This is a genomic window from Kribbella sp. CA-245084 (assembly GCF_050942355.1).
Lineage (GTDB): Bacteria > Actinomycetota > Actinomycetes > Propionibacteriales > Kribbellaceae > Kribbella.
The window spans coordinates 1,063,798-1,176,001 of the sequence record NZ_CP192053.1; the positions used below are offsets into that span (position 1 = coordinate 1,063,798).

104 protein-coding genes (1 of these 104 cut by a window edge) are annotated in these 112,204 nt (G+C 67.9%); 51 read left to right on the top strand and 53 right to left on the bottom strand.

Going from position 1 to position 112,204, the window contains the following annotated elements:
- Positions 1 to 543: 543 nt before the first annotated feature.
- Positions 544 to 1,488, bottom strand: coding sequence for a hypothetical protein (locus ACQPYH_RS05390; RefSeq protein ID WP_432887441.1), 945 nt, complete (start codon positions 1,486 to 1,488; stop codon positions 544 to 546).
- Between the two features lie 768 nt (positions 1,489 to 2,256).
- Here ACQPYH_RS05390 and ACQPYH_RS05395 point away from each other — a divergent pair.
- The 3 genes from ACQPYH_RS05395 to ACQPYH_RS05405 all read left to right on the top strand — a co-directional run bounded on the left by ACQPYH_RS05395 (position 2,257) and on the right by ACQPYH_RS05405 (position 3,956).
- Complete coding sequence (locus tag ACQPYH_RS05395) at positions 2,257 to 2,895, top strand: hypothetical protein (RefSeq protein ID WP_432887444.1); 639 nt, start codon at positions 2,257 to 2,259, stop codon at positions 2,893 to 2,895.
- A gap of 4 nt (positions 2,896 to 2,899) precedes the next feature.
- On the top strand, positions 2,900 to 3,676 hold the full coding sequence (locus ACQPYH_RS05400; protein WP_432887447.1) for a hypothetical protein: 777 nt from the start codon (positions 2,900 to 2,902) through the stop codon (positions 3,674 to 3,676).
- 151 nt (positions 3,677 to 3,827) lie between these two features.
- A complete protein-coding gene (locus ACQPYH_RS05405) occupies positions 3,828 to 3,956 on the top strand; it encodes a hypothetical protein (protein WP_432887450.1) in 129 nt (42 codons plus the stop codon).
- Positions 3,957 to 4,248: 292 nt separating this feature from the next.
- Here the strand turns inward: ACQPYH_RS05405 and phoU are convergent, their stop codons facing one another.
- Complete coding sequence (gene phoU, locus ACQPYH_RS05410; protein ID WP_130446564.1) at positions 4,249 to 4,956, bottom strand: phosphate signaling complex protein PhoU; 708 nt, start codon at positions 4,954 to 4,956, stop codon at positions 4,249 to 4,251.
- A 207-nt stretch (positions 4,957 to 5,163) separates the two neighbouring features.
- Here phoU and ACQPYH_RS05415 point away from each other — a divergent pair, with 207 nt between their 5' ends.
- From ACQPYH_RS05415 to ACQPYH_RS05425, 3 genes are all read left to right on the top strand, one after another.
- Entirely contained in the window at positions 5,164 to 6,381 is a 1,218-nt protein-coding gene (locus tag ACQPYH_RS05415) for a sensor histidine kinase (RefSeq protein ID WP_432887454.1), read from the top strand.
- Positions 6,378 to 7,055 (top strand): response regulator transcription factor, encoded by a 678-nt coding sequence (locus ACQPYH_RS05420; RefSeq protein WP_130383318.1) that lies wholly within the window; start codon positions 6,378 to 6,380, stop codon positions 7,053 to 7,055. The genes ACQPYH_RS05415 and ACQPYH_RS05420 overlap by 4 nt, the downstream gene beginning before the upstream one ends.
- Positions 7,056 to 7,138: 83 nt before the next feature.
- Positions 7,139 to 8,167, top strand: coding sequence for an iron-siderophore ABC transporter substrate-binding protein (locus ACQPYH_RS05425; RefSeq protein ID WP_432887457.1), 1,029 nt, complete (start codon positions 7,139 to 7,141; stop codon positions 8,165 to 8,167).
- A gap of 257 nt (positions 8,168 to 8,424) precedes the next feature.
- Here the strand turns inward: ACQPYH_RS05425 and ACQPYH_RS05430 are convergent, their stop codons facing one another.
- Entirely contained in the window at positions 8,425 to 9,072 is a 648-nt protein-coding gene (locus tag ACQPYH_RS05430; protein WP_432887460.1) for a hypothetical protein, read from the bottom strand.
- A gap of 275 nt (positions 9,073 to 9,347) precedes the next feature.
- Here ACQPYH_RS05430 and ACQPYH_RS05435 point away from each other — a divergent pair, with 275 nt between their 5' ends.
- Genes ACQPYH_RS05435 through ACQPYH_RS05445 form a run of 3 tightly spaced genes read left to right on the top strand, consistent with a single transcriptional unit; the run spans position 9,348 to position 11,032 of the window.
- Positions 9,348 to 9,833, top strand: coding sequence for a CarD family transcriptional regulator (locus ACQPYH_RS05435; RefSeq protein ID WP_130446326.1), 486 nt, complete (start codon positions 9,348 to 9,350; stop codon positions 9,831 to 9,833).
- A gap of 33 nt (positions 9,834 to 9,866) precedes the next feature.
- Positions 9,867 to 10,565 (top strand): 2-C-methyl-D-erythritol 4-phosphate cytidylyltransferase, encoded by a 699-nt coding sequence (ispD, locus tag ACQPYH_RS05440; protein WP_432887464.1) that lies wholly within the window; start codon positions 9,867 to 9,869, stop codon positions 10,563 to 10,565.
- A 56-nt stretch (positions 10,566 to 10,621) separates the two neighbouring features.
- Entirely contained in the window at positions 10,622 to 11,032 is a 411-nt protein-coding gene (locus ACQPYH_RS05445; RefSeq protein WP_432894344.1) for a 2-C-methyl-D-erythritol 2,4-cyclodiphosphate synthase, read from the top strand.
- Here the strand turns inward: ACQPYH_RS05445 and ACQPYH_RS05450 are convergent.
- Entirely contained in the window at positions 11,022 to 11,981 is a 960-nt protein-coding gene (locus ACQPYH_RS05450; protein ID WP_432887467.1) for a nitrilase family protein, read from the bottom strand. The two genes, ACQPYH_RS05445 and ACQPYH_RS05450, sit on opposite strands and share 11 nt — an antisense overlap.
- A gap of 70 nt (positions 11,982 to 12,051) precedes the next feature.
- Here ACQPYH_RS05450 and ACQPYH_RS05455 point away from each other — a divergent pair, with 70 nt between their 5' ends.
- Positions 12,052 to 12,924 (top strand): LysR family transcriptional regulator, encoded by an 873-nt coding sequence (locus ACQPYH_RS05455; RefSeq protein WP_432887470.1) that lies wholly within the window; start codon positions 12,052 to 12,054, stop codon positions 12,922 to 12,924.
- Between the two features lie 21 nt (positions 12,925 to 12,945).
- Here ACQPYH_RS05455 and ACQPYH_RS05460 read toward each other — a convergent pair whose 3' ends face one another.
- Positions 12,946 to 13,446, bottom strand: a complete 501-nt coding sequence (locus tag ACQPYH_RS05460; RefSeq protein WP_432887473.1) for a hypothetical protein — start codon at positions 13,444 to 13,446, stop codon at positions 12,946 to 12,948.
- 105 nt (positions 13,447 to 13,551) lie between these two features.
- Here ACQPYH_RS05460 and ACQPYH_RS05465 point away from each other — a divergent pair, with 105 nt between their 5' ends.
- Together ACQPYH_RS05465 and ACQPYH_RS05470 are read left to right on the top strand one after the other, a co-directional pair.
- Positions 13,552 to 14,214 (top strand): response regulator transcription factor, encoded by a 663-nt coding sequence (locus ACQPYH_RS05465; protein ID WP_432887476.1) that lies wholly within the window; start codon positions 13,552 to 13,554, stop codon positions 14,212 to 14,214.
- 682 nt (positions 14,215 to 14,896) lie between these two features.
- Positions 14,897 to 15,637: a sensor histidine kinase gene (locus ACQPYH_RS05470; RefSeq protein WP_432894346.1), complete on the top strand. Its 741-nt coding sequence runs from the start codon at positions 14,897 to 14,899 to the stop codon at positions 15,635 to 15,637.
- Here ACQPYH_RS05470 and ACQPYH_RS05475 read toward each other — a convergent pair.
- From ACQPYH_RS05475 to ACQPYH_RS05490, 4 genes are read right to left on the bottom strand one after another with little or no spacing between them, the layout of a single operon-like run.
- Positions 15,609 to 16,283, bottom strand: a complete 675-nt coding sequence (locus tag ACQPYH_RS05475; protein ID WP_432887479.1) for a hypothetical protein — start codon at positions 16,281 to 16,283, stop codon at positions 15,609 to 15,611. The genes ACQPYH_RS05470 and ACQPYH_RS05475 overlap by 29 nt on opposite strands.
- Positions 16,284 to 17,582 (bottom strand): M1 family metallopeptidase, encoded by a 1,299-nt coding sequence (locus tag ACQPYH_RS05480; RefSeq protein ID WP_432887482.1) that lies wholly within the window; start codon positions 17,580 to 17,582, stop codon positions 16,284 to 16,286. It lies immediately after the preceding gene.
- The gene (locus ACQPYH_RS05485) at positions 17,582 to 21,514 is read right to left on the bottom strand and encodes a Pls/PosA family non-ribosomal peptide synthetase (protein WP_432887485.1); all 3,933 of its coding nucleotides are present in this window, start codon (positions 21,512 to 21,514) and stop codon (positions 17,582 to 17,584) included. Before ACQPYH_RS05485 ends, ACQPYH_RS05480 begins: the two co-directional genes overlap by 1 nt.
- Before the next feature lie 52 nt (positions 21,515 to 21,566).
- Positions 21,567 to 22,376, bottom strand: a complete 810-nt coding sequence (locus ACQPYH_RS05490) for an NAD(P)H-binding protein (RefSeq protein ID WP_432887488.1) — start codon at positions 22,374 to 22,376, stop codon at positions 21,567 to 21,569.
- 80 nt (positions 22,377 to 22,456) lie between these two features.
- Here ACQPYH_RS05490 and ACQPYH_RS05495 point away from each other — a divergent pair, with 80 nt between their 5' ends.
- Entirely contained in the window at positions 22,457 to 23,398 is a 942-nt protein-coding gene (locus tag ACQPYH_RS05495) for an AraC family transcriptional regulator (protein WP_432887491.1), read from the top strand.
- 663 nt (positions 23,399 to 24,061) lie between these two features.
- On the opposite strand, the gene ACQPYH_RS05500 is transcribed toward ACQPYH_RS05495, so the two are convergent.
- Genes ACQPYH_RS05500 through ACQPYH_RS05510 form a run of 3 tightly spaced genes read right to left on the bottom strand, consistent with a single transcriptional unit; the run spans position 24,062 to position 27,789 of the window.
- Entirely contained in the window at positions 24,062 to 24,835 is a 774-nt protein-coding gene (locus tag ACQPYH_RS05500) for an FHA domain-containing protein (RefSeq protein WP_432887494.1), read from the bottom strand.
- A 1-nt stretch (position 24,836) separates the two neighbouring features.
- Entirely contained in the window at positions 24,837 to 26,663 is a 1,827-nt protein-coding gene (locus ACQPYH_RS05505; protein ID WP_432887497.1) for a protein kinase domain-containing protein, read from the bottom strand.
- Positions 26,664 to 26,673: 10 nt separating this feature from the next.
- Positions 26,674 to 27,789: a neutral zinc metallopeptidase gene (locus ACQPYH_RS05510; protein WP_432887500.1), complete on the bottom strand. Its 1,116-nt coding sequence runs from the start codon at positions 27,787 to 27,789 to the stop codon at positions 26,674 to 26,676.
- Positions 27,790 to 27,855: 66 nt separating this feature from the next.
- Between ACQPYH_RS05510 and ACQPYH_RS05515 the strand changes: the two genes are divergently transcribed.
- Entirely contained in the window at positions 27,856 to 29,565 is a 1,710-nt protein-coding gene (locus ACQPYH_RS05515) for a DUF2207 domain-containing protein (RefSeq protein WP_432887503.1), read from the top strand.
- A 23-nt stretch (positions 29,566 to 29,588) separates the two neighbouring features.
- Here ACQPYH_RS05515 and ACQPYH_RS05520 read toward each other — a convergent pair whose 3' ends face one another.
- From ACQPYH_RS05520 to ACQPYH_RS05530, 3 genes are all read right to left on the bottom strand, one after another.
- Positions 29,589 to 32,009 carry a neutral zinc metallopeptidase gene (locus ACQPYH_RS05520; RefSeq protein WP_432887506.1) on the bottom strand — a complete coding sequence of 807 codons (2,421 nt, stop codon included), beginning with the start codon at positions 32,007 to 32,009 and terminating at the stop codon, positions 29,589 to 29,591.
- 125 nt (positions 32,010 to 32,134) lie between these two features.
- Positions 32,135 to 33,460, bottom strand: coding sequence for a neutral zinc metallopeptidase (locus ACQPYH_RS05525; protein WP_432887508.1), 1,326 nt, complete (start codon positions 33,458 to 33,460; stop codon positions 32,135 to 32,137).
- A 26-nt stretch (positions 33,461 to 33,486) separates the two neighbouring features.
- On the bottom strand, positions 33,487 to 34,371 hold the full coding sequence (locus ACQPYH_RS05530; RefSeq protein WP_432887511.1) for a neutral zinc metallopeptidase: 885 nt from the start codon (positions 34,369 to 34,371) through the stop codon (positions 33,487 to 33,489).
- A gap of 251 nt (positions 34,372 to 34,622) precedes the next feature.
- On the opposite strand from ACQPYH_RS05530, the gene ACQPYH_RS05535 reads away from it, so the two are divergent.
- Positions 34,623 to 36,308 (top strand): DUF2207 domain-containing protein, encoded by a 1,686-nt coding sequence (locus ACQPYH_RS05535; protein ID WP_432887514.1) that lies wholly within the window; start codon positions 34,623 to 34,625, stop codon positions 36,306 to 36,308.
- Between the two features lie 53 nt (positions 36,309 to 36,361).
- On the opposite strand, the gene ACQPYH_RS05540 is transcribed toward ACQPYH_RS05535, so the two are convergent.
- From ACQPYH_RS05540 to ACQPYH_RS05550, 3 genes are all read right to left on the bottom strand, one after another.
- The gene (locus tag ACQPYH_RS05540) at positions 36,362 to 37,654 is read right to left on the bottom strand and encodes a peptidase C39 family protein (RefSeq protein WP_432887517.1); all 1,293 of its coding nucleotides are present in this window, start codon (positions 37,652 to 37,654) and stop codon (positions 36,362 to 36,364) included.
- Positions 37,655 to 37,716: 62 nt separating this feature from the next.
- On the bottom strand, positions 37,717 to 38,274 hold the full coding sequence (locus ACQPYH_RS05545; protein WP_432887520.1) for a GNAT family N-acetyltransferase: 558 nt from the start codon (positions 38,272 to 38,274) through the stop codon (positions 37,717 to 37,719).
- Between the two features lie 31 nt (positions 38,275 to 38,305).
- On the bottom strand, positions 38,306 to 39,145 hold the full coding sequence (locus ACQPYH_RS05550) for a lysozyme (RefSeq protein ID WP_432887523.1): 840 nt from the start codon (positions 39,143 to 39,145) through the stop codon (positions 38,306 to 38,308).
- A gap of 133 nt (positions 39,146 to 39,278) precedes the next feature.
- On the opposite strand from ACQPYH_RS05550, the gene cysS reads away from it, so the two are divergent.
- Positions 39,279 to 40,706 carry a cysteine--tRNA ligase gene (gene cysS / locus ACQPYH_RS05555; RefSeq protein ID WP_432887526.1) on the top strand — a complete coding sequence of 476 codons (1,428 nt, stop codon included), beginning with the start codon at positions 39,279 to 39,281 and terminating at the stop codon, positions 40,704 to 40,706.
- A 1-nt stretch (position 40,707) separates the two neighbouring features.
- Entirely contained in the window at positions 40,708 to 41,673 is a 966-nt protein-coding gene (gene rlmB / locus ACQPYH_RS05560; protein ID WP_432887528.1) for a 23S rRNA (guanosine(2251)-2'-O)-methyltransferase RlmB, read from the top strand.
- Positions 41,674 to 41,726: 53 nt separating this feature from the next.
- Here rlmB and ACQPYH_RS05565 read toward each other — a convergent pair whose 3' ends face one another.
- The 3 genes from ACQPYH_RS05565 to ACQPYH_RS05575 form a co-directional block, all read right to left on the bottom strand.
- Entirely contained in the window at positions 41,727 to 42,605 is an 879-nt protein-coding gene (locus ACQPYH_RS05565) for a S1 family peptidase (RefSeq protein WP_432894348.1), read from the bottom strand.
- A gap of 134 nt (positions 42,606 to 42,739) precedes the next feature.
- A complete protein-coding gene (locus ACQPYH_RS05570) occupies positions 42,740 to 43,618 on the bottom strand; it encodes a S1 family peptidase (RefSeq protein ID WP_432887530.1) in 879 nt (292 codons plus the stop codon).
- A gap of 84 nt (positions 43,619 to 43,702) precedes the next feature.
- Positions 43,703 to 44,287, bottom strand: a complete 585-nt coding sequence (locus ACQPYH_RS05575) for a TetR/AcrR family transcriptional regulator (protein WP_131460575.1) — start codon at positions 44,285 to 44,287, stop codon at positions 43,703 to 43,705.
- An 87-nt stretch (positions 44,288 to 44,374) separates the two neighbouring features.
- Here ACQPYH_RS05575 and ACQPYH_RS05580 point away from each other — a divergent pair, with 87 nt between their 5' ends.
- Genes ACQPYH_RS05580 through ACQPYH_RS05590 form a run of 3 tightly spaced genes read left to right on the top strand, consistent with a single transcriptional unit; the run spans position 44,375 to position 46,746 of the window.
- Entirely contained in the window at positions 44,375 to 45,523 is a 1,149-nt protein-coding gene (locus ACQPYH_RS05580) for an acyl-CoA dehydrogenase family protein (RefSeq protein ID WP_432887534.1), read from the top strand.
- Positions 45,524 to 46,291, top strand: coding sequence for a 3-hydroxyacyl-CoA dehydrogenase (locus tag ACQPYH_RS05585; protein WP_432887537.1), 768 nt, complete (start codon positions 45,524 to 45,526; stop codon positions 46,289 to 46,291).
- Positions 46,291 to 46,746 (top strand): NUDIX hydrolase, encoded by a 456-nt coding sequence (locus ACQPYH_RS05590; protein WP_432887540.1) that lies wholly within the window; start codon positions 46,291 to 46,293, stop codon positions 46,744 to 46,746. Before ACQPYH_RS05585 ends, ACQPYH_RS05590 begins: the two co-directional genes overlap by 1 nt.
- On the opposite strand, the gene ACQPYH_RS05595 is transcribed toward ACQPYH_RS05590, so the two are convergent.
- From ACQPYH_RS05595 to ACQPYH_RS05605, 3 genes are read right to left on the bottom strand one after another with little or no spacing between them, the layout of a single operon-like run.
- Positions 46,724 to 47,965, bottom strand: a complete 1,242-nt coding sequence (locus ACQPYH_RS05595; RefSeq protein ID WP_432887543.1) for a glycoside hydrolase family 27 protein — start codon at positions 47,963 to 47,965, stop codon at positions 46,724 to 46,726. The two genes, ACQPYH_RS05590 and ACQPYH_RS05595, sit on opposite strands and share 23 nt — an antisense overlap.
- A 17-nt stretch (positions 47,966 to 47,982) precedes the next feature.
- Entirely contained in the window at positions 47,983 to 49,128 is a 1,146-nt protein-coding gene (gene dgoD, locus ACQPYH_RS05600; protein WP_432887546.1) for a galactonate dehydratase, read from the bottom strand.
- Positions 49,125 to 50,357: an ROK family protein gene (locus tag ACQPYH_RS05605; protein ID WP_432887549.1), complete on the bottom strand. Its 1,233-nt coding sequence runs from the start codon at positions 50,355 to 50,357 to the stop codon at positions 49,125 to 49,127. The genes dgoD and ACQPYH_RS05605 overlap by 4 nt, the downstream gene beginning before the upstream one ends.
- Positions 50,358 to 50,502: 145 nt before the next feature.
- Here ACQPYH_RS05605 and ACQPYH_RS05610 point away from each other — a divergent pair, with 145 nt between their 5' ends.
- Genes ACQPYH_RS05610 through ACQPYH_RS05625 form a run of 4 tightly spaced genes read left to right on the top strand, consistent with a single transcriptional unit; the run spans position 50,503 to position 54,428 of the window.
- Positions 50,503 to 51,273 carry an NAD-dependent epimerase/dehydratase family protein gene (locus ACQPYH_RS05610; RefSeq protein WP_432887552.1) on the top strand — a complete coding sequence of 257 codons (771 nt, stop codon included), beginning with the start codon at positions 50,503 to 50,505 and terminating at the stop codon, positions 51,271 to 51,273.
- A 10-nt stretch (positions 51,274 to 51,283) separates the two neighbouring features.
- Positions 51,284 to 52,645: an extracellular solute-binding protein gene (locus ACQPYH_RS05615; protein WP_432887555.1), complete on the top strand. Its 1,362-nt coding sequence runs from the start codon at positions 51,284 to 51,286 to the stop codon at positions 52,643 to 52,645.
- On the top strand, positions 52,642 to 53,610 hold the full coding sequence (locus tag ACQPYH_RS05620) for a carbohydrate ABC transporter permease (RefSeq protein WP_432887558.1): 969 nt from the start codon (positions 52,642 to 52,644) through the stop codon (positions 53,608 to 53,610). The genes ACQPYH_RS05615 and ACQPYH_RS05620 overlap by 4 nt, the downstream gene beginning before the upstream one ends.
- Positions 53,607 to 54,428, top strand: coding sequence for a carbohydrate ABC transporter permease (locus ACQPYH_RS05625; RefSeq protein ID WP_432887561.1), 822 nt, complete (start codon positions 53,607 to 53,609; stop codon positions 54,426 to 54,428). The genes ACQPYH_RS05620 and ACQPYH_RS05625 overlap by 4 nt, the downstream gene beginning before the upstream one ends.
- A gap of 8 nt (positions 54,429 to 54,436) precedes the next feature.
- On the opposite strand, the gene ACQPYH_RS05630 is transcribed toward ACQPYH_RS05625, so the two are convergent.
- The 3 genes from ACQPYH_RS05630 to ACQPYH_RS05640 are packed head-to-tail and all read right to left on the bottom strand — an operon-like array spanning position 54,437 to position 57,219.
- On the bottom strand, positions 54,437 to 55,426 hold the full coding sequence (locus ACQPYH_RS05630) for a hypothetical protein (RefSeq protein ID WP_432887564.1): 990 nt from the start codon (positions 55,424 to 55,426) through the stop codon (positions 54,437 to 54,439).
- The gene (locus ACQPYH_RS05635) at positions 55,426 to 55,920 is read right to left on the bottom strand and encodes a SigE family RNA polymerase sigma factor (protein WP_432887567.1); all 495 of its coding nucleotides are present in this window, start codon (positions 55,918 to 55,920) and stop codon (positions 55,426 to 55,428) included. The genes ACQPYH_RS05630 and ACQPYH_RS05635 overlap by 1 nt, the downstream gene beginning before the upstream one ends.
- Before the next feature lie 51 nt (positions 55,921 to 55,971).
- Entirely contained in the window at positions 55,972 to 57,219 is a 1,248-nt protein-coding gene (locus ACQPYH_RS05640) for a DUF4032 domain-containing protein (protein WP_432894350.1), read from the bottom strand.
- Positions 57,220 to 57,286: 67 nt separating this feature from the next.
- Here ACQPYH_RS05640 and ACQPYH_RS05645 point away from each other — a divergent pair, with 67 nt between their 5' ends.
- From ACQPYH_RS05645 to ACQPYH_RS05665, 5 genes are all read left to right on the top strand, one after another.
- Positions 57,287 to 58,279 carry a LacI family DNA-binding transcriptional regulator gene (locus tag ACQPYH_RS05645; RefSeq protein ID WP_130446362.1) on the top strand — a complete coding sequence of 331 codons (993 nt, stop codon included), beginning with the start codon at positions 57,287 to 57,289 and terminating at the stop codon, positions 58,277 to 58,279.
- Between the two features lie 174 nt (positions 58,280 to 58,453).
- On the top strand, positions 58,454 to 59,824 hold the full coding sequence (locus ACQPYH_RS05650) for an ABC transporter substrate-binding protein (protein WP_432887571.1): 1,371 nt from the start codon (positions 58,454 to 58,456) through the stop codon (positions 59,822 to 59,824).
- A complete protein-coding gene (locus ACQPYH_RS05655) occupies positions 59,824 to 60,912 on the top strand; it encodes a carbohydrate ABC transporter permease (protein WP_432887574.1) in 1,089 nt (362 codons plus the stop codon). Before ACQPYH_RS05650 ends, ACQPYH_RS05655 begins: the two co-directional genes overlap by 1 nt.
- Positions 60,909 to 61,778 (top strand): carbohydrate ABC transporter permease, encoded by an 870-nt coding sequence (locus tag ACQPYH_RS05660; RefSeq protein WP_432887577.1) that lies wholly within the window; start codon positions 60,909 to 60,911, stop codon positions 61,776 to 61,778. The genes ACQPYH_RS05655 and ACQPYH_RS05660 overlap by 4 nt, the downstream gene beginning before the upstream one ends.
- A gap of 406 nt (positions 61,779 to 62,184) precedes the next feature.
- Positions 62,185 to 63,726: a glycoside hydrolase family 13 protein gene (locus ACQPYH_RS05665; protein ID WP_432887580.1), complete on the top strand. Its 1,542-nt coding sequence runs from the start codon at positions 62,185 to 62,187 to the stop codon at positions 63,724 to 63,726.
- Here the strand turns inward: ACQPYH_RS05665 and ACQPYH_RS05670 are convergent.
- From ACQPYH_RS05670 to ACQPYH_RS05685, 4 genes are all read right to left on the bottom strand, one after another.
- Positions 63,719 to 65,956 carry a heavy metal translocating P-type ATPase gene (locus tag ACQPYH_RS05670; RefSeq protein ID WP_432887583.1) on the bottom strand — a complete coding sequence of 746 codons (2,238 nt, stop codon included), beginning with the start codon at positions 65,954 to 65,956 and terminating at the stop codon, positions 63,719 to 63,721. The two genes, ACQPYH_RS05665 and ACQPYH_RS05670, sit on opposite strands and share 8 nt — an antisense overlap.
- The gene (locus tag ACQPYH_RS05675) at positions 65,916 to 66,887 is read right to left on the bottom strand and encodes a hypothetical protein (protein WP_432887586.1); all 972 of its coding nucleotides are present in this window, start codon (positions 66,885 to 66,887) and stop codon (positions 65,916 to 65,918) included. The genes ACQPYH_RS05670 and ACQPYH_RS05675 overlap by 41 nt, the downstream gene beginning before the upstream one ends.
- On the bottom strand, positions 66,884 to 67,102 hold the full coding sequence (locus ACQPYH_RS05680; RefSeq protein ID WP_432887589.1) for a heavy-metal-associated domain-containing protein: 219 nt from the start codon (positions 67,100 to 67,102) through the stop codon (positions 66,884 to 66,886). Before ACQPYH_RS05680 ends, ACQPYH_RS05675 begins: the two co-directional genes overlap by 4 nt.
- Positions 67,103 to 67,405: 303 nt before the next feature.
- Positions 67,406 to 67,702 carry a metal-sensitive transcriptional regulator gene (locus tag ACQPYH_RS05685; RefSeq protein WP_371407056.1) on the bottom strand — a complete coding sequence of 99 codons (297 nt, stop codon included), beginning with the start codon at positions 67,700 to 67,702 and terminating at the stop codon, positions 67,406 to 67,408.
- Between the two features lie 655 nt (positions 67,703 to 68,357).
- Here ACQPYH_RS05685 and ACQPYH_RS05690 point away from each other — a divergent pair.
- From ACQPYH_RS05690 to ACQPYH_RS05705, 4 genes are all read left to right on the top strand, one after another.
- Positions 68,358 to 68,828 carry a DUF1348 family protein gene (locus ACQPYH_RS05690; protein WP_432887592.1) on the top strand — a complete coding sequence of 157 codons (471 nt, stop codon included), beginning with the start codon at positions 68,358 to 68,360 and terminating at the stop codon, positions 68,826 to 68,828.
- A gap of 681 nt (positions 68,829 to 69,509) precedes the next feature.
- Positions 69,510 to 70,430: an ABC transporter ATP-binding protein gene (locus tag ACQPYH_RS05695; RefSeq protein ID WP_432887595.1), complete on the top strand. Its 921-nt coding sequence runs from the start codon at positions 69,510 to 69,512 to the stop codon at positions 70,428 to 70,430.
- Positions 70,430 to 70,951: a hypothetical protein gene (locus ACQPYH_RS05700; RefSeq protein ID WP_432887598.1), complete on the top strand. Its 522-nt coding sequence runs from the start codon at positions 70,430 to 70,432 to the stop codon at positions 70,949 to 70,951. The genes ACQPYH_RS05695 and ACQPYH_RS05700 overlap by 1 nt, the downstream gene beginning before the upstream one ends.
- A complete protein-coding gene (locus tag ACQPYH_RS05705; RefSeq protein ID WP_432887601.1) occupies positions 70,933 to 71,415 on the top strand; it encodes a hypothetical protein in 483 nt (160 codons plus the stop codon). Before ACQPYH_RS05700 ends, ACQPYH_RS05705 begins: the two co-directional genes overlap by 19 nt.
- Here ACQPYH_RS05705 and ACQPYH_RS05710 read toward each other — a convergent pair.
- Positions 71,408 to 73,918 carry a YfhO family protein gene (locus tag ACQPYH_RS05710; protein ID WP_432887604.1) on the bottom strand — a complete coding sequence of 837 codons (2,511 nt, stop codon included), beginning with the start codon at positions 73,916 to 73,918 and terminating at the stop codon, positions 71,408 to 71,410. The genes ACQPYH_RS05705 and ACQPYH_RS05710 overlap by 8 nt on opposite strands.
- A 33-nt stretch (positions 73,919 to 73,951) precedes the next feature.
- On the opposite strand from ACQPYH_RS05710, the gene ACQPYH_RS05715 reads away from it, so the two are divergent.
- Positions 73,952 to 74,944, top strand: coding sequence for a glycosyltransferase family 2 protein (locus ACQPYH_RS05715; protein WP_432887606.1), 993 nt, complete (start codon positions 73,952 to 73,954; stop codon positions 74,942 to 74,944).
- Between the two features lie 19 nt (positions 74,945 to 74,963).
- On the opposite strand, the gene ACQPYH_RS05720 is transcribed toward ACQPYH_RS05715, so the two are convergent.
- A complete protein-coding gene (locus tag ACQPYH_RS05720; protein ID WP_432887608.1) occupies positions 74,964 to 76,043 on the bottom strand; it encodes an ABC transporter ATP-binding protein in 1,080 nt (359 codons plus the stop codon).
- Between the two features lie 222 nt (positions 76,044 to 76,265).
- On the opposite strand from ACQPYH_RS05720, the gene ACQPYH_RS05725 reads away from it, so the two are divergent.
- Positions 76,266 to 77,285, top strand: coding sequence for a LacI family DNA-binding transcriptional regulator (locus ACQPYH_RS05725; protein ID WP_432887611.1), 1,020 nt, complete (start codon positions 76,266 to 76,268; stop codon positions 77,283 to 77,285).
- 120 nt (positions 77,286 to 77,405) lie between these two features.
- On the opposite strand, the gene snpA is transcribed toward ACQPYH_RS05725, so the two are convergent.
- Together snpA and ACQPYH_RS05735 are read right to left on the bottom strand one after the other, a co-directional pair.
- On the bottom strand, positions 77,406 to 78,098 hold the full coding sequence (gene snpA, locus ACQPYH_RS05730; RefSeq protein WP_432887614.1) for a snapalysin: 693 nt from the start codon (positions 78,096 to 78,098) through the stop codon (positions 77,406 to 77,408).
- A gap of 163 nt (positions 78,099 to 78,261) precedes the next feature.
- The gene (locus tag ACQPYH_RS05735; protein ID WP_432887616.1) at positions 78,262 to 79,134 is read right to left on the bottom strand and encodes an alpha/beta fold hydrolase; all 873 of its coding nucleotides are present in this window, start codon (positions 79,132 to 79,134) and stop codon (positions 78,262 to 78,264) included.
- A 52-nt stretch (positions 79,135 to 79,186) separates the two neighbouring features.
- On the opposite strand from ACQPYH_RS05735, the gene ACQPYH_RS05740 reads away from it, so the two are divergent.
- Complete coding sequence (locus ACQPYH_RS05740) at positions 79,187 to 79,768, top strand: TetR/AcrR family transcriptional regulator (protein ID WP_432887619.1); 582 nt, start codon at positions 79,187 to 79,189, stop codon at positions 79,766 to 79,768.
- Here ACQPYH_RS05740 and soxR read toward each other — a convergent pair.
- On the bottom strand, positions 79,763 to 80,239 hold the full coding sequence (gene soxR, locus ACQPYH_RS05745; protein WP_130446382.1) for a redox-sensitive transcriptional activator SoxR: 477 nt from the start codon (positions 80,237 to 80,239) through the stop codon (positions 79,763 to 79,765). The two genes, ACQPYH_RS05740 and soxR, sit on opposite strands and share 6 nt — an antisense overlap.
- Positions 80,240 to 80,603: 364 nt before the next feature.
- Between soxR and ACQPYH_RS05750 the strand changes: the two genes are divergently transcribed.
- A complete protein-coding gene (locus ACQPYH_RS05750) occupies positions 80,604 to 82,586 on the top strand; it encodes a DEAD/DEAH box helicase (protein ID WP_432887622.1) in 1,983 nt (660 codons plus the stop codon).
- Positions 82,587 to 82,656: 70 nt separating this feature from the next.
- Here the strand turns inward: ACQPYH_RS05750 and ACQPYH_RS05755 are convergent, their stop codons facing one another.
- Positions 82,657 to 83,745, bottom strand: a complete 1,089-nt coding sequence (locus ACQPYH_RS05755) for an aminotransferase class V-fold PLP-dependent enzyme (RefSeq protein ID WP_432887625.1) — start codon at positions 83,743 to 83,745, stop codon at positions 82,657 to 82,659.
- A gap of 116 nt (positions 83,746 to 83,861) precedes the next feature.
- On the opposite strand from ACQPYH_RS05755, the gene ACQPYH_RS05760 reads away from it, so the two are divergent.
- From ACQPYH_RS05760 to ACQPYH_RS05775, 4 genes are read left to right on the top strand one after another with little or no spacing between them, the layout of a single operon-like run.
- Entirely contained in the window at positions 83,862 to 87,014 is a 3,153-nt protein-coding gene (locus tag ACQPYH_RS05760; RefSeq protein WP_432887628.1) for a penicillin acylase family protein, read from the top strand.
- Between the two features lie 15 nt (positions 87,015 to 87,029).
- Positions 87,030 to 87,620, top strand: a complete 591-nt coding sequence (locus ACQPYH_RS05765; protein WP_432887630.1) for a YbjQ family protein — start codon at positions 87,030 to 87,032, stop codon at positions 87,618 to 87,620.
- Positions 87,610 to 88,974 (top strand): GH1 family beta-glucosidase, encoded by a 1,365-nt coding sequence (locus ACQPYH_RS05770; protein ID WP_432887635.1) that lies wholly within the window; start codon positions 87,610 to 87,612, stop codon positions 88,972 to 88,974. Before ACQPYH_RS05765 ends, ACQPYH_RS05770 begins: the two co-directional genes overlap by 11 nt.
- The gene (locus ACQPYH_RS05775) at positions 88,971 to 90,215 is read left to right on the top strand and encodes an MFS transporter (protein WP_432887638.1); all 1,245 of its coding nucleotides are present in this window, start codon (positions 88,971 to 88,973) and stop codon (positions 90,213 to 90,215) included. The genes ACQPYH_RS05770 and ACQPYH_RS05775 overlap by 4 nt, the downstream gene beginning before the upstream one ends.
- On the opposite strand, the gene ACQPYH_RS05780 is transcribed toward ACQPYH_RS05775, so the two are convergent.
- Both ACQPYH_RS05780 and ACQPYH_RS05785 read right to left on the bottom strand, forming a co-directional pair.
- Positions 90,166 to 91,545: an MFS transporter gene (locus tag ACQPYH_RS05780; protein ID WP_432887640.1), complete on the bottom strand. Its 1,380-nt coding sequence runs from the start codon at positions 91,543 to 91,545 to the stop codon at positions 90,166 to 90,168. The two genes, ACQPYH_RS05775 and ACQPYH_RS05780, sit on opposite strands and share 50 nt — an antisense overlap.
- Before the next feature lie 15 nt (positions 91,546 to 91,560).
- Positions 91,561 to 92,634, bottom strand: coding sequence for an alkene reductase (locus tag ACQPYH_RS05785; RefSeq protein ID WP_432887643.1), 1,074 nt, complete (start codon positions 92,632 to 92,634; stop codon positions 91,561 to 91,563).
- Between the two features lie 202 nt (positions 92,635 to 92,836).
- On the opposite strand from ACQPYH_RS05785, the gene ACQPYH_RS05790 reads away from it, so the two are divergent.
- Positions 92,837 to 93,268, top strand: coding sequence for a MarR family winged helix-turn-helix transcriptional regulator (locus ACQPYH_RS05790; RefSeq protein ID WP_432887646.1), 432 nt, complete (start codon positions 92,837 to 92,839; stop codon positions 93,266 to 93,268).
- On the opposite strand, the gene ACQPYH_RS05795 is transcribed toward ACQPYH_RS05790, so the two are convergent.
- Positions 93,265 to 94,557 (bottom strand): winged helix-turn-helix domain-containing protein, encoded by a 1,293-nt coding sequence (locus ACQPYH_RS05795; protein WP_432887648.1) that lies wholly within the window; start codon positions 94,555 to 94,557, stop codon positions 93,265 to 93,267. The genes ACQPYH_RS05790 and ACQPYH_RS05795 overlap by 4 nt on opposite strands.
- 30 nt (positions 94,558 to 94,587) lie before the next feature.
- Between ACQPYH_RS05795 and ACQPYH_RS05800 the strand changes: the two genes are divergently transcribed.
- The gene (locus ACQPYH_RS05800; protein WP_432887651.1) at positions 94,588 to 95,028 is read left to right on the top strand and encodes a hypothetical protein; all 441 of its coding nucleotides are present in this window, start codon (positions 94,588 to 94,590) and stop codon (positions 95,026 to 95,028) included.
- On the opposite strand, the gene ACQPYH_RS05805 is transcribed toward ACQPYH_RS05800, so the two are convergent.
- Complete coding sequence (locus ACQPYH_RS05805; protein WP_432887653.1) at positions 95,025 to 95,636, bottom strand: VC0807 family protein; 612 nt, start codon at positions 95,634 to 95,636, stop codon at positions 95,025 to 95,027. The two genes, ACQPYH_RS05800 and ACQPYH_RS05805, sit on opposite strands and share 4 nt — an antisense overlap.
- Before the next feature lie 93 nt (positions 95,637 to 95,729).
- Here ACQPYH_RS05805 and ACQPYH_RS05810 point away from each other — a divergent pair, with 93 nt between their 5' ends.
- Complete coding sequence (locus ACQPYH_RS05810; protein WP_432887656.1) at positions 95,730 to 96,320, top strand: TetR/AcrR family transcriptional regulator; 591 nt, start codon at positions 95,730 to 95,732, stop codon at positions 96,318 to 96,320.
- On the opposite strand, the gene ACQPYH_RS05815 is transcribed toward ACQPYH_RS05810, so the two are convergent.
- From ACQPYH_RS05815 to ACQPYH_RS05830, 4 genes are read right to left on the bottom strand one after another with little or no spacing between them, the layout of a single operon-like run.
- The gene (locus ACQPYH_RS05815; RefSeq protein WP_432887659.1) at positions 96,309 to 96,743 is read right to left on the bottom strand and encodes an EVE domain-containing protein; all 435 of its coding nucleotides are present in this window, start codon (positions 96,741 to 96,743) and stop codon (positions 96,309 to 96,311) included. The two genes, ACQPYH_RS05810 and ACQPYH_RS05815, sit on opposite strands and share 12 nt — an antisense overlap.
- A gap of 4 nt (positions 96,744 to 96,747) precedes the next feature.
- Positions 96,748 to 98,250: a tripartite tricarboxylate transporter permease gene (locus ACQPYH_RS05820; protein ID WP_432887661.1), complete on the bottom strand. Its 1,503-nt coding sequence runs from the start codon at positions 98,248 to 98,250 to the stop codon at positions 96,748 to 96,750.
- Complete coding sequence (locus ACQPYH_RS05825; protein WP_432887663.1) at positions 98,250 to 98,753, bottom strand: tripartite tricarboxylate transporter TctB family protein; 504 nt, start codon at positions 98,751 to 98,753, stop codon at positions 98,250 to 98,252. Before ACQPYH_RS05825 ends, ACQPYH_RS05820 begins: the two co-directional genes overlap by 1 nt.
- On the bottom strand, positions 98,750 to 99,748 hold the full coding sequence (locus ACQPYH_RS05830) for a Bug family tripartite tricarboxylate transporter substrate binding protein (RefSeq protein ID WP_432887665.1): 999 nt from the start codon (positions 99,746 to 99,748) through the stop codon (positions 98,750 to 98,752). The genes ACQPYH_RS05825 and ACQPYH_RS05830 overlap by 4 nt, the downstream gene beginning before the upstream one ends.
- A gap of 180 nt (positions 99,749 to 99,928) precedes the next feature.
- Between ACQPYH_RS05830 and ACQPYH_RS05835 the strand changes: the two genes are divergently transcribed.
- A complete protein-coding gene (locus ACQPYH_RS05835) occupies positions 99,929 to 101,581 on the top strand; it encodes an ATP-binding protein (RefSeq protein ID WP_432887667.1) in 1,653 nt (550 codons plus the stop codon).
- Positions 101,578 to 102,243: a response regulator gene (locus tag ACQPYH_RS05840; protein ID WP_432887670.1), complete on the top strand. Its 666-nt coding sequence runs from the start codon at positions 101,578 to 101,580 to the stop codon at positions 102,241 to 102,243. The genes ACQPYH_RS05835 and ACQPYH_RS05840 overlap by 4 nt, the downstream gene beginning before the upstream one ends.
- A gap of 105 nt (positions 102,244 to 102,348) precedes the next feature.
- On the opposite strand, the gene ACQPYH_RS05845 is transcribed toward ACQPYH_RS05840, so the two are convergent.
- The 3 genes from ACQPYH_RS05845 to ACQPYH_RS05855 are packed head-to-tail and all read right to left on the bottom strand — an operon-like array spanning position 102,349 to position 103,902.
- A complete protein-coding gene (locus ACQPYH_RS05845) occupies positions 102,349 to 102,903 on the bottom strand; it encodes a DinB family protein (RefSeq protein ID WP_432887672.1) in 555 nt (184 codons plus the stop codon).
- Positions 102,900 to 103,424 (bottom strand): gamma carbonic anhydrase family protein, encoded by a 525-nt coding sequence (locus ACQPYH_RS05850; protein ID WP_432887674.1) that lies wholly within the window; start codon positions 103,422 to 103,424, stop codon positions 102,900 to 102,902. The genes ACQPYH_RS05845 and ACQPYH_RS05850 overlap by 4 nt, the downstream gene beginning before the upstream one ends.
- Positions 103,425 to 103,443: 19 nt before the next feature.
- On the bottom strand, positions 103,444 to 103,902 hold the full coding sequence (locus ACQPYH_RS05855) for a T6SS immunity protein Tdi1 domain-containing protein (protein ID WP_432887677.1): 459 nt from the start codon (positions 103,900 to 103,902) through the stop codon (positions 103,444 to 103,446).
- A gap of 88 nt (positions 103,903 to 103,990) precedes the next feature.
- On the opposite strand from ACQPYH_RS05855, the gene ACQPYH_RS05860 reads away from it, so the two are divergent.
- Complete coding sequence (locus tag ACQPYH_RS05860) at positions 103,991 to 104,353, top strand: cupin domain-containing protein (RefSeq protein WP_350849483.1); 363 nt, start codon at positions 103,991 to 103,993, stop codon at positions 104,351 to 104,353.
- On the opposite strand, the gene ACQPYH_RS05865 is transcribed toward ACQPYH_RS05860, so the two are convergent.
- The gene (locus ACQPYH_RS05865; RefSeq protein WP_432887680.1) at positions 104,354 to 104,923 is read right to left on the bottom strand and encodes a TetR/AcrR family transcriptional regulator; all 570 of its coding nucleotides are present in this window, start codon (positions 104,921 to 104,923) and stop codon (positions 104,354 to 104,356) included. It lies immediately after the preceding gene.
- Positions 104,924 to 105,039: 116 nt separating this feature from the next.
- Between ACQPYH_RS05865 and ACQPYH_RS05870 the strand changes: the two genes are divergently transcribed.
- Complete coding sequence (locus tag ACQPYH_RS05870; RefSeq protein WP_432887683.1) at positions 105,040 to 106,419, top strand: MFS transporter; 1,380 nt, start codon at positions 105,040 to 105,042, stop codon at positions 106,417 to 106,419.
- Positions 106,409 to 106,876, top strand: coding sequence for an N-acetyltransferase family protein (locus tag ACQPYH_RS05875; protein WP_432887686.1), 468 nt, complete (start codon positions 106,409 to 106,411; stop codon positions 106,874 to 106,876). Before ACQPYH_RS05870 ends, ACQPYH_RS05875 begins: the two co-directional genes overlap by 11 nt.
- Here ACQPYH_RS05875 and ACQPYH_RS05880 read toward each other — a convergent pair.
- Positions 106,861 to 107,658, bottom strand: coding sequence for an endonuclease/exonuclease/phosphatase family protein (locus tag ACQPYH_RS05880; protein ID WP_432887689.1), 798 nt, complete (start codon positions 107,656 to 107,658; stop codon positions 106,861 to 106,863). The genes ACQPYH_RS05875 and ACQPYH_RS05880 overlap by 16 nt on opposite strands.
- Before the next feature lie 89 nt (positions 107,659 to 107,747).
- On the opposite strand from ACQPYH_RS05880, the gene ACQPYH_RS05885 reads away from it, so the two are divergent.
- Entirely contained in the window at positions 107,748 to 108,587 is an 840-nt protein-coding gene (locus ACQPYH_RS05885) for an EamA family transporter (protein ID WP_432887691.1), read from the top strand.
- On the opposite strand, the gene ACQPYH_RS05890 is transcribed toward ACQPYH_RS05885, so the two are convergent.
- The gene (locus ACQPYH_RS05890) at positions 108,574 to 109,374 is read right to left on the bottom strand and encodes an SDR family NAD(P)-dependent oxidoreductase (RefSeq protein WP_432887694.1); all 801 of its coding nucleotides are present in this window, start codon (positions 109,372 to 109,374) and stop codon (positions 108,574 to 108,576) included. The two genes, ACQPYH_RS05885 and ACQPYH_RS05890, sit on opposite strands and share 14 nt — an antisense overlap.
- The gene (locus ACQPYH_RS05895) at positions 109,371 to 110,699 is read right to left on the bottom strand and encodes an FAD-binding oxidoreductase (RefSeq protein ID WP_432887696.1); all 1,329 of its coding nucleotides are present in this window, start codon (positions 110,697 to 110,699) and stop codon (positions 109,371 to 109,373) included. The genes ACQPYH_RS05890 and ACQPYH_RS05895 overlap by 4 nt, the downstream gene beginning before the upstream one ends.
- Positions 110,700 to 110,875: 176 nt before the next feature.
- Between ACQPYH_RS05895 and ACQPYH_RS05900 the strand changes: the two genes are divergently transcribed.
- Entirely contained in the window at positions 110,876 to 111,532 is a 657-nt protein-coding gene (locus ACQPYH_RS05900; protein WP_432887698.1) for a DUF998 domain-containing protein, read from the top strand.
- Between the two features lie 41 nt (positions 111,533 to 111,573).
- Here ACQPYH_RS05900 and ACQPYH_RS05905 read toward each other — a convergent pair whose 3' ends face one another.
- Positions 111,574 to 112,204, bottom strand: partial view of an esterase-like activity of phytase family protein gene (locus ACQPYH_RS05905; protein WP_432887701.1) — the end only. Its footprint extends 662 nt past the window's final position; the window shows 631 of its 1,293 coding nt (coding positions 663-1,293); its start codon lies off the right edge, out of view — the gene reads right to left on this strand; its stop codon occupies positions 111,574 to 111,576.

Consider the following 112,204-nt stretch of genomic DNA (forward strand, 5'->3'; position numbering starts at 1 on the left):
CAGATGTAGTTGCTGCGCCGGAGTGTCCGTCCGTCAGAACTATTTCGCGCCCAGCGGAGCCGGTGAAGGGTAGTCGGGCGGCAGATGTGTCGCTTACCAGGGCGAGTTGGGCTGGTGCGCCTGGAATCTCAGCCTGCTGGTGTGTCCCGGCGGGAGCCGGCAAGAAGGCAGCCGCGCCGGAGGCGTGTCCTTGGGACCGGGCGGCTGCTGGACTGCACATCCGTCCGGCAGCGTGATCCGCGCTCCGGCGGAGCCGGCAAAGGGCAGTCGCGCCGGAGGCGTGTCGTCTTGCGAGGTGGGTCAGTTGTTGCGCTGGACCTCGGCCGGGGATGCGTTCGCGCTCCCGGCGGAGCCGGCAATAGAACAGTCGCGCCGTAGGCGTGTCGTTTACGAGACCGGTTCAGTTGGTGCGCTGGGACCTCGGCCCGGTGGCGCAACGTGCTCTCCGGCGGAGCCGGCAATGGGCAGCCGCGCCGTAGGCGTGTCGTTTCAACGGAACAGCCCTCGGCAACCAGGTGGTTGCCGAGGGCTGTTTGGTTGGAGTTACTCGGCGACGAGTTGGTCGTAGTACGACGCCTCGCGGACGGTGTCGACGCCGTTGAAGACGACGTCGTGGATCGGGCCGTAGCCGGTCAGTGCGGTGGCCGCGCCGTTGGCCTTGCTCATGGCGTAGAGGGTGCCGGTCTGGGTGTTGTTGTCGACGCCGACGATCAGCAGGCCGCCGCGGCTACCGCAGTTCTCGACGACCAGCGACTCGAAGTTCTGCCAACCGCCGGTGCGGATCCGCTTGAGGATCGGCTTGGTCGAGGCGGCGGTCGGGATCCGCACGGTCCACAGCGCGCCGGCCGTGGTGGTCATCAGCAGGGTGTCGTACGCCGCGTTCTCGCTGATAACGGTCATCGTCTTGAAGCCCTTGAAGCCCGGGAACGAGCCGTACGACTTGATGCCGGCGCCGACGATCGAGTACCGGTACAGGCTGCCGTTGCTGTTCAGGCCGTACAGGAACGAGTGGCGGGCGTTGTAGGTGTTGAGGTTCGACGTGGCGATCGTCTTGAAGGTCGTCCAGCCGCCGCCGACCTTCTTGAAGGTCGCAAGCGGGGCGCGGCCGTCCTCGTAGATGTACGTCGTGTGCCGGTAGAGGTTCCCGCCCTGCAGCAGCAGGCCGTAGTAGTAGAACTGGGTGAGCGCGGCGTTCGACGCCAGGTACCACGATGCGTTGGCGCGGGTTCCGACGAACTTGAACGCGTCGTACTGCAACCCCTCCGCCGGCCGTCCGGCGATCACGTCGGCCTCCGACACGGTGCCTGCCGCGCCGGGGAAGGCGGTCGAGACCAAGCAGGCCGAGCCGGCTTTGGTGGTGTTTGTCTGCTTGGTCCGGTCGGACCAGGGCTTCGAGTCGGTCGTACCGGCGGTGGCCGGCGCGGACACGACGGACGCAGCGAGCAGGCCCATCCCTGCCATCGCGAGGGCGAGTCGTTGCAGTCTCATGGGCGGTTCCTCTTTCACGAAAAGTGTCCTCGGGCGGATGCCGAGTTCAGGTCACTTCCGTCCCATCGCGCGCCGCATACCCGGCGTTACGTCGATCACCGGACGTGACCGGATCGAGATCCACTTCGAGAACACCTGAAAGAGCGGGCCGGATCAGCGCCGCAGCCGGCGCTTAGGTGGGGCCGTCGGCCTTGAATGCTGGTCCTCGCCTGCCGTCACCGGCAGATCGGTGGCTGTCACGTCGATGGGCCGCTTCGCACGTTGGCGCACGGAGCGCGATCTTCCAGATGGCCGCGGTCGGGCCTAACCGACACAGCCTCCCGCCGCTTGCCTTCGCGTCGCGTGGGCCACGCGGGATGCATCCTGACGCCCCCCGCCCCCCGCCCGGACGGCAGGCGTTTGAGTGGTCAAGGGGATCATCCGTCCGCTGCAGCTTCGAATGATCATCAGGACATGCATGACAGACGCCAGATGCCATGAAGTAACGCATCCGATCTATGAAAGTGCAGCTCAGTGCGGTTTCGGTCTCATGGATGAGAATCGATGAACGAGTAGCCGTTCCCATGAATCAGCATGCCATCCTCCGTCTAGAGCGGATCAGACAACATTGAGGATCGCAATTATGCGTTTGACCTGCGCGAATGCTGGTCTATGAAGATGGGAAGTCAACCAATGGCATCGCTACATGCGTGTTCAAACATGTCATAGCATTGCGCATCACCGTTTAGCTGCGTAGTGTGAGGCTTTGTACGACTTGGGAGGTCGCGGATGGAGACGAGCGAGGTACTCAAGAAGGCGTGGGCGGCCGTCAAAGAGGCGGACCTGCCCGAGAAGATCCATGAGGTGGCCTTCCGTGAAGCGGTGCGCTTAGAAACGCCTGTCCAGCAGGGAATGGGACAGGGACCGGCTGGGTCGGGAAAGCCGGCCGGCGGGTCCGGCGGTCCGGGCGGAAGCGGTCGCACCGGTGGCTCCGGCTCGGGAGGTGGGCCGAAGTCGTCGGAAGGTGACATCACGTTGAGCGAGGGTGAACTGCTGTCCAAGGTCGTCGAGCACACTGGTGCCGATCTCGGCATGCTGGAGAATCTGGTCCACCTCGACGAGGGCAACCTGCGGGTCAGCCTGCCCGGCCTCAAGTTGGGGAAGAGTAACGCCGACCGTGCTCGCACGATCGCGCATCTGTTCACCATCATCCGGGGATTCGGCCTGGACGAGGATGGGACCTCCGTCGAGTTGGTCCGCAATGAGGCGCAGCGGCTCAAGTGCTACGACTCAGCCAACTTCTCGTCGCAGTTGAACTCGCTTGCGGGCTTCGTGATCACCGGCTCGGGAAGCAACCGCCGGATCCGCGCGAAGACCGGCGGGATCCAGGAGTTCCCGAACCTGGTGATCAAGCTCTCGGGTGAATGACGCCATGACGATGCTCGATTCCGCGCAGGCTCTGGGTCACCTTCCCGAGAGCCTGCGCGGTGAGCTGCTCGCGGAGTACGGCGGCATCGCTAAGAACTTCTCTCGACGCGAGTGGCGTGTGGCCGAACTCAACGGTGGCAGATTCAGCGAGATCGTGTACTCAATCCTGAGGGGTCACGTGGACGGCTCGTACCCCGACACCGCGTACAAGCCGGACGATTTTCCGTCGGCGTGCCGCAATCTGGGTAAGGCCGACAAGGCCACCTTCCCGCAGTCAGTGCGCCTCGGCATCCCGAGGGTTCTCGTCGGGCTCTACGACATCCGAAACAACCGCGACGTCGGACATGTCGGTGGTGACGTCGACGCCAACCACATGGACGCTTCGTACGTTCTGTACGCGGCTCAGTGGGTCATGGCCGAACTGGTCAGACTCTTTCACGACACTGAGGTTGTAGTCGCGACCGAGGTGGTTGACGCGCTGGTCGATCGCACGGTGCCGATGATCTGGGAGGTCGCCGGAAGGCGTCGGATCCTCCAGCCGAGCATGAAGTTGGCGGACAAGACGCTCCTGCTCCTGTACGGCTCGATTACCGGGGTCAATGACACGGTTCTGGCGAGCGATCTCAAGCACGCGCGGCTGCGCGACTACAAGAAGGTGCTTCGCTCACTCGATGCGCAAGTGATGGTCGAATATGACGAGGAGTCCGGGCTGGTCTCCATCTCGCCGCTCGGGGAGATCTACGTCCAGGACAAGTTGCTGCCGTCGTTGAGCCCGGCGTAGGGCGAGCAGACCGACCAGGGCCATGACGGCGGGCTGTGCCGCCTCGTCCGACTGACGAACCGACTCTGCCGGCGAAGAGACGACAGATAGTCGCACCGAATGCGCATCCCCTCGATGCAGGTTCACGGGTTCCTGGCGGAGCCTCGGCGCTGTGCTGCGTTCCGCGCCCACGGAGCCTGCAGAGACGGTGGCGCCGTGGCATGCCTTCCGCCTGCTGCAGCTGCTCGTCGGGTCCATCCGCCGCTGGACGTTGCGCCCCGGTGAAGCAGGCAACAAGTGAGCCGCCGGAGGCGCGTCCTTGCGTGCGAGCGGGAGTTGCTCGCCGAGTGCGGTGGTGCGGCAGGACGGTCCGCGCCCCCGGCGGAGCCGGCAATAAGTGAGCCGCGCCGAAGGCGCGTCCTTTGCCTGCGGGATGCAGTTGCCTGCGCCGAGGCGAGTGCTTGCCGTGCGGTTCGCGCTCCCCGGCGGAGCCGGCAAAAGGCAGTCGCGCCGAAGGCGTGTCCTTTCGACGTCCTCACAGTACAAAAGCCCCCGGCAACCGATGGTTGCCGGGGGCTACAGAAATCGGAGGGTCAGTTGCCGTTCGGGTTCGGGGTGGAGGCGCCGGCGCCGGAGCCGGCTGCGGTGCCGCCGATGGCTACCGGGAGTTCGCCGGTGACCAGGTAGACGACGCGGCGGGCCATGGCTACCGCGTGGTCGGAGATGCGCTCGTAGTAGCGGCTGAGGAGGGCCATGTCGACGGCCACCTCGACGCCGTGCGGCCAGGCGTTGTCCATCATCAGGCGGAACTGGTTGGAGCGGAGCTTGTCCATCTCGTCGTCGCTGGCCTCGAGCTTGCCGGCGGCCTCGACGTCGCGGGACGCGATCACGTCACCGGCCGCGTCGACCATTTTGCCGGCGACCGAGCCCATCGACTCGATCACGTCGTGCAGCTCGGTGGGGATCGCGGGAGCCGGGTAGCGCATCCGGGCGATCTTCGAGACGTGTGCGGCCAGGTCGCCCATCCGCTCCAGGTCGGCGACCATGCGCAGCGCGGCGACGAGCATCCGCAGCTCGTTGGCGACCGGCGACTGCCGGGCCATCAGCTCGAAGACCTTCTCCTCCACGCCTTCACCGGCGGCATCGAGCTGGATGTCGGCCGCGATGACCTCCTCGGCCCTGCGGATGTCGGCCTCCAGCAGCGCGGAGGTCGACCGGCGTACGGCGGTGGACACCGTCCGCGTCATCCGTTCCAGTTCGGCGAGGATGTCGTCGAGCTGCTCGTGGTAGGTGTCGCGCATTGTGTTCGAATCCGATCTGTGGTGTCCGATACCGCCGTGGACGAGGTCGACAGCACATGCCAAGTATCCGCCCACAGGTGACCGTATGCCGTCGAGGTTGCCGGACGGCGACGAGTGGTGAACGACCGATGAACAGTTAGGTCGTGTCCCGGTCATCCGGTGCTCATTCGGTCTTTCCCTGCTGGTTGCCCGCGTAGCATCGTTGCCGTGGACCCCACGCTGGCTGCGGTGCTGGGCGGCGTCATCGGCGCGGCCCTGGCCCTGCTTTCGCTCGGTGCGATGATGCTTTCCGAGCGGGCCCAGCGCAAGATCCCGGAGACTTCGGACCCGATCGTTCCGACCGGCGTCGCCACAGTCCTCTCCGTACTGCGCTCCTCGGCGGTCGTGATGGGCCCGGAGGACCAGGTCCTGCAGGCCAGTGCCCCGGCACACGTGCTCGGCATCGTCCGCGGTGAGCGGCTGGTGGTCGAGGACATCCTGACCATGGTCCGTCAGGTCCGCCGCGACGGCGAGATCCGCCAGCAGGACCTGGAGATCGTCCGCGGTCGCCTCGGCGCGACGCAGTACGTGAGCGCCCGAGTGGCCCCGCTGGGCAGCCAACTGGTGCTGGTGCTGGTCGAGGACCGGACCCGGGAGCGCCGGCTGGATGCGATCCGGCGGGACTTCACCGTGAACGTCAGCCACGAGCTCAAGACCCCGGTCGGCGCGCTGATCCTGCTCGCCGACGCGGTCTCGGAGGCCTCCGACGACCCGGAGGCGGTGCAGCGGTTCTCGGACCGGATGCGGATCGAGGCCTCCCGGCTGAGCCGCCTGGTCAAGGAGATCATCGAGCTGTCCCGGTTGCAGGGCGACGACCCGCTGGAGAACCCCGGCCCGGTCGACGTCAACGCGATCATCGAGACCGCGGTGGACCGGTGCCGGATCGACGCCGAGGGCCGCGACATCAAGATCGTGGTCAAGACCGAGCCCCACCTCGAGGTGATGGGCAGCGAGGACCAGCTCGCGATGGCGATCGGCAACCTGGTCGAGAACGCCATCAACTACAGCCCGGACGGCACCCGGGTCGCGGTCGCCGCGCACCCGATCGGCGACCTGGTCGAGCTGACCGTGTCCGACCAGGGCGTCGGTATCCCGAGCAGTGACCTGGAGCGGGTCTTCGAGCGGTTCTACCGGGTCGACCGGGCCCGCAGCCGCGAGACCGGCGGCACCGGGCTCGGCCTGTCGATCGTCAAGCACATCGCCTCCATCCATGGTGGCGACGTCCGGGTGTGGAGCGTCGAGGGCCAGGGCTCCACCTTCACCGTGAGACTCCCGCTGCGGCTAGAACCCGCGCCGGGCCAGACCGACTCCTCCAGCCAGGAAGAGCCGGCCGTTCCCCTGACGCCTACCCCGTCAGGTCAGATCACAAAGGAGACAGCTTCGTGACCCGAGTGCTGGTCGTCGAAGACGAAGAGAGCTACAGCGACGCGCTGTCGTACGTGCTGCGCAAGGAAGGGTTCGAGGTCGCCGTCGCGGAGACCGGACCCGATGCGCTGGACGAGTACGACCGCGCCGGTGCGGACATCGTCCTGCTCGACCTGATGCTGCCGGGTCTGTCCGGCACGGAGGTCTGCCGGGCGCTGCGCAGCCGGGGCAACGTCCCGGTGATCATCGTGAGCGCCAAGGACACCGAGGTCGACAAGGTCGTCGGGCTCGAGCTGGGCGCGGACGACTACGTGACCAAGCCCTACAGTCCGCGCGAGCTGCTGGCCCGGGTGCGCGCCGTACTGCGTCGTGGGCAGGACGTCGAACTGTTGCCGGACACGCTCGAGGCGGGCCCGGTCCGGATGGACGTCGAGCGGCACGTGGTGACGGTGTCCGGGACCGAGATCCGGCTGCCGCTGAAGGAGTTCGAGCTGCTCGAGATGCTGCTGCGGAACACCGGCCGGGTGCTCACCCGCGGTCAGCTGATCGACCGGATCTGGGGCGCCGACTACGTGGGCGACACCAAGACCCTGGACGTGCACGTGAAGCGGCTGCGCTCCAAGCTCGAGAAGGACCCGTCGAACCCGGCCCATCTGGTCACGGTGCGCGGGCTCGGCTACAAGTTCGAGTCCTGAGTCACACCCCCGAGGGTCGCACCGGCCCAGGGGGTTAGCTTAGGCTCTCCTTAGTTGAGGCAATTGGTCTAAGGAGAGTCACCATGTCCTGGTCCCGTACCAAGGTCGTCAGCGCGGTCACCACCGTGCTGCTCGCCACGACCACGCTGGCCGCCTGCGGCAGCGACGGCGACAAGCAGGCCGACACATCGGCCGGTACGGCCGATTCGGCACAGTCCGGGTTCCCGGTCACGCTGAAGAACACGTTCGGTGATACGACGATCACCAAGAAGCCGGAGCGGATCGTCACGCTCGGCTGGAACGCGCAGGACGTCGTCTATGCGCTGGGCGAGACCCCGGTCGGGATGCCGAAGGTCACCTACGGGCCGACCCCCGAGGGCGTCACCGCGTGGGACGCGGACAAGTTCGACAAGTCCAAGACAACGCTGCTCGACACCGGGGACAAGTACCCGTTCGAGAAGATCGCGGCGCTCAAGCCCGACGTCATCCTGGCCCCGTACGAGGGGTTCGACGAGGCGACGTACAAGACGCTGAGCGGGATCGCGCCGACGGTCGCGTACCCGGGGGCGCCGTGGCAGACCACCTGGCAGGACCAGACGCTGCTGGTCGGTGAGGCGCTCGGCAAGAAGGCCGACGCGGAGAAGCTGATCACCGGCATCGAGGACAAGATCAAGCAGGTCGCCGCCGAGCACCCGGAGTTCAAGGACAAGACGATCACGGTCGGCTCGTTCGGCCCGGAGAACTACATCTACATGCCGGGCGACCCGCGGGTGCAGATCCTGAACGAGATGGGCTTCAAGAACGCGCCGGGCGTCGAGGCGCTGGAGAAGACCAACACCAAGAAGGAGTTCTCGCTCACGATCAGCAAGGAGAAGGTCGCGGACGTCGACGCCGACGTGCTGATCGCGTATGTCGACGGGATCGGGACGCAGAAGTTCCTGTCCGACCCGGTCTACTCATCGCTGCAGGCGGTCAAGAGCGGCGGCGCGTACGCGCTGCAGGACCAGCAGGTGATCTCCGGGATGAGCGCGGTCAGCGTGCTCAGCGTCCCGTGGGTGCTGGACAAGATGCTGCCGGGCCTGTCGAAGGCGGCCTCAGCCGGCAAGAACTGAGCTTGTACGGCGGGCTTCGGCCACCAGCCCGCCGTACGAAGAAGAACGGGCCGTCCCGCGCCGGGGCGGCCCGTTCTGTCGTGCCGGTGGGCCTAGGTCCTGTCTGGTGATCCAGCGCCTACTGCGGGGCACTCGGCACGGCACCTCGCCGCACGGGACCGAAGGCCACGATGCTCCGCATCGAGACCTTCGCCCCCGCGCGCCGATGCACCGCACCGAGCACCTCCTCGCTACGGCGCTGGATCACCAGACAGGACCTACTCGTTCCCGGCCGGGGAGGGGGAGTAGTGGTCGTCGGTGAGGACCGGGATGTACGCCGAGACCGGCGCCGCGTTGCCGAACGTGATCGTCACGTTGACCATCTGGCCCGGTTTCGCGCCGGTGACGATGATCGCCGGACCGGCGTCCTCCGCACCCGGGGTCGGGGCCGACGGGGTGTCGGTCGGCGCCGCGGTCGGGGTCTCGGACGGGGTCGCGCTCGGCGTGGCCCCGGCTTCGGCGATCGGCGGGGTGTCGGCGCCCGGCAGGCGGAGCGCGGTGTGCGGCTCCAGGTCGATCGGCTGGGTCAGGCCCTCGAACTTGACGTCGGTCGGCTGGTCGGCGCCCGCCTGGCCGTCCTGCGTACCGGCCGGCGCCTGCGCGATACTGACCAGTGTGTCCGCCTCGTCACCGTCGTTGACGATCACGCTGTGCAGTTCGCCCTTGCCGTCGGCATCGGCCAGCACCAGCATGTTGCGGACCTTGAGCTGGCCGGACTCGAAGTTCGAGCCCTCGGCGGCCTGGTACGGCTGCAGGGTCGGCGCATCGAAGCTCGCGCTGCACGCCGCCAGCGCGATACTGAGAGTGGCGGCGGCGCTCGCCAGCGCAGTACGCCGGGCGAACCGCGAGGACAACGTGATCGGCACTGGAATCCCTCTCGTGCAAGCTTGTTCGACACTGTCTGGGACAGTTCGTGTTGCCGTCAGGCGGCCGCCTCCGGCGCCCCAAAGCGTAGCCCTCGGGCTCCCCGGGCCTGACGGCGGGATGCTCCCGGTGGGGGCGGTAGGCAACAGGTCGCGCGCGTACGAGGCACGCACTCGAGCGTTTGTCAAGGCGAGAAGTGGGCCCTGACCAGCGCAAACGCCAGAACCGGACCACCGGCTGCGTGGTAGGATAGATCTTGGAAAGGGGCACTTCACACATGACTTTCACAGTCGGCGAGACGGTTGTTTACCCCAATCACGGAGCGGCCGTCATCGAGGACATCGAGACCCGTCAGATCAAAGGTGAGGACAAGACCTATCTGGTCTTGAGGATCGTCGCTCAGAACGACCTGGTCGTCCGGGTCCCCGCGTGCAACCTCGATCTTGTCGGCGTGCGTGACGTCGTGGATCAGGCCGGCCTGGAGCGCGTCTTCGACGTGCTGCGTGCACCGCACACGGAGGAGCCGACCAACTGGTCGCGTCGTTACAAGGCGAACCTGGAGAAGCTGCACTCCGGTGACGTGCTGAAGGTGGCAGAGGTCGTCCGCGACCTGTGGCGCCGTGAGCGTGACCGCGGTCTGTCCGCCGGTGAGAAGCGGATGCTGGCGAAGGCTCGCCAGATCCTGGTCTCCGAGCTGGCCCTGGCCGAGCACACCAACGAGGACAAGGCCGAGGCCATCCTCGACGAGGTCCTCGCCTCCTAAGACTGTTGACACAGTCTGGAGCTGCAGTTCTGAATGACTAGCGCGGTCGTGATTCCCGCGGCCGGGTTAGGGCTGCGGCTCGGTGGAGAGACACCGAAGGCATTTCGAGAGGTCGGTGGCGATTCGCTGCTGGTCCACGCGGTGCGTGGGCTGAAGGCAGCGACCGCCGCCGACCTCAGCTGTTTCGTGGTCGCCGTACCGCCGGGTGCCGAGGAGAGCGTCTCCAAGGAGCTCGAGCCGTACGTCGGGGACGCGACGCTGCTCGTCGTCGCCGGTGGCGCCGAGCGACCCGATTCGGTCCGGGCTGCCCTGGACGTGGTCCCGGTCGACGGGATCGACTGCATCCTCGTGCATGACGCGGCGCGGGCGTTCGTTCCGGCCGACGCGATCGAGCGGGTGGTCGCGGCGGTGCGAGCCGGCGCGGAGGCCGTCGTACCGGTGGTGCCGGTGACGGACACGATCAAGCGGGTCGGGCCGAACGGCGAGGTCGTCGACACGCCCGACCGTTCGACGTTGGTTGCCGTCCAGACACCGCAGGGGTTCGCCCCCGAGGTGCTGCGTCGCGCGCACGCCGCCGGCGCTGATGCGGGCGTGACCGACGACGCGATGATGTGCGAGCGGCTCGGGGTGACTGTGCAGACGGTCGAAGGATCGCCGGACGCGTTCAAGGTGACCCGCCCGCAGGACCTGCTGCTGGCCGAGGCCTTGCTGGCGGAGAGGCGGCTCAGGTGAAGATCCCGCGAGTCGGCAACGGTATCGACGTACATCCGTTGGAGGACGGCCGCCCGATGTGGCTGGCCGGTCTGCTTTGGCCGGACGAGCCTGCCGGCCTGTCAGGTCATTCGGACGGCGACGCTGCCGCACACGCCATCTGTACTGCGTTGCTCACGGCAGCGAAGCTGGGCGACCTGGGATCGAACTTCGGCACCGCCGAGCCCGAGTGGGCCGGTGCGGCCGGCGTCGCGCTGGTCGCGGAGGCCGCGCGCCGAGTGCGGGCGGCCGGGTTCGAGATCGGGAACGTCGCGGTGCAGGTCGTCTGCAACCGCCCCCGGATCGGCACCCGCCGGGAGGAAGCCGAGAAGGTGCTGTCGGCTGCCTGCGACGCGGAGATATCGGTGAGCGCGGCAACAACAGACGGCCTCGGCTTCCCTGGTCGGGCCGAAGGCATCGTCGCGATCGCCACCGCCCTCATCTACTAACAGGATCCGTCGAGAACCTCGTTGCGCGAGGGCCGAGTTCGTTGCCTTGGCGTTCGGTCAGCAAGCCGTACAGCTCCGGCCGTCGTCCCCGCAGCCAGCGGCGACCTGTTGCCAACGGCACCAGATCCAGGTCGAGATCGGCAACCACCACGGCCTCGGCAGGCACCGGAGTCTCGGCGACGATCCGCCCGTACGGGTCGAGGATCATCGCGTTGCCGGTGCGGAGTTCGTCGTCGTCGCGCCCGACACCGTTGCTGAACAGGACGAACATCCCGTTGTCGTGCGCCCGTGCAGGCAGCCACCGCATCAGCCAGCCCCGCCCGCTCGGCCCGTTGAACGCCTCCTCGATCCGCGCGCGATCCCCGCTCTCCCAGACCTCGAGCGGGATCGGCTTCATCCCGTGCGGGCTGCGCGAGTTCGTCCCGCCGGTCTGGTGCGGTGCGATCAGGACCGTTGCACCGAGCAACGCAGTGATCCGGACGTTCTCGACCAGGTTGTTGTCCCAGCAGATCAGTACGCCGGCCCGGAATCCCCAAGGCGTGTCGAACACGGTGTACGACGACCCGCTCGCGATCTGCTCGTGCTCGAACGCATGCAGCTTCCGATGCACGTGGACGGTCCCGTCCGGCAGGCACACGGCGTACGCGTTGAAGAGCGTGCCGTCTGCACTCTCAAGGAAGCCGACGCCGATGCCGGCCTCGAGTTCCTTGGCCAGGGCAACGATCCGACTGACCAGCGGTCCGTCGGCCGGCTCGGCCAACGCGTGCAGTCGCTCCGCGGTGTGCCGGCGGAGATGCCAGTAGCCGAGCAGGCAGAGCTCCGGGAACACGACCAGCCGGGCTCCGTCGGCAACCGCCGTACGGGCGAGGCGCTCGACGGTGGCGAGGTTGGTCGAGGGCTGATCGGGGGCCGGCTCGAACTGGACGACGGCGGCGCGGAAGGACGTCATACGACCATCGAAACGCCGATCGGTCTATGACGTCCAATAGCCGTTGAGGACGATTCCATATCCTGGGGTTATGGATCTCCGTCTGCTCCGGGCGTTCGTCACAGTGGCCAGGCTGCGGAACTTCGGTGCCGCGGCCGAAGAACTGTCGACCAGTCAGCCTGCGCTGACCAAGCAGATCCAGGTGCTGGAGCGTCGGGTCGGTTCGGTGCTGTTCAGCCGGGGCCGGCATGGTGCCCGGCTGACTCCGGCCGGGGAGCTGCTGCTTCCTGACGCTCTGGAGTTGCTCGACCGGTCCGAGGCCTTCGAACGACGGGCTGTGCAGGTCGCGTCCGGGGCGGAGGGATCGCTGGCGATCGGGTTCGGACTGTCCGGCATCGAGCTGGCCCCGAAGGCCGTTGCGCTGTTCCGGAGTCGGTGGCCGGGAGTGACGATCTCGCTGGAAGACATGTCGTCGGCGATGCAGTGTGAGCGGTTGTTGGCGGGGAGTCTGCAGATCGGATTCGTCCGGTTGCCGGTGCCGGCCGGTCTCGAACACCTTCGGTTACGAAGGGATCGGCTCACGCTCGCGGTCCCGGCGGGACAGAACCTGCCCCGCGACCTGGTCCACTGGATCGACTCCCGCCCGCTGATCCGGCTCACACCCTCGCGGGGCCCGGGACTGACGGCGCAGATCAACAGCCTGTACGCCGAGCTTGGTTGCCATCCGCAAGTACTTCAGGAAGCCGGTGATCTCCAGACCGTGCTTGCTCTGACCGCGGCCGGCGCGGGGCCCGCCGTCGTACCGCAGTCTGCTGAGCGGATCGCACCGCCGGAGGTCCGGCTGGTGCCGCTGCCGGGACGGGCGGCGACCTGGTGGACCGGGACCGCCTGGGCGACGAGGACCCCACTGACTGAACGCTTCGTGAAGGCTGCCGCCGAGGTGGCCCGGCAGAGCGGGGTGTGAGGGCACCCCGCCCTGGTCCGGTTACTTGCTGGACTCGGCCGGCTTGCTCGGCTGGACGCCGGGCGTCGGCGCACCTGACTGACCCTGCGCGGGCTTGCCCGGCTTGGCCGGCGGCGTGCAGCCGGCCATCGGTCCGGGCTTCGCGCCGGTCGGCGGCTTGGAGCCCTTGGGCGGCGCCGGGGGCTTGGCGCCTGCCGGCGGCTTCGCGCCAGTCGGGGGCTTGGCGCCCTTCGGCGGGGCCGCGGGCTTGCCTGTCTTGGCATCCTTCGGGGGCGCCGGTGGCTTCGCGCCCTTCGGCAGTGTGGGCTTTCCCTTCGGTGGGGCGGGAAGCTTGCAGTTTGCTGGGAGTTTCCCGCCGGGCTTCTGAGCCGTCGAACTGGGCTTCGCGCTGGGGCTAGCCGTGGTGACTGCCGTGCGCTGGGCGACCTGCGTGGCCGGGCCGTCCGCCGCGAAGGCGGCGGCCGCACCGCCGCCGACGAGTGCGGCAGCGGCCAAGGAGGCCAGGACGATCTTGGTCTTCATGGTGTCCTTTCGATGGGATGGAACGACCGCCACCCTGCCGAAGGCTTGCTGAAGCCAAGCTGAAGTCTGAAAGGCCCTTCAGGTACTGCGAGCAATACTCACTGCATGCGGCTGCTGATGGTGGAGGACGAGCGACGGCTGGCGGGTGCGCTCGCCCGCGGACTGACCGCGGAGGGCTTCGCGGTCGACGTCGCCCACGACGGCACCGAAGGACTCTGCCGCGCCACGAGTACGGCGTACGACCTGATCCTGCTCGACGTGAACCTGCCCGGCCTGAACGGCTATCGCCTCGTCAGCGAGCTGCGCGCCGGCGGCCACGAGACCCCCGTACTGATGCTGACGGCAAAGGACGGCGAGTACGACGAAGCCGAAGGCCTCGACGCCGGCGCCGACGACTACCTGACCAAACCCTTCTCGTACCTGGTCCTGCTGGCCCGCATCCGCGCCCTCCTCCGCCGGGGCGCGCGCACTACCACCCCCGTACTGCGCGTCGGCGACCTGAGCATGGACCGCGGCGCGCGCCGCGTCGTCCAGGCCGGCAAGCGCATCACCCTCACCACCAAGGAGTACGCCGTACTCGAGCAGCTCGTGGTTCGTCCGGGCGATGTGGTGTCGAAGTCCGAGATCCTCGACCACGTGTGGGATCTGGCGTACGACGGTGATCCGAACATCGTCGAGGTGTACATCAGCACGCTGCGGCGCAAGCTCGGCGCCGCGACGATCGAGACCGTCCGTGGGGCCGGCTATCGGTTGGTGGACGATGCGTAGGTTCTTCGCAAGCGTCCCGGTCCGGGCGGCTCTCGGCGCCACGCTCGTGGTCGCGATCGCGTTGATCGTCACCGGTATGGCGTTGCTGAACTTGTTGCGGCACGACCTTGCCGACAAGGCGAACGCGGAGGCGGCGGCCGCGGCGTACCGGGCGGCGTGGGCGTTGCAGGCGGGCGTCGACCCGAGCCAGGTCGCCAAGTCGGACACCCCGGTGCAGATCGAGGATGTCGACGGCCATGTAGTTGCTGCTAGCAAGAATGTTCATCAGGTGCCCGGTCCGCCGCCGTCGAGGGCGGACGGCGTCCGGCCCGCACCAGAACCACCGCCGGGCAGCAAACCGACGCCAGGCGCCAAGCCGACCTCCAGCGGCAAGCCGACGTCCGCCGGCAAGCCGCCGGCCGCGAATGCCTCGCTGGCGAACGCGGCGTACGACGCAGGGCCGCCGAGCGATCCTCCTCCGCCACCGCGTGACTACCGGTGGGCCGCGATGGCGACCAGTGCGATCAACGGCAAACCGGTCGTCGTGTACGTCGCCGCGAAGCTCGACACCGAGCGCAGCGCGATCACGACCGTCCGCTGGGGCATGATCGCCGGGCTGCCGCCGCTGTTGCTGCTGGTGTTCGGGATGATCTGGCTGGTCGCCCGCCGAGCCCTCAAACCGGTCGAAGCAATTCGGCAGGAGATGGCGTCGATCACCGCCAGCACCGACCTGGCTCGACGCGTCCCGGTGCCGGCGTCACACGACGAGATCGGCCGGCTGGCGCGTACGACGAACCAAACTCTGACCGCGCTGCAGGAGTCTGTCGGCCGGCAGCGCCGGTTCGTCGCGGACGCCTCCCACGAGCTGCGGAACCCGATCGCGTCCTTGCGCACCCAGCTGGAGATCGGCGCGCAGCATCCGGCCCTGCTCGACCTCGACGGTGCGGTTAACGACACCGTCCGGCTGCAGGAGCTTGCCGCTGACCTGCTTCTCCTTGCACGGCTCGACTCCGGTGAGTCCCCGCCCGGTGAGCTGGTCGACCTGTCCGCGTTGGTGCGAGCCGAGGCGCCCGATGCTCAGGTCACGGCCGACATCTGGATCAGCGGCTCGGAGAGTCAGCTCAAGCAGGTCGTGGACAACCTCCTCGACAACGCGCGCCGGCATGCGCGCGCCGCCGTACACATCGAGCTGACGGCACGTGGTGATCAAGCGGTGCTAGAGGTCGCCGACGACGGAGACGGCGTACCGGAAGCAGAGCGCGAGCGGATCTTCGAACGGTTCGTCCGGCTCGACGACGCGCGTGCGAGGGACGACGGAGGCGCGGGCCTCGGCCTCGCCATCGCCCGTGAGATCGCCGAACGCCACGGCGGCACGCTGACAGCGCACGACGGCGCGCTGTTCCGACTGACGCTGCCTAGGGACCGGAGGAGTACCTGGGATTGACGACGTGCTTGACCACGCCGTGCCGCCGACGACGATTGACGGCGGCGGCCACCACGATGCCGGCCGCGCCGAGCAGGCCGAGAATGCCCGTGACGAGATCGAGCTTCGCGTTCTCCTGGCCGACGAACTCCGCCTGCAGGACGCCGTGAGGATCGACGACGACCTGGACCTGGCCGTCGGGGAACGTGTGCGAGCCGTGCTTGTTGAAGTTGTAGCTGCGTCCGCTGGGGCAGTCCGCGGTGAATTCGCCGTACACCTCGTCGTCGCCCCGGTGGCCGCGGAGGTGGCAGGTGATCGTGTGGCCGACGTGCGTCAGAGCGACCGGAGTCGGAGTCATCAGGAACGGGACCGCAGCCATCCCGCTGGCGACGGCGCCGAAGAACCCGAAATAGCCGCCGCCGAGCATCGCGATGCCGAAGGTGAAGAAGCCGGTGCCCAGCACCATCACCAGGGCCGCCGCGACGATCGTGTGCGGCGGGAAGGTGTAGAGCACGCCGGCCGTCACGAACAGCGCGAAGCCCACGCCGATGTACTGCCACATCGGCCCCTTGGGCGCGCCCGGCCGCCGAAAGTAACGCCCCGCGATGATCATGATCACGAGGATCAGCGACACCCCGCCGAAGACCTCCAGCGGAATGAACTTCATTCATCGCCTCCGGGGCAGGGGTGGTAGCTCGTAGGAGTCCAGCCAGGCGGCGAACAGGTGCCGGAGTACTTCCTCGTCCGGGCTGAACGTGGTCGCGAGGGCGATGAACTCGGTCGTGGTGACGGAGCCGTGCCGATGCACCTTGGTCCAGGTGTGCAGGAGTTCGAAGAACGCGTCGTCGCCCAGGTGCTTCCGCAGGACGTGCAAGGTGATCGCGCCGCGCTTGTAGAGCCGGTCGTCGAACATCAGCTCCGGCCCGGGGTCCGACAGCATCAGGTTCTGCGGCAGCCCCCTCAACCGCGAGTGGGCCTTCGAGACCTGCTGGTCGGCGGTGAGGCCGCGCGACTCCTCCGACCACAGCCACTCGGCGTAGCAGGCGAAGCCTTCGTTCAGCCAGATGTGCTGCCAGCTCGCCGGGGTGAGGCTGTTGCCGAACCATTGGTGCGCCAACTCGTGGGCGACCAGCCGCTCGGACCCGCGTCGACCGTCGACGTGGTTGCTCCCGAACACCGAGAGGCCCTGCGCCTCGAGCGGGATCTCCAGTGGATCGTCGGTCACCACGACCGTGTACCCGCCGAACGGATACGGCCCGAACTGCCGGCTGAACAGCTTCATCATGTCCTGCTGCCGCCCGAAGTCGTTCCGGAACTCACGGGTCAACCGGCCCGGCAGCACACCCTTGGTCGTCACGGGTGTCGTGGCCAGGCCGACCTCGACGTACGACCCGATCTGCACGGTCGCGAGGTACGTCGCCATCGGCGCGGCCTGGTCGAACACCCACGTCGTACGACTCGCCTTCACCCGGCGCGACACCAGCCGTCCGTTGGCGACGACCTGGTACGGCGAATCCGTGGTGATCGAGATCCGGTAGTGAGCCTTGTCGCCCGGGTGGTCGTTGCACGGGAACCAGGTTGCCGCGCCGCTCGGCTGGCTCGCGACGATCACGCCCTCGGTGAGCTCTTCCCAGCCGAGCTCGCCCCACGGGCTGTCCTCGGGCTTCGGGTTCCCGCCGTACTGGATGTCGACGCTGAACTCGGCGCCGTCGGGCAGGTTCGCGGTGATGTAGAGCTTGCCGGCGCGCTGGGTGAAGCGCTGCGGGCGGCGGCCGTTGACCAGCACCTTGGACGCGCGCAGTCCGGACAGGTCGAAGCTGAACCGGGACAACGGCTGGGTGGCGAACGCCGTGATCGTTGCCTTGCCGCTCAGCCGGTTGCTGTTGACCCGATAGTCGAGCTCAAGGTCATATGACTCGACCTTGTAGCCGGCGTTTCCATGGGTGGGCACATAACGGTCAACCATCAGCCCTGCCAAGGAGCGATCGGGTTCCCAGCCCAGCGCGTGCCAGCCGGCACACCTTCACCACGCATCACGAGAGACACCGGCCCGATGGTAGCTCCTGCTCCTACCGAGGCGGCCGGGAGGACGATGCCGTGGGGCCCGAGGGTTGCTCCCGGCCCGAAGGTGACTGTGCTCATGGAGAGAACTCGATCATGAAAAAGGTGCGTCTGCAGCACGCAGCCGCGATTCACCGTGGCACCGTCGCCCAGGGTGACCAGATCTGCCTCCGGCAACCAGTACGTCTCGCACCAGACGCCCTTGCCGATCTTGGCCCCGAGCGACCTGAGCCACAGGTTGAGCACCGGCGTACCGGCCGCGGCGTTCGCGAACCACGGCGCCGCGACCAGCTCGACGAAGCTGTCGACCACCTCGTTGCGCCAGACGAACGAGCTCCACAGCGGATACTCGACCGCGCGTGTCCGGCCCACGATCAGCCACTTCGCGACCGTCGCCATCCCACCCGCGACCGCGCCGGCGGTCAGGATCACCGCTCCGGACAGCAGCAGCGCAGGCAACGGACCGAGCCAGATGTCGAGCGCCTGCAGCGCGAACAGCACGCCTAGCGCGATCAGCACCGTGCACATGATCGGGACGAAGCGGCACAGCTCGACCAGCGCCCGCGCGACCTTCAGCTTGTACGGCGGGTTGAACGTCCTGCTCTGATCGCCCGCAATGGCCTGCCGGCGCAGCTTCACCGGCGGCGAGCCGAGCCACGACGTACCGGCCTTGGACTTCTTCGGGGCAGCCGACAGTACGGCGACCAGGCCGTTCTTCGGGACGCTGCGACCCGGCGCGGTCATGCCCGAGTTGCCGAGGAACGCGCGCTTGCCGACCTTCGCGCCGGCCACGTGCAGCCAGCCGCCGCCGAGCTCGTACGACGCGATCATCGTGTCGTCGGCGAGGAACGCGCCTTCGCCGACCGTCGTCATCTTCGGGAGCAGCAGCACGGTCGAGGCCTCGACGTCGCGGCCGATCTTCGCGCCGAGCGCCCGCAGCCACCACGGCGTCAGCAGGCTCGCGTACAACGGGAAGAGCAGCGTGCGAGCCGAGTCGAGCAGCCGCTCGGTCGCCCAGACCTGCCACCCGATTCGGCTGCGGACCGGGTAATGACCCGGCTTGATCCCGATGCCCAGCAGCCGAACGCCGATCAGCGTGAGGATCGCCATCGTCGCGAAACCGACGAGCGTCATCAGCGGGATCGCTTCGAGGGCCTTGAGTGCAGCGTCGCCGAGGGTCTGCGTGTCCTTCACATACTGTCCGAGTACGACGAGCGCCGCCGCCGCAGCCGCGACCGGGATCAAGGACATGATCGCGGACTGGGCGCCGTACGCCGCGACCCACCACGGCGCGCGAGCGGGCCGATGGTCTGGCCACGGATGCCGGGCGCGGCCGAGCCGGGCTGCGGGCGAGCCGGACCAGCGCTCGTTCGCGGGCACCTTGCCGGAGACAGCGGAGCCGGCCATGATCTCGGCGTTCCGGCCGATCTCCGCGCCCGGAAGCAGCGTGCTGCGGGAACCGACCACGGCCTCCGCACCGACGGTCACCGGTCCGACGTGCAGTTGGTCGCCGTCGATCCAGTAGCCGGCCAGGTCGACCTCGGGCTCGACGGACGCGCCGCGACCCATCGTGAGCATGCCGGTCACCGGCGGAAGCGTGTGCAGGTCGACGCCGCGGCCGACCTTGGCGCCGAGCGCGCGAGCGTAGTACGCGATCCACGGCGCGCCCGCGAGGTTCGCGGCTCCGGCGGCGTCGGAGAGGTTCTCGGCGGCCCAGAGACGGACGTGGACGTTGCCGCCGCGTGGGTATGTGCCGGGCTTCAGGCCGCGCAGCAGGATGCGGGCGCCGAGCACCGCGATGCCCATCCGGCCGGCCGGGCTGATGAGGATCAGCCAGCCGGCCAGGATCCACCACCACGACACGGTCCGCGCCCACGGCAGCGGCTCGATCAGCTCGGCGAGCAGGTTGTTCAGCGTGAAGACGTACACCAGCCAGCGAACGCCGACGACGGTCTGGAGGATCAGTGTCAACGCCGTCTGCAGGAGCTGGGTGCCCTTTGGCGTCGGCCGGATGTCACGCATCTCGACCGGCTCCAGCGCGGCCGGCTGGAACTCGTCGAGCCGCTCAGCCAGCGCGCCGAGACGCGGGTACTCGTAGATGTCGCCGACCGTGACCTCCGGGAACTTCTCCCGGAGCGCCGACACCAGCTGCGCCGCGGCGAGGCTGCCGCCGCCATGCAGGAAGAAGTCGTTGTCTGCGCTGGTGACCTTGGCGCCGAGGACCGTGGTCCAGCGCTCTGCCAGCCACCCCGCGGTGCCGGTCAGCTCTGCGGGCGGACCGTCACTGTCCATGCCGGGCAGCGGCCAGGGGAGTGCGTTGCGGTCGACCTTGCCCGACGTCCTCGTGGGCAGCGTGTCGACGACGGCGAGCAACGGAACGAGCGCCGCGGGCAGTGCTTCACGAAGCCGCTCGGTTGCCTTGGCGTTGTCGAAGGACGTGGGGTCTTCCGGTACGACGTACCCGACGAGGAGCTGATTGCCGGCCGCGCTGTTGCGTACGGCGGCCGCGGCGCCGGTGATGCCGGGGAGCGCCTGCAGGGCAGCGTCGACCTCGCCGAGCTCGATGCGGCGACCGCCGAGCTTGACCTGTTCGTCGGCGCGGCCCTGGAACAGCAGGCCCAACGGATCGGACCTGACCAGGTCGCCGCTGCGGTACGCCCGCTCCCAGCCGAGGGTCGGCATCGGGGCGAACTTCTCGGCGTCCTTGACCGGGTCGAGGTACCGGGCCAGGCCGACACCGCCGATGATCAGCTCGCCGATCTCACCGTCTTGTACTTCGTTGCCCTGGGCATCGACTACGGCGAGGTCCCAGCCGTCGAGCGGGAGACCGATCCGGACCGGGCCTTCGCCCGTGAGCTGGGCGGCGCAGGCCACCACGGTCGCCTCGGTCGGGCCGTACGTGTTCCAGACCTCGCGGCCGTCGACCGCGAGCCGCTCGGCGAGCTCGGGCGGGCACGCCTCGCCGCCGAAGATCAACAGCCGCACCTGGTCCAGCGCGTCCGGCGGCCAGAGCGCGGCCAGGGTCGGCACGGTGGAGACGATAGTGATGCCTTGGGCAACCAACCACGGGCCGAGGTCCATACCGGTCCGGACCAGGGAGCGCGGCGCCGGCACGAGACAGGCGCCGTGCCGCCAGGCCAGCCACATCTCCTCGCAGGACGCGTCGAACGCGACCGACAGACCGGCCAGAACGCGATCGTCCGGCCCGATCGGCTCGTTCTGCAGGAAGAGCCGGGCCTCGGCGTCGACGAACGCGGCGGCCGAGCGGTGGGTGACCGCGACCCCCTTCGGCACGCCGGTCGAGCCCGAGGTGAAGATGATCCACGCGTCGTCGGTCGTCTCCGGGCCCTGCGTGCCGCGCGGCGCATCGGTCGCCGTCGCGGCATCCATGCGGGCGGAGTACGGATAGTCGAAGGCGCCGTTGGCCGCGTCATTGTCGACGATCGGTTGCTGCAGCGGACGGGTCACCGTCAGCTCGAGCTCGTCGCCGACAGTGGCCGCGACCGCTGCTTCACCGAACACCAACTCGGCGCGCTCTTCGGGGTCGTCCGCGTCCACGGGAACGTAGGCCGCGCCGGCCTGCAGCGTGCCGAGAATCGCGACGTACAGGTCGTTGTGGCCCGACGAGATCCGGACGCCGACACGGTCGCCCGGACCGATCCCCGCGGTCGTCAGGCGGTTGGCGAACTTGGTCGTCTGCTCCAGCAGTTCGCGATAGCTGAGGCTCACGCTGCCGTCATCGAGCGCCGGCTCGTCGGCGTACCTGGTGGCCGTCTCCTCCAGCACATCCACAAGCGTCCGCGCGGCCGTCGCCAACTCCCCGCGTCGCAACGTCACGGCTGGATAGTACGCCGACGGGTTATCAGCTGGATAACCCGAAGCGAACACCTCAAGCGCTTGTTGTATCCCGATCGTGTGCGAATGCCTTGAAAGTACGGGCCGGACGACCAAGCGCCTGCTGGACATCGGTCGTCGGTTCGCCGCCGTGTCCGTTGGCGATCGAGGTCAGGATGTCGGTGAGAAGCTCTGCGCCGGGCCGCGGAACGCCTTTGGCTACTTGTTGTTCGGTGTACTCGGCCGGCGACAGGGCTACGTACTCGACGGACAGGCCGGCCTCGGTCAACTGGTTGGCGGCTTCGGTGAAGGTGATGGCTTCTGGGCCGGTCAGTTCGTAGGTGCGGCCGGAGTGATCGGACGTTGTCAGGGAGGCGGTGGCTACGTCGGCGATGTCGTTGGCGTCGATGAACGGCGTACGGCCGTCGCCGGCGGGCAGGGCGAGAATGCCGGAGCGGACCGCGTTCTTCCATGGGCCTTCGGTGAAGTTCTGCGCGAACCAGTTGGGGTGCAGGATCGTCCACTCGGCATCGGAACCGCGGACGGTCTGCTCTACGCCGTGCAGGGGGTGGTGGGGGTCGGATGCGCGGGACGCCGACAGGAGGACAAGCCGTCGTACGCCTTGTGCCAGCGCCTGCTCGGTGAAGTGGGCGAGGCGGTCGCCGGGGCGGACGGTGGGTTCCATGAGATACGCGGCGGTGATGCCGTCGAGCGCCGGCGTCCACGTGGATTGGTCGTCGAGGTCGAGTCGTACGTCGCTTGCGGTGCGCGACGCCGTACGGACTTCGTGGCCTGCGGACCGGAGTCGGGCTGCTATGCGGCGGCCGGTGGTGCCGGTACCGCCGAGGACGAGGAACTTGTTCATGTGGCAAGCCAACTGGATTCGGAGCAGACGATCCATGGGAGAGCGTCGCCGATCCATTTGTGATCGTCTAGCTTGGACGGGTGGATGTCCTCAGCGATCTGCTCCAGCGCGCGCAGGCGACGGACGCGCTGGTCCGGCAGATCATTGCGCGCGGGCCGTGGTCCGTGACCTACGCCGATGTGCCGTCGCTGTCGGTCGTCGCGACGCTCGGCGGTAGCGCCTGTCTGCGGCTGGACGACGGCGTACCTCGTCAGTTGGAGGCTGGTGACATCGCGCTGATCACGGGAGTCGGCAGCTACACGATCGCGGACGATCCGGCGACGCCGGCGTACTACGTGATCCGCGGCGGACAGAAGTACACGATCGACGGCGAACCGGTGGAGTGGCGGGGCGAGTACTTGGCGCCGCGTACTTATGGTGATGGGTTGCCCGGCGCGACGACGATGGTGCGTGGTGCGTACGACCTGCGCGGTGACGTCGGCCAGCGGGTGCTCGCTCTGCTGCCGCCGGTGGCGGTCGTGTCGGCTACGCCGCAGACCCGGCCGGCGCTGGATCTCTTGACCACCGAGGTCGCCCGGGAGGAGCCAGGACAGGACGCCGTACTGCGAAGGCTGCTCGACTTCGTGCTGGTGCTCGCGCTACGTGCATGGTGCGCTGGGGCGGGGCCTCCGTCCTGGTACCAGGCACTCACCGCACCTGGCGTCGGCGACGCACTCCGCCACCTCCACGAGGACCCCGCACACCGCTGGTCCGTCGCAGAGCTGGCCGCCAAGGTCGGCCTATCCCGAGCCACCTTCGCCGCCCGCTTCACGAAGCTGGTCGGCCAGCCGCCCCTCACGTACTTAACCGCCTGGCGCATGACCCTCGCAGCCGACCTCCTCCGCACCACCACCGCCACCATCGCAACCATCGCCCACCAAGTCGGCTACGAAGACCCCTTCGCCTTCAGCGTCGCCTTCAAACGCACCCACCACCACTCACCCACCGACTGGCGCAACAACCAAAGCGAAGGAAGGAACTAAAAACAAGGAAGAAGAGCAAAAAAGAAGAGACACAGAGTGGCGGCCGACCTCGGTGATCGACCGCGAGCTCGACTGCGCTCGGCTTCCGGATCCGGTGTCGGGTTCGTCGAGTCGTGGGTTCTGGCGATATTTTGCAGCCGCTGTCCACGACTCGGCGTACCGGCCCGGGGCTCTTCTCCACGACTCGGCGAACCAGCCGACCGGGTGGCCGGCGGCGTCAGCCACTCCGCCGAATCCATTTTCCCGCGGCTTCATCCGAGACTTCTGAATAGCCCTCAAGGAAGGAAAGAGAAGATAGAGAGGAGTTGGGTACCTGGCTGGGCTCGGCTCTCCGGCGATCGTCGGATTTGGGAACAGCCTTGAGCGGGGAGCGTGGTGGCCGCAGTCCGAGGCTGTTCCCGAGCGAGAATCTGCAGTTCTCGAGGTGTCCGATCGTGGGCACCCGTGGTGGAGATGGTCCGGTCGATGGCTACTTCGTGGGTCTGTGAGCGCCGCTGGACCGCCGGATCCGGCCGGGCTCCCGACTCCCCATCTATCTTTCGTCTTGTCTGTCTTGGTCTTCTTTTCAGACCGGGACGTTGATGGAGTTGTCGTGGGTGGTGGGGGTGATTGTGTTGGGCATGGCGGGACGGTAGGGGTGGTTGGTGGGGACCCCTCCCGAGGTCAGTCGTCGAGGATGGCCAGGTCGGCGGGGACCAGGGTGGTTGTCAGGAGGAGGGTGCGGAAGAGGTTGTCGTTCAGGGCGTTGCCGACTGGCTCGCCGACTTCCTCGCGGGTCAGGCCGGGTACGCCGTCTCGGGAGAGGCGGGTGCGCACGTTGGAGACCAGGTGCTCGACGCGCTTGGCGGTCCAGTTCTCAGATGGTTGTAGCTCGGCCAGCTGGTCTGCGGCCTGTCGCCAGGACAGGGGCAGGGGGTGCAGGTCGTGTAGGAGGTAGCGCTGGCCGACGACGGTCAACGCCAGCCTCTCGGCCGGGGACAGCTGCCAGATGCGGGGCGGGTGCGTGGGGTCGCGTGGTCGCAGTACCGGACGGGTGCCGCTGTCGCCTACGACGTACACCTCCAGCAGGTGCTCGCGACCGCTGGAGCCCTGGACGAAGAGCGGGGTGTACCCGGCCGCGAGCGGCATCGGGTCCTCGCCGGCGAACAGCGTCTGCTCGCGTGGAAACCGCACCGGCAGCCGCCCGGTCACCGCGACCCACCACTGACCGGTCCGGTAGCTGATCGACCCGTGCATCCGGCTGACGCGCGGATCGTCCTCACCGACGCACACATGGACCTCAGGCCGGTTCCGCCCGAACAGAATCGTCCGGTGCGGTCCGGGGTCCACTGTGAGACCACCGCCAACGCCCAGCACGAACATCGTGCCCGGCTGGGCGTCAGGTACGCCGCCCGCCAGGCTGGCCTGGCCCTGCGGGAGACTCCGGATCGGTTCCATGTCAGGCCTTCGGCAGCTTCACGACGGCTGCCTGGGCGAGCTTTGTCGCCAGTCCGCACAGCGAGGCGGGCTTCGCCGAACCACCGACGGACATCGTCACCAACTCGACCGCGTCCTGCCCGTTCGAGTCGACGTACGTCCGGTAGACGATCACTACCGCGCAGGTCTTCGGACCGTCATTCTCGTTCGAAAGGAACGCGGACCGCCCGCCCACCGTGATCGGCTGCCCGTCCGACGCGTCGAGAGGCTGGTTCCGGTCGAAGTACAGGTCCACCGACAGGTCGCTGGTCGTACTGTCCCAACCGCACGACCAGTTCCCGAAGGACGTGTCCGGATGCGTCGCGTCCACGCCAGGGACCAGCTGGAGCGCCTTGTTGTCCAGCAACGTGCACGCGTTGACGTGCGCCAGCGACGTCGCAGGTAAGGGCTCCGCACGCCGCGGAATCGGACCTGCCTGCACTACGCCGATCGCCTTCTGCGTAACGGCTTCCGCCATCGCGCACACGTCCATCCCGGAGCCGTCCGTGTGCTTGGCCTCCACCTGGATCTGCGTACGGTCGGACAGCACCAGCACCCGCTCGCAGTCGTCACCGCCGGACTTCACTCGCGTCACAGTGCGCAGGTTGCCGGTGAACTTCTGCACCGCACCTCTGGGCGAGTCGGTGTAGGGCAGATTCAGCTCCGCCCGGACGTCGACCTCCTGGTCGCCCTTACCGGTCACCACCACGTCGCACCGGTCGAAGTTCCCGTACGCCGGCTCGAGAGTGGTCTGGCCGAACCGGCTCAGCGACTTCTCGTCGATCAACGCGCACGGATCAACCGTCAGCGGATCCCCGACCGGCCCGGCCGCCGGTGCCGTGGAAGCGCTGGATCCACCTGTCGGTGTTGACCTCGTCGGCGTCGTGGATGCAGCTGACGGCGCAGGTGATCCCGACGGCTCCGACGGCCCCGACACCGCGCGCCCGATCAGCACACTCAGTACGACGACAACAGCGACGCCGGCTACCGTCACCGGAATCGTCCAGCGCTTTCGGCTCTTCACCGGCGCAATCGCAGTGCCGCCGAGCTCCTGGACCACCTCGGCAACCGAAGGCCGGTCCTGAGGATCGACGGCCAGCATCCGGGTGATGAGCGGTGTCAGCTCACCACCTTTGCGCAGCGGCTCGAGCTCGCCCCGCGCTGCGCGTCGCAGTACCGCCAACGGATTCGGATCGCTGCCGAACGGCGAGTGGCCTTCCAGCGCTGTGTAGAGCACCGCGCCGAGCGAGAAAACGTCGGCGGCGGTCGTAGGTTCGTTGCCGTTGGCCACTTCCGGGGCGAGGTGGGCCGGCGTACCGACGGTCGAGCTGTCGGTCAGCGTGGCCTCAGCCCACAGGCGCCGCGAGATGCCGAAGTCCGCGAGCTTCGCCGTACCGTCCGAGGTCACCAGGACGTTGGCGGGCTTGAGGTCGCGATGGATGATGCCGGCCGCGTGCACAGCCTGCAGCGCAGAGGCGATCTGTACGCCGATCCGTGCGACCTGAGCTGATGGCAGCGTTCCGAGCTCGTCCAGACTGCGTGAAGGCAGGTACTCCAGCACGAGCCAGTGCTCGTCGCCGTCGGCCACCACGTCGAAGATCGTCACTACGTGCGGATCGTGCAGCCGAGCGCCGGTCCGTGCCTCGCGGCGCAGCCGGCGTCCGTCCGGGTCGTCCACTCCGGGATGCGCACGCTTCAGCGCGACCATCCGGTCGAGTTGCTGATCGTGGGCACGCCAGACCGAGCCCATACCGCCCGAGCCGAGCGGTTCCCCCAGTAAGTAGCGGCCCCCGATCAGGCGGCCGCTCACTGCACAGCGTTCATTTCACTAGGTCCGCCGACACCGCGAAGGTGTCGCACGCCTTGTTGGCGCCGATGTTGAAGCCGTTCTGGATCCAGAACCCCTGGCTGGTGGCCAGACCGTGCGTCCGCTCGTCCTCCGGCGTGTCCGCGGACTCACCGAAGCTGTTGCTGGACTGCTCCTTGAACTCGTCCAGTCGCTTCGTCAACGGATACGACTTCTCCACGGACTTGCTGAACACCCCGCCGAAACAAGAGGCCTGCAACTCGTTCCGCCGCGAGCTCTCCAGCTTCTGGTCCGGGTGGTCCTGCAGGTAGACGGCCCGCGCGTAGAACAGTCCGGTGACGCCTTGGACGTGGTGTCCGTACTCGTGCGCGATCGTCATCAGGTACGCGAGGTCCTGCTGCGGTCCGAACGCCTTGTTCATCTGCTTGACGTCGACGTACATGACCTGGTTGCCGTAGCAGTAGAACGCCAGTACGCGTCCGGACAGCGGCTGGAAGTTGCCGCACGCGGTCTGGACCGGCTGGTCGAACACGACCAGGCCAGGGTCCGGCTTGTCCTGCCCGAGCTCGTGGAAGACCGGACGCCACGCGTCGTTCAGGCATTTGAAGAGGCGCTGGTAGTAGACCTTCTGCGAGGCCAGACTGCCGCTGCCGAGGTTCGCTGCCGGGCAGTTCTGCTCCTGGAGCGGACCGGTGCGGTAGACGTCGGCGTTCAGCAGGTAGTCCTCGGCAGACCCCTTCTGCGGGTTCGTGGTCGGGGTCGGGACGATCGACGGACCGGTGACCCCGGGGTCTGCGGTGTCGGTGCCGCTCTTGTTCAGCAAGGCGGACGCGACGGCGAACGAGACGCCGAGGAAGATCAGCAGCACAAAGCCGAACAGGATGAGTCGCAGCGGGCCGCCGCGTTTGCGCGGTGGCTGGAAGCCGTTGAAGTGGCCTGGAGGTCCGTAGTACGGCTGCGCCCACTGACCGGGGTACTGCTGCTGGACCGGAGCGCCCTGCATCGGGCCGGGCGGGTACTGGCCCTGCTGCGGCGGCCACGGGGCTGCCTGCGGCGGTGGCAGAATGCCGGGCGGCGGGCCGGGTGGCCGGCCCTGCGGCGGGCCGCCGTACCCGTACGGGCTGCTCACTACTCTGGCCTCCAGGCTGGTCGGTCGAGTTCGCTGCACGAACCGGCACGAGACTACTCTCGACCCATGTCACCGAAGCGCCGCCTCCTCCCGGCTGCCCTGCTGATCTCCCTGACCGCGCCGGTAGCAGGCCTGTTCGTTGCCCTGAGCCCGGTGTCCGCCCAGGCAGCTGGTCAGGCCGACGACCAGATCACGGCGTACACCGCGGATGCGACGCTCACCAAGGACGGCCAACTCCAGGTCAAGGAGACCGTCGACCTGAACGCCGGCGGTACGACGTTCAGCCGGACGCTGACGACCCGGGTCCGGTCCGACTCCGAGCGCGACCGCACGTACGGCCTGAAGGACGTCTCGGCGACGGTGAACGGCCAGCCTGCGCAGGGTTTCGAGAACCAGAGCACGGACGACGGCCGCAAGCTCACGCTGAACGTGTCCGGTCAGTCGAAGATCGTCTACAGCTACACCGTGGACAACGTGGTCGCCGACTCGACCGAGGGCCGCGAGGTGAGCTGGCCGATCGTGCAGGGCTTCGCCGTCTCGGTCCCGACGGCCAACCTGAGCGTCAGCGTCCCGTTCGCGACCTGGGTGACCTGCTTCGCCGGCCGGACCGGTTCGAGCATGCCGTGTACGTCGGCCCAGCTGGGCGAGTCCGCAGACCTGCAGATCCAGCAGAACGGCGTACCGGCGGGTGGTCGGCTGACCTTCCTGACCGGGCTGAGCGATCAGGCGACGGTGCAGGCGAACGCGCAGTACTCGACCCGCTGGTCACTCGGCCACGCGTTCACCGTGGACTCGAGCACGATCGGCCTGGCCATGATCGTGTTCGGCATCGGACTGCTCGGGGCGGTCGGGCTGTGGTTCTTCCGGGGCCGCGACGCCGCGAAGGTCGGTGAGGGCGCGCCGGAGCGTCCGGTGCTGGACGGCGCCGACGGACCGCAGTTCGCTGCGCCGGACGGCATCCGGCCCGGCCAGGTCGGCACGGTGGTGGACGAGACGGCCGACGTCGTCGACATCACCGCCACGCTGCTGGACCTTGCCGTGCGCAACTACCTGACGATCGTCGAGCAGCCGCGCGAGTCGCACTTCGGCAAGCTGGACTGGGAGCTGCAGCGGCTGCACCCGGGCGGCCCGGAGCTCCTGCCGTACGAGAAGGCCTTGCTGGACGCGGTGTTCGCGGACGGCGACTCGGTGCTGGTGTCCGCGCTCGGCCCGTCGCTGCGGCCGCGGCTCAACCTCGTCCGCGAGCAGTTATACGCCGACGTGGTGACGCAGGGCTGGTTCAACAACCGCCCGGACGCCGTGCGGAACCGATGGACCACCGCGGGCGTGGTGCTGCTCGGTGCGGGCGTCGTACTGACTATCGTGCTCGCGATCGTCACCAAGTTCGGTCTGGTCGGTTTCGCGGTGATGGCGGCCGGTCTGGTGCTCGCACTCGTCGGTCAGGCTGCGCCGGCCCGGACCGCGCGCGGTGCCGCGGTGCTGGGACGAGTGGCCGGTCTGCAGCACTACCTGGCCAACGAGTCCTCGTCGACCCTGCCGCAGAGCCACCGGCTCGAGTTCGCGTCCCGCTGCCTGCCGTACGCCGCTGTGCTGGGGCTGACCGAGAAGTGGGCGCTGGAGATCGCAGCGACCGATGACGACGACGACCCCGACGCCGGCATCGGCTGGTACTCCGGACCGGAGAACTGGCACCTGTCGGACATCGGGGAGTCGCTCAGCAACTTCGTGACCGCGTTCGGCGGCTCGCTGACCACCGCCCGCCGGCTCTTCGGCTGACGGGCGGCGGCTGCGCTGTTGGGCTAGTTGAGCCGGACGTCTGCTGCGGTGAACGTGTTGCAGGCGTCGGGCTTCTTGCCGTTGAAGCCGGTGATCGACCACTGGTAGTTGCTCACCCGGTTGCCGTGGTCGTGCACGCGCGGCCGGGCGTAGTCGTCACCGGAGTGGGAGATCAGGAACTTCCAGTTGGCGAGCAGCGGGCCGTTCATCGGGGTGAACGCCGCGTTCGCACCGAGGTAGACGGCACCGAGGCAGGTCGCCTGCAGTTCGCGCCGACGGCTCTCGAGGAGCTTCTGGTTCGGCGTCATCGACTGCTGCCGCGACATCGACGAGGCGAGGATCCCGCTCAGCTTCTGCACGTGGTGCCCGTACTCGTGGGCGAACGTGTTCAGCATGACCGCCCGCGCGTACACCGGGTTGGTCTTGTAGTACCCGTTGTCGACGGCGAACGGCAGGTAGATCGTCTCGTTCGCAGCGCAGTACGCCGCACGCACGCTGCGCTGGATACCGCACGGTGACGGCGTCTTGCCGACGTACACGACCGCCTTCGGGTTGCGGAACGGCAGGTTGGCCTTCTTCATCGCCAGCCACCAGGTGCGGTTGAGGCAGGGCAGCAGGCGGTTGTAGTACTGCTGCGCGGCGGCGACCGTGACCGGTGCGAACGGCGGCTCCGCGCACTTGGACGCGGCGACCGGGCCGATCTTGTAGAGCGCACTGCCCTTCACGACCTCGTCGGCTGTTGGGCCGCGCGGCGCGGTCGGGGTGGGCGACGTGCTCTCGGACGGTGACGAGGAGGACTCGGACACAGGTGCCGTCGGGCTGTCCTTGGCCTGCGGGTCATCGCCGCCGCCGACGCTGCGGACGAGCAGGGTGATGCCGGAGCCGACCACGAGTACGGCGAGGACGACCAGGCCGATCAGCAGATTGCGCGAGGCCTTCTTCTTCTTGCGACGCCTGCCACCCGGCGGCTGCGGGATCGGGATCGGCGGGTACTGCCAGGTCGGCGCCTGCTGGACAGGCTGACCCATCGGACCGGTCTGCCCCGGACCGCCCTGCGGTGCGGCGTGGCGGGGACCGGACTGCTGCTGTGGTGGGAGTGCGTTGCTCCAGGGGGAGGAGGGCTCCTGACCCTGGTTTGGTGGGCCCCACAGGTAGGAGCCTTCGGAGTGCGGGCCGTTCTGGTCCCGCTGCTGCGGCTGGGACGGCGCTGCCTGCCAAGCACTCGAGCCGGACTGGCCGGTCGCTGACCAGCCCTGCCCAGCGCCGGAACCGGCTTCGGAGGACTCGTCCTGCGACTCGCTGTCGCCCGCAGACTCATCCCGCAACGTCCACGACTGCGCGGACCACGATGCGCCCGACTGCGGTGAGCCGGACTGGCCTGCGCCCGACTGCGACGGGTTCGGCTGCCATTGGTCGGACCCGGGGGACTGCGCAGGACCCGACTGGGACGGGCCATCAGGTCCGGGCTGGTTGGGGCCCTGCTGGGTCGGGGCGGATTGCGACCAGAACGAGTCCGACTGCTGGGTGGACGGCGTCGCGTTGGTCTGCCACAGGTCGACCTGTGGCGGGCCTGCCTGCCATGGGCCCGGCTGGTTGGGACCAGGCTGACCGGGACCCGCTTGACCCGGCCCCGGCTGGTTCGGGCCTGGCTGGTTAGGAGCTGACTGCGAACCGGGCTGTTGTGGTCCGCGCTGCTGAGGGCCGGGCTGGTTCGGACCTGGTCGGTTCGGGCCTGGCTGGTTCGAGGCGGACTGGTTCGAGCCTGGTCGGTTCGGGCCCGGCTGGTTGGAGCCCGGGCGGGCAGGACCGGACTGCTGCGGACCGGACTGCTGGCGGCCGGACTGTTGCGAGCCGGACTGTTGCGAGCCGGACTGCTGGGGACCGGACTGCTGCGGACCGCGCTGACCCGGACCCGACTGCTGCGGACCACGCTGACCCAAGCCAGGCTGACCCGGGCCTGCCTGACCTGGGCCTCCCTGCCCCGGACCTGACTGACCTGGGCCTGACTGACCTGGGCCTGACTGGTCCGGACCCGGCTGGCCTGGGCCTGGTTGGTTCGGGCCGGCGGGCTGGTCGGGGTGTTCGCGGCGGCCGGGGTTCCAGCCGCCTTCGAACCAGTTGTTGGCGGGAGGCTCGGCCTGCGACGGGTTCTGGAACTCACGCTTGGCGTCGGTGTCACCGCTCCACCACGACTGCCCACGCTGATCGTCCCCAGGACCGCCCTGCCCCTGCTGAGGACCACGCTGCCCGTCCGCGCCTGCCGGACCGCGCCCGCTCGTGGCGGGGCCGCGCCTGCTCTCCCCGGGAGCGCCTCGGCCCTGTTCGGGGCCTTGCTGGTCTGCTCCGGGGTGGTGGGGGTTCTGCCCGGGACCGTGCTCCGGTGGGCGGTTCGGCTGATCCTCAGCCGGGTCGCTCCCCGGGGGCTGGTTCCAGTTGTCCGACATCGATGCTCCTCACGACCTTGCTGGGTGGGGGTGCCGGATGCCGATTCCCCCGGACATACTTTGCGCGATCCGGACCCACCAGGCTAGCTACCCCGGCCAGTCGTCTCGAACTAGTTCGTCACTAACTACTTCACCTGTGCCGCCGATGCGGCCCAGGTGTTGCACGCGTTCGGGTTGCGCCCGTTCCACCCGCGCAGCGCCCAGTAGTTGTGGATCGGCGGGGCGCCGTGGTCGTTCCCGTTGTCGATCGTGTTGGCGATCAGCCACCGCCACTGGACCAGCGACTGCCCGGTGATCGGGTAGGTCCGCCGGTTCGAGCCGATGAAGATGTCCGAGAAGCAGGACGCCTGCAGCTCCAGCCGCCGGCTGTCCTGCAGCTCCTGCGTGTACGTCGCCCGCTCGTACCGGATCCGCGCGTACGCCTGCAGGATCCCGGTCTGGTTCTGCACGTGGTGCCCGTACTCGTGGGCGAACTGGTGCAGCATCCACATCCGCGCCCAGACCTTGCTGTACGACTGCGTGTACTTGTTGTAGTTCCCGACGTCCTCGGTCAGGTTCATGTAGATCGTGTCGTTGGTGCCGCAGAAGAACGGCGGCCCGCTGTCGCTGTGGGCCCCGCACGGCGACTGCACGGTGCCGCTGAACGTGACCACGTTCGGGGACCGGAACCGCCCGCCGGCCTTGGTGATCATCGGCGCCCACGCCTTGTTCAGGCAGGCCAGCAGGTTCTTGTAGTTGGCCCGGGCGCCGGCCGCCGTGCTCTGCCGGGACTTGGACTCCTTGCAGTTCACCGACCTCATCGCACCGACCTTGTACAGCTTGTTCCGCACCACCAGGTCGGTGTCGCTCGGCCCGGGGTTGGTCGTCGGCGTGCTGGTGGTCGTCGAGCGGGACGTGGTCGGCAGCGGCGCCTGCGTGGTCGGCCGGGTCGTGGGCGGCCGGACGGTGGTCCTGGTACTCGGCTGCCCCGACGGTTCGGTCGACGGCTCGGTCGTGGGGCTGTACGACGACGTCGTGGTGGGCTCGGCGTACGACGGGTCGCCGTTGTGCTTCAGGATCGAGGAGGCGAGCTTCAGCCCGATCACTCCGATCACCACCACGCCGAGGACGACGAACAGCGCGATCACTCCGCCGCGGCCCTTCTTCGGCGGCCGCGGTCCACCGGGCGGAGCGCCCGCACCCCAGCCGAACTGCGGCTGACCGTGGAACGGCTGCCCCTGGAACGGCTGTCCCTGATACGGCTGCCCCTGATAGGGCGGACCAGGCGGACCTTGGTACGGCGGTCCCGGCGGCGGGCCAGGTGGTCCCGGCGGTCCCGGCGGTCCTTGCGGCGGGCGGCCAGGCGATCCGCCGTACCCAGGCGCTTGCTGACCCGGCCCCGGCTGCCACGGCGGTGGCTGCTGAGGCGGGTATTGCTGCCCGGGCGGTGGACCCCATTGGTTGCCTGACACAGCGGTGACGCTATCGGAGCCCAGGCTCAACTTACCCGGGCGGGTGATGCCGACCAGGTGTTGCAACTCGCCGGGTTACGACTCGCGAAGGCGGCCCGGCTCCAGGCGCCGTGGCTGGTGGTGCTGCCGTGGTCCCGCGGGTACGGCGGCCGGTCGCCGCTGTTGTTCACGTCGTACAGCCACATCTGGTACGCGTACCCGGTGATGCCGTAGCTGCCCCGGTTGGAGCCGAGGAACACGTTGCCCAGACAGGAGGCTTGTAGCTCGAGCCGTCTGCTCAGCAGCAGCTGCCCGTCGGTGGTTGCGTCGTACCGAAGCTTCTCGTAGGCCTCGCCGAGCCCTGTCATCCACTGGACCGAGTGCCCGTACTCGTGCGCCACCGTGAAGCTGCCGACCATCCGGCCGAACGTCGGGTTCTGCTTGTAGAACGAGATGACCGACGGCGACTCCATATAAATGGTGTGGGTCGTCGGGCAATAGAACGACCGCCCCGGCCCACTCCCGCACGGTGTGTTCACCGAGCCGCCCCAAACGACCAGACCGGGCGAACGGAACCGCCCACCGGCCGCACCGACCTGTCGCGGCCAGGCGTGGTCCAGACAGGCCTTGATCGCCTTGAAGTACGCCGATGCCTGCGCACCGTTACCAGGACCGGTCTTCGCCTGCTTGCAATTCACCGTCCGCATCGCACCGGTTTTGTAGAGCCGATGCGTCGCGTTGTAGGTCGCCGGGTTGATCTGCACCGGCTTCGGCGGTGCAGCGGTCGTCGTCTTCTTAGTAGGCGTTGGCACAGCCGTGGTCGGGCGCACCGGCGTAGTAACAGTCGGCGGTGTGGCGACAGTCGGCTCTTCACCACCGCCCTGCGCGAGTTTGACGAACAGGAACACACCACCGGCAGCAACCACCGCCACCAGGGCAACAATCAGTAGCCCTGCGCCGCCTGACTTCTTCCGTGGCGGTTGCGGCGGCAACGGACCCCACCCGAACTGCGGTCCGGGCGGTGGCGGCGCTGCGTAGTACTGCGGCGGCCGGGGAGGAGCCGGGTAACCCTGCTGCGGCGGGACGGATTGCCCGGGAGGCGGTCCCCATTGGTTGCCTGACACCCCGCAGACGCTATCGTGCCCGGTGTCAACCTCCCCTCTTTCTACGGTGTGATTGGGCGATGCGTCTACGTCTCCTCGGGCTCTCCCTGTGTGCCCTCGGCCTGCTCGGCCTGTCGACTGTCCCGGCGGGCGCGGCCGTATCCAGCGCTGCCGCCGATCCGGTGGTGACCAACTACGACAGCCAGGTCCGGGTCGAACGTGACGGCCTGCTCCGGGTCGCGGAGACCTGGAAGCTCAGCAACGTGAACGGGACCTTCACCCGGTTCATCGTCACGCGGGACCACCTGCCCGACGACATCGACCACGTCCAGGAGATCGGCGACCTGCAGGTCAAGGCCGGCGGCCAGGACAAGAAGGCGGACGTCAAGACCGACGGCGACGTCACGTCGATCGCGGTCCCCGGCATCGACAGCGGTACGACGGAGCTCGACTTCTCGTACACGGTCAAGGGCGCGGTGGCGACGGTCCTGGACGGCACCGAGGTGCGGTTCGCGCCGCTGACCGGGATCAGCATCCCGATCCAGCAGGCGAACGTCGTCTACAGCGTCCCTGAGGTTTCGCACGTCTCCTGTTTCGCGGGCCCGATCGACAGCAACATCCCGTGCACGCTGGCGCAGATCGGCGAGACGTCCGGTCCGACCTTCCAGCAGGCCAACCTGCCGCCGGGCAATACGGTCCGGATGGCGGTCGGCTTCCCGAAGGGCCAGATCGCGGCCAACTCGATCGTCGAGTACCGCCACACCTTCAAGCGCGCTTTCTCCACCGACGCGGCGCAGTTGATCACCGCACTGGCCGTGCTGCTGCTCGGTGCGATCGCGCTGTTCGCCCTGTACCGCCTGCGCGGCCGTGACCAGGTCGACCCGCGTCGCGTCGTACCGGCGTCGCTGTTCAGCCTCGGGACCGATGCCCGGATCAACTTCTCGCCGCCGTCGGACCTGCGGCCCGGCGAGGTGGGCACGCTGATCGACGAACGGATCGATCCGGTCGACGTGACCGCGACGATCATCGATCTGGCCGTCCGCGGGCACATCACGATCATCGAGCAGGAGCACAGCACGGAGTACTCGCGTCCGGACTGGGAGCTGCGCCGGGTCTCGAACGCTCCGTCGGAAGAACTGCAGCGCTACGAGAACGTCCTGATCCGCGCGATCTTCGGCGACGCCGACTCGGTGCTGGTCTCCGAGCTCGGCCGTCAGGTCCGCGCGAACCTCGAGCAGGTGCAGGACGCGCTGTACGACGGTGTGGTCAAGCGCGGCTGGTTCAGCGAGCGCCCGGACCGGACTCGGTCGCTGTGGGCAACGATCGGCATCGCCACCACGGTGATCGGCGTCGTCGCGACCGTCCTGCTGGCCCTGCTGTCGACCTGGGGTCTGCTCGGTATCGCGATCACCCTGGTCGGCATCGGACTGCTCGTCGTCGGGCGCTACATGCCGGCCAAGGCTCCGGCCGCCGGCCGTGTCCTCGGCCAGGTCGCTGCGATCCGCGGCGAGCTGCTGGAGATGGACGTCAGCGAACTGCCGACCGACCAGCACGCCGAGCTCTGCTCACGCGCGCTGCCGTACGCCGTCGTACTGGGCGGCTCGGAGCGCTGGATCGACGCACTGGTTGCCACCGACACCACGCCGGACCAAGAGGACGAGGGCTTCACCTGGTACCGCGGTCCGCGCGGCTGGCACCTGCAGTACCTGCCGGACTCGCTCCGCAACCTCACCACGAACCTGACGGGCGCACTGTTCGCCCGCTAGTCCGTAAAGAACAGAGCCCGCCACGCCGCCCCGGCGCGGCGGGCTCTGTCGTCTCACCAGTTGTGTTGAGGACCAGAGATCGTCGGAAGCGCCACACCTTCGGGGTGGATGACATAGACCAGTCCACCCGAGTGCGGCACCCAGGCGTTCTCGAAGGCGGCCCGGTCGTACGTCGTCCGCACCTGGTCGTCACTCGCGATCAGATGCGACGCAGGGTCGTTCACCACCACGTTGCCGGCGGCATCGAATCCGACGATCACCATCAGGTGCCCGTTGGTCCCGTACCCCGCACCGGGCAGATCACCCTTCTTGAACGACAGCGAGGCCACCAGCGGGATCCCCGCCTTGATGAACTGTTCCGCCTCGGTCAGCGACCGCAGCCGGGTGATGAACCCGTCCACGCCACGACTCCCGGCGTACGCCGTGTTGAACGGCCAGTTGCCCGCACCGTCGTACGAGTAGTCGAAGACGGACCGGGCCGAATGGTCCACCTGCGGATCGGTGTACGACGGATCCACCCAGGCTGTCTCGGCGGCGGTGGGTCCCGCGCCCCAGTAATCGAGCACCATCGCGGTCGACGTCGCCGAGCACCACGCCTCGCCGCCACCGTCCCACTGCGGATACTGCCCGATGTGCGTCTCCTGCGAGTACGTCGGCACGTCGAGCGTCATGCCCTCGGCACCCCCAAGGGGGCTCACGGCAACTTTCTTGTCCGAGGGCAGCCGGGACGCCATGGCTCCGACGGAGCGGACCACCGGCGACTGCGTCGTACCGCTGAGCCGGTACAGCGTGACCTTCAGCTGCCAGCGATCCAGCCAGTGACCTGTGGCTGCCTGGAAGGTGTCGACGGCAACAGATCCGTTCGCGTCTCCCTGACTCGGTACCGACGTCCGGTGGATGTCACCGGCCGCAGTGTCGTCGCCGCTGTTCCAGCGACCCATCACGTACCACTTGGTCGCGGCGCCGGTGTCTGTGACGCCGGCCATCGACACCTCGACCCAGGTCCCGGGCGGTGTGGTGGCGTTCCAGGAGGCGACCAGCTCGGTCAGCCCGAAGCCGGTGCTGACGTGGGGAGAGATCCAGCTGGTCTGGTCGTAGTTCTTGGCGGTGCCGTCGCCGAACGGATCGACGTACGACGTGGTGCCGGTCGACGTACCGAAGGTGAGGGCGCCGTCGGTGACGGTGGTGCCGAACCGGTCGCCGGCCAGGAAATCGGCGGTCGAGGTCCACGTGCGATAGGCGATCTCCCGGGCTGGGGCGACCTTGACGGCTTCGCTCGGCAGAACGCCGGCGCTGAGCACAACCGCCCCGACGATCAGGGCGGTGACGGAACGGGCGGAGGTCATAACTTCGACGTTAGACCCGGATGGCACTCGCTGCCATACGAAGGCGTGCCGTAGCAAAAAACTTACGAACGCTTGTCCCATTCGTCTTTCAGCATCGCGAAGACGAGCTCGTCGGTCCACTCGCCCTTGAGAAACTCGTTCCGCACGAAATGCGCCTCCGGGCGCAGGCCGAGGCGCTTCAGCAGGTTGACCGAACCGTCGTTGCGAGCGTCCAGCCGGGCGATGATCCGATGCATGCCGAGCTCTTCGAACCCGATCCGGAGCAGCTCGACCGCGGCCTCACTGGCGTACCCGTGACCGGCCGACTCGGGGTGGAAGACGTACCCGATCTCTCCGGTGCGCTGTTCGACGCTGTTCAGGAACAGCACGACCTCACCGAGGTGCCGGCCGGTGTCCCGGAGGATGACCGCGGCGGTGAGCGCTTGACCGTCGCGGTCCATCGGTACGTCGGCCATCCGGCCGGCGAGAGCCTCCTTGACCTGCTCGGGCGTCCGTACGTCGTACAGCAGGTAGCGGGTGACGTCCGGATTCGACTGCATTTTGAGCAGGTCGCCGTAGTCGGTCTCGGTGTAGCGGCGCAGTGTCAGGCGGTCAGTCTCGATCGGCAGCGTGTAGCTCACCGATCGAGACTATGCGACCGCCGCAACGGATTTAGCCGTTCGCGAGCGCGACCAAGCGCGACTGGTCGCCGTTGAAACGGTCCTGGTCGATCGGGGTCGAGCTGTACTGCCAGATGGTGTGGAACGGCCAGCCACCGGGCAGCGTCCCGGGCGCCGAGGCGTACCGGGCCACCCAGAGCGGGTTGGTCGAGTTGAAGGCAGTGCTGTTACCGGTGCACTGGCTCCACCAGTCAAGGTTGGTGTAGATCACCGGGTCGCGGCCGGTCCGCGCCTTGTAGGTGTTCAGGAAGTCGCGGATCCAGGCCACCATCGAGGCCTGGCTGAGTCCGTAGCAGGTCGCGCCGTATGGGTTGTACTCGATGTCGAGTGCACCCGGCAACGTCTTGCCGTCCTTGGACCAGCCGCCGCCATGGGCTAGGAAGTACGTGGCCTGGTTGGCGCCGCTGGAGTCGTTCGGAGTGGCGAAGTGGTACGCGCCGCGGATCATCCCGACGTTGTAGGACCCGTTGTACTGCTGGGCGAAGTACGGGTTCGTGTAGTAGTTGCCTTCGGTCGCCTTCGTGTAGGCGAACCGCTTGCCGGCGCTCCACTGCGAGGCCCAGTTGACGTTCCCCTGGTGGCTGGACACGTCGATGCCTTCGACGGTGGCGTCGGGCGCCATCACGGCCGGTGCTGCGGTGGTGGTGTTGTTCTGCACCCAGCCCATGTAGGCGTCGCCGGCTTTCTCGATGCCGTGCTGACGGGCCTGGGCCGTGGGCTGATGGGACGACGTGCTGCCGTCGCTGTCGATGGTGCTTGCTTGGGCGGAGCCGATCGAGGCCAGCAACAGGCCAAGAGTCACGGCGGCACCCGTGAAAAGGGCGGACTTCACGGTTTCCTCCAGAGCGATGAGGGGCGGACAGAGCGCTCGGAACTCATTCTTACCCGGCTCCGGAAAGAATCAACCTTTGAAGCTGTGATGCAGGTGATTATTTACCTACGTAACCTCCCGTTACCCTTGACCGGTGACACTTCGTTTGTACGACACCGCGACGGCAGCAGTGCGAGATTTCGAGCCGGTCCACCCGGGCAAGGTCGGGATCTACCACTGTGGGCTGACGGTGCAGGGTGCCCCGCACGTCGGGCACATCTACAAGGAAGTTGTCTTCGACGTACTGCGCCGCTGGTTCGAGCGCTCCGGCTACGAGGTCACCGTGATCGCGAACGTGACCGACATCGAGGACAAGATCCTCGCCAAGTCGGCCGACCGCGGCGTCCCGTGGTGGGCGCACGCCTACGAGTTCGAGCGCGAGCTGCACTGGGCGTACGACGTCCTCGGCTGCCGCCCGCCGACGTACGAGCCGCGCGCCACCGGGCACATCCCGGAGATGATCGAGCTGATCGAGCAGCTGATCGCGGACGGGCACGCGTACGTCGCCCCGGACGGATCCGGCGACGTCTACTTCGACGTGAAGTCCTGGCCGACGTACGGCGCTTTGTCGCACCAGCGGATCGACGACATGGAAGCAGCCGAGGACGCCGACCCGCGCGGCAAGCGGGACCCGCGCGACTTCGCGCTGTGGAAGGGCTGGACCGAGGCCACGCCGCGGACCGCCTCTTGGCCGGCGCCGTGGGGACGCGGTCGCCCGGGCTGGCACATCGAGTGCTCGGCGATGGCAGGCAAGTACCTCGGCGAGGAGTTCGACATCCACGGCGGCGGGCTCGACCTGCGCTTCCCGCATCACGAGAACGAGCTGGCCCAGTCGACCGCGGTCGGGCAGAAGTTCGCCCGGTTCTGGATGCACAACGCACTCGTCACCACGGCCGGCGAGAAGATGTCGAAGTCGATGGGCAACAGCGCCGTCGTACGGAACGTGGTCGAGCGGGTGCGCCCGATCGAGCTGCGCTACTACCTCGTGCAGTCGCACTACCGGTCGGTGGTGGAGTTCTCGTTCGAGGCGCTCGACGAGGCCGCGAAGAGCTTCCAGCGGATCGACGGTTTCATCACCCGGGCCGTCGAGGTGACCGGCGGGGTCGAGCCGGCGGCCGAGCTGCCCGCGGAGTTCGAGACCGCGATGGACGACGACCTGGGTACGCCGGCTGCGATCGCCGTACTGCACAACACCGTCAGGGACGGCAACAAGCTGGTCGCCGACGGGGACTCGGTGCTGCTGCGGGAGACGCTGGCGTCGGTGCGCGGGATGCTCGGAGTGCTCGGGCTGGACCCGCTGGCCGAGCCGTGGGTGTCGCGCACAGGTGGCAGCGACGAGCTCACGGAGGTCGTCGACGGGCTGGTGAAGGCGCTGCTCGAGCAGCGCCAGTCCGCCCGGGAACGTAAGGACTTTGCCGCCGCGGACGCCGTCCGCGACCGGCTGAAGGCGCTCGGCGTCGTCGTCGAGGACACCCCGCAGGGACCACGCTGGTCTCTTGCATCTACAGACGAAGGAAGCTGAAGTGCCAGGCAGTAGTCAGCGTAAGGGCGCCATCCGGAAGAAGCCGCGGGGTAACGCGACGGCGGGCTCCGGCGGGCGGGTTCGCCGCGGTCTCGAGGGTAAGGGCCCGACGCCGAAGGCGGTGGACCGGGTCAAGCACCCCGCGCACAAACGGGCGAAGGCGGCCGAGCGCGCCAAGGATCGGGAGCGCGCGCCCCGGCGCCAGCCGCGCAAGGACGGCGACGCGACCGTCGAGTGGGTGTACGGGCGCAACCCGGTCGTGGAGGCGCTGCGGGCCGGCGTACCGGCGGCCGCTCTGCATGTTGCCGAGGGCACCGAGCGGGACGCACGTCTGCGCGAGGCGCTGCTGGTCGCGGTCGAGACCGGTGTCTCGGTGCTCGAGGTGCCGCGGACGGAGCTCGACCGGGTCACCTCGGGTGGTTCGCACCAGGGCGTCGCCCTGCAGATCCCGCCGTACGAGTATGCGCACCCCGACGACTTGGTGACCCGGGCGCACGACCTGGGTGAGGTGCCGCTGATCGTCGCGCTCGACGGCGTGACGGACCCGCGCAACCTCGGCGCGATCACCCGTTCGGCGGCGGCGTTCGGCGCACACGGCGTCGTCGTGCCGGAGCGTCGTACCGCGTCGATGTCCGCGTCGGCGTGGAAGACCTCCGCCGGCGCCGCGGCCCGCATCCCCGTCGCCCGGGCCGGCAACCTCAACCGGGCCCTCAAGTCCTACAAGGACGCGGGCCTGCTGATCATCGGCCTGGACATGGACGGCGCCGTCGAGCTCCCCGAGTTCGAGGCGGCCACCGAGCCCGTGGTCCTGGTCATCGGCTCCGAAGGCAAGGGCCTGGCCCGCCTGGTCCGCGAGAACTGCGACCTCATCGTCTCGATCCCGATGACCAGCGCCACCGAGTCACTGAACGCCGGTATCGCCGCCGGCGTCACCCTGTACGAGATCTCCCGCCGCCGCGCGGGCTGAACACGCGACAGCGCCCCGGACCGTGGAGGTCCGGGGCGCTGACGTGTTCAGGGTCAGTAGACGCTGACGCCGTAGCGGGACAGCGCCTCGGTGACAGGCTGGAAGTACGTCGTACCGCCGGAGGAGCAGTTGCCGGAACCGCCGGAGGTCAGACCGAGAGCTACCGAGCCGGCGAACAGCGCGCCGCCGGAGTCGCCGCCCTCGGCGCAGACGTTGGTGCGGATCAGGCCGGTGACGGTGCCCTCGGCGTAGTTCACCGTGGCGTTCGTGGCCTGGACCGTGCCGCTGTGCACACCTGTGGTGCTACCGCTGCGCTTGACCGCCTGGCCGACGGACGCGTTGCCGGCGGACGTGATGTCCTGCGAGGTGCCGTTGTACAGATCCACCGTGCCGGGGTGGTTCGTGTACGACGTGCTGTACTTGACGATCGCGTAGTCGTTACCCGGGAAGCTCGATCCGTACGTCGTGCCGAGCAGGGTGGTCTTGCTGGAGTTCGAGTACCAGCTCGACGCGATGTTGCCGCAGTGACCCGCGGTCAGGAAGTAGTACGTGCTGCCGCTGCGGACGTTGAAGCCGAGCGAGCAGCGGTACTGCCCGCCGTAGATGGCGTCGCCGCCGGCGATGTACTTCGTCAGCTTGCCGGACATCTTCTCCAGCGTGACCCGGCTGCCGAACTGCTTGGTCACACCGGTCAGCTTCGACAGCTTCGCGCCGGTGACGGTGTCGTCGTACGACACGATGATCCGGCCGTTCGGGTCGGTCTGCCACGCCGTACCCGGGATCGTCGCGTCCTCGCTCAACGTCGACGTGATCGCGGATGCGGACAGGGCGGCGGGGTTGACCGGCGCGGCCGAGGCCTGCGACGCCATAAGTCCGGCGGCAGCAAGCCCGGCCACGGCCAGGACGGCGGTGGTACGGCGGAATGGGGACATGTTCACGGTTTCAGCCTCCTCACGATGAGGACGCCTTCGGGGCGGGGCGTCCTTGACTTCAACCGTGTCCAGTCCTACCCCCAATCTCCCTGAGTATTCAAGGGGTTCCGGAGAGTAGGGGAAACCTGCACGTTTCAGTAGATCGACACGCCGTACACGTTGAGGGCTTCCACCACCGGCTGGAAGTACGTCACTCCGCCCGTCTTGCAGTCACCGGAACCACCGGAGGTCAGACCGAACGCCCACTGCCGGTAGAACAGCGGACCGCCCGAGTCACCCGGCTCGGCGCACACGCTGGTGCGGATCAGGCCGGCCACGCGCCCGTCGCCGTAGTTCACGGTCGCGTTCAGCCCGGTCACCCGGCCGCTGTGCAGGCCGCTGGTGGCGCCGGAGCGGTACACCAGCTGGTTGAGGCCCGGGTTCATCGCGGTGGTGATGTCCTGCGAGTGCCCGTTGTACAGGTACACGCTGCCGCCCGGGGGCTTCATCTTGATGTCGGTGCGGTAGACGACCAGCGAGTAGTCGTTCCACGGGTAGCTGGCGTTGACCACTGCGCCCGTGTACACAGCGTGGTTCTGGTCCTGGTACCAGCGGGCCGCGGCGACACCGCAGTGACCGGCAGTGAGGAAGTAGTACTTACCGCGCCGCTGCACGTTGAAGCCGACGGAGCACTTGTACTCGCCGCCGAACGTCGCCATGCCGCCGCTGATGTACTTCTGCAGCTTGCCGGGCAGCTTCTCCATCGTGATGTTCGAGGCGAGCTGCTTGGTCAGACCGGTCAGCTTGGTCAGCTTGGTGCCGGTGACCGTGGAGTCGTACGACACCACGACGGTGCCGTCCGGCTTGGTCATCCACGCCGTACCAGGGGTGTTGATCTGGTCGTTCAGCGTCTCGGTGATTGCTTTGGCGGAAAGTCGTGGCGGCTTCACCGGGTCCGCCTTGGCCGGTACGGCGGCGGCCAGGGCGAGCGCGGCGGCCGCCACCACGGCCGCAGTTCGTCGCAGGGTTTTCATAGTCATCAGCCTTCCGGGGCGTACGGCTCTGATGCGCAAGATGGCAGCAAGAGGACGATCCCCAACCTTAAAGGTCCGTGTGGTTCAGTCCAGGCGCAGGGAGTGCAGGACGAACGAGGCGAGTTCGCGGTACGCCTCGGCGTCGTTCAGGCCGGTACGCCGGGCGATGTCGCCGCGCTGGATCGCCTGCATGGTGTGCGCGATCATCTCGGCCGCGAACGCGATGTCGACCTGCCGGAACGTCTTGTGGTTGATCCCGTCCTCGATCAGCTGCCGGACCCGCTCGGCGGCGATCCGGGTGTTCCGCTCGTACACCGACCGGGCCGGCGCGAACGTCGCCACGTCGTCCAGGAAGGTCCGGCTGGCCGGCCGCAGCGCGTCCGCGACCGCGTTCAGGTACGCCGCGATCCGGCGGTCGTGGCGGGTCTGCCGCGCGACCGCGGACTCCACCTGCGCGGTGGCATTCTTGAAGTAGTGCTTGACCACCTCGACGGCGAGCTGCTCCTTGCTCGGCGCCAGCGCGTAGAGGGTCGTCTTGCTGCAGCGCAGCTCGGCGGCCAGGTCGTCCAGGGTGAAGCGGCTGAACCCCTGCTCGAGGAACAGGGACAGGAGCCGGTCGAGGAGCTCGGACTGTCGGCGGGTCCGCCGCCCCGGAACGACTGTTGTCATATTGAGACAGCATAGAACGATACGGAACTATGTGCTTCAGTATCGTTCCGAGTATCATTTTGGCAGTTGTTGAAGAGGGGGTTCCTGATGCCTGTCGACCGACTCCTGCCGACCGACGAATCCATCGACCTGCTCGCCCTGGTCCGGGACCTGTGTGAGCACGAGCTCGCGCCGTACGCCGCCGGTGCCGAGGAGAGCGAGACCTTCCCGAGGGACGCGTTCCGCACCCTCGGCAAGGCCGGCCTGCTCGGCCTGCCGTATCCGGAGCAGTACGGCGGCGCCGAGCAGCCGTACGAGGTGTACCTGCAGATGCTCGAGGAGATCGCGTCCGCGTGGATGTCGGTCGGTGTCGGCGTCTCCGTGCACACGATGACGTCGTACGGGCTGGCGACGTTCGGGAGTGACGAGCAGAAGGCCCGGCTGCTGCCTGACATGGTCGGCGGCGAAATGCTGGGGGCTTACGCGTTGTCCGAGCCGCAGGCCGGCTCCGACATCAGCTCGCTGACGACCAGGGCCGTCCGCGACGGCGACTCGTACGTCCTGAACGGGACGAAGGCGTGGATCAGCCACGGCTCGCACGCGGACTTCTACACGACGTTCGCGCGGACGTCGGAGGACCCGAAGCACGGCATCTCCGCGTTCCACGTGCCCGGTTCGGCTGAGGGGCTGAGCTTCGGTGCGCCGGAGCGGAAGATGGGCCTGACCGGCTCGACCACGACGCTCGTCAACTACGACAACGTCCGGATCCCGGCCGCCAACCTGATCGGCGCGGAGGGTGACGGCATGCGGATCGCGTTGTCCGCGCTCGACTCCGGCCGGCTCGGGATCGCCGCGTGTGCGATCGGTCTGGCCCAGGCAGCGCTCGACGTCGCCGCGTCGTACGCGAAGGAGCGTCAGCAGTTCGGGCACGCGATCGCGGACTTCCAGGGGATCCAGTTCCTGCTCGCCGACATGGCCGCCGCGGTCGAGTCCGGGCGGGCGACGTACCTGCACGCCGCGCGCCGGCGTGATCTCGGGCGGACGTTCACGCGCGAGGCGGCGGTCGCGAAGCTGGTCTGCACGGACGCGGCGATGAAGGTCACCACCGACGCGGTGCAGGTGCTCGGTGGGTACGGTTACACCCGGGAGTTCCCGGCCGAGCGATACATGCGCGAGGCCAAGGTGACCCAGATCTTCGAAGGCACCAACCAGATCCAGCGGCTAGTGATCAGCCGCGAAGTCCTCAGGAGCGTGTAGATGAAGTTCAGCCCGTCCGACGTCGCCCTGGTCACCGGTGGTGGTTCGGGGCTCGGGGAGGCGACGGTACGCCGGTTGGCCGCGGACGGGCTCGGGGTCGTGATCGTCGACCTGCCGTCGTCCGCGGGCAAGGCGGTTGCGGAGGAGCTGGGCGACCGGGTCGTGTTCGCGCCGACCGACGTCACCGACGAGGCCGGCGTCACGGCCGCGCTCGACACGGCGATGAGCCTGGGCGAGCTGCGGGTAGTCGTGAACTGTGCCGGCATCGCGACGCCGGGGCGGGTCGTCGGCCGCAAGGGTCCGTTGCCGCTGGCAACGTTCCGGCAGGTGATCGAGGTGAACCTGATCGGCACGTTCAACGTCCTCCGGCTGGCTGCTGAGCGGATGATCGAGTTGCCGGCGGGCGAGGACGGCGATCGCGGCGTCGTGGTGATGACCGCGTCGATCGCGGCGTACGACGGTCAGGTCGGCCAGGCGGCGTACGCGTCGAGCAAGGGCGGGATCGTCGCGCTCACGTTGACCGCGGCGAGAGACCTTGCGGACAAGGGGATTCGGGTCGTCACGATCGCGCCCGGCACGATGGAGACCCCGATGCTCGCCGGGCTCCCGGAGGAGACGCGGACGGTGCTCGAGCAGCAGGTCCCGCACCCGTCGCGCCTCGGCAAACCGTCGGAGTACGCCGCGCTGGTGCGGCACATCCTCGACAACCAACTGCTGAACGGCGAAGTCATCCGCCTCGACGGCGCGCTGCGGATGCCGCCGCGCTGATGCGCGTTCGCGCGTTGCTGTTGCGGGCGGGCTCGCCGTTCGCGCAGCTGTGGTTCCGCATCCGCAAACCCACGACCTTCGGCGTGAAGGCCCTGCTGCGACAGGCGGACGGCCGCTTCCTGGTCGTCCGCCACTCGTACGCCGACACCCGCCGCTGGGCGCTTCCGGGCGGTGGCTACAAACCCACCCGCGAAACGCCCGCGGAGGCAGCCGCGCGCGAGATCCACGAGGAACTCGGCATCGCGCTGCCCGCCGAAGCCTTCACCGTCCTCGACACCACCGTCACGACGCTGGAGGGCAAGCACGACACCTTGACGACCCTCGCAGCCACGGCGGCCGGAGACACGCTCCGGCTCTCGCCGGAGATCGCCGAGGCCCGCTGGGTCGGTGACCTCGCCGAACTCGGCGAGGCCCCCGTCTCGCAGTGGTTGGTCAGGGCGTTGGCGTCATCCTGAACCAGCGCGCTCCATGCGCCGGCACGCTGCACTCCAAGCGTCCGTCCGGGCGGTGCTCCGACCCGTCCCACAGGTCTCGTGCCGGACCAGGTCCGGCGAGAGAGTCGAGCGGCACGGACACCTGACGGACGCTGGAGCCCGTCCAGAAGATCGCCGCATAGGAACAATCTGTGCCCCGGGCTGTCCAGACGATGAGTTCGCCGTCATCGAGGGGCTCGCGGATGATTTCGCGGGCGTCGTACGACGTGTTCAGAACCTCGGCGAGTGCTGGATTCGTCAGCAGGGCAAGGGTTTCGGGCGACGAGGTCGGCAGATCGCCGCCCATCATCAACGGCGAACGCGCCATCACCCACAACGTGAGCAACGTCTTCTGCTCGTCCAGGGTGAGCCGGCTCGAGCGGTCCTCGCCGCGTTCGGCGCGGATGCCGATGTGGCCGAGCGGCAGCATGTCGGCGTCCGCCCAGCCGCCGGTCTGCTGGAACGGCGCCCACCGCGCCAGCCGCGCGAACTGCGCGTACACGTCCTCCCACCGGTCCCACAGATCGTCCGAGATCCGCCACAGCTGCGCGTTGCCCCGCAGATGATCGAGGTGATGCGTCGACAGCTGGGTGCCCGGCGACAACGACAGCACGATCTCGCGCCCGGTCCGCTCGATCGCTCGTGCGTACGCCGCGATCTCGCGATCGTGGTACGGCGCCAGCATGTCGTCCGCCTTCACGAAGTCCACACCCCAGGCGGCGAACTGCGCCACCTGAGCGTCGTAGTACGCCTGCGCGCCGGGATGGTCGTGGTTCAGCCCGAGGTTGTCCGGGTTCCACGCGCAGACGTGGTCGGGGTCCGCGATCTCCCGCGCCGTCCACTCGGTCCCGTACACCGGCAGGTCGAGCTCGACCGCCCGCCGCGGAATCCCGCGCATGATGTGCAGCCCGAACTTCAGCCCGAGCTCGTGCACCTTCGTGGCCAGTGGTTCGAAGCCGGCGCTGCCCGCGGCCGAGGGGAACCGGAGCGGGGCCGGCAGTTGGCGGCCGTAGTCGTCGAGGACGATCGGCGCGTTCTCGTTGTAGCCGTGCGATCGCGCCGTCGGGTCGTACCACGCGATGTCCACAACCACGGTGTCCCACCCGAACGGCAGCAGCCGGTCGTGCATGACCTGTGCGTTCGCGAGGACTTCGTCTTCGGTGACTGTGGTGCCGAAGCAGTCCCAGCTGTTCCACCCCATCGGCGGGGTCTGCGCGGCTACCACTCCGCGAAGGAGCCGTCGTCGTGGCGGAGGATCGGTGAGCGCCAGCGGTGCGGGTTGGCCGCGGCCGCGCGGACTACCTCCTCGTTGACCTCGATCCCCAGCCCAGGGCCGGTCGGGCGCTCCACGTGCCCGTCGATGAAGGTGAAGACCCCTGGATCGACCAAGTAGTCGAGCAGCTCATTGCCGCTGCCGTACTCGATTCCCAGGCTCTGTTCCTGGATCAGGAAGTTCGGGATGGCGAAGTCGATCTGCAGGCTTGCCGCCAGCGTGATCGGCCCGAGCGGACAATGCGGTGCCACGCTCACGTCGTACGCCTCGGCCATCGCCGCGATCCGCCGTACCTCGGAGATGCCGCCCGCGTGCGAGATGTCCGGCTGCGCGACCGCGATCCCGGTCGTCAGCACATCCCGGAAGTCCCAGCGGGAGAAGAGTCGCTCACCGGTCGCGATCGGGATGCTGGTCGACTCGACGACCCGGCGCAGGTCGCGGGCGAACTCCGGAAGCACGGGCTCCTCGATGAACATCGGCAGCAACGGCTCGAGCAACGGCAGGACCTGGCGGGTGGCCGCCGTACTGAAGCGGCCGTGGAAATCGAGGGCGATGTCGACACCGTCGCCCAGTGCGTCGCGCAGCGCCTCGACTCTGCTGACCGCGGCGCGGAGTTGGGCGGCCGACGGGATCGGCGGCAGCGCCTCGGAGAGATTGAGCTTGAGCGCGGTGAAGCCCTTGGCCACCCTGGCGTGCGCCTCGTCGACGAGCTGGGCGTTGTCGCGGCCGTGCACCCAGGTGTACATCCGGACCTTGTCCCGCACCGGACCGCCGAGCAACTCGTGCACCGGGACGTCGTGGAATCGTCCCTTGATGTCCCACAAGGCCTGGTCGATTCCCGCCAGCGCACTCGAGAGCACCGGCCCGCCACGGTAGAAGCCGCCCTTGGCCATGACCTGCCAGTGTTCCTCGATCCGCAGCGGATCGGAGCCGACGAGCTGCTCCATCAGCGCTGTCACGGCGCCTTGGACCGCCTCGGCCCGGCCCTCGACGATCGGTTCGCCCCAGCCGCTGATGCCTTCATCGGTGTCGATGCGCAGGAACTGCCAGCGCGGCGCCACCAGAAACGTCTCGTACCCGACGATTTTCACACTGCCTCATTCGGTCGAAGGTCCGTGCCGGCCAGGAGCGCGGCGACAAGCTGATCGGTCTGCCGGAGCACCAGGGCCGCAGCGCCGGACGCGCCGGCTCGCACGCCGAGATCGAGTTGTGCGGCGACCACCTCGGCGTCGCGGGTCAGCGCCATCGCGGAGCGGCGCAGTGTGGCGCGGATCGGTTCCAGGATGAGATCGCCGGTCCGGGCGAGCTCGCCGCCGATGATGATCAGGCCGGGGTTGAGCAGGTTGCAGATGTTCGCGAGCACCCGTCCGGTCACCTCGCCGGCCGCGCGCAACGCGCGCACGGTGCCGGGGTCGCCGGCCTGCGCCGACGCGAGGAGTTGGTCGATGTCGTCCAGGTGCAGGGTGTCGAGCACGGCGTTCAGCGACGCGTACTGCACCAGGCAGCCGCGGTTCCCGCACGGGCACTGCGCGCCGGCAGGGTCCGCCGAGATGTGACCGGCCTCGCCGCCACCGCCGCGCGAGCCGCCGTGATGAAGGTTGCCGTCGACAAGCAGCCCGGCGCCGATCCCCGTCGACAACCCGAGGAACAGCACGTCCCGCTCACCCCGCCCGGCGCCCCAGGTGAACTCGGCAACCGCCTCGAGCCGGGTGTTGTTGTCGACCAGCAGCGGTACGTCGAGCTGCCGCCCGAACTCGGCCGACACGTTCACCCCTGCCCACGCCTGCCCCGGCAACGACGGGCCGACCACGCCGGTCTGCAGATCGAGCGGACCCGGTACGCCGATGGCGACGCCGAGCAGGGCGCTGCGATCAACCCCCGTCTGCGCGAGCAAGGTGTCGAGCAGACCCACGCCGGCCGTGAGGCGCTCCTGCCAAGGCGTGTCCCGGTCCATGCTGACGCCGTCGCTGGCCAGTGTCCTGCCCGCGAGGTCGGTGACGTGGCACCAGACGCGTTCGAGGGTGAAGTCGAGACCGGCAGCCGCGCCGGCCGCCGGATTGGCCTGCAGGAACCCACGGGCACGGCCGTCGACCTCGGAGGCGTCGATGCCGGCTCGGGCCACCTGGTCGCCGACCGCCTCGATCACGACGCCGCCGGTGATCAGGTCGGCCACGATCGTGGACACGGTCGTCCGTGAGACCCCGCAGATCCGCGCCAGCTCGGCCCGGTGCAGCGCCCCGTGCTCCATCAGGGCGGACAGCATCCGTTCGGAGTTGGTACGCCGCAGTGCGCGCAGTGATCCGGTGTCCTTCGCAGTCACGAGGACGAGTATCGGCGGAACGGCGTACGGACGTCAACAAAACGGACATAGTGCGTTCATACTCTTGACACAAACCCGGAAGTGCTCGAACAATTTCGCCCACAGTCCGGGAATCGACCCGGGCCCGGCGACGTGGATCAACGACATGGACGCTGTGGAGAACGCGAGTGTGCCGCTGCTGGTGGTCACCGGCGGGCTGGGGCGGGTGGCGACGGTTGTGCAGCCGTGGCTGCGCAAGACCTACCGGCTGCGGCTGGTCGATCGAGCACCTGCCGACGGTGTCGTCCGGACCGACATCGGCGATCCCGAGGCGGCGTACCGGGCGCTCGAGGGAGCGGACGCGGTCCTGCATCTGGCCGGGAACAGCAGCCCTTGGCAGACCTGGGACAGCGTGTACGCCGCCAACGTGCGGACCACCCAGGTCGTGCTCGAGGCCGCCGCGGCGCACGCCGTACCGAAGCTGGTCCTCGCGAGTTCGCTGCATGTGATGGGCGAGTACAACCGACCGGCGCACTGGCCGGTCGATCCGCGCCTCGATCCGCGACCGTGCTGTCCCTACGGGCTCGGCAAGGTCGTGCTCGAAGCGCTCGGGCGGACACATGCGGAGCGGGTGGGGGCATCGGTCACCTGTCTGCGGCTCGGTCTGACCGGCTGGCCGCTGACGGAGCGGCGCTATCTGGGGCAGTGGCTGTCCGACGACGACGCCGGCCGGCTGGTGCTCGCAGCGCTGCAGAGCAAGGAGCGGTACGGCGCGTATTTCGGGGTGTCGGCGAACACCCGGGACCACTGGGACATCGCCTCGGCCCGGCACGAGCTCGGGTATCGGCCCGAGGACGACAGCGAAGTGTTCGCAGACCGGGCCGGACCCTCCTCCGGCCCGGTCTGCCGGCTCTTCGAAACCGAGACTTCAGATTGAGAGGTTGGCTATGACCACAACGAACTCAGGGCTCTCCCGCCGCCGGTTCCTGGCGCTCGGCGGCGTGGCGGCCGGCGGTGCCCTCACGGTGGCCTGCTCGCCCGCGTCCTCCACCAACACTCCGGTCGCGACCGGCACCGGATCCAAGGCCAAGGGCGCCGTGACCGTGATGTCCCAGTCGGGAGAATTCGGCCCGAAGGAGGCCAAGGCGGCTTCGCAGGCGCTCGGCCTGACTGTGAAGACGGTCGAGTACGACCTGACCAAGCTGACCGCGATGCTTGCCAGCGGCAACCCACCCGACGTGGTCCGGGGCATGGGCGCTACCGATACGGCGTACCTCGCGGCCCGGCAGGTCGCCGAGGATCTCGATCCGTACTTCGCGAAAAGCGCGCTGATCAAGGCCGACGACATCGACCCGGTGAACGACCTGTGGCGGTTCGACGGGCAGAAACAGGGCGCCGGCCCGCGGTACGGGTTCGCGAAAGACTATTCGCAGGACGCGATGCTCTGGTACAACTCCGCACTGTTCGACGCCGCGAAGGTGGCGCATCCGAGCTCGGCCGAGCCGCTGTCGTTCGACGAGCTGCTCGATCTCGGCAAGAGGCTGACGAAGCGGCAGGGTGCCAAGGTCAGCGCCTACGGCCTGAACGCGAACGGCCTCAGCGTCTTCATCACGCTCTGCGGGATGACTGCCTCCGCGGGCGGCAAGGTGCTCGCCGACGACCTCGCATCGGTCGATCTGAGCAGCCCGGAGGCGCTGCGCGCGATCACCTGGTACCTCGACTACGCGAAGGCGGGCATCGGCCCGACGGTGCTCAACCCGGATCCGAACGGCTGGGACGGTCCGACCTTCCAGGCCGGCCGGATGGCGATCGCGACCGACGGCTACTGGTTCGGCGGTGTGTTCAGCGCCGACGCGAAGAACGCGAAGCTCGCGCATCTGCTGCCGGCGCCGCAGTTCGGCACCGGCGCACGGATCAGCCCGTGCTACGGAGCGACCGGGCTCTGGATGCCGAAGGCCGGCAAGAACAAGGACGCGGCCTGGGCGGTGATGGAGTGGTTCCTGGCCGGCGATCCGGCCAAGGCGCGGGCCAAGGGCGGCTGGGGGATCCCGCCGCTGAAGTCGCTGCAGAAGCTGATGCCGCAGACCCAGCCGTTCCAGAAGGAGGCGTACGAGGTCCAGTCGGCCGAGCAGAAGTACTTCTCGGTGATGACCTTCACCCCGTACCTACGGCTTGACGCGATCGACGGCATCATCGGCCGTGAGTTGCCCAAGGCAATCAAAGGTACGACGTCTGCCGCGCAGTTCGCGGACACCGTGATGAGCCAGGTCAACACCCAGCTCGCCGATGGAAAGAAGCGCTTGCGGTGAGTGTCCTGACCGAGGTACGCCGTCCGGCCGCGCCGGCTGCCGTGGACCGGCGGAAGAAGCCGCCCGGCCTGCGGAAGGCGCGGACGTTCTACCTGTTCGTCGCACCGTGGATCATCGGGTTCGTGGCGCTGACGGTGTTCCCGCTCGGCTACGCGTTCTGGCTCAGCCTGACCGACTCCGACGGGCTGTCGCCGCGGACCCATTTCGTCGGCTTCGAGAACTACGTGGCGATCTTCCACGACCCGCTGACCCTGAGCTCGCTGGGCAAGACCGGGCTGTTCGCGCTGGTCACCGTGCCGCTGTCGATCTTTGCCGGGTTGCTGCTCGCGGTGATGCTGAACCAGCCGATCAAGGGCCGGGGACTGCTTCGCGGGCTCATCTATCTGCCGGCCGTGGTTCCGCCGGTGGGTGCGGCGCTCACGTTCCGGTTGATCTTCGACCGCGATGCGGGCGCGGCGAACGGCGTACTGAGCGGGCTCGGGGCGAATCCGATCACCTGGCTGGTCGATCCGAACGTGCGCTATGTGCTGTACGCGCTGGTGTTGTGGGGATGCGGCGGATCGATGATCATCTCGCTGGCCGGCCTGCAGGACATTCCGCGTGAGTTGCTCGAAGCGGCTCAGGTCGACGGGGCGTCGTACTGGCAGTCGTTCACGCGGATCACCGTGCCGTTGCTGTCCCCGGTGATCCTGTTCCAGGTGATCACCGGGGTGATCGGATCGCTGCAGTCGTTCGCGCCGTTGCTGTTGTCGTCGGGGTCGCTGAGCGGCGCGGGGACGGTGCCACAGGGCAACTACCTCTACATGATCCACGTGTTCGCGCAGTACTTCAGCGCATCCCGCTTCGGCTACGCGTCGGCGATGTTGTGGATGCTGTTCGCGGTGATCCTGCTGGTCACGCTGCTGATCATCAAGGTGAGCGCCCGGACCGTCTTCTACACCGTCGAGCCGGAGGGGAAGAAATGACCCGGACCTACCGGTGGGCGCTCTACATCGTGCTGCTGGCCGTCGTTCTGGTGATGCTGAGTCCGATCCTGTGGTTGGTGTCGACGTCACTGAAGTCGCCGGCCGAGATGGCGTCGTTCCCGCCGTCGTGGTGGCCATCGGCACCGAGATTCGCCAACTACACCGACGCGATCAGCCAAGTGAACTTCATCGGCGCGACGCAGAACTCGCTGACGATCGCGTTCATCAGCACCACACTGACCACCTTGAGCTCGGCGTGGGTCGGATTCGGGTTCGCGCGGTTGACGGCGCCGGGGAAGAAGCAGTTGTTCGTCGTGCTGCTCGCGACGATGATGCTGCCGGGGATCGTGACGCTGGTTCCGACGTACCTCATCTTCGCGAAGCTGCACATGGTCAACACCTACTGGCCGTGGGTCGCGTGGGGGCTCGGCGGGAGCGCGTTCCTGATCTTCCTGTTCCGCCAGTTCTTCGCCGGCATCCCGCGGGAGATGGAGGAGGCAGCAATCATCGACGGCTGTGGATACGTCGGGGTCTTCTGGCGGATCTTCCTGCCGCAGTCCTGGCCGGTGATCGCGGCCAGTGTGATCCTCTCGTTCACCCACGCCTGGGGCGACTTCGTCGGACCCGCGATGTTCCTCAGCCAGGACAGCACGACGCTCGCCGTCGCGATGGCCACCGGCTACGTCAACGACAAGGGCCTCCCGATGAACAACCTGGTCGCGGCCGGCGCCGTCATGTACGTCCTGCCGGTCCTGGTCCTCTTCCTGTTCATGCAACGCCGCTTCGTCAGCGGCTTCTCAACCTCGGGCATCAAGTGAGGAGGAAGTCATCGCGGTAGGGAGGGAATGGGTTTGACCGGGTCGAAGAGGTCGGCGCCTTGGGTTTGGTGGTGGGGGCCGGATCGGATGATGTCGATGCCCGGTGGGGGGTGGTTGATGGAACAGGTGCTGTAGGAGACGTGGACCGGCCACGACTGGTTGCCGGCGCGGAGGTGGATGACGTATTCGCGACCGGCCGGATCCTGGCATCCGGCCGGTATCGGGCCCGGGCCTGAGCGTGGCCTGGGCGGGGTGAGCAGCTGGCCGGCCAGCTGCTGGGCCTTATCTGCCGGGACGTTCGAGCCGGCGATCAGCGAACCGTTCCAGTACTCGCAGATCGAGGCCGCGGTGATCTGGGCCGTCGGCTTGCCGTTCGGTCCGTCGGCGGGCTGCCGGGCGGTGCAGCCGTAGTAGTCCGTGCCGGTGATGGGTCGGGCCGAGTCGAGGATCGTACGGCGGAGCGCGTCGTCCTTCGTCAGCACGCTGAGCTTCACGCCGCCGACCAGCCGAGTCTCTTCGGTCCAGCCCCCGTCGTACTGCTTGATGCCTGGCGCCTGAACGTCGTTGAACCACAGGTACGGCTGCCGTCGAGCCAGCGGGACTACAGCCGTGCTGCAGGTGTACACCTTGCTCGCCGGCCATCCGTTCAGTCGCCCGATGGCGGGAACTGCCGCGTTGCCGAGGAAGGTGCACGGCGCCGGTCCGGACACGTACTGCGTCCAGCGCGCCGGGACCTGTACCTGGACCGTCCTGAAGGACTCCCATCGCCAACCGGGTTGCGGGTTCTGGGCGATCGGCGGATCGGTGCGCAGTTGCAGGTGGGTTGCGGTGATCGCGGTTGCGACGGCTGCCGCGGCGATGACGGCGGCGCCGATCGTGCGGCCGGTGCGGCGGCGGCGTAGGCGGGCGTGGACTCCGGCCAGGAGGCGGTCGTCCGATGGGGCGTCCGCGGCGTGCTTCGACAGGCTGTCGGCGATGAGTTGTTCGGAGCGGTCCATCAGTGCTTGACCTCCTCGGTGGTGATGGTGGTGCGCAGGCTCGCCAGCGCGCGGTGGATCTGGGAGCGGACGGTGGCGGGTGAGCAGTCCAGGATCAGGGCGATCTCGGCGTCCGGGAGGTCCTCGTAGTACCGCAGTACGACGGCTGCTCGTTGTTTTGCGGGCAAGGTGGCACACAGCGCCCACACCTCGTCGTGCTCTGCCTGTGCGGCAGCGTGGTCCGGGCTTGTCGTCCCGGTGCCGACTTCCTCGGCGGGAGTCTCCCGGCGGAAGAAACGGCGCCAGCGCGAGATGTCGGCGTTGACGATGGACCGCCGTACGTAGGCCTCTGGATCCTGGACGCGACAGATCTTGGTCCACTTGGAGTACGCCGCGAGCAGCGCGTCCTGGACTGCTTCCTCCGCGCGGTTGTGGTCGCGCGTGACCAGGTACGCGAACCGCAGTAGCGCGGCGCCTCGCTGAGTGACCCAGTCGTCGAAGTCAGGCGTCTCCATCCGGCACCTCCCACCTTGATCACGTCGCGGAGGGCCGGAACGTTGCAAACCTCAGTCAGGCTCGGGAAGAGACGGTGTCGGCAGCGCCAGCTTCTCGTCCGGCTTGGCCGCCAGTACGTCGTTCACGTACGAGCGGGCCGCTTCCATCGTGTCGACCTCGTGGCCGGCCTGCTCGGACAGGAACCAGCGGTGTTCGAGGACCTCGTGGAAGACCTCGGCGGGTTCGAGCTTGCGGTTGAGGTTGCGGGGGACCGAGCGGACGACGGGCTCGAAGACCTCGGTCAGCCACTGGTGGGCGACGATCTCCTCGTCCTCGTTCTGCTGGTCGGTGGCCGCCGCGAACGCGTCCAGGTCGTTGAGCAGCCGGCGCGCCTGGTTCTCCTCGACGTCCAGTCCGGTGAGGCGGAGCAGCCGGCGGGAGTGGTGGCCGGCGTCGACGACCTTCGGCTGGATGCGGACCTGGCTGCCGTCCCAGTCGGTGATGATGTCGATCTCGGCGACGTCGAAGCCGAGCTCGTTCAGCCGCCGGATCCGCGAGTCGAGCCGGTGCATCTCGTCCTCGGCGAACTCCTCCGGCGCGGTCAGCTCCGCCCACAGCGCCTCGTACCGCTTCTGGATCGACTCGACCGTCTCCTGCGGGTCGATCGACTCGTCGAGCAGACCGCCCTCCTGCAGGTCGAGCAGTTCGCCGAACAGGTTGATCTCCGCGGTGTACAGATCGTGTGCCCGTTGGCCGTCGGAGATGTCCTGGTGCAGCTCACCGGTCTCGGCATCCACCAGGTACGCCGCGAACGCGCCGGCGTCCCGTCGGAACAGGGTGTTGGACAGCGAGCAGTCGCCCCAGAAGAATCCGAGCAGGTGCAGCCGAACGATCAGCGCGACCAGTGCGTCGATCAGCCGGTTGACCGTGTCGGGCCGGAGCGTGCTGGAGAACAGCGCGCGGTACGGCAGGGAGAACTGCAGGTGCCGGGTGATCAGGATCGAGTCGATCGGCTCGCCGTCGCGGTCGACCCGGTCGGTGATCACGCCGACGGGCTCGACGGAGGGGGCCTCGAGGCGTTCGAGGTCGCGGAGCAGCCGGTACTCGTGCAGCGCCAGGTGCTCGAGGACCTCCTTGATCGCGTACACCGTGCCGTTGACCCGGACGAAGCGGACGACGTGCCGCGAGATACCGCGCGGCAGCGCGACCAGCTGGTCCTCGGGCCAGTCCTCCAGCGGGACGTCCCAGGGGAGCGACAGCAGGCCGGTGTCCGGGCGGGTGGCGACGAATCGGGGCACGGCTCCCAGTCTGTCAGGAATCCTGAGGGTTCAGCGAGGTACGCAAGTCCTTGCAAATTCTTGCGTGATTGGGCGTACAGTTTGCGCCATGACACGACGACTTGCAGAGGTGGCGAAGAAGGTCGGCGTCAGCGAAGCCACCGTGAGCCGCGTCCTGAACGGGAAGCCAGGGGTGTCCGAGGCGACCCGTGAAGCGGTGCTCACCGCACTCGACGTCCTCGGGTACGAGCGTCCCACGCAGCTGCGCGGCGATCGCGCCCGGCTGGTCGGTCTGGTCCTGCCGGAATTGCAGAACCCGATCTTCCCCGCGTTCGCCGAGGTCGTCGGCGGCGCCCTCGCGCAGCAAGGTTTCACATCCTTGCTCTGCACCCGGACGGTCGGTGGCGTGTCCGAGGCCGACTACGTGGATCTGCTCCTGCAGCAGCAGGTGTCCGGGGTGGTGTTCGCCGGCGGTTTCTACGCGCAGGCCGACGCGCCGCACCAGCACTACGAGCTGATCCAGGAGCGCAAGCTGCCGACCGTGCTGGTCAACGCGGCGGTCGACCATCTCGGGTTCCCGCAGGTCTCGTCGGACGACTACGTCGCGGCGGAGATGGCGATCGGGCACCTGCGAGCGCTCGGCCATATGCGGATCGGGATGGTGCTCGGCCCGCGTGACCACATTCCCTCGCGGCGGAAGCTGGAGGCGTACCTCGCCGCGGACGAGGCCGATCCGAAGCTGGTCGAGCACACGATGTTCTCCCTCGAGGGCGGGCATGCGGCCGCGACCCGGTTGGTGAACTCCGGCGTGACCGGCATCGTCTGCGCGAGCGACATCCTCGCGCTCGGTGCGATCCGCGCCGTACGCCGAGCCGGCCTGAGCGTCCCGGGCGAAGTCTCGGTGATCGGGTACGACGACTCCGCGATGATGAACTGCACCGACCCGCCGCTCACCACCGTCCGCCAGCCGATCGACGCGATGGGCCGCGCCGCGGTCGACATGCTGGTCGCCCTGATCGAGCGCGCCGTCGTACCCGCCGACGAGCTGCTCTTCGAGCCGGAGCTCGTCGTCCGCGCCTCGACGGCACGGGCCCGGATCTAGACGTCACGCAGTACCCCGGCAGCCGCTGACCGCTCTGGTCGGCGGCTGCTGTCGTTTGCCCTCTAGCGGGTAATCTCCCACGAGAAGTCACGTTTTTGCAATGTCAGATCGAAGTATTGCGATCATGCGTCCAGTTCCCTACGGTGTCCACACGATCCGAGGGAGAGGGTGGAAATGACGACAACGCGCCGCGGGCTCAGCCTGCTGCTGGTTGCGGGACTCGGGCTGGTGGCCGCGTCCTGCGGGTCGGACGACGGAAACAAACCGGCCGCTGGGGGAGCGTCGGACGGACCGGTGACGATCACAGTCGGCTGCGAGCCGCCGAAGAGCAATCCGAAGGAGCGCGAGGCCTGGGAGGCGGATGTCGCCACGTTCCAGAAGGCGCACCCGAACATCACCGTGCAGGGCAAGGACGCGTTCCCCTGCATCAACCCCGACACGTTCCAGGCGAAGCTGGCCGGCGGGACGCAGGAGGATCTCTTCTACGTCTACTACACCGACGTACGCAAGATCATCGAGAAGAAGCAGGCCGCCGACATCAGCCAGTACGTCGGCACCGTCGGCGCGGTCAAGGATCTGCGTCCGGACGTGATGGGCGTGTTCAAGGACGGCGACAAGACGTACGGACTGCCGCGCAACAACTACAACATGGGCCTGGTCTACAACCGGAAGCTGTTCACGCAGGCCGGTCTGGACCCGGCCAACCCGCCGAAGACGTGGGAAGAGGTCCGCGAGGCGGCGAAGAAGATCGCGGCGCTCGGCCCGGGGTACGTCGGGTACGGCGAGTACTCCGCCGGCAATACGGGTGGCTGGCACTTCGCGGCCGAGTTGTACGCCCGCGGCGGGTCGATGGTGAGCGACGACGGGAAGACCGCGGCGTTCAACAGCGACGAGGGTAAGGCGGTTCTCGAGAACCTGAAGAAGATGCGTTGGGACGACAACTCCATGGGCACGAAGCAGCTGCTCCAGTGGGAAGACCTGATGCGGATGATGGGCGGCGGCAAGCTCGGGATGATGGTCGGTGCGCCCGATGTCGTGCAGTCGGTGAACAACGACTTCAAGGGAAAGTTCGACGACTACGGCGTCACCGCCGTACCGGAGTCGGACGGGAAGTCGTCGCTGAGCGGCGGCGACGGGTACATGTTCAACCCGAAGGCGTCGCCGGAGAAGATCAAGGCCGGTCTGCAGTGGCTCGAGTTCCACGAGCTCACGCCGGGCAAGGGCCAGTTCGACTACGCCCGGTCGAAGTCGCAGGGTCGCCCGGTCGGTCTGCCGATCCCGGACCTGTACGGAACCAGTGCCCCAGGCAACGAGATCACCGCGTTGCGCAAGCAGTACGCGACGGTCCCGGTCGACAACTTCGAGCCGTACGTCGCTGCCCAGGGCAACATCACCAACAAGCTCGAACCGCCCAAGGCGCAGGAGCTCTACGCCGTCCTCGACGTGGCAATGTCCGCCGTCCTCACCCGCAAGGATGCCGATGTCAACAAGCTCCTGAGTGACGCGGAGAGCAAGGCGAACAAGATCCTGGCGAAGAACACCTGATGGAAGACCGAACCACAAGCACCCGCCGCCCCCGCTCCGCGGGGACGGCGGGTGGTGGGGGACAGGACGAGGCGGCGGTGCAGGCGCAGCCGCCGAGCGGGAGTGCCCGCGAGCACAAGGAGCGCCGCTCCACGGCAGCCGGCCCGGCCCTCACCCGCCAGCCACCGGGGGCGGGCTTTGATGACGAGCTGTCTTTTCCTGTAGGTGCTGGTGCTTTGCGGCGAGCGTTCGGGCGGAACCTAACCGCGTACGGGTTCCTGTGTGCTGCGTTGATCTGTTTTGCGCTGTTCTCCTGGTATCCGATGGTTCGGGAAGTTGTGCTGAGTTTTCAGCAGAACAACTTCGTGGATCCGGGCGTCTGGGTCGGGTTCGACAACTTTCGTACGGTAATTGCGGACCCGGCGTTCCGGTCTGCGTGGCTGAACACAGCGGCTTTCAGCGGGCTGGCGCTGGTGATCGGGTACGCCGTGCCGTTCGTGCTCGCCGTCGTGCTCAATGAGCTCAAGCATGCGAAGGCGTACCTGCGGTTCGTCGTGTACCTGCCGGTGATGCTTCCGCCGGCGGTCGCCGTACTGCTGTTCAAGTGGTTCTACGACCCCGGCGCCGGCCTCTTCAACCAGGCGCTCGACGTCGTACACATCCCGCCGTTGAGCTGGCTGGACTCGACGAGTACGGCGCTCATCAGCCTGGTGATCGTGTCGACCTGGATGAACCTCGGCACCGGCACGCTGATCTACCTCGCCGCGCTGCAGAGCATCCCCGGCGATCTGTACGAGTCCGCGGAGCTCGACGGAGCGGGCTTGTTCCGGCGGGTGTGGCACGTGACGATCCCGCAGACCAAGCTGATCCTGCTGGTGATGCTGCTCCTGCAGATCGTCGCGACGATGCAGGTCTTCATCGAGCCGTACCTGCTGACCGGCGGCGGCCCGGAGAACGCGACCGTGACGGTCGCCTACCTGATGTACCAGTACGCCTTCAACTTCGGCGACTTCGGCGGCGGCTCCGCGCTCGGCCTGATGTTGATGATCGTGCTGCTGATCTTCTCGACGGTCTACCTGCGTGTGTCGCGCGAGGAGGACGCCCGATGAGGACCTTGGTCTCGCCGCTCGCGCTCCGCACCCCGCGCGGGCGGGTGATCTACTGGACGATCCTGACGGTGACGGTTGTCGGGTTCACCGGCGCGTTCGTCTTCCCGCTCTACTGGATGGTGACGGGGGCGCTCAAGTCACCCGACGAGCTCGCGCAGATCCCGCCTAGCTTCTTCCCTCAGCATTTCGATCTGCACGTGTACGTCGACGCGTGGGAGCAGCTCCAGCTCGGGGTCTTCCTGAAGAACACCGTGCTGTACGCCGGTGGCGCGTGGCTGTTCACACTCGCGGTCGACGTCAGCGCGGCGTACGCGTTGTCGAAGTTGCGGCCGATCTTCGGGAAGCTGGTGCTCGGCGCGATGCTGGCGACGTTGATGATCCCGCCGATGGTGCTGCTGCTGCCGACGTACCTGGTCGCGAAGGACCTGCCGATCTTCCACGCGAACCTACTGAACACCCCGTGGGCGATTTGGTTGCCGGCGGCAGCGAACGGCTTCTTCGTGTTCCTGCTGAAGCGTTTCTTCGACTCGATCCCGCGGGAGCTCCTGGAGGCCGCGGAGATCGACGGCGCCTCACCCGCCAGGATCCTGTGGTCGATCGTCCTGCCGGTCTCCCGCCCGATCATCGGCGTCGTGTCGATCCTGTCCGTCGTGACGGTCTGGAAGGACTTCGTCTGGCCCCTCCTGGTCCTCCCGGAGACCGACAAGATGTCCATCAGCGTAGGCATCGCCTCCCTCTCAGCCCAAATGCCCCAGAACGTCCTGATCGCCTCCCTGGTAATCGCCAGCCTGCCCACAATCCTGGTCTTCTTCATCTTCCAGAGAAGCATCATGGCGGGCCTAACAGCCGGAAGCCTCAAAGGATGAAAGAACCCACCCCTCGCTCCGCTCGGGGCAGGGAAAGAGAGGGAGCCGGCCCCCGAGGGGGTCGGGTTGGGCCCGCCTCGGCTCGGGGCGGGGGAGGTGGGAGCCGGCCTCCGCGGTCGGGTAGTGCCGCCCCGGCTCGGGACGGGGGAGGAGTGGGAGCTGGCCCCCGACGGGGTCGGGTTGGAGTGCCGCCCAGACCCGGGTCGGGTTGGACCCGGCCCTGGCTTGGGTCGGGTTGGAGTCCCGCCCGGACCTGGGTCGGGTTGGAGCCGGCCCGGCTTGGGTTGGGTTGGACCCCGCCCCGGGATGGGGCGGGCTGGAACTAGACAGCTGACCTGCGCTCGGGGCAGGCATGAGAAAACATCACCGGCCCGAGCGGAGCGAGGGCCGGTTGAGAGGAGATTTTATGGCTGACGAATGGTGGCGCGGGGCGGCTATCTACCAGGTTTATTTGCGGAGCTTTGCCGATGGCAACGGGGATGGGGTGGGGGACCTGGCCGGGTTGCGCGGCAGGTTGGCGTATTTGGCTGAGCTTGGGGTGGACGCTATCTGGTTGAACCCGTGGTATCCGTCTCCGATGGCTGACGGTGGGTACGACGTTGCCGACTACCGGGCGATCGACCCGGCGTTCGGGACGTTGGCGGAGGCTGAGGCGTATATCGCGGAGGCGCATGCGTTGAACATCCGGACGATCATCGACATCGTGCCGAACCACGGCTCCGACCAGCAGGACTGGTTCGTCGAAGCTCTCCGCGCCGGCCCGGGGTCGCCTGAGCGCGAGCGGTTCCTGTTCCGCGCCGGCCGGAACGATGGTCCGCCCAACGACTGGCAGTCCATCTTCAACGGGCCGGCGTGGACTCAGGTGGAAGACGGTGAGTGGTACTTGCACCTGTTTGCGCCCGAGCAGCCCGACTTCAACTGGCGGAACCCCGAAGTTGTCGAAGAATTTCACGACATCCTTCGGTTCTGGCTGGATCGCGGCGTCGACGGGATCCGGATCGACAGCGCCGCCGTACTGTTCAAGGACCTGGACAGCGTCGAGGAGTCGTACACCGACCACGACGAAGTACACGAGGTCTATCGCGGCTGGCGGCACCTCACCGATCAGTACGACGGACGCTTCCTCGTCGGCGAGATGTGGATGCCGGACCAGGAACGCTTCGCGCTGTACCTGCGGCCGGACGAGATGCAGACCGCGTTCAACTTCGACTTCCTGTCGCGTCCGTGGGAGGCCGACGAACTACGCGCCTCGATCGACCTCACGCTGTCGACGCATGTCCCGATCGGCGCACCACCGACCTGGGTGCTGTCGAACCACGACGTCACCCGCCCGGTGACGAAGTACGGCCGCCCCGACACCTCCTTCTCCCACCAGGACCGCAAGCACGGAATGCAGACCGATCTGGTGCTGGGTGAGCGCCGAGCCCGCGCGGCCGCCCTGCTAGCCATGGCGCTTCCCGGGAGCCTCTACGTCTACCAGGGCGAAGAGCTGGGGTTGCCCGAGGTGGAGGACCTGCCCGACGAGCTGTTGCAGGATCCGATCTTCGCGCGCTCAGGAGGCGCCGACCGAGGACGGGATGGTTGCCGGGTCCCACTGCCTTGGTCGGGGAAGGAGCCGCCGTTCGGCTTCGGTGCCGGTACGCCGTGGCTCCCGCAGCCGGCGGACTGGAAGAACCTGACGGTCGAATCCCAACACGATGACCAGAACTCGATGCTGGCCCTGTACCGCACCGGCCTCCGGTTCCGACGCGAACTGCTGGGGGACGGGACGCTCACCTGGATGGACTCCGCACCCGACGTCCTCATCTTCCAGCGCGAGACCCTCACCTGCATCACCAACCTCAGCGCCGAACCGATCGAACTGCCGCCGCACGAGGAGGTGCTGTTGACCAGCATCCCCCTCGACGACGGCAAGCTCCCGACCGACGCGACCGCCTGGATCAGGTGAGCGAACGGAACCGACGCAGCCGCAGGCTGTTGGACACGACGAACACCGAGCTGAAGGCCATTGCGGCCCCGGCCAGCATGGGGTTCAACAGACCGGCGGCGGCGAGCGGCAGCGCCAACACGTTGTAGGCGAAGGCCCAGAACAAGTTGCCCTTGATCGTGCGCAACGTACTGCGGGACAGCCGAATGGCATCCACAGCCGCCCGCAAATCGCCGCGCACCAACGTCAGGTCGCTTGCTTCGATCGCAACATCGGTGCCGGTGCCCATGCTCAGGCCGAGATCGGCCTGGGCGAGGGCGGCCGCGTCATTGACGCCGTCGCCGATCATCGCGATCACGCGACCCTCGTCCTGCAGCTTCTTCACCGCGTCGACCTTGCCGGCCGGGAGTACCTCGGCGATCACGTCGTCGATCCCGACCTCACCGGCAACCTTCAACGCAACTGCTTCGTTGTCGCCGGTCAGCAGCACCGGCCGCAGTCCCAGCTCCCGCAATTGAGAGATCGCCTGCACCGACGTCGGTTTCACCGTGTCCGCAACAACCAGCACGGCCCGCGCAACCCCGTCCCACCCGACCGCAACCGCCGTACTGCCTTCCGCCTCAGCATGTTCCTTCGCGTGGGCGAGTTCGGAGGGCAGGTGCTGGCTCCACTCCTCCAGCAGCCGCGTGCGCCCCACGAGTACGGCGTGGCCGTCGACGATCCCTTGCACCCCAAGACCTTCGACGTTCCCGAAGTCCTCGACCTCAGGCAGCTTCCCGGCAGCTGATGCGGCCCGGGCGACGGCCTGGGCGATCGGGTGCTCCGACGAGTGCTCCAGCGCGCCGGCCAACCGCAGTACCTCGGCCCGCTCCTGACCGGGAGCCAGCAGTACGTCGACCAGCTCCATCCGGCCGGTGGTCACGGTGCCCGTCTTATCCAGTACGACGGTGTCGACGCGACGCGTGGACTCGAGCACCTCCGGGCCCTTGATGAGGATGCCCAACTGCGCACCCCGACCGGTCCCCACCATCAACGCGGTCGGCGTGGCAAGCCCCAACGCACACGGGCAGGCGATGATCAGTACGGCGACTGCCGCCGTGAACGCGACCTCCACCGGCGAACCGTTGCCCAGCCAGAAGCCGAGCGTCGCCAGCGCCAGCCCGATCACGATCGGCACGAAGATCCCGGACACCTTGTCGGCAAGGCGTTGTACGGCGGCCTTCCCGTTCTGCGCGTCCTCGACCAGCCGCGCCATCTGCGCCAGCTGGGTATCCGCGCCGACTCGCACAGCCCGTACGACGAGCCGACCGCCCGCATTGACGGTCGCACCAACGACTGCGTCACCAGCGCCGACCTCGACCGGCACGGACTCGCCGGTCAGCATCGACGCGTCGACCGCGCTGCTGCCGGTCACGATCACGCCGTCCGTCGCGATCTTCTCGCCGGGCCGGACGACGAACTCGTCGCCCACGACCAGCTGGTCAGCCGGGATCCGAGTCTCCGTGCCGTTCCGCAGTACTGCGACATCCTTCGCCCCGAGCTCCAGCAGAGCGCGCAAGGCGGCACCGGAGCGGCGCTTGGCCCGCGCCTCGAAGTACCGCCCGGACAGGATGAACACGGTGACCGCCGTCGCCACCTCGAGGTAGATCTCCTCAGCGCCGCTGCCCCGGGACGGGATCAGCGTGAACGGCATCTTCATGCCCGGTTCGCCCGCCGAGCCGAGGAACAACGCGTACAGCGACCAGAGGAACGAGCTCACCACGCCCAGCGAGATCAGCGTGTCCATCGTCGTCGCGGCGTGCCGCAGGTTCGTCCAGGCGGCCTTGTGGAACGGCCAGGCCGCCCACGTGACCACCGGGAACGCCAGCGTCAGCGACGCCCACTGCCACGACTCGAACTGCAGCGCCGGGATCATCCCGAACGCGACCACCGGCACCGTGAGCACGATGCTCGCGATCAGCCGCTGCCGCAGGGGCTTCAGCTCATCCGGCTCCTCGGCCTCGGTCGTGACGGCCGGCGTCGGCAAGGCCGCGGTGTAGCCGGTCTTCTCGACGGTGGCGACCAGGTCATCGGTCGAGACGCCCTCGGGGTACGTCACCTTCGCCTTCTCGGTGGCGTAGTTAACGGTCGCCGTGACGCCGTCCATCCGGTTCAGCTTCTTCTCGACCCGGGCGGCGCAGGAGGCGCACGTCATCCCGCCGATGATGAGCTCAACGGACTGGTTGCTCATGTTCGTGTTCCTCCTCTTCATGCGCGGTGGATGTCGGTACGCCGGTCGGCGGGGTGATCGTGGTGCCGGTCGAGTCGACGTGCACCGTGAACTCCGCGGTGTGAACAGCGCCGGCGTGCTGGAAGTCCAAGAACAGGCTGTACGTGCCCGCGGTCGGGAAGGTCGTCATGAAGTCGATCGACGGGCCGCCCTTCATCCCCGGCTCGGCGTGCTGCGCCGGGTGGTTGTGCAGGTAGGCCAGGTCGCCGCTGCGCAGCGAGACCAGGTGCCCGAAGGCGCCCAGGTACGGCTGCAGGTCGGTCACCGGCTTGCCGTTCTTGCTGACCGTGAACGTGAGCTGCGATTCCTTGCCCGCAACCGGCGTGCCGGCGAGCGTCACGTCGTACCCGTGGATGCTGGTGACGGCGGCCGGGTCGTTGAGCGGGACCGGGACATACAGGCCGGTGACGTTCACGTCCGTGCCGAGCGTGATGTTCTTGTCGAGGCCCGCCGGCTGGAAGTCGGCGTACATCCGCCACGTCCCGCCGGCGGTGAACGTGAACGGAATGCTCCACGTCCCGTCCGCCGCCAAGGTCGGGTGCACGTGGTGGAATCCGGACAGGTCGCGCCGTACGACGATCAGATGCAGGTCCTTCTCATGCGTCTTCGTGTACTGCGTGACCGGCTTGCCGTCAGGCCCTTTGATGGTGAAACGCAGTGCGGTCTTGCTGCCGGCGGTGAAGAACGTCGACGCCGGGGCGAACGTGTACCCCGCGTCGGACACCGCGAGCCCGGGCAGTTGCCCGCCGGTGTCGTGCCCGCCCATGTCGCCCATGCCCATCTCCTGCGACTGCGAAGGTGTGTCGGCCGCCGCGATCGGGTCGACCGCGGTGCCGATGCCGTACGCCGCCCCGAAGGCGAGCGCCAACGCACCGGCGAACGCGCCGAGCCGGAGCGCGGCGGCCCGGCTCACGACGCCGCCAGTTCGTAACCCGCCTCGTCGACGGCCTCACGTACGGCGGTCTCGTCGAGCGCGGACTCACTCGTCACGTGCACCGCGGAGGTGCCACCCGCAACGAGATCGATCGTCACGTCCTGCACACCGACAAGCTTCCTGAGCTCCTCGGTAACCGCGGACGTGCAGTGCGCACAGGTCATCCCGGCAACGGAGTAAGTAGTGGTGGTCATATCAGCTGCTCCTCGAGTAATGAACTAAGAACCAGGCGGGCGATTGCTTGGGTTAGCTACGAATCAGGCGGGCGATTGCTTGGGTGATAGCTACGAATCAGGCGGGCGATTGCTTGGGTGGTTAGCTAAGAATCAGGCGGGCGATCGCGTCGGGTGATCCAGCTACGAACGAGGCTGGCGATCGCATCGGGTGATCAGCTACCAACCAGGCGTGGGCCGGCGCCAGATCCGGCACCCCGCTCGGCGGCGGGCGATCGCGTCCAGTGGTCAGCTACGAATCAGGCGGGCGATCGCGTCGGGTGATCAGCTACGAACGAGGCGGGCGATCGCGTCGGAGGCCTCGCGGACCTTCTCCTCGGCCTCGGGACCACCCTTCTGCGCGGCCTCGACCACGCAGTGCGAGAGGTGCTCGTCGAGCAGCTCGAGCGAGAACGACTGCAACGCCTTCGTGGCCGCCGACACCTGGGTCAGGATGTCGATGCAGTACTTGTCCTCCTCGACCATCCGCTGCAGACCGCGAATCTGCCCCTCGATCCGCCGCAGCCGCTTCAGGTGGCTGGTCTTCTCAGCGGTGTATCCGTGTACGTGCTCGTCGGTCATCTCAAACTCCTCAGCTACCCCTCGGGGGTATGTCGACATCCCGAAGTTACCCCCTCTGGGTATCCAATGCAAGTCCTGCGACATACCTGGTAGGGGTATTTCCCACGCGTGCTCCGCAGGCGCTCGCTTCGTCGCTGCGCTCCTCACCGCACCTGCTCTGCACGCTCCCACCCACCCTCCGGCTGCCGCCGGCGTTTCCTCCGGCTCATCGCCGGGGTGGCGAGCTGCCGCTCGCGGCGACTACTTGGTGGAGCTGTTTCGTTGAGGTGGGCGTGGTGGGGTGGTGAAGGTGGTTCGTCCCACGCGTGGTTACGCGGACGCTTTCCTCGTCGCTCCGCTCCTCACGCGCCGGCTTCGCCCGCTCCCACCCTCCGGCTGCCGCCGGGGTGGCGAGCTGCCGCTCGCGTGACTGCTAAGTGGATCTGATTCGTCGAGCGGGCCGCGATGGCTGGTGGAGCTGGTTTGTCCCATCCGCCGGCAGTGGGTGGGCTGAGGGGCGCTGGTTAGCCCAAGCGGTGACGGGATCTGGCCCGCGGGCTCAGCAACCTCCGCTCCACCACAGCACGCACTGACCGCGGGCGGCGGGGTGCGTAGACCGGGTGGGGGATTTGATCCAAGATTGAACGGGAATTGTTGGCTACCTAAGGAGCTGCTTGTGAACTCGCGTCCGCCATTGCCCCCGTTCACGCGCGAGACCGCCGTCCAGAAGGTCCGTGCGGCGGAGAACGCGTGGAACAAGCAGGATCCGGAGGCGGTATCGCTCGCCTACACGCCGGACACCTATTGGCGGAACCGGGACGTCTTCGTGAACGGACGGGCCGAGGTCGTCGAGTTCCTGACCCAGAAGTGGGCGCGCGAGCTGGACTACCGGCTGATCAAGGAGCTGTGGGCGTTCACCGACGACCGCATCGCCGTGCGGTTCGTCTACGAGTCGCACGATGCAGACGGTCAGCGGTACCGCTCGCACGGCAACGAGAACTGGGAGTTCGACGAGAACGGCCTGATGCGGGTGCGCCGCGCCAGCATCAACGACCAGGCGATGGCGGAGTCCGACCGCCTGTTCCACTGGGACGCACCGGGGCCGCGGCCAGACGACCACCCGGGCCTCACTGAACTGGGCCTCTGAGCCCTAACGCTGCCAAACGGGCATAAAATTGCTGTAGCCCAGGGCAATAGCCCTTGGGAAGTGGACCCGGCAGCCTTCCGGACGGTTGGTGAGCCGGGTTTCGCGCGTTCAGAGCTCGATCAGCTCGCAATACGGCGTGACCCACCGCCACTCCCCACTCTTGGCCCACGACCGGGCAATCGCGTCAGGGACCCCACAGCAGCGGATCCAGATGCGGCGCACGCCAGGGCGGACACCTCGACCACCCGCCACGTCCGACCGCGACGATTCAGGTCCACTAAGCAGTCCCCGCGAGCGGCAGCTCGCCACTCCGACGATAGTCGGCAAATGTCGGCGGCAGCCGACGGGCGGGTGGGAGCGGGCGAAGCGGGCGCGGTGAGGAGCATCGCGACGAGGCAAGCGCCTGCGTAGCGCGCGTGGGGCGGACCACCTCCACCACCCACATGCTCGGTCAGGCGAAGCAGCTCCACCAAGCAGTCGCCGCGAGCGGCAGCTCGCCATCCCGGCGATGAGCCGGAGGACACGCCGGCGCCAGCCGGAGGGTGGGCGGGAGCGGGCGAAGCGGGCGCGGTGAGGAGCATCGCGACGAGGCAAGCGCCTGCGTAGTGCGCGTGGGGGAACCACCAGCACACGAACAAAGCTGTCACGCTGTGCGTCTGTTCACTGACGAAAGGGGTGTGGATGTCCGACGTGGCCGTCAGTACGCGTGGGTTGCGTAAGACGTACCGGACTCGCCGGGGTCGCAAGGTGGTCGCGGTCCAGGGGCTCGATCTCGAAGTACCGACCGGGGGCGTGCACGGCTTCCTAGGGCCGAACGGCTCCGGCAAGACGACCTCGATCCGGATGTTGCTTGGGCTTGTGCGGGCCGATGCGGGCACGATGACGGTGTTCGGCAAGACGGTGCCGGCGCAGCTGCCCGAGGTGGTCGGGCGGATCGGTGCGATCGTCGAGTCGCCGAAGTTCTTCCCGGCGTTCACCGGCCGGAAGAATCTCGAACTGCTCGCTGAGGCGATCGGCGCCCCGAGGACGCGCGTCGGCGAAGTACTCGAGCAGACCTCATTGGGTGAACGCGGCAACGACCGCTTCCGTTCGTACTCGCTCGGCATGAAGCAGCGCCTCGCGATTGCCGCCACGCTGTTGAAGGAGCCCGACCTGCTGATCTTCGACGAGCCGACCAACGGCCTCGACCCGGCCGGCATCAGGGAGATCCGAGAGACCATGCGCGGCCTCGGTGACCAGGGCAAGACGGTCCTGGTCAGCAGCCACATCCTGGCCGAGGTCGAGCAGGTCGCGGACACGGTCTCGATCATCGGCCACGGCCGGCTCCTCGCTTCCGGAACAGTTGCCGAGGTCATCGGCGGCAGTACGGCGCCGACAGTGAAGGTTGCTATAGGCAACCACGAGGCTGCGACCCGGATCCTCACCGCAGCCGGCATGACCGTGCGGGCCGACGGCAACTACCTGCTCGTCGAAGGTGCGCCCGATCCGGCGGACGTGACGCGTCGCCTCGCCCACCAGGAGCTGTACGTGTCGGAGCTGGTCCCGGTCCGCGCCGACCTGGAGTCCGTGTTCCTCGAGCTGACCGAGGGTGAGGGGCTGTGATGATCCGACTCACCAAGGTCGAGCTCCGCCGTCTGTCTGCTCGTCGGCTCACGTTGATCGGCGTCGCCGGACTCTTGCTGATCACTGCGCTGCTGCTCGTAGCGACCTGGTTCGACGCGCGACCGCTGTCCGCGGCCGAACAGCAGCAGGCTGAGCGACAGTTCCAGCTGGCGCACGAGGACTGGGTCGACCACGCCGCCGAGAACCGCGCGCAATGCGAGGAGGACTGGAAGACCCAGCCCGACCCGAAGCCGACGGTCGACGACATGTGCTCCTACCCGGAGCCCAAGCTGGAGGACTACGGCAAGCCGCCGACGGTGTTCGCCCAGATCATGCCGGATCTGCTGCAAGGATCGTCGTACTTCCTCGCCTTCGCCGCGTTCCTGATCGGGGCCAGCTTCCTCGGCGCCGAGTTCAGTTCCGGTGCTATCGGCAACTGGTTGACGTTCGAGCCGCGCCGGCTCCGGGTCTACGGCAGCAAGCTGCGGCCGCGACCGGGTTCGTGCCGATCGCCGCGGTAGTGCTCGCGGTCGTGCTACTGGGCACGTTCCTGATCGTCGACCACCTAGGTGACACGGCCGGTACGACGACCAAGACCTGGGGAGATCTCAGCGCGATCGGCGGCCGTGCCGTGGTGACGACCGCGCTCGCGGCAGCCCTCGGGTGCGTGGTCGGCCTGCTGTTGCGGCACACGGCGGCGGCGATCGGCGTGGTGATGGGGTACCTCGTCCTCGTCGAGGGCGTGTTCGCGGCGTTTCTGGCCAAGGCCCAGCCGTGGCTGGTGAAGATCAACTTCGACGCCTTCGTCCGCCACGACGCGCAGTACTACGTGACCGAGTGCAAGACCGGCAACGACGGCAGCTACATCTGCGACTACGTCCAGAAGACGCTCTCGTTCGAGCACGGCGCCTGGTACCTGGCGACTCTGGCCGTGGTCATGGTGCTGCTCGGCGGGTGGGTGTTCCACCGCCGCGACGTCAACTAGCGACGCGTCGCCGCCGTCGGAGCGCGCCGAGGAGCACGATCCCGAGCGTGAGTACGGCGGCGGCCCCGCCGATCGCCAGTCCACGACGCAGCCCCGGCGGTACGAAGGTGCAGTCGATCCGGTCGGCACTACCCGTCAGCGGCACAGCAATCAGCCCGCCGTAATCCCGCGGCACCGCAGCCTTGCCGCCACCGACCGAGCACATCCACCCGTCGATCTTCGGTACGGCGACCACGGCGTACCCCGTGCTGCCGGGGCGCAGCGTCGCGTGCAGGGAATGACCGCCGGCCTCCACATCGGTCGCTCCGCTTTCGCGCAGCCGCCGGATCGCCTTCGCCAACTCTTGGTGGTTGAGGCATCCGATCGCGTTAGAAGGCGGGATGCCCTGCGGGTCGTCGCCGAAGTTGAGCTCGATCAGCACCACCCCGGTCTTCGGCACGGAGCCGAGGGCGACCATCGCGCTGCTCGTGTTGATCCCCGGCCGCCGCGTCGCGCTCAGCTCGTGCCACTGCCCATCAGCCAGCCGAGCCCGTCCGCCGACCCGCGGCATGAACAGGTACGCCGACGTACCAGGGGTGCAGGCTGCGACCAGCTTGACGTCGCCGGTCTCGAAGCGCGTCCCCTTGTACTTCGGGACTTCGTACACCGTGCTCCCGAGCAACCGCTCCTGGATCTCATACGCGTTCGGCGCATCAGTGTCGACGAAAGTCGGGGCACCGAGCCGTCGCCGTACCGTCACGAGCGGCGGCGCATCGGAGCGGGTGATGTTCGGTTGCCCGGTGCCGACCAGCCGCATCCGGGCGCCGACCGTGAAGATCGCGTCGGTGACCGGGTTGTCGAGAGTGAGCGACGCGCGACCGTACCCCGACCAGCCGAATCCGAGACTCGTCAGCAGCTCGTTGGTCGAGTGCGGCAACAGACTGCTGTACAGGCCGGCGCCTTGCCCGCCCAGCAACATCGGGTCGTTCGGCGTGATCGACGTACCAGGCTCAGTCCGGTACGCAGGCCATCGCCCGGCGGCCCGGAGCGCGTCGTACCGTGCTGTCTGCTTGTCGTCCCAGGCCGCGGCCGAAGCGCCGAGGATCTTGCCGCGGTACTGGTCGGTGATGACCGCGGTCCAGGTCGTCTCCACGGCCACAACCGCGAGCAGTACGGCGAATGCCGCTGCCACCGGCCACTTGACCCGCCGCGTGGCCGGGAACCGGCGCAGTGTCCAGATGATGCCGAACGCAACCAAAGTCACGGCTCCGGACACGATCAGGACCGTCAGCGAGTGATCGCTGAGCAACGGGCTCCTGTTGGACACCACGGCGATCACCACGAGCAGCGCGGCCCCGCCCAGCAAGGCGATCGGGCCGGGCAGCTTGTGCGAGACCGAGATCCAGGCAAGCACGACGATCACGCCGCAGAGCACGAACGCCTCGCGGTACTGGCTGCCGTTCGGGGTGTCGAACGCGTGCCAGAACTCCTGTGTGGGCGGCCACCTGAAGGACAACGTGATCAGGACGGTCGTGATCACCCAGACGAGCTTGGTCAACCACGGCACGAACTTGTTGAACGGCATCGTCAGTGCGAGCAGCAGGGCAACGGTTCCGACGTACAGGCTCGCCGTCCGGCCGACGCCCTCGGTCAACGGCAGCAGGCGGGACAGGAAGACGTCCAGCGCGGACGGGTGGAAGATCCCGGACGGTGACGGCGTTGCGGCGCGGTTCGTCATGATGATCGGTAGCAGGATGGGCGCGACCAAGGCCATGCCGAGCACGAACGAGATACCGTGCCGCACGATCGCCCGCAGCCGCAGCGACCATCTGAGGTCGCTGGTGAGCAACCGGGCGAGCAGGTAGATCCCACCCGCGATCGTTGCCATGTAGGCGGTGTAGAAGTTGGACAGCCAGAACAGGCCGACCACCAGCACACTGAGCAGCCGGTTGGTCCGGCGCAGTGACCACTCCGCGACCATGAAGAACATCGGCAGGGCGATCAGGCCGTCGAGCCACATCGGCACGTACGATCCGTCGTCGAGCGCCCAGCCGCAGACGCCGTACGAGACACCTAGCATGGCGGCAACCCAGCGGGGTCCTGGACGCATCTTCATCAGTAGGGCGGCCATTGCGGCCGCGGCCAGGCTCAGCTTCAGGGTGGTGATGACGTAGACGGCCAGGTCGATCTGATGGCGGGGGAACAACCCCACGAGCAGGGACAATGGGCTGCCGAGATCGACGCCGAGGTCGGCCAGGAAGCCGACCCCGAACGCGCTCTGCCAGTTGAACAGCAGGTCACCCTGGGCCTGCCCGTGCAGGACGTCCCACAGGTGGGCGAAGAAGGGGATGTACTGCGTGCCAAGATCGTTGGTACTGCGCGACAGCGAACCGAAGGGATAGGTACCGCGGATGATGCCGGAGGTGGCGAACACCGCCGCCACGACGACGAAGGCGACGACGGCAGCGAGCAGCGCCGAACGTCGCCGTACTGCCCCTGGTGATTCGCCGTCCTCTGAGGCCACCGACCGTCCCCTTGCCCTTCCTGGAAGTTGCGCATGAGCCCGATAACGCGCCTGAGCCTAGTGGTGCCGTGTTACAACGAGGTCGAGGTGGTCAACCGGTTCCACGAGGCGCTCAGCCGTGAACTGTCTGCCTCCGGCCGGCCGTACGAGATCGTGTACGTCGACGACGGCAGTAGTGATGGGACGCTTGAGGCCCTCGTGGGGTTGGCAGCCACCGACGAGTCGGTCCGATATCTGTCCTTCAGCCGCAACTTCGGCAAGGAATCCGCGATGCTGGCCGGCCTGCGGTACGCCTCCGGCGACGCCATCGTGATCATGGACGCCGACCTGCAGCACCCGCCGGAACTGATCGGCCGGATGCTCGAGGAGCACGAGCGTGGTTTCGACCAGGTCATCGCCCGGCGGAACCGCACCGGCGACCCGGCCACCCGCACCTTGTTCGCGCGGGCGTACTACTGGCTGATCAACAAATGGGCCGATGTAGAGCTGACGGACGGGGTCGGAGACTTCCGGCTGTTGTCGCGGCGCGCGGTCGACGGGCTGCTGGAGCTGAACGAGTACAACCGCTTCTCGAAAGGGCTGTTCGCCTGGATCGGGTTCGAGTCGATCCTGTTCGAGTACGACAACGTGAAGGCGGCGCCGGACCGGAAGAGCCGATGGACGTTCCGGCGACTGCTGGAGTACGGGCTCGACGGGCTGCTGTCGTTCAACAACAAGCCGCTGCGGATGGCGATCTACGTCGGCCTGCTGCTGACCGCGGTCGCGGCCGGGTACGCGATCTGGGTGCTGGTGGCCGCGCTCCTGCACGGGGTCGACATGCCCGGGTACGTCACGCTGATCGCGGCGATCACCGGGCTCGGCGGCCTGCAGATGGTCATGCTCGGTGTGATCGGCGAGTACATCGGCCGGATCTACTACGAGACCAAGAAACGCCCGCACTACCTGCTCAAGCAGACCAACATGAACCCGGTGGACCGGCTGGACAAACCACCGGCCCCGGGCGGACGAACCACCCGAGGCCGGTAGGCGAAACGACTGCTGACGATCAGGCGGTGAGCCGCTCGTCGGTGGAGGTGGAGAACAGGTGCAGCTTGTCCGGCACCGCCGCGAGGCGGATGGTCGAACCCTTCTCGACCGGCATCCGGGCGTCGATCCGGGCGACGATCTGCTGGTGCTCGTCGTTGTGCTCCGCGGTGCCGTACAGGTACGCGTCGGCGCCGAGCTCCTCGACCACGGCCACCTTGACCGGAAGGCCGTCGTCGGCGACCTTGAAGGCCTCCGGACGAACACCGACGGTCAGGGTCTTGTCGCTGCCGGCCTTGGCCAGCACCGCACGCTCGATCGGGATCACGTAGTCGCCGACCTTGGCGCCGGTCTCGGTGATCTCGGCCTCGATCAGGTTCATTGCCGGGGAACCGATGAAGCCCGCGACGAACTTGTTCTTCGGGTTGTCGTACAGGTTCAGCGGGGTGTCGACCTGCTGGAGCAGACCGTCCTTGAGGACGGCCACCCGGTCGCCCATCGTCATGGCCTCGACCTGGTCGTGCGTGACGTACACGGTTGTGACACCGAGACGCTGCTGCAGCTCGGCGATCTGCGTACGGGTCTGCACCCGCAGCTTGGCGTCGAGGTTCGACAGCGGCTCGTCCATCAGGAAGACCTGCGGGTTACGCACGATCGCGCGACCCATCGCGACACGCTGACGCTGACCACCGGAGAGGGCCTTCGGCTTGCGCTCGAGGTACTCCTCCAGGCCGAGCAGCTTGGCGGCCTCCATCACGCGCTTGGCGCGGTCTTCCTTGGACACGCCCTGCATCTTCAGCGCGAAGCCCATGTTGTCGGCGACCGACATGTGCGGGTACAGAGCGTAGTTCTGGAACACCATCGCGATGTCCCGCTCTTTCGGCGGACGGTGCGTGACGTCGCGGTCGCCGATGTAGATCGAACCCTCGTTGACCTCTTCGAGGCCGGCGAGCATCCGCAGAGAGGTGGACTTGCCGCAACCCGACGGGCCGACGAGCACCATGAACTCGCCGTCCTCGATCTCGAGGTTGAGCTTGTCGACGGCGGGGGTGTCGCCGCCCGGGTAGATCCGGGTTGCCGACTTGAACGAAACAGTAGCCATGACTGATCTTTCCCTTCACCGGCAGGAACGTGCCGGACGATCCGAGTAAAGGCACCCCCTGGCGGGGGAGTCCGCCTATCCTCGCCTGGCCCGCTCGTCCTGACAAGGTATGCGGCGTGTGACGTGTCCGTTCTGTTCACGTTGTGGACACCTATGCACATCCTGCAAGTTCTTGCAGGATCTTGCTGAAATGTCAGGCGTGGGCTGGGTACAGTGCCGCTCGTGAGCAGCAGAGCGCGGCTGGCGGATATCGCGGCCAAGGCGGGGGTCAGTGAGGCGACGGTCTCGCGGGTACTGAACGGCAAGCCGGGGGTGGCGGACGAGACGAAACAGTCCGTCCTGACCGCGCTCGACGTGCTGGGGTTCGAACGGCCGACCCGGTTGCGGCGGCGGTCGGCGGGGCTGATCGGGCTGGTGATGCCCGAGCTGATCAACCCGATCTTCCCGGCGTTCGCCCAGGTGATCGAGTCCGCGCTGTCGCAGCGCGGCTTCACCCCGGTGCTCTGCACGCAGTCACCCTCCGGAGCCACGGAGGAGGAGTACGTCGAGATGCTGCTCGAGCGCGGCGTCTCCGGAATCATCTTCGTCTCCGGGCTGCACGCCGACACCGGCGCGGACCACGCCCGGTACCAGGCGCTGGTGGAGCGGCGGCTGCCGGTGGTCTTCGTGAACGGCTGGCTGCCGTCGGTCGAGGCGCCGTTCGTGTCGTCGGACGAGTACGCCGCGATGGAGCTGGCCGTCGCGCATCTCGTGGCCCTCGGCCATCGCCGGATCGGGTTCGCGTCCGGGCCGGAGCGGTTCATCGTCGTACAGCGGAAACTCGCCGGGTACCGGACCTCGATGAAGGCGCAGCTGGGGGTGTCGGACGACGACATCGATCCGATGGTCGCGCTGAGCATGTTCGGCGTCGAGGGCGGCGAGGCAGCGGGTCGGCAGTTGCTCGATGCGCACGTCACCGCGGTCGTCTGCGGCTCCGACATGATGGCGCTCGGCGTCATCCGGGCCGCCCGCCAGCGCGGCCTCGCCGTACCGGGTGGCTTCTCGGTGGTCGGCTACGACGACGCCCCGATGATGGAGTTCACCGATCCGCCGATGACCACGATCCGCCAACCGGTGCAGGCGATGGGGCTTGCCGCGGTGCAGTCCTTGCTAGAAGAGGTCCGCGGCCACGCCACGCCCCACACCGAGTTCCTGTTCCGCCCCGAACTGGTCGTCCGCGGCTCCACAGGCCCGGCCCGCTGAGGGTTGTTTGTGCACCCACCAACCATTCTCCGGGGCGGAAAGTGGTTGGTGGGTGCACAAAGCAGGCTCCGGCCCGGAAGCCGTCCCCTGCCGGGCGGCTCCGGGCCGGAGGTTGGGGAGTTACTTGGAGGTGTGGAAGGCGGCCTTGCCTGCGGCGGCGAAGCCGTTGGCCCACAGCGAGTTGACCTTCGAGCGCTCGGTCGAGTCCGGGTACGGGTTGGTGCAGGACGGGCCGGGGCCGCCGCCGGACATCAGCTCGGAGCACGGGCCGGAGTAGTGGTCGGGCAGACCGAGGACGTGGCCGGTCTCGTGCGCCACGATGCGGGTCTGGTCGTACTCCTGGGACTGGGCGTAGTCGATGAAGACGTAGCCGCTGCCGTGGCCGTCGGTGGACGCGTACGAACCGCGCGGGTCGTTGCCCTCGGTGTAGTAGAAGTCGTAGTTGCTGCCCTCGACGAGCTTCACGTTGCTGACGCTCGAGTTCCAGATCGACGAGCTGGACGCGATCTGGGACGCGTAGGTCGGCGCGTCGACGGCGTACGTGACCGTGACGGCGGTGACCTTGCGGCCGGACTTGGCCTGCTGGGCCATCTTGGCGCGGGCGGACTTCATCACGGCGTCGTAGAACGCCTTGGTGGCGGCTTCGTCCTGCGGCGAGCCGACGTACGCCGCGCGGGTGGCGGCGGTGGAGACGTGCGAGCTGTGCGAATCAGGGGCGGGCGCGGCAGTCGAGGGGGACGCTGCCAACGCGGGCACGGCCAGCGCGGCGGCGGCAAGCCCCGCGAGACTGGTCAGGATACGGCGATGCGACATGGAGGGCCTCACTCCGAATCGGTGGCGGATAGCGACGGGCGGATTACCGATCGCCACCATCGGATGCTCCCAAGCGCCCAGGAATTCCGCATCACATCGCAGAAAACCCAGGGGATAACCCGCGAATCACGATCGCCGTTCTATGTCGGCCATAGCTCCCGGCCTATGAGTGTTCGAGCAGGAACGCGCGCAGGTCGGCGGCGATGTCGGCGGGGTGCTCACCGCTGATCGCGTGCGAGGCGTCCGGATAGAACGCGACGGTCTTCGTGCGCAAGGCCCTCTCCGCAGTACTGCGGGCTGTCGCCGGGCGATGCATCACCGAGCGACCGGCGATGATCGCGAGCACCGGCATCGGGAGCGCGGCCAGCTGCTCTTCGGTGATCCGGCGTGGTTGCGGCTGACGGATCGTGTAGTTCTTCATGCCGGACTCGATCATGTCCGCGACCGGCACGTGTTCCACCGGCTTGCCGCCTGCCGTGTACGAGTTGAACCGGTCCCGCCATGACCGCGGCAGCCACTTCACCGCAGCAGGCAGCGACCTCAACACCGTCCCAAGCGGTATTCCGTCGTACACGTTGACCGCATCCAGCGTCGTGACAGTCGCAACGCGCTCCGGCCGCCGCACGGCGAGATTCATCGCAGTCCAGCCGCCGATCGACAGCCCGAGCAGGTTGAAGCGCTCCTCCGGCAGGGCTTCGAGCGTCTGGTCCAGCCAGGCCGCCTTGTCCTCATCGGAGGTGATCGGCGCGGTCTGCACACTCATCCCCGGCTCACCGAGTAGGTCGATCGCGTAGACATCGGTGATCGCCAGCAGATGCTTCAAGGAGTCAGCCCAGACCGGCGTGCCGGACGACGTGCCGGGCAAAAGCACCAGCGGCTCCGATCCCGCAGCGCCCGCGAACCGGTACACCCGCACCTCGCCGTACTCGGTCCTCACGTCACGGACAGCTGCCGGTGCCGGCAAGTCCTGCATCGCGGCGTCGTATTTACCCCGATAGTCATCGCGTCCGGCTTGGCTGTTCCAGTCGCCGATCATTCCATCTCCTAACCGCTTGGTAGGTAATCCCACCATACGGTAAGTTGAGCGCATGCCTTCAGCGCGTGGCCGGAATCTCACCTTCACCGAGGAAGCGCGCCGGGCGCAGCTGATCGACGTCACGACCGAGCTGGTCGCCGACCACGGGTACGCCGCGACGTCGCTCGGGCGGATTGCCGAGGGGGCCGGGATCACCAAGGCGGGTGTGCTCTATCACTTCGCGTCGAAGCAGGCCCTGGTCGAGGCTGCTCATGCGCGGGTGCTGTCGGAGCTGGTGGAGGCGGTCGGGGCGGCGGTGGATGCTGCGGGGCCGGCCGACGCGCCGGCGGCGTACATCCGGTCGATGGTCGGGCATCTGCGGGAGCGGCCGCGGCATGTGCGGATGATCGTCGAGGCGATGACGTCGGTCGCGCCGCTGGCAGATTCGAAGGCGCGGTGGTCGGCGGTGGCGGACCTGATCGCCGCGGCCCGGGACGCGCGCGGACTCACCGGGGAGGTCGATCTCCGGTCCGCGGCGCTGGTGATCGGTGGCGGGATCGACGCGATCGTGTCCGAGTCGCTGGGTGATCCGGCGTACGACGCAGCAGCCGCCGCCGAGCTACTCGTCGGGGTTGTGGAGCGTGGGTTGTTATGACTCGCCGGGGATGCCGACGTTGAGGAGGCGGGCGCCAGGGCCTCGGGTGGCCAGGCGGTCCTCCTTGTTGTAGAGGTTGCAGCGCTGGAGGCTGAGGCAGCCGCAGCCGATACAGGTGTCGAGGTCGTCGCGGAGGCGCTCGAGCTCGGCGATCCGTTCGTCGAGGCGGCTGCGCCACGTCTTCGACAGCTTGCTCCAGTCGGCGCGCGTCGGCGTCCGGTCCTCGGGGAGCGAATCCAGCGCGCCCTTGATCTCCGCGAGCGCCAGACCGACCCGCTGGGCCGCCTGCACGAACGCGATCCGCCGCAGCGTGCTCCGCTGGTACTGACGCTGGTTGCCGGCCGTACGCCGGGACGCGATCAGGCCCTGGTCCTCGTAGAACCGCAATGCCGACGCGGCCACCCCGGACCGATGTGCGATCTCCCCGATCGAGAGCCAGTGCTCCTTGCTGGGGACGTTCTCCTCCGCCATACCGCCACCCTAGGACGGCGTTCCAAGAACTCAACCACGCTTGAACTGTGCCGGGTGGATGCCGGGAGCACCAGTCGGGTGGGTGGTCTGGTCATCGGCGGCGTGGTCAGGGGCGCCGTCACGATCGGTTATACTTTTCTCGTGTCGGTGCGCGTCGTCGCGTCACCAGAGATGTTCTAGGCGCTCCGACCCGTCGGTTTCGGCATCCTGCTGAAGATCCGGCGACATGGGTGCAACGCGATAGCACCCGCAGGTCGATGCCCGTCTCCTGCTGAGCACGTTGTCCGGTCATGATTTCGTGACCGGAGCTTCGTTGCGGCTGCGATCCGGCGCTATTCGTCCGTGAATCCGAGAGAGAGTTTGCGTGACCCAGCACCACCAGAACGATTCCGAGTCCGCCGACGGGCGGGCCAAGAAGCCCCGACACAAGAAGTACCAGAACCAGTCGTACGGCGAGCGCCTCGCCGCGAATGCCTCGCACGAAGCACCGCGCGAGGACAGCAAGCCGGTGAAGGGCTACCGCTCCGAGCAGGCCCGCCCGGATCGCGGCCAGCGCAGCTATGACCGCACGGACGACCGGGGCGGCGACCGTAGCCGCGACGAGCGTCCGCGCTACGAGAACCGCAACCGCGACGACCGTCCGCAGTACAACCGCGACGACCGTCCGGCGCCGCGTCGTGACGACCGCCCGCAGTACAACCGGGACGAGCGTCCGCGCTTCAACCGCGACGACCGGCCGCAGTACAGCCGGGACGGCCGCGACAATCGGGACAACCGGGGCGACAAGCCGCAGTACAACCGGCCCGAGCGCACCGACCGCCGCGACGACCGTGGCGACCGGCCGCAGTTCCGGCGCGACGACAAGCCGCGGTTCGAGCGGGACGAGCGTCCCCGGTTCGAGCGCAGCGAGCGTCCGTCCTACCAGCGCGACGACCGTTCGTCGTACCGGCGGGACGACAAGCCGTTCGAGCGGCGTCCGTCGCAGGACGCGCGCCGCGGCGACTTCGAGGAGCAGCCGGTGGACCTCGGCACTGTTGCCGATGACAACCAGTTCGCCGCGCTCGGTCTCGCGCCGCGGCTGGTGCAGCGGCTGGCCCGCGACGGCATCACCGCGCCGTTCCCGATCCAGACCGCGACCATCCCGGACGCGCTGGCCGGCAAGGACGTGCTCGGCCGCGGTCAGACCGGTTCCGGCAAGACCCTCGGCTTCGGGCTCCCGACGCTGATGCGTCTGGCCGGCGGCCACACCGAGTCGCGTCGCCCGCGCGGGATGATCCTGGTCCCGACCCGTGAGCTCGCGATGCAGGTGCACGACGCCCTCGAGCCGCTCGCGCACGTGATGAACGTGTCGCTCAAGCTGATCGCCGGCGGTCTTCCGTACCCGAAGCAGATCGAGTCGCTGCGTCGTGGTGTCGACCTGCTGATCGCTACCCCGGGCCGCCTGATCGACCTGTGCGAGCAGGGTGCGGCCGACCTCGGCGCCGTGGAGATCGCGGTGCTCGACGAGGCCGACCACATGTGCGACATGGGCTTCATGCCGGCGGTCACCACGCTGCTCGACATGACGCCGCCGGAGGGCCAGCGCCTGCTGTTCTCGGCGACGCTGGACAACGACGTCGACAAGATCGTGAAGACCTACCTGAAGGACCCGGTGCAGCACTCGACCGAGTCCGGCCAGGCCTCGGTCAGCACGATGGAGCACCACCTGCTGGTGATCGAGCCGGGTCACAAGCAGTCGCTGACCGCCGAGCTCGCCAGCCGTGACGGCCGGACCATCGTGTTCGTCCGGACCAAGCTGGGCGCCGACCGGATCGCCACCCAGCTGCGCGACCGTGGCGTGATGGCCGCGGCGCTGCACGGCGGCCTGACCCAGGGTGTCCGCAACCGGACGCTGGACCAGTTCAAAGACGGTTCGGTGCCGGTGCTCGTGGCAACCGATGTCGCGGCTCGTGGCATCCACGTCGACGATGTCGGCCTGGTGGTTCAGGCTGACCCGCCGGCCGAGCACAAGGACTACCTGCACCGCGCCGGTCGTACGGCGCGTGCGGGCGGCAAGGGCGCCGTCGTCACGCTCGTCCTGCCGCACCAGCGGCGCGGGATGATGCGGATGGCCGAGACCGCCGGCGTCAAGGCCGAGCCGGTTCGGGCCCGTCCGGGTGACGAGCTCGTCACCGAGCTGACCGGCGGCACCAAGCCGTCCGGCTACCCGGTGAAGCTGCCGGCTCCGAAGCCGCAGCGGTTCGCCAAGGGCGGCAAGCGGTTCGGCGGCAGCAGCCGTCCGGGCCGTGGTCAGGGCGGCAACGGCGGTCCGCGTCGCAGCGGCCCGCGCAAGTCCTACCAGCACTGACGCTGACACACGAAACGGTGGGTCGACACAGGCAATAACCTGTGTCGGCCCACCGTTTGTTGTGTAAGCCTCAGGTCAGGACGGCCCACAGCCGGGCGAGGATCGTCGCGATCTCGTCGCCGTCCAGTGGGACGAGCTCGAGCATCAGCTCGCCTTCGGCCATCCGGTCCGTCATCACGTAGATGGACGGTGTGCCGGCCTCGAGCTCGGTCGCGATGCGCTTCGCGTCGGCGACCTTGAGCAGGACCCGCGAGACCGGCAGCCCGGTCGGGTCCTTGACCACCTCGGCGGTGACATCGGGGATCCGGGCGGCCGCGTCGACGAACGCGTCGACCTTCGCGAGCTCGTCCGCCTCCCACTTCACCCGGTCGAAGGCCTGCCACTCCTCGAGGGCTGCGAGTACGCCGACGATCGCTTCCTTCGTCGGCTTCATCACCCGCCCGATGCCCTTCTCCTGGGCCCGCAGCGCCTGGACCAGCGGCCAGCTCCCGGCGACCAGCCCCGCGGTCGGTGAGCCGAGGTACTTCTGCCCGCTCACCAGCACCAGATCCGCGCCGGTCGCCAGCAGGTCCGCGATCCGCGGGAACTGCGCGGCCGCATCGACGATGGCCGGTACGCCGCGACGGTGCGCGGCACGGACCGCGGCGACGAGGTCGATCGGCTCGCCGCGGGTCAGCCGGGATGACACCAGCATCAGGCACGCCACATCCGGCCCGTCAAGCTCGTCCTCCAGCTCGGCGATCGTGCAACCGTCCTCGTCGCCGGCCAGGTCGACCTGCGCGCCGGCGAGCCGGATCCCCTGCAGGTTGGTGTGTCCGTAGTCGATCACCTGACAAGCCGGCAGTACGACGCGGTTGTGCATATCGCTTGCGTCCGGCAACGCCGCAGTACGCCGGGGATCGCCGCCGGTCATCGTGGCGGCGACCGCGAGGGTGATGCCGGCCGCGGTGCAGTGCACGACCGCGCCGGCCTGGGCTCCTGTTACCTGTGCGATGGCCTCGCTGGCACGATCGCCGAGCTCGTCCATCACGAAGAATTCGGGCAGTGCCTGTGCGACAGCCTCCGCCACCCCGTCGGAACTCCGGGACACCCCGAGCGGGGTAAACGTCCCCTTGGCGTTGATCACCACACTCAAGCGATAACGCTCATGAATTGTCATGGTCCAGCTGACAGTAGTGGTCACGGACAGCAATTGGCGAGAGTCTGGACGTGAGTTCTTGACCCGAATGCTACTGGTGAGTCATTCTCACTTTTACCCCATCTGAGGAGGGAACCGTGCCCCGCCCCGCACTCCGAACCCGCCTTCGCATCACGATCGCCTCCGTTGCCGTCACCGCCGTGCTCGCCGCGCTTCCGGCACCGACGCAGGCGAGCCCACAAGCCGTTGCCGCGATCCCCGGAGATTATTGCCTCGAGCAATGTCGCGACATCCTTCCGCCGGGTCAGAACGGCAACGCGACCTTCACGGATCTCCTTGCTTTCAAGGCCTTAGGGGTCAGACCGGCGCACTTCAGCGACACGGTGAAGCCCTATCAGGACCTGGTGTGGAACTCGCAAGGCATCACCGACGACGGCCTCGCGCCGTACTACGACGACTCGTCGTTCGGGGTGAAACCGGACGACGTCGCGAGCACGATCCACCCGCGCAGCGACGTCACGATCGTGCGGGACAAGTCGCGCGGCATCCCGCACATCACCGGCACCACGCGGCTCGGCACGATGTTCGGCGCCGGGTACGCCGGAGCGCAGGACAGGCTGTTCGTGATGGACGTGTTCCGTCACCTCGGTCGCGGCCAGCTGACACCGTTCGCGGGTGGAGCGGCGGCGAACCGCGAGTTCGAGCAGGAGTTCTGGCGCACCGCGCCGTACACCGAGGCTGATCTCCAGCGGCAGTTCGACGACGCCGACGACCTGTACGGCGCCGACGGCGTGAAGATGCAGCAGGACATTCAGGCCTGGGTCGACGGCGTCAACCACTACATCGACACGATCGGCATCGCGTACCCCGGTGAGTATGTCGCCCTCGGCCTGCAGTGGCCGACCCCGCACTGGAAGGTGACCGACGTGGTCGCCACCGCGGCCGTTGTCGCGGGCATCTTCGGCACCGGCGGCGGGGCGGAAGTCACGTCAGCGCTCGCATTGCTTGAAGCACAAGCGAAGTACGGCGTTGCTCAGGGCACCAAAGTGTGGGAGTCCTTCCGTTCGCAGAACGATCCCGAAGCCAGTACGACGGTGCACAACGGCACGTCGTTCCCGTACGGGACGACCGGTCCGAACCCGGCCGGCCGCGCGATGCCGGACCGCGGCTCGGTCACCGCAGAGCCCGAGGTCATCGATCAGACCGCCAACAAGACCGCGGCCGCCAAACCCGCGCCGAAGGGTTCGGACTCGTTGAAGGGCATCTTCGACGACGGACTCTTCCCCGAAGGCTTCGGCAAGAAGGCGATGTCGAACGCGCTGGTGGTCTCCGGCGCGCACACGCAGAGCGGCAATCCGATCGCGGTCTACGGCCCGCAGACCGGGTACTTCGCGCCGCAGCTGCTCATGCGCCAAGAGCTGCAAGGCCCGGGGGTCAGCTCGCGCGGCATCGCGTTCGCCGGCCTCAACTTCTACACGCTGATCGGTCGCGGGCCCGACTATTCGTGGAGCGCGACGTCCGCGGGGCAGGACATCACCGACACGTTCGCCGTACCGCTGTGTGAGCCCGGTGGCGGGACGCCGACCAAGAATTCGCAGTACTACGAGTTCCGCGGGCAGTGTGTCCCGATCGAGCGGCTCGAGCGGCACAACGCGTGGTACGCGAGCCTCGGGTCGTCCGAGCCGGCCGGCTCCTACACGTTGGTTGCCCTGCGCACCAAGTACGGCATCGTCTCGCATCGCGGCACCGTCGGCGGCAAGCCGGTGCTGTTCACCAAGAACAGGTCGACGTACGGCAACGAGGCCGGGTCGGCGCTCGGGTTCATGCAGTTCAACGACCCGGACCGGATCCACTCTGCCGCGGACTTCCAGAAGCCCGCCGCGAACATCGGATACACGTTCAACTGGTTCTACACCGACAAGGATTCGATCGCGTACTTCAACTCCGGCGACAACCCGGTCCGCGCGGCCGGGGCCGACCCGAACCTGCCGACCTGGAGTTCCTACGAGTGGCAGGGCTGGAACCCGGACACGAATCGCGCGACGTACACGCCGGCGGCGCAGCATCCGCAGGTGGTGAACCAGGATTACCTGACCAGCTGGAACAACAAGCAGGCGCCCGGGTACTCCGCGTCGGATGGGCAATTTGGTTACAACGCGGTTTACCGCAGCCAGCCGCTCGACGACCGGATCAAGGCCGTCATCAACAACGGACAGAAGTTCACCCGCGGCAAGCTGGTCGAGGCGATGGAGGACGCGGCCACGGTTGACCTGCGCGGCGACCAGGTCCTGCCCTACCTGCTCAGAGTCCTGAAGTCCGCACCGATCACCGACCCGGCGGTCGCCGACGCCGTTGCCAAGCTGACCGCCTGGCAACAGGCCGGTGCCCACCGCAAGACTCCCAGCGCGTCGTCGAAGACCTATGACAACGCCGACGCCATCCGCATCATCGACGCCTGGTGGCCGCTGCTCGTCCCCGCTGAGTTCAAGGACCTCGGACCAGATCTGTACGGCGCACTCGTCGCGAACCTCAAGATCGACGAGCGCCCCAGTGCGCAGGGTTCGTCGTTCCAGAGCGGCTGGTGGGGTTTCGTCCAGCGGGACATGCGCAAGGTCCTCGGCGACCCGGTGAAGGCAGCTCAGCCGGTGACGTACTGCGGCGGCGGATCGCTGGCCGGTTGTCGATCCGTGTTGACGGCAACATTGCTAGCGGCAACCAAGGTGCCGGCCGCGACGACGTACCCGGCGACGGCAGACTGTGCCGCGGGCGACCAGTTCTGCGCGGACCAGATCGCGCATCAGCCGATGGGCGGCATTACGCAGGACAGGATCGCGTGGGTCAACCGGCCGACGTACCAGCAGGTGGTCGAGTTCCCGGCCCGGCGCGGTGACGATGTCACCAACCTGGCGGTCGGGAAGACGGCGACGGCGAGCAGTTACGAGACCGGGTGGTTCAACTCGCCGCCGGCGCAGGCCGTCGACGGCAAGGCGGACACCCGGTGGGCGAGCGACTGGTCGGATCCGCAGTGGCTGAAGGTTGACCTCGGCAACGAGCAGACCGTACGCCGGGTGGTGCTCGACTGGGAGGCGGCGTACGGGAAGGCGTACAAGGTCGAGGTCTCCCGGGATGGGGCGACGTGGCAACAGGTGTATACGACGACGACCGGGGACGGCGGCGAGGACGTGGTGCGTTTCGCGCCGACCCAGGCGAGGTATGTCCGGGTCACCGGGACTCAGCGCGCGACCTCCTACGGGTATTCGCTGTATGAGTTCCAGGTGTTCAGATGGTGATGCCAGGATGAGGGTATGAACCAGAACTTTCCTCCGAACCAGCCGTTCCCGCCGCAGCAGGGCTTCCAGCAGGGTCCGCCGCCGGGGTACCAGGGGCCGCCTCCGGGCTACCAGCAGGGGCCGCCGCCGCAGGGGTACGGGCAGCAGCCCGGGTACGGCCAGGCGCCGGGCAACTACCAGCCGGCTCAGAACCCTGCGCCGCATGTCGCGCCGCAGGGTTCGCCGTACCCGGTGCTGGTCTCGACGATGAACGACCTGCCCGGCTACACCGCGGACAAGGTGTTCGGCGAGGTGTTCGGGCTGACCGTGCGGAGCCGCGACTTCGGGTCGAACTTCACCGCGAGCTTCCGGTCGCTGGGCGGCGGCGAGGTGCCGGAGTACACCCAGATGCTGGCCGAGTCGCGGCATGTCGCGGTGATGCGGATGTGCCAGATGGCGCAGCAGATGGGCGCGAACGCGATCCTCGCGATGCGGTTCGACTGCAACGAGATCGCTCAGACGATGAGTGAGGTCGCGGCGTACGGCACGGCTGTCGTCGTACACAAGGTCGAGCCGCCGCGGCCGCAGGACTCCACCCCTGATGAGGATGATGCCAATGACAGCTGACCTGGTCTTTCCGCCCGGATTCAAGTGGGGGGTCTCGACGTCGGCGTACCAGATCGAGGGCGCCGTGGCCGAAGGCGGCCGCGGTCCCTCCACCTGGGACACGTTCTGCGCCGAGCCCGGCAAGATCCTGAACGGCGACACCGGTGCGGTCGCGTGCGACCACTACCACCGGTACGCCGAGGATGTCGCGCTGATGCGGGAGCTCGGGGTGGACACCTACCGGTTCTCGTTCTCCTGGCCGCGCATCCAGCCGTCGGGTCGCGGGCCTGCTGTCGCGGCCGGAATGGATTTCTACGACCGGCTGATCGACACCCTGCTCGGCGCCGGGATCCAGCCGGCGCCGACGCTGTTCCACTGGGACACCCCGCAGGCGCTCGAGGATGCCGGCGGTTGGCTTGATCGATCGATTGCGGATCGCTTCGCGGAGTACGCGTCTCTGGTCGGCGCCCGGTTCGCGGATCGGGTGCCGATGTGGATGACCATCAACGAGCCGATGGTGCTGACGCTGATGGGGTACTCGCTCGGCGCGCATGCGCCCGGCAAGGAGCTGGTGTTCGACGCTCTCCCGGTCGCGCATCATCAGCTGCTCGCGCACGGTCGCGCGGTGCAGGCGCTTCGAGCCGCCGGCGCTTCTCAGATCGGCATCGCGAGCAACCACGCGCCGACCTGGCCCGCGAGTGACAGTCCTGAGGACAAGGAAGCGGCCGCGCTGTACGACAATCTGATCAACTGGCTGTTCGCCGACCCGATCCTGCTCGGCGAGTATCCGAACGGCATGGGCGACGCGATGCCCGGTCCGGTCGCCGATGACTTGGCGATCATCTCGACGCCGCTCGACTTCTTCGGCATCAACCACTACGCGCCGGTCTCGGTCGGCGTCGCCACCGGCCACGCCGACACCGCCGCGACCGATGGGGTGCTGTTGCCGCCGGGGCTGCCGTTCGAGCCGCGGACACTGACCGGTTACCCGACCACGGACTTCGGCTGGCCGGTGGTGCCGGACGCGTTCGGCGAGATCCTGCGGATCTTCAAGGAGCGGTACGGCGACCGGTTGCCACCGATCTACATCACCGAGAACGGCTGCGCGATCAACGACGAGCCCGTCGACGGCGTGGTGTCCGACCAGCGGCGCATCGACTATCTCGACGGATACCTCCGGTCGTTGAAGGCTGCGATGGACGACGGGATCGACGTCCGCGGGTACTTCCAGTGGTCGCTGATGGACAACTTCGAGTGGGCGGCCGGGTACTCGCAGCGGTTCGGCCTGGTGCATGTGGATTTCGAGACGCAGGAGCGTACGCCGAAAGCGTCGTACCACTGGTTGCGTGAGCTGATCGCTCAGAGCCGGCGATGATTCCCGAGCCGGGGGTGGTGCCGTCCGCGCTGGCGGAGCCGACCGTGCGGGTCCGGCCGGGGTGGACGGCGGCCGTCGTACTGGCGAACGTCGGGGTGTTCGCGGCCTGGCTTGGTCCGATCCAGGTGCTGCTCGCGAAGCAGTCCGAGTCGGTTGCTCCGGGCAACAAGGAGTTCGTGTTCGGGTTGGTGACCGGGGTCGGCGCCGCGGTATCGGTGTTCGCGAACCCGGCGTTCGGCGCGATCTCCGACCGGACCACCTCGCGCTTCGGTAGGCGGGTCCCGTGGGTGCTGGCCGGTGCTGTCGGCGGCGCGGTCGGGCTGGGCATTCTGGCCGGTGCGCATCTGATCGTGTTGATGCTGCTCGGTTGGTGCCTGATGCAACTGTTCGGCAACGCACTCCTCGCCGCGGCGACAGCCGTCGTACCGGATCGCGTTCCCGTCGCCCAACGCGGTGGGGTCGGCGGCTGGGTGGCGATCTCGCAGGTCTTGGGTGCACTGGTCGGTACTGCGCTTGCAGCGGCCTTCGACAGCTACGCGCTCGGGTACGCAGCCTGCGCGGTGTTCCTGTTGTTGTCGGTGGTCCCTTATTTGTTGCGCAGTCATGACGTGCAGCTGGTGGAGCGTCCAACGTTTGTGCTGCGCGATTTCCTCCGTGGGTTCTGGATCAGCCCGCGACGGTACCCGGACTTCGGCTGGGCGTGGTTGACGCGGTTTCTGTTCAACGTCGGCAATGCGCTCGGCACGCTGTACCTCTTTTACTACCTGCAGGACGAGGTCGGCGTCGACGACCCGGACACCGGCGTACTGATCCTGACAGCGATCTACAGCGTGTGCGTGCTCACGACCGCGATCACCTGCGGCCGCTGGTCGGACCGCTCCGAACGCCGCAAGGTCTTCGTCATCGCATCCGGCTGGGTGATGGCCGTCGCCGGCGTCGTCCTCGCAGTCTGGCCGACCTGGCCGGGCGCCATCGTCGGCGCGATCATCCTCGGCATGGGTTTCGGCGTCTACCTGGCCGTCGACTTCGCCTTGCTCACCCAGGTGCTGCCGAGCGCCCAGGACCGAGCGAAGGACCTCGGCGTCATCAACATCGCCAACTCCCTCCCTCAGGTCCTCGCCCCGGCAATCGCGGCCCCCATCGTCAAACACCTCGGCGGCTACCCGGTGCTCTATCTCCTGGCGTCCGTAGTCACCGTCCTGGCCGGCGTACTCGTCCGCCAGATCCGCTCAGTCGACTGACGAGCGCGAGTGCCACGCCGAGCCCGGCTGCCACGAGGAAGACCAGGTCATAGCCGGACGCGAGGTCGGCTTTGGTGCCGGCGATCGTCGTGAGCACTGCCAGGCCTACGGATCCGCCGACCTGGCTGGCGGTGTTGGCGAGTCCGCCGACGATTCCTGCGTCGCCCTCGGAGACATCCGCGGTCACCGTGGCCATCAGGGTCGGGAAGGTCAGCCCGATGCCGCCTGCGATGAGCAGCGTCGGCCCGAGCACGCTCGCGAGGTAGCCGCTTTCCGCACCGGCCTGTGCGAGCCAGCCGAACCCGATCAGGAAACCGGCGCTTCCCGCCAGGATCAGTCGACGTACGCCGGTCCGCGGCAGCAGCGTGGCGGCGAGTCGGGCGACGATCACGAACGTCACCGCCGCAGGCGTCTGCCCGAGCCCCGACCGCAGGGCGCTGTAGCCGAGGACGTCCTGTAGGTACAGGGACGTGAAGTACCACATGGCGATGGCGATCGCTCCGAACAACAGCAGCATTCCGTTGCCCACGGCCACTTTTTGGATCCTGAACAACCGCAGAGGCATCATCGGCTGGTTGGCTCGCGCCTCAACCGCGGTGAAGACCGCGAGCAGGACGAGTCCCGCCAGGCCCGGTCCGATGACCCGCGTGGAGGTCCAGCCGTGATCGGCACTCTGCATGACGCCGTAGATCAGGGCCGCCAGTCCTGCGGTGCCGGTGAGTGCGCCGATGAGGTCCAGCGGCTCCCGTCGCCTCGCTCGTGGGCCTTCTAGCGACATCAATGCCGCGCAGATCAGCACCGCGCCGATCGGCACGTTGATCAAGAACACCCACCGCCACGAGAGTCCGGTCGTGATGGCTCCGCCTGCAACCGCACCGGCCATCCCGCCGACGCCGCCCGCGGCGGACCAGGCGCCGAACGCTCGGGCACGCTCACCTTCGCCGGTGAAGTTGGTGTTGATCACAGCCAGCGTCGCCGGGGCCAGCATGGCGGCTCCCACACCTTGTACGACGCGCGCCGCGATGAGGACGCCCGGCGCGGACGCGAGGCCGGCGAGCAGGCTTGACGCCGAGAACAGGAACAGGCCGGCGACCAGCATCCGGCGTTGGCCGAAGAGGTCTGCGGCGCGGCCACCGAGCAGCATGAAGCCGGCGAACGTCAGCAGGTAACCGTTCACGACCCAGGCGAGGCTGGTGGCAGTGAAGCCCAGATCCCTTTGGATAGAGGGCAACGCGACGTTCACGATCGAGGCGTCGAGGATCACCATGAACTGACTGACACAGGCCAGTGCGAGCACTGCCCAGCTGGATCGCTTGAGTGTTGCAGGCATGTCGAAGTACCTTCCTCAGTGGCCGGCGAGCGTCGGGTAGTCGGTGTAGCCGCGGTGATCGCCGCCGTAGAACGTGGTTTGGTCGGGCCGGTTGTACGGGCCTTCTGCGGCGAGGCGGGCGGGCAGGTCGGGGTTGGCGAGGAACAGCGCGCCGAAGGCGATCAGGTCCGCCGTACCGTCGCTGATCAGTCCCAACGCCTCCGGGCCGGTGCGTTCCTGAGGGGTGTGGGGATTGAGGATGAACGTGGACGGCCACTGCTTGCGGAGGCGGTTGGTCAGGTCGCGGTCCGGGCCTTCCATCAGGTGCAAGTAGCTCAGGCCTAGCGGAGCAAGCCGTTCGACGAGCGCGTCGTACGTCGTCTCGGCGTTGTCTTCGGTGATGTCGTTGTTCGGGACGCCGGGCGAGATGCGGAAGCCGAGGTTCTCGGCGCCGATCGCGTCGGCCACCGCGGTCGCCAGCTCGACGCCGAAGCGGACGCGTCCCTTGGCCGAGCCGCCCCACCTGTCGCGGCGGCGGTTGGCGTTCGGCGCCAGGAACTGGTGGATCAGGTACCCGTTGCCGCCGTGCAGTTCGACGCCGTCGAAGCCGGCCGTCATCGCGTTGCGCGCGGCGGCGGCGAAGTCGTCGATGGTGCGGGAGATCTCCGAGCCGGTCAGTTCCTTCGGCGTGACGAACTCCTGGGGGCCGTCATGGGTGAAGACCTGTCCGTTCGCGGCCACTGCGGTGGGAGCGACCGGATGCAGGCCGTGGGGGAGCAGGCTCGGGTGCCCGATTCGTCCGGTGTGCAGGAGTTGGGCGTAGATCACCCCGCCTGCCTGGTGCACCTCGTCGGTCACCGTTCGCCAGGCGGCGATCTGTTCTGCGGTGTGCAGGCCAGGAGTGTCGGGATAGCCCTGCCCGACCGGCGATGGTTGGGTGCCCTCGGTGACGATCAGGCCGGCGCCTGCCCGCTGTGCGTAGTACTCCGCGGTCAGCGGCGTGGGGCTGGCGCCGGGGCCGTACGCGCGACTGCGGGTCATCGGGGCCATCGCGATGCGGTTGGCCAGGCGCTTGCCGCCCAGCTCGTAGGAGTCGAATGCCGTTGGCATGGTCAGGTTCCCATCTTCAGCTCGTATTACCTGTTCGAACAGGTAAACACGGGAACCGATTCCATGCAACGCCGTGATCCAGCTCACACGCCCGCCTTCCGCCTGCGCAAAGATCTTCATCGCGGCCAGCGGACGCGCATTGGCTGATCGAACAGGTATGCTTGGTGGAATGGGGCCCTCGGAGAACTCTCAGCCGGCCTCGATGCCGGCTGAACCACTCACCAACGCGATCGTCCGAGTGGCTCGCTTGCACCGGACGATCGCCGCCCAACTGCTGCGTCGCGTCGGCCTGCGCCTGGGGCAGGAGCTGGTGATGATGCAGCTGTGGGAGCGCGGTCCGCAGAGCCAGACGGAGCTGGTCCGGACGCTCGGCTCCGACTCCGCCACGATGACGCGGACCGTTCGGCGCCTGGAGCAGGCCGGCTTCGTGCGGGTCAAGCCGAGCGCGACTGACAAGCGCGCCACGGTTGTCGAACCCACCCCGGCCAGTCAGTCAGTGCGTCACGAGGTCGAGCGCATCTGGGCCAAGCTGGAGGAAAGTGCGACCGGCGATCTGACGCCAGCTGAACAGGCCGAAGCGCTCGTGGTGCTGCAGCGTATCGAGGACAGCCTCGCTCGCGCCGCGGCGCCTTAATCGGCGACTGCTCGAGCGACGGCGCGACCGAGCGGGCTGGTTGCTGTCACCTCGATGTGATCGAGGCCCAACCAGGCCGCCATCAGTTGGAGCTCGGCCGCGAGGGGATCGGTGGGGTCTTGGGTATCGGGCTCGGGCGTGAGGGTCGGCACCACGAGGGTCGAAGTTCCGCGGTCGGACTTCAGGTCGACCCGGGCCACGAGGTGTTCGCCCAGCAGGAACGGGAGTACGTAGTACCCGTGGATTCGTTGTGGGGCTGGGGTGTAGATGCTGATGCGGTAGAAGAAGTCGAACAGGTGGTGGGTGCGGTCGCGGTTCCAGATCAACGGGTCGAAGGGAGAGAGGAGCGCTTGGCCGTCGATGGGGCGGTCTTTGGCCTCGTGCCAGCGGTAGCTCTGTTGTTTGACGCCTTCGACGCGGACGGGGATCAGCTCGCCGGCGTCGGTCAGTTCGCCGATGACCTGCCGAGCGGTTGCCGCGGGCAACGGAAAGTGTGCCTGGCCGCTGCCTCCGCAGAGCTCCTTGAGAGTCGCGACCCCCAGGCCGCGGGCCGCGATCCGGACCAGTTCGCGGCGGGCCTCGTCGGCGGTGAGCTCGGGGGAGGCGAGTAGCTCGGCGGATAGGACGCGTTCGGTCAGGTCGTAGATCCGCTCGAAGTGGCGGCGGCCCGCGATCGTCACCTGGCCCGTCACGAACAGGTACTCGGTCGCGATCTTCGCGTCCTGCCAGTTCCACATCCGGCCGGTACCCGGGTCTGGATCCGGGTCGGTGCGCTTCCGCCGTACGCCGTCCGGACTCGCCTCGCCCGCGGTCAACGGGCCCTTCTCGGTAATCAGGCGCAGCACCTGGTCGACGTACCCAGGGCGCTCGGCGGTCAGCCGCCGCATCCCTGTCACCACCGACCACGGCGCGGTCACGTCCGGGCTCAGCTCCTTGTCCCACACCTGCCGCTCGGCCGCCCGCATCCGCCACCGCATCAACGGGTACGCCGTGAGCGGGATCAGCGCCGCCTTGTGGCCCCAGAAGTACTCGAACAACTCCCGCTCAGCACCCCACGACAGCTTGTCGAGCGTCGTCCGCGGATAGTTCCCCACCCGCGAGAACACCGGCAGGTAATGCGACCGCGTCAGCACATTCACCGAATCCAACTGCAGTACGCCGGCCCGCCCGATCGCCTTCCGCACCGCCCGCACATCCCCCCGCTTGGGCCGCCCGTCCCCAAACCCCTGCGCCCCCAGGGCAATCCGCCGAGCAACCCCCACGGAGATCTCATCACCCACGGCCGCCATGAACCGAACCTATAGCGCGACACTGGCCATATGCAGTTCATCACGATCGGAAAGCCACCTGAGTATCTCCGGCTGACCGCCGTACGGTGGCCGCCGGACAGCGCACCGGAGTTCGTGCCCAGAGACAAGCGCCGCTACCTGAACGCCGAACTCCGCAACCGCGACGTGACCGCCAAGGTCAGGCTCGACCTGGGACACGAGTACGCCGGCCTGGTGCAGTTCTTCGACCAGGTCGTCGCGCAGTGGCACGAGCTGAACAATTCGTCCATGACGTGGGGACTGAGCAGCGCACTGAGGCTCGAGGTCGTCCCCGGTCCTCGACCGGCATTAGGACCAGACCACCTGGTTGTCCACATCAAACTCCAGAACGGCGGTTGGCGACGACGTCTCTGGACGCTCGAGACCTCACTGGTCCTTTCGCCGGAAGAGCTCGAGGCCATCGCTCGTGACGCCCGCAGGCTGACCGACTAGGTCGTGCTGACGGCGCGGCGCTGGCGGTGGTTGCGGTACCAGAGGGACCAGCCGATGAGGATTCCTAGGGCGGCGACGTGCATGACCGGGGAGAGGTTGGCCATCGTGTTGACGGGGAGGGTGTAGACGAGGACCAGTCGGATGATCGCGTCCGCGAGGAGTACGCCGCCGAAGACTGCGGTCAGGGTGGCGAAGTGTTTGCGGAACGTTGGTTGGGTGCGCCAACGGTCGTCCCACTCTGCCAGGAGTTCCGGCTTACCGGCGTTGGCTTTTCGGGCGATCGCGTAGACGAGCGGCCGCCCGAGCAGACAGGAGCCCAGCAGCAACAGCCCGGCCGCGCCGGACAGGACAGACTCCTTGGCAAGCAGGATCCGCGGATCCCCGGTGAGCAACGAGACGACGAGCAGTACGGCGAACGTCCCGCCGACAAACGCAGCGAGCCCGTTCAAGCGCCGCCGTACGACGGCAATGACGGCGACCCGCAGCAGTGCGGCGCCCGCGGCGGCTGCGAGGGCGGGGAGTACGTCGTACCCGAGGATGCGGCCCGCGTAATAGACGACGAGCGGGAGACCGACGTCCCAGAGCAGACCGGTGAGTTGTTTGCGCATGATCAGATCCCTTCTTCTTAAGATACTGCTAGTAGCTTAAGAAGCTCGGGACCAGCCGGATTAGGCCGAATGTCATGAGATACCCTGAGTATCGTGACAACACGGCGACGGGGTGCGGCGCTGGAGGAGGCGATCCTGCAGGCGGCGGTCGAGGAGCTGACGGCGGTCGGGTACCGCGAGCTGACGATGGACGGCGTCGCCGCCCGCGCCGGCACCGCGAAGAACGTGATCTACCGTCGCTGGCCGAGTCGGGCCGCGCTGTGCATCGCGGCGTACCGACAGATGCTCCCGACCGGACCTGACGCAGCTCCCGACACCGGCTCGCTGCGCGGTGATGCGCTCGCGCTGCTCACCCGTGCCAACGACCGCATGTCCTCTCCGGTCGGTCGCATCCTGCGCCAACTCCTCGCCGACATTCATTCCGACCCCGAGCGGATGCGTGAACTCCGCGACCAGGTCGCCCGCGTCGGCATCTCACACTGGCTGACCGTCGTGGCCCGCGCAGCGAGCCGTGGCGAAGTCGGCCAACAAGCGCTCACTCCACGCGTGGCCACCGTCGCCGTCGATCTGCTCCGCAACGAGTACGCCCTCAACGGCGCGACCGCAGTCTCCCCAGAAACCCTGACCGAGATCGTCGACCAGGTCTTCATCCCACTCGCTACGCAGCGGACTTCACTGGACTGACATGGCCGTCCGCAACGTCTCGAAATCTTCCGGCTCGAGTGGGACCAGGCCGCGTCGGAGCTGGTAGCCCCAGTTCGGCTGTTGAGTCAGCCTGAGCTCGACCGCTTTGACGTCAGCCCGTCGCACCGGCAGGAACTCGATCCGCCGGCGCCAGGGCTGCACGATGCCGTGGGAGCCCATGTTCATCGGTTCAGCCTGGTACGGCGCTGCGTCGGCGACCACGCCCAGTGCCGTGAACGCGCGGAGCGGCTGCTTCTCGCCGTACCGCTCGGTCGGCGAGTAGATCACGAACCCGTCGCCCTCACGCAGGCGCGCGACGCCGTACCGCTTGCCGTGGTTGAGCTGGATGAAACCGCCCTCGACCGCCCGCTGGGTGTGGTCCGCGGAGACCACACCCAGCCAGGCGCGCTGCAAATCCGTCATGCCCCTACTGTCCGCCGGAATATACGACATCTTTCGTCATGATTTTTCGGCGGAGTCTGGCGATCAGCGGCCAAGCGATCATCAGCAGGATCGCCACGTAGATGACATAAGCGACCGGTCCACCGATCAGCCCGGAGGCATCGCCGTTGGACAACTGCAGTGCCATCCGCGCCTGCCGTTCGGCGATCGGACCGAGGATCACGCCGATGATCAACGGCAGCACCGGCAGACCGAACCGGCGCATCCCGAAACCGAGCAGCCCGAGCAGCAGAAGCAGCAACAGGTCGAGCGGCTGCGCATTCACGGCGTACGCGCCCATCGAGGCGAAGAAGATGATCCCGGCGTACAGATACGGCCGGGGGATCTGCAGGAGCTTCGCCCAGGCCGGCGCCAGCGGCAGGTTGAGGAGCAGCAGCATCAGGTTGCCGATGAACAGGCTGGCGATCAGCGCCCACACCAGCCTCGGCTCCCGCTGGAACAGCAGCGGCCCGGGCTGGATGCCGTACGACGTGAACGCGGCCAGCATCACCGCGGCGGTCGCATTCGTCGGCAGACCGAGCGCGAGCATCGGCACGAGCGTCCCGGCTGCCGACGCGTTGTTGGCGGCTTCCGGCCCGGCGACGCCCTCGATCGCGCCGTGCCCGAACTCTTCCGGATGCTTGGACAGTTTCTTCTCGGTCGCGTACGACAGGAACGTCGGGATCTCGGCGCCGCCGGCCGGCAACGCACCGATGGGGAACCCGTACGCCGTACCGCGCAGCCACGGCTTCCACGAACGACGCCAGTCCGACTTGCCCATCCACGGGCGGCCGACCGGAATCACCGTGCCCGGGTTCCGCCGCAGATGGGCCGCGACCCAGAGCGCCTCGCCGACCGCGAAGATGCCAACGGCAACCACTACGACATCGATGCCATCGGCAAGCTGCGGTACGCCGAACGTGAGCCGCTGCTGGCCGGTCACCTTGTCGATCCCGACCAGCCCGATCACCAGCCCGAGCAGCAGCGCCGCAAACCCGCGGATCCGGGACGATCCGAGCACCGAGGTCGCACCGGCGAACGCGAGCAGCATGATCGCCAGGTAGTCCGGCGCACCCAGACTGATCGCGAACTTCACCACCTGCGGCGCGACCAGCACGAGCAGCAGCGTCCCGATCGTGCCGGCCACGAACGATCCGATCGCCGCGGTCGCCAACGCCTGCGCGGCCCGCCCGGCGCGCGCCATCTTGTTGCCTTCGATCGCCGTCACCACCGATGACGACTCACCTGGCGTGTTCAACAAGATCGACGTGGTCGAGCCGCCGTACATGCCGCCGTAGAAGATGCCGGCGAACATGATGAACGCCTGCACCGGCTCGAGCCCGTAGGTGATTGGCAGCAGCAGCGCCACCGTCATCGCCGGCCCGATGCCCGGCAGTACGCCGACCGCCGTACCGACGGTGACGCCGAGTAGCGCAAGAAGCAGATTGATCGGTGTCAGGACATCTGCAAATCCCTGAAGGAGGTCCATCACAAGATCCCTTGCAGTACGCCGGCCGGCAGGTTGACGCCCAGCCCGATCGCGAACGCGTAGAACGTGATCAGCGCCAGCGCGACCGCGATGAACACGTTGCGGATGTGGTGCCGGCTGCCGAGGGCGAACGCCGATCCCCAGAACAGCAGGGTCCCGCTGATCACCCAGCCCAGCGGCTCGATCAGCGCCAGGTTGACCACGAACGCGGCGATCAGCGTGAGCACGGTGCGCCAGTCGACGGAGGACGTCACGTCGACGTCCTCGCCTTCCTCGGCCTCACCGGTCCCGCCCCGCGCCACGTCCACGGCGTACAGGACGGCGACGACGAGCAGCAGGACCCCGAGGACGATCGGTACCGGCTTCGGGCCGATCGGATCGTTGCTGTTGGCAATGTGCTGGAGCCGGGCAGCGTCGACGATCACCAGGACGCCGACCACCGCCAGGAACCCGCACACTCCGTACTGCGCACGATCCGGCCGCCTGACAGCGGCCTCGGTCATGCCGCCAGGCCCAGCTTCGTGAGGATGTCGGCGACGGCCTTGTCCTGGTCGGTGAGGAACTTGCCGAACTCGTCACCGGTCACGAACGCGTCGGTCCAGCCGTGCTTTTCCAGCTCGGACTTCCACTCCGCGGAGTCGTGCATCTTCGTCAGCGCGTCGATCCAGACCTTCTTGTCCGTCTCGCTGATCCCCGGCGGCGCGACGATGCCGCGCCAGTTCGTGAACACCAGGTCGATCCCGGAACCCTTCAGCGTCGGCACGTCCTTCAGCGCCTCGATCGGCTGCTCACTCGTGACCGCGAGTACGCGCACCTGACCGCTCTGGACCTGGTCGAGGAACTCGCCGAATCCACTGGCCCCGAAGGCGATCTTGCTCCCCAGCAACGCGGGCAGCAGCTCGCCGCCGCCGTCGTACGAGACGAAGTTGACGTCTTTCGGCTCGATGCCGACGGCTTGCGCGAGCTGCATCGGCAGCAGGTGGTCCGGCCCGCCCGGCGACGAGCCGCCGCCGACCGCCATCCCCTTCGGATTCGCCTTCCAGGCCGTGACCAGGTCGCCGATCGTCTTGTACGGCGAGTTCTTCGGTACGACGATCGCGCCGGCCTCTTCGATCATCTTGGCGATCGGGGTGGTCTGGGTGAGCGTCGCCTTCGACTTCGAGGTGTACGTCGCGCCGACCACGCCGAGCCCCATCTGCATGGCGAGCTTGCCGTTGCCCTTCTCGTTCACGACCCGCTGCAGGCCGACCGTGCCGCCGGCGCCCGGCAGGTTGAACACCTGGACGCCGGTCGCGATCTTCGCGTCCTCCATCACCTTCGCGGCGACCCGGGCGGTGGTGTCGTACCCGCCGCCGGCCGCGTTCGGCACCATCAGCCGCAGCCCGGTCGCGGGCTTGCCGCTGTCGGCGTTCGTGTCGGATTTGTCCGCGGTCGCGCCGCAGGCGGTCGCGCTGACCAGCGCGAGCACTGCTGTGGTGACCCAGAGCATCGGCCTCATGGAGGTGTCCTTTTCGATGGGGATCAGGTGGCGACGATCGTGGACCTCCAGCGGGTACGGCGTCTGCATTGTGGCCGCAGCGGTGGTTGAGTTCATTGTGGTCACAGGCGGAATCTGGGTGAAGTGTGGCACTCCAGCGCTGCAACGGTGATCATGCGGCAGGACCTATGGGAGGTGAAGATGGCCGTCAGGCTCGGGAAACGTCCGACTTTGGCCGGGCAGCTGCTGGTGCTGCAACTGGCGATCGTCGTGGTCGTGCTCGTCGCCGTCGCCGCGGTCTCACTCGCCCAGTCCGCCGCCACGTTCAACCGGGTCGAGGGCCGTCGGGTGACCGCGCTGGCCGAGCAGCTCTCCGGGAGCCAGACGCTCCGGTTCGGCATCCGCCATCCCGCCCCGGCGGAGGTCCTCGCACCGTTGCTCCAGACAACGTTGACGCAGTCCGGCGTCACCTCGATCACGGTCGCCGACGCCCAGGGTCGGATCATCGCTGCCACGAACCCCACCACGATCGGCAGCTCACTGACACTCGGTGATCCCTGGGTGGCGCAAGGCCGTGGCTGGTCCGGCGAGTTGCGCCTCGGAGACGGGAAAGAGCTGGTCTCACAGGTCCCTGTGCTCAGCCAGGGCACGGATTCGAGCGGTCGTCCGGACGGGACGCTCGGCGATCACATCGGCACCGTGATGGTCGGCGAGCAGGCTCCGACGATCTGGCAACGGTTGCGCGGCGCATCGTCGTACCTGGCGATCTATCTCGGAATCGCCTGTGTGCTCGGGCTGCTCGGGTCGTGGTTGCTGGCCCGCCGGATCAAGCGGCAGACGCTCGGGCTCGAACCGCGCGAGATCGCCGGTCTCGCCGAGCACCGGGAGGCGATGCTGTACGGGCTGGCCGAGGGAGTCGTTGCCTTGGACCCCCATTTGCGCGTGACACTGGTGAACGATGTCGGCCGCCGGCTGCTCGACCTGCCTGCGAGCGCCGTCGGCCGGAGTCTGGACGATCTCGGGATCGAGGGCCGGCTCCGCGACGTGCTCGCCGGCGAGGACGAGGCGCGCGACGCGGTCGTCGTACGGCGTGGGCGCGTGCTCGTGATGAACCGGATGGAGGTCACGAAGGACGGGCGGTCGCTCGGGTCGGTGACGACGTTGCGCGACCGGACCGAGCTGGCGCAGCTGGAGCGGGAGCTGGGGTCGTTCCGTTCGTCCGCCGAGTTGCTGCGGGCGCAGACGCACGAGTTCGCGAACCAGCTGCACACGATCTCCGGGCTGATCCAGATCGGGGAGTACGACGAGGTTGTCAGGTACGTCGGTGCGCTCAACCGGTACCGTGAGTCGCTCGACCTGACCGTGACCCGGCGGGTCCACGACACCGCGGTCGCCGCCCTGCTGATGGCGAAGTCCTCCCTCGCGGCCGAACGCCGCGTCGAGCTCCGCGTGTCTGAACGTACGACGCTGCTGCGGCTCGACCCTGCGTTGTCCGCCGACGTGGCGACGGTGGTCGGCAACCTCGTCGACAACGCGATCGACGCCGCGGCCCAGTCCGGTACGCCGCTGTCGCCCGCGTGGGTCGAGGTCGAACTGCGACAGGACGCGACCAGCGTGGAGATCGTGGTCCGCGACTCCGGTCCGGGGGTGGCGCCCGAGCTTGCGCAGGAGGTGTTCGCGCACGGGTTCACCACCAAGGCCGCGGCCGAGGGTGAGCGCGGGATCGGTCTCGCGATGACCCGGCTGATCTGCCGCCGGCGCGGCGGCGAGGTCGCGGTCACCAACAACTCCGACGGCGGCGCGGCGTTCGTCGCCCGCATGTCCGCCCAGCGCACGCCCGAGGGAGCCCGATGATCACGGTCCTCGTCGTCGACGACGATTTCATGGTCGCCCGCATCCACCGCGGATTCGTGGATCGCGTGGAAGGCTTCGAAGTCGTCGGTACGGCGAACTCCGGCGATCAGGCCGTCGCGGCGTTGTCCGAGCTTCGCCCTGATCTGGTGCTGCTGGATCTCTACCTGCCAGACGTGTTCGGCATCGAGCTGATCGGCCGCATGCGCGCCGTACAACCGGATGTCGACATCCTCGTCATCACCGCGGCCCGCGAGGCCGACGCGGTCCGTGGCGCCGTACGCCAAGGGGTCGTCAACTACCTGCTGAAACCCTTCGGTTTTGAGGATCTGCGGGTTCGCTTGCAGGAGTACGCCCGCCGCCGCGCGAGCGTCCCCGACGAGGTCACCTCCCAGGCCGACGTCGACCGGGTCCTCGCGCCCGCCCGCCCAACCGTCAACCGCCTCCCCAAGGGCCTCAGCCAGGAAACCACCGACCTGGTCACCGCCGCCCTCCGCACCACGCCCGAGAACCTCTCGGCTGCCGAATGCGCCGAAAAAGTAGGCATCTCCCGCGTCAGCGCCCGCCGCTACCTGGAGTTCCTCTGCACCCAAGGCCAAGCCCAGGTAACCCTCCGCTACGGCACCACCGGCCGCCCCGAACGCCGCTACCACTGGCGCCCGTGAACGTGCAGGTCGACAGGACGTATACGTCCACTACGAGGGACTACTCGATCGACTGAGCGTGAGCCGCGGGCCAAGTGGACATATACGTCCTGTCGAGCTGCACGCTCACGACCTGTGGGTGCGGGCGGCTTGCTCGATCTTGTGGTGGTGGGCTTCCCAGTCGACGTCTGGTGAGCCGGTGGGGGCGCCTAGTTGTTCGCGGAGGATGTCGGCGTGGCCTGTGTGGCGGTTGGTTTCGGCTACTACGTGGACCAGGATGTTGAGGAGTTTGACGTTGGGGCGCGGCCACCACGGGACGAATCCGGGGGCGTCGATCGGGAGGGCGTCGATGGTGGTATCGGCGTACTCGCAGGCGCGTTGGTACGCCGCGATCACGTCGGCGCGGGACTCGTGTTCGCGGACCCACATGTGGTCGTGGTTCGCGTAGCCGGGGTCGTCGAAGGTCGGGATCGGCTCCGGGTACGGGCGGTCGAAGATCTCCCCGAAGTACCGGGCCTCGGTGAGGGCGAGGTGCTTCACGAGGCCGAGGAGGTTCGTGCCGGTTCGGGTGAGTGGACGGCGTACGTCGTACTCCGGGAGGCCGTCGAGTGTCGACAGGAGCGACTCGCGCACCCAGCGCAGTTCGTCGTGGAGGTAGGACTTGGCGAACTCGTCGATCATTCTTCTACCTGTTCGATGGTGGCGGCGTGGCGTTCGGCGAGGGCGTGGTAGACGGCGGCGTTGTGGTCGACGAAGAGTTTGGCGGTGCCTTCTAGCGGGACGATCTTCTTCGCGGGGCTGCCCATCGCGACCGATTCCGGTGGGATGACGGCGCCGGGCGTGACTGTGGAGCCGGCCGCTACCAGCGAGCGCTTGCCGACGACTGCCCCATCGAGCACGATCGCGCCGTTGCCGACGAGAGCCTGCTCTCCGATCGTGCAGTCGTGGATGAGGCACTGGTGTCCGACGGTCGCGTTCGGCCCGATCTCGCAGCCGTTGTGCCCGACGTGAATGACCGTGCTGTCCTGGATGTTCGCCCCCGCGCGGATCGTGATCGTCCCCAGATCGGCCCGGATCACCGCGCCGTACCAGATCGACACCCCCGCCTCCACGACCACATCCCCCACCAGCGTGGCAGTCGGTGCGATCCACGCCTCCGGATGCACGGTCGGACGCTTACCTTCAAACGAATACAACGGCATGCGCCACACCTTAAACGGATCAGCTGACGCTGAACCCGGTGATCGGCGTACCAGGCGGCAGGTTGCGGGTCTGGCTGTGGATCTGACCGAGGATGTGCAGCGACACCACGAAGTCCAGCACCTCGATGTTGCCGACCGCGAGCTCGCCGCCGAGCTGCGGAGGATGCGTGAACGAGTACACCTGATCAGGCCCCGGTACGACGCCACGACTCTCCGCGCCGAAGGCCAACCCGGCCAGCAGGTACTGGTCCTGCCCGTCCTCGGTGTTCAGCTCGGCGCGCAACTCGTCCGCGGTCGCCCACGGCCGGGTGAGCGTGCCCTCGAGCGTGTCCAGCCACCAGAACCCGTCGGCTGCCTGGAAGAACACGTCCCCGAACGGCGAGGTGAACGCCGGCGCCTTCCCGCCAAGGTCGAGGAAAGCCCAGGAATCGAGCGCACGCGAGTACTGCTCCGCCGAGAAAGTCCGGGTCAGCTCCATGGCCCGAGGCTAACGTGCACAGGGGTGAAAGGGATTTGAAAGGACCTCCGGCGAGGCTACCGTGACAAGGTCTACCGAGGAGGGTGGCATGACGGAGATCGCGAAATCGGGGGCCGCGGTGATCAACCGGGCCGACGGGCGGGACGACGGGGAGGAGTGGACCGAGAATTACACCCAGTTGCCTGGTGGGGCTGGCGTGTCGTTGATTCTCGAGTCGACCACGAAGGAGGGCGCCGGGCCGCGGCTGCACAAGCATCCGTACGCCGAGACGTTCATCATCCGCCGCGGTACGGCGACGTTCACGGTCGGCACCGAGGAGATCGTCGGCCGGGCCGGCCAGATCCTCGTCGTACCCGCCGATACCCCGCACAAGTTCCGCACCGGCCCCGGCGGCTACGAAGCCGTCCACATCCACGCCAACCCGACCTTCGAGACGATCTGGCTGGAGTAGTCAGACAGGAGCAAACGCGCCCAACAAGGTCGCGGTGATGTACGGCGCGGCCTGGTCTGAGGTGATGCGGCCGGCCTGGAGTTCGCCGGCGGCGCCGTGCATCACGTTGTGCATGACGCTGACCAGCCACGACGTCGGCAGGTCGCTGCGGAAGACGCCTTCGGTGCGACCGCGTTCCAGAAGACGTTCCACCCGCGCCATCGGGTCGGCGTGCAGTTCTTGCACCCGGCCCGGCGGCAGCGCGTCCTGTGCCGCGAGGAGTAGCGCGCGGTACTGGTCGACCAGCTGCCAACTCGACTCGATCAACCGGGCCAGCGCCTCGCGCGGATCGCCGGTCAGATCAACCTGCGCGAGCCTCTCTTCGCCACCAGCGATCGCCTGTACGAACACCGCGTCGACCAGCTCGGCCCGCGACGGGAAGTGACCGTACAGCGTCACCCGTCCGACCCCGGCCGCCTTCGCGATCTCCGACGTACTCGCGGCCGGATCGCGGGTCAGGCACTCCGCCGCCGCGGTCAGGATCGCCGCGATGTTGCGCTGCGCGTCCGCACGCCTGGTGGTCACCGCCATCGACCGCCTCCTCATCTCGAACACCGCTGTACGAATTCCTCTTGTCGAACACCAGTGTACGAGTTACGGTATCGATCTAAACCGTACATACCTGTTCGACTTAAGGATGACGACCGATGACTGAACCCGACCCCCGGCGGTGGCGACTGCTGGGGCTGCTCGCCGTCGCGCAGTTCATGCTGATCCTCGACGTGACCGTGGTCGCGATCGCGCTCCCGAACATCCAGACCGATCTCGGGCTCAGCCGCGAGACCCTCACCTGGGTGGTCAGCGCGTACACGCTGATGTTCGGCGGCCTGATGCTCCTGGGCGGCCGCGCCGCGGACCTCTTCGGCTCGCGCCGCGTCGTACTGACCGGCCTGATCGTCTTCACGCTGGCCTCGCTCGTCACCGGCCTGGCCGGAGGACCCGAAGTCCTCCTCGCCGGCCGCGTCGCCCAAGGTATCGGCGCCGCGATGCTCTCGCCGGCCGCATTGTCCGTCGTCACGAAGACGTTCGACGGCGACGAGCGCAACAAGGCACTCGGCATCTGGTCCGCGATGGGCGGTGGCGGCGCCGCGATCGGCGTACTGCTCGGCGGTCTGCTCACTGCCGGCCCCGGCTGGCAGTGGGTCTTCTACATCAACCTGCCGATCGGCGTGATCGTGTTCGTCCTCCTGCTCCGGATGCTCCCCGTTGATCGCCCGAGCGGGTCGCAGGGCCGTCTCGACGTACCAGGCGCCCTTCTCGTCACAGCAGGCACGGGTACGGCGATCTACGCGCTCATCAACGCCGGCGACCGCGGCTGGCTCTCAGCCGCAACCCTCGGCACGCTGGCCGGCGCCCTCGTCCTGTACGGCGTCTTCGCGTGGGTGCAGCGCTCAGTCAGGTCACCGCTGATGGATCTCCGGATCCTCACCCGCCGACCCGTTGCCGCAGGCACCTTCATGTTGCTGATCGCAACGGCTCTGATGATCTCGATGTTCTTCCTCGGATCCTTCTATCTCCAACACTTCAAGCAGTACGGCGCTCTGCGTACCGGCCTGTTGTTCTTGCCGGTGGCAATCGCCGCGATCGTCGGCGCGCACCTGGCCGGCCAACTCGTCGGACGCGTCGGCGCACGCCCGGTCGCCGTCGTCGGATTCGCGATCACTGCGATCGGTGTGGCTGTCCCCGCGATCTGGGAGGGTGCTGCCGTGGTCGTGATCGGGATGACCGTCGGGACGGTAGGCCTCGGCGCCGCGTTCGTTGCGTCGTCGACCACGACGTTCGCGCAGATCGACCATCGGGAGGCGGGCCTCGCGTCCGGCATCCTGAGCACGTTCCACGAGTTCGGCGCATCGCTCGGCGTCGCGGTGGCATCGAGTGTGGCGGCGGCCAGTCTCGCCGGCACGGTGTCGACCGGGTTCGCCCGCGGGTTCACGTTCGCCGCGATCACCGCAGCGGTGGCGGCTGTCCTTGCGCTGATCGTCGTACCGGCGTTCAAGCCTTCGACCGGAGGGGTTCATGTCCATTGAGATTCGCCGCGCGGTGGTCGCGGATGCGGGGACGGTGCTGACCATGCTGGGGGAGCTGGCGGCGTACCAGGATCAGCAGCAGTACGTGACAGCGAGCCCGCAGGACTGGCAAGGGTTCCTCGGACGCGAGGAGGTGATCGTGTTGCTGGCAGAGGTGGACGGGGTTGCGGCGGGCTACGTGTCCGCGCTGCGCCGCCCGTACCTGTGGGTCGGTGGCGATCAGCTCGCGCTCGACGACCTGTACGTCCGCGAGCAGTTCCGCGACGCGGGAGTCGGTCGCCGGCTGATGCTCGGCCTCGCCCGGCGCGCGCTGCCGGACCGCCTTCCGATCAGCTGGGGTCTCCGCCTCGAGAACACGGCCGGCTACCGCTTCTACGAACGCCTCGGCGCCAAGCTGGTCACGAAGACCGCGGCCAGCTGGTCCGCAGAGGCATACGAGAGTCAGCTCAGCGAATAGGTGGCCGCGACCGGGAGATGGTCGGAGGCGAAGCTCACCGGAACTGACACCGCGGTCGGCACCAGCTGCGCACTGTGCAGCTGGTAGTCGATCCGCTTGGCAGGCAGCGGCGCCGGGCTGGTCAACCCAAGCCCAAGACCCTTCTCCGGCCAGGTGTCGGTCCAATGCGTGGTCAGCGTCTTCACTTCGGCCGACGTCGGTTGGGCGTTGAAGTCGCCGACCAGCACTGTTGCCTCGGGCGCATCCTTGAGCAAGGCAACGATCGCGTTCACCTGCTCGATCCGCTCGCCGTCGCCCATCGTGGTCAGATGCGTGTCGGCGAAGCGCAACGGCCTACCGTCGACGTCGATCAGCGTCTCGAGCAGACCGCGCTGTTCGCTCCCAGGATGCAGCGGCAGCAGACTGTTGCGCGAGTCAACGATCGGGTACTTCGACAACACCAGCGTCCCGTACTGGCGACGGGGCTTGCCCGGCTCCAGCGGATCCCAGTCGAGGTTGGCGGCGAACACGTAGTTCATCTTCAACCGCGCCGCCAGCCACGCCGGCTGATCGACCCAGTTGCTGCGCGCATCGAAGTACTTGTCGACCTCCTGCAAGCCGACGACCGACGCGCCGGAGGCCTCCACTGTCTTCGCGACCCGCTCGAGATCGAGCTTCCCGTCGACACCCGCGCCGTGGTGGATGTTGAACGTCAGCGTCTTCAGCGGGATGGCCTCCACCTCCGCTTGAGCAGTCAGTGGCGACACGATCAGCAGCAAGGAACTGGCCAGAGCAGCGAACACCACCGCAGTATCACATGTGGAAAGGATCAGGCCCTGGAGCTTACCGAAACGCCATGGCCGTACGGCGTCCTGCTTCCTACCGTGAAGTGATGCGACGGACGGTCCCGCCACAGGCCTATTTCATCGTCAGCGCGGTCTTCCACTACCTCGGGCCCGCGTTCGCGGTGCTGCTGTTCGCGCGGATCGATCCGCTCGGAGTGGCTTGGCTACGGATCGCCGCGGCCGGGCTGATCTTCTCGGTCTGGCGTCGACCGTGGCGGGCCTGGCCGCTCCTGTCCTGGAGCACGCGCCGGCTGGTGATCGCCTGGGGCGCCGTCCTCGCGGTGATGAACTGCTGCTTCTACCTGGCGATCGACCGCATCCCACTCGGCACAGTCGCCGCGGCCGAGTTCGCGCCGGTGATCCTGCTCGCGGCGATCGCCGTGCGCTCGCTGCGAAACCTGCTGGCGCTGGTGCTCGCAGTCGCCGGCGTCTACGTGCTGACCGACATCCGGCTGTCCCACCACTGGATTGGACTGGTCTTCACCGCGCTGAACGCCGTGCTGTTCGCGGCGTACGTCGTGCTGGGCCACCGGATGTCACAAGGCCTGCAGCGGATCGACGGACTCGCACTCGCGATGGGAGTCGCGACCGTGCTCGCCCTCCCCGTCGGCGTACACGCGGCCGTCCCCGCGTTCACCGATCCCGCACTCCTTGCCGCGGCGGTAGGAGTCGGCGTGTGCTCGTCGGTGATCCCGTACGTCGCGGATCAGCTGGCGATGGCACGGTTGAAGCGGTCCACGTTCGCGCTGATGCTTGCGTTGCTGCCCGCCACGGCGACGGTGATCGGTGCCGTCGTACTCCGGCAGTTCCCGCGGCCGGCCGAACTGGCCGCGGTTGCAATCATCGTCGTCGCAGTCGGGCTGCATCGCGAATCTAGATCGCCCTGAGCGACAGCTCCTGCCAGTCCGCCCAGGTCTTCAGCCGGTCCTCGTACGCCTGCTTCACTAGTTCGTAGCCTTGGCCGAAGAACACGTGCAGCGGCGGGTTGGGGGAGTCGGCGAGCTCGAGGATCGCCGGCCCGGCCGCGGCGGGGTCGTCGAAGTTGACCGACGCCACGTAGTCCATGAGCGCCTGGCGCTGGCCGTCGTACAGCGGGTTCGGTGTCGCGGCGACCCCGCCGGTCAGGCCCTCCGTCGCGTACCCGCCGGGCTCGACCACGGTCACCTTGATCCCGAAGCCGGCCACCTCCTGGGCGAGCGCCTCACTCAGTCCCTCGAGCGCCCACTTCGACGCACAGTACCCGCTGCCGAGCAGGAACCCGGTCAGCCCGGCGACCGACGAGATCTGGATGATGTGACCGCTGCCCTGCTCGCGCAGGTACGGCAGCGCTGCCTGCGTGACCCAGACCGGACCGAAGAAGTTCGTCTCGAACTGGTCCCGCAGCTGCTGCTCGGTGAACTCCTCGACCGCGCCCGACAGGCCGTAGCCGGCGTTGTTCACGATCACGTCGAGACGGCCGAAGTGTTCCTTGGCCTGCTCGACGGCCCCGAAGACAGCAGCCTTGTCGGTGACGTCGAGCTCAAGGGGGAGTACTGCGTCGCCGTACGTGTCGACCAGCTCGGTGAGGCTCTTGCGGGCCGTCGCGGCCACCCGGTCCCCACGGGACAGGGCAGCCTCGACGAAGTGGCGACCGAGCCCGCGGGACGAGCCGGTGACGAACCAGACCTTGCTCATTCGGGCCTCACGTTGTGGTTGCCCGCGAACAGGTTGGCCGGGTCGTACTCGCGCTTGACCGCGGCGAGCCGCTCGTACGTCGCCGCCGGGTAGACCGCAGCCACGTCGGCGTCCTCGGCATCGGACAGGAAGTTCGCGTACGCACCGGTGACCTGCGGCGTGAGCTTGTCCCAGAGCGCCTGGCGAGCCGGCTTGGTCGCCTCGACGACCGGTGGCGGGCCGATCGTGGTTGTGGCGAACATCAGCTCCGCCTCACGGTGCGCGTACGCCGTGGCGTCGGCTGCGACCTGCGATACGGCCCCGCCGACGGTGCGGACGGACATGATCGGCGAGCCCTGCGAGGCGCCGGTCTCGGCGAGGATCCGCAGTACCTCCGGGACGGAATCCTTGTCGACAAAGGCACTCCGGGTGATCAGCTGGATGCCGGGCGGCGGGACCACGCCGTCGACCAGGACCTCGGCGTACGGCCGGAGCGCGACGTCGTCGGCGAGCACGGTGCCGAGCTTGCGGATCGGGTCGATGGCCTGCGCGGCGAGCTCCGCGTCGTCGCCGTCGTACGCGAGTTCGATCTCCAGCGGCGCCTCGGGGCCGCCGAGGAACGGGTTGGCGAAGGCCGCGATCGACGTGAGCTCGGCCGGCGCGGTGCGCTGGTAGGCCGCCCAGCCCTGGAGTACCTCGGCGATCTCGTTCGCCGGGAAGGCGATCTTGCCGAAGTAGATGTCGGTCGTCGGGTGCGCCGTGAACTCGAACGCGGTCACGATCCCGAAGTTGCCGCCACCGCCGCGGACCGCCCAGAACAGCTCGGCGTTCTCGTCCGCCGACGCCCGCACGACGTCACCGGCCGCGGTGACGATCTCGACCGCGACCAGATTGTCCAGCGCCAGACCGTACTTGCGGACCTTCCACCCGATCCCGCCGGACAGCGTCAGCCCGCCGACGCCCACACTCTTGGTGTCACCCGACGAGATCGCCAGCCCGTGCGGGGCCAGCGCGGCCGCAACCTGCCCCCAGGTAGCGCCGCCGCCGATACGTACGACGTGCCGCTCCTTGTCGACGAGCTCGATCCCGGCCAGCTTGCCGAGCTCGATCACCACTCCGCCGTGGTTCGTCCCGAACCCGGCGAACGCGTGCCCGCCGCCACGGACCGCCAGCGGCAGCCCGCTCTCCGCGACATAGGCGACGGCCTTTTGGACATCCTCGACACTCGCCGGCCTGAGGACGTACGCCGGGCTGCCCCCGACCAGCACGGTCCGGCTCGCGGCGTCGTACCCCGCGTCGTCCGGTCCGACGATCTCTCCACCGAATCCTTCGATCTCTGCGTTCATGACGTTCCTTTGCGTTTGTCCTCATCGAACAAACACCTGACGCCGGGACGGCAGGTCATGTGACGTGAACAAACGCACATCACACTTCGCGGGGCTATTTCGTCTGTGGTGTCGAGTCCGGGCGTGGTCGCTCGACGCAGGGGTGACGGATTCCCCCTGTGAAAGGAATTTCTGAGATGACTACTCAAGATGTGACCGTTTCGGCCCGCGGCGTCTCCACCCGTGCCCTGCTCACCGGCGGTGCGATCGCCGGCCCGCTGTACGTCGCGGTGTGGCTCGTGCAGGCGTTCACGCGAGAAGGCTTCGACATCACCCGCCACCCTGCCAGCCTCCTCGCCAACGGCGGGCCGGGCTGGATCCAGACGGCGAACTTCATCGTCAGCGGGTTGCTGTCCATCGCTGGGGCGGTCGGCCTGCGCCGGACGATCTCCGGCCGTGGTCGGGTGTGGGGTCCTTGGCTGGTGGGTGCGTACGGTGTCGGGCTGTTGCTCGCGGCTGGGTTTCCCGCGGACCCGGCGGCCGGCTTCCCGGTCGGCACGCCGGCCGACTACGCCGAGATCAGCGCCCGCGGCATGGGCCACTTCGTTGCCGGCGGCATCGGCTTCTCCGGTCTGATCGCCGGGTGCCTGGTGATCGCGGCGCACTACCGTTCGATCGGTCGCCGCGCGTTCGCCCGGTTCTCCGCCGTCACCGGCATCCTGTTCTTCGGCGCCTTCGCCGGGCTCAGCGCTGGTGCGGGCAGTCGGCCGACGATCATCGCGTTCGACATCGCCGTCGTACTCGGCTGGACCTGGCTCGCCGCGGTCTGCCTCGACAAACGCCGTACGGCATGAAAACAGCCCCCGGGATCTCTCCCGGGGGCTGTTTCTGCAGCTCAGTGCAGGCGGATCGTGACCAGCGTCGTCTCGATGCCGCTGTCGACCAGGTTGCCTGCTGCATCGAACGCCGCAGGTCCGTCGGTCATCCCGAAGTCGTTATCGTTGATGACGACCAGGCTGTCGTGCACGAGCGCGATGCCCTCGATCTTCTTCGGTGCGCCCTTGATCGTGTTCAGGTCGAGGAACAGCTGCTTCTTCAAGACCGGTACGCCGGTCGCGTCGGCTTCGTACGACGGGGTCGTTGCCACGTCGTCCCACTTCGAGCCGAGGATGTTCGCGGACGACCGCAGTACGACGCGCTGCAACCGGGCGGCGTTGTCGGTCCGCTCCTCGACCAGCAGTGTTTCGGGGCCTGCGGCAACGACCGACGAGATCTTCAGCTCGCTGGTGTCGTCCTCACCCGGGTCGACGACGCCGACCGGGTCGAACTGGTACGCGTACTCGGCCGTCAGCTTCCCGCGGTGCGGCGAGAACCGCAGCAGGCGGGTGTTGAGCGACGCCTCGCCGACCTTCTTGCTCGGGTTCGAGAGCGGACTCTGCAGGGCGAGGACCAGGTCGCCGCCCGGCAGTTGGGCCAGACCCTCGAAGCCGCGGTTGATCTTGCGGGTCAGGAAGATCGCCGGCAGC

Bases quoted from the DNA above. Each gene is read 5' to 3' on its own strand.
- ACQPYH_RS05390 (WP_432887441.1), bottom strand. From the start codon at position 1,488: ATGAGACTGCAACGACTCGCCCTCGCGATGGCAGGGATGGGCCTGCTC.
- ACQPYH_RS05395 (WP_432887444.1), top strand. From the start codon at position 2,257: ATGGAGACGAGCGAGGTACTCAAGAAGGCGTGGGCGGCCGTCAAAGAG.
- ACQPYH_RS05400 (WP_432887447.1), top strand. From the start codon at position 2,900: ATGACGATGCTCGATTCCGCGCAGGCTCTGGGTCACCTTCCCGAGAGC.
- phoU (WP_130446564.1), bottom strand. From the start codon at position 4,956: ATGCGCGACACCTACCACGAGCAGCTCGACGACATCCTCGCCGAACTG.
- ACQPYH_RS05425 (WP_432887457.1), top strand. From the start codon at position 7,139: ATGTCCTGGTCCCGTACCAAGGTCGTCAGCGCGGTCACCACCGTGCTG.
- ACQPYH_RS05435 (WP_130446326.1), top strand. From the start codon at position 9,348: ATGACTTTCACAGTCGGCGAGACGGTTGTTTACCCCAATCACGGAGCG.
- ispD (WP_432887464.1), top strand. From the start codon at position 9,867: ATGACTAGCGCGGTCGTGATTCCCGCGGCCGGGTTAGGGCTGCGGCTC.
- ACQPYH_RS05445 (WP_432894344.1), top strand. From the start codon at position 10,622: ATGTGGCTGGCCGGTCTGCTTTGGCCGGACGAGCCTGCCGGCCTGTCA.
- ACQPYH_RS05450 (WP_432887467.1), bottom strand. From the start codon at position 11,981: ATGACGTCCTTCCGCGCCGCCGTCGTCCAGTTCGAGCCGGCCCCCGAT.
- ACQPYH_RS05455 (WP_432887470.1), top strand. From the start codon at position 12,052: ATGGATCTCCGTCTGCTCCGGGCGTTCGTCACAGTGGCCAGGCTGCGG.
- ACQPYH_RS05460 (WP_432887473.1), bottom strand. From the start codon at position 13,446: ATGAAGACCAAGATCGTCCTGGCCTCCTTGGCCGCTGCCGCACTCGTC.
- ACQPYH_RS05465 (WP_432887476.1), top strand. From the start codon at position 13,552: ATGCGGCTGCTGATGGTGGAGGACGAGCGACGGCTGGCGGGTGCGCTC.
- ACQPYH_RS05470 (WP_432894346.1), top strand. From the start codon at position 14,897: ATGGCGTCGATCACCGCCAGCACCGACCTGGCTCGACGCGTCCCGGTG.
- ACQPYH_RS05475 (WP_432887479.1), bottom strand. From the start codon at position 16,283: ATGAAGTTCATTCCGCTGGAGGTCTTCGGCGGGGTGTCGCTGATCCTC.
- ACQPYH_RS05480 (WP_432887482.1), bottom strand. From the start codon at position 17,582: ATGGTTGACCGTTATGTGCCCACCCATGGAAACGCCGGCTACAAGGTC.
- ACQPYH_RS05490 (WP_432887488.1), bottom strand. From the start codon at position 22,376: ATGAACAAGTTCCTCGTCCTCGGCGGTACCGGCACCACCGGCCGCCGC.
- ACQPYH_RS05500 (WP_432887494.1), bottom strand. From the start codon at position 24,835: ATGGAACCGATCCGGAGTCTCCCGCAGGGCCAGGCCAGCCTGGCGGGC.
- ACQPYH_RS05515 (WP_432887503.1), top strand. From the start codon at position 27,856: ATGTCACCGAAGCGCCGCCTCCTCCCGGCTGCCCTGCTGATCTCCCTG.
- ACQPYH_RS05520 (WP_432887506.1), bottom strand. From the start codon at position 32,009: ATGTCGGACAACTGGAACCAGCCCCCGGGGAGCGACCCGGCTGAGGAT.
- ACQPYH_RS05535 (WP_432887514.1), top strand. From the start codon at position 34,623: ATGCGTCTACGTCTCCTCGGGCTCTCCCTGTGTGCCCTCGGCCTGCTC.
- ACQPYH_RS05540 (WP_432887517.1), bottom strand. From the start codon at position 37,654: ATGACCTCCGCCCGTTCCGTCACCGCCCTGATCGTCGGGGCGGTTGTG.
- ACQPYH_RS05565 (WP_432894348.1), bottom strand. From the start codon at position 42,605: ATGTCCCCATTCCGCCGTACCACCGCCGTCCTGGCCGTGGCCGGGCTT.
- ACQPYH_RS05570 (WP_432887530.1), bottom strand. From the start codon at position 43,618: ATGAAAACCCTGCGACGAACTGCGGCCGTGGTGGCGGCCGCCGCGCTC.
- ACQPYH_RS05575 (WP_131460575.1), bottom strand. From the start codon at position 44,287: ATGACAACAGTCGTTCCGGGGCGGCGGACCCGCCGACAGTCCGAGCTC.
- ACQPYH_RS05580 (WP_432887534.1), top strand. From the start codon at position 44,375: ATGCCTGTCGACCGACTCCTGCCGACCGACGAATCCATCGACCTGCTC.
- ACQPYH_RS05585 (WP_432887537.1), top strand. From the start codon at position 45,524: ATGAAGTTCAGCCCGTCCGACGTCGCCCTGGTCACCGGTGGTGGTTCG.
- ACQPYH_RS05590 (WP_432887540.1), top strand. From the start codon at position 46,291: ATGCGCGTTCGCGCGTTGCTGTTGCGGGCGGGCTCGCCGTTCGCGCAG.
- ACQPYH_RS05595 (WP_432887543.1), bottom strand. From the start codon at position 47,965: ATGGGGTGGAACAGCTGGGACTGCTTCGGCACCACAGTCACCGAAGAC.
- ACQPYH_RS05610 (WP_432887552.1), top strand. From the start codon at position 50,503: ATGGACGCTGTGGAGAACGCGAGTGTGCCGCTGCTGGTGGTCACCGGC.
- ACQPYH_RS05615 (WP_432887555.1), top strand. From the start codon at position 51,284: ATGACCACAACGAACTCAGGGCTCTCCCGCCGCCGGTTCCTGGCGCTC.
- ACQPYH_RS05625 (WP_432887561.1), top strand. From the start codon at position 53,607: ATGACCCGGACCTACCGGTGGGCGCTCTACATCGTGCTGCTGGCCGTC.
- ACQPYH_RS05630 (WP_432887564.1), bottom strand. From the start codon at position 55,426: ATGGACCGCTCCGAACAACTCATCGCCGACAGCCTGTCGAAGCACGCC.
- ACQPYH_RS05635 (WP_432887567.1), bottom strand. From the start codon at position 55,920: ATGGAGACGCCTGACTTCGACGACTGGGTCACTCAGCGAGGCGCCGCG.
- ACQPYH_RS05645 (WP_130446362.1), top strand. From the start codon at position 57,287: ATGACACGACGACTTGCAGAGGTGGCGAAGAAGGTCGGCGTCAGCGAA.
- ACQPYH_RS05650 (WP_432887571.1), top strand. From the start codon at position 58,454: ATGACGACAACGCGCCGCGGGCTCAGCCTGCTGCTGGTTGCGGGACTC.
- ACQPYH_RS05655 (WP_432887574.1), top strand. From the start codon at position 59,824: ATGGAAGACCGAACCACAAGCACCCGCCGCCCCCGCTCCGCGGGGACG.
- ACQPYH_RS05660 (WP_432887577.1), top strand. From the start codon at position 60,909: ATGAGGACCTTGGTCTCGCCGCTCGCGCTCCGCACCCCGCGCGGGCGG.
- ACQPYH_RS05665 (WP_432887580.1), top strand. From the start codon at position 62,185: ATGGCTGACGAATGGTGGCGCGGGGCGGCTATCTACCAGGTTTATTTG.
- ACQPYH_RS05670 (WP_432887583.1), bottom strand. From the start codon at position 65,956: ATGAAGAGGAGGAACACGAACATGAGCAACCAGTCCGTTGAGCTCATC.
- ACQPYH_RS05680 (WP_432887589.1), bottom strand. From the start codon at position 67,102: ATGACCACCACTACTTACTCCGTTGCCGGGATGACCTGTGCGCACTGC.
- ACQPYH_RS05685 (WP_371407056.1), bottom strand. From the start codon at position 67,702: ATGACCGACGAGCACGTACACGGATACACCGCTGAGAAGACCAGCCAC.
- ACQPYH_RS05695 (WP_432887595.1), top strand. From the start codon at position 69,510: ATGTCCGACGTGGCCGTCAGTACGCGTGGGTTGCGTAAGACGTACCGG.
- ACQPYH_RS05700 (WP_432887598.1), top strand. From the start codon at position 70,430: ATGATCCGACTCACCAAGGTCGAGCTCCGCCGTCTGTCTGCTCGTCGG.
- ACQPYH_RS05715 (WP_432887606.1), top strand. From the start codon at position 73,952: ATGAGCCCGATAACGCGCCTGAGCCTAGTGGTGCCGTGTTACAACGAG.
- ACQPYH_RS05720 (WP_432887608.1), bottom strand. From the start codon at position 76,043: ATGGCTACTGTTTCGTTCAAGTCGGCAACCCGGATCTACCCGGGCGGC.
- snpA (WP_432887614.1), bottom strand. From the start codon at position 78,098: ATGTCGCATCGCCGTATCCTGACCAGTCTCGCGGGGCTTGCCGCCGCC.
- ACQPYH_RS05735 (WP_432887616.1), bottom strand. From the start codon at position 79,134: ATGATCGGCGACTGGAACAGCCAAGCCGGACGCGATGACTATCGGGGT.
- ACQPYH_RS05740 (WP_432887619.1), top strand. From the start codon at position 79,187: ATGCCTTCAGCGCGTGGCCGGAATCTCACCTTCACCGAGGAAGCGCGC.
- soxR (WP_130446382.1), bottom strand. From the start codon at position 80,239: ATGGCGGAGGAGAACGTCCCCAGCAAGGAGCACTGGCTCTCGATCGGG.
- ACQPYH_RS05755 (WP_432887625.1), bottom strand. From the start codon at position 83,745: ATGACAATTCATGAGCGTTATCGCTTGAGTGTGGTGATCAACGCCAAG.
- ACQPYH_RS05765 (WP_432887630.1), top strand. From the start codon at position 87,030: ATGAACCAGAACTTTCCTCCGAACCAGCCGTTCCCGCCGCAGCAGGGC.
- ACQPYH_RS05770 (WP_432887635.1), top strand. From the start codon at position 87,610: ATGACAGCTGACCTGGTCTTTCCGCCCGGATTCAAGTGGGGGGTCTCG.
- ACQPYH_RS05775 (WP_432887638.1), top strand. From the start codon at position 88,971: ATGATTCCCGAGCCGGGGGTGGTGCCGTCCGCGCTGGCGGAGCCGACC.
- ACQPYH_RS05780 (WP_432887640.1), bottom strand. From the start codon at position 91,545: ATGCCTGCAACACTCAAGCGATCCAGCTGGGCAGTGCTCGCACTGGCC.
- ACQPYH_RS05785 (WP_432887643.1), bottom strand. From the start codon at position 92,634: ATGCCAACGGCATTCGACTCCTACGAGCTGGGCGGCAAGCGCCTGGCC.
- ACQPYH_RS05790 (WP_432887646.1), top strand. From the start codon at position 92,837: ATGCCGGCTGAACCACTCACCAACGCGATCGTCCGAGTGGCTCGCTTG.
- ACQPYH_RS05795 (WP_432887648.1), bottom strand. From the start codon at position 94,557: ATGGCGGCCGTGGGTGATGAGATCTCCGTGGGGGTTGCTCGGCGGATT.
- ACQPYH_RS05800 (WP_432887651.1), top strand. From the start codon at position 94,588: ATGCAGTTCATCACGATCGGAAAGCCACCTGAGTATCTCCGGCTGACC.
- ACQPYH_RS05805 (WP_432887653.1), bottom strand. From the start codon at position 95,636: ATGCGCAAACAACTCACCGGTCTGCTCTGGGACGTCGGTCTCCCGCTC.
- ACQPYH_RS05815 (WP_432887659.1), bottom strand. From the start codon at position 96,743: ATGACGGATTTGCAGCGCGCCTGGCTGGGTGTGGTCTCCGCGGACCAC.
- ACQPYH_RS05820 (WP_432887661.1), bottom strand. From the start codon at position 98,250: ATGGACCTCCTTCAGGGATTTGCAGATGTCCTGACACCGATCAATCTG.
- ACQPYH_RS05825 (WP_432887663.1), bottom strand. From the start codon at position 98,753: ATGACCGAGGCCGCTGTCAGGCGGCCGGATCGTGCGCAGTACGGAGTG.
- ACQPYH_RS05830 (WP_432887665.1), bottom strand. From the start codon at position 99,748: ATGAGGCCGATGCTCTGGGTCACCACAGCAGTGCTCGCGCTGGTCAGC.
- ACQPYH_RS05835 (WP_432887667.1), top strand. From the start codon at position 99,929: ATGGCCGTCAGGCTCGGGAAACGTCCGACTTTGGCCGGGCAGCTGCTG.
- ACQPYH_RS05840 (WP_432887670.1), top strand. From the start codon at position 101,578: ATGATCACGGTCCTCGTCGTCGACGACGATTTCATGGTCGCCCGCATC.
- ACQPYH_RS05845 (WP_432887672.1), bottom strand. From the start codon at position 102,903: ATGATCGACGAGTTCGCCAAGTCCTACCTCCACGACGAACTGCGCTGG.
- ACQPYH_RS05850 (WP_432887674.1), bottom strand. From the start codon at position 103,424: ATGCCGTTGTATTCGTTTGAAGGTAAGCGTCCGACCGTGCATCCGGAG.
- ACQPYH_RS05855 (WP_432887677.1), bottom strand. From the start codon at position 103,902: ATGGAGCTGACCCGGACTTTCTCGGCGGAGCAGTACTCGCGTGCGCTC.
- ACQPYH_RS05860 (WP_350849483.1), top strand. From the start codon at position 103,991: ATGACGGAGATCGCGAAATCGGGGGCCGCGGTGATCAACCGGGCCGAC.
- ACQPYH_RS05865 (WP_432887680.1), bottom strand. From the start codon at position 104,923: ATGGCGGTGACCACCAGGCGTGCGGACGCGCAGCGCAACATCGCGGCG.
- ACQPYH_RS05870 (WP_432887683.1), top strand. From the start codon at position 105,040: ATGACTGAACCCGACCCCCGGCGGTGGCGACTGCTGGGGCTGCTCGCC.
- ACQPYH_RS05875 (WP_432887686.1), top strand. From the start codon at position 106,409: ATGTCCATTGAGATTCGCCGCGCGGTGGTCGCGGATGCGGGGACGGTG.
- ACQPYH_RS05885 (WP_432887691.1), top strand. From the start codon at position 107,748: ATGCGACGGACGGTCCCGCCACAGGCCTATTTCATCGTCAGCGCGGTC.
- ACQPYH_RS05890 (WP_432887694.1), bottom strand. From the start codon at position 109,374: ATGAGCAAGGTCTGGTTCGTCACCGGCTCGTCCCGCGGGCTCGGTCGC.
- ACQPYH_RS05895 (WP_432887696.1), bottom strand. From the start codon at position 110,699: ATGAACGCAGAGATCGAAGGATTCGGTGGAGAGATCGTCGGACCGGAC.
- ACQPYH_RS05900 (WP_432887698.1), top strand. From the start codon at position 110,876: ATGACTACTCAAGATGTGACCGTTTCGGCCCGCGGCGTCTCCACCCGT.